Source organism: Deinococcus planocerae (assembly GCF_002869765.1).
GTDB lineage: Bacteria > Deinococcota > Deinococci > Deinococcales > Deinococcaceae > Deinococcus > Deinococcus planocerae.
In genome coordinates, this window is the sequence record NZ_PNOR01000002.1 from 1 (window position 1) to 112,420 (window position 112,420).

Consider the following 112,420-nt stretch of genomic DNA (forward strand, 5'->3'; position numbering starts at 1 on the left):
GCTCTGGCACTGATGACGGTCATGCCAGACGTTCATTTGAACCGCCTGCTCCTGACGTTCAGCAGAAACTCGGAATTTCTCCGCCAGCACGGCTATTCACTGCGCTATGCGAGGTGCAACTCCTGAGGAAAACACACCCCTGGGTGGAGGGTTCCTGCTCTATGGCTTCTGCCCGGTGGAATCTCCTAAACCGAGATGGCCCTCTTGACTGTTGATTCTTCAAAAAGAAAAAAGAGTAGAAAACATATGATGATCATCATCAGGGCGCCCAGGCGGGGCACGGCCTGGCGCGCCTTTTTCGGGCTGATCCTGCAAAGTGTCGGAGATAGGTCCTGCAAAGTGTCGGAGGCAGGTCCGGTCAATCCCGCAAAGTGTCGGTGGGACGTTCAGGATAGCTGCCCCTGAGTCCTGCAAAGTGTCGGGGGCGACTCCTACAAAGTGTCGGAGGGAGAGGAAGGGTATTCCAGCCTTGTCCCGCAAAGTGTCGGGGGCGACTCCTACAAAGTGTCGGAGGGGCTGTGAGGGCATTTCAACGCGATCCCGCAAAGTGTCGGAGGTGACTCCTACAAAGTGTCGGAGGCTCCTACGGCCAGTCCCGCAAAGTGTCGGAGAGAGCCCTCCTGCCTCTGTCCGCCGAGTCCCACAAAATGTCGGAGGCGAAGGTGTAGCAGCGAAAAGGGAGGGCCCCCGTCACCTGCTCTGCCGGGGACCACAGTGAGTTGAACAGAGACAGGATCAGGGGGTGGGTTGCTCCCAACCTGAGATCTGGCCTTCGATCTGGGGCCGTTCGAGCGAACGCAGTTGGAGAAGGTCCAAGGTGCTGACGCGCCCATCCAGGTACAGCTTCACCGCCCGGTCACGCAGGGGCCGCAGGGCTCCTGTCTCCTCGAATCTCTGCCCAAGGGCCATGAGCGCAGACTCTGGTTTCCTCTCCACCGGAGCCAGGTCTTCCTCATCGGGTGTGGGCAGGGGTGGAGGAGCAGGTCGCTGCGCACTGGACGTTTTCTCCGCGACTTGCACCGGGTACTTGTCCGGGTCGCGGAGCATATCCACCAGGAGGCCCTGACGGTTCTTGACCTTGCCCTTGTAGGCGGTCTTCATCAAGGCCTCGAAACGCGTCAGAGTTTGATGCACGTGCGCTGCGCTGTACTGCACAGCCAATTCCAGGGCAGCCTTGCTGCTGAGATACTGTGACAGGAGTTGGGCCGCCTCCGGATCGGCCATCCGTACCTCTTCCTCAGCGAAGGTGTACGTGAAGGTTTTTTGCCGCCCCCGCCCCTCGGTCTCGACGGTAGCGAGGTAGCCGCTTTCCATCAACGCCTCGTGGGCGGGGATCAGGGCGCGCTCGATGAGGGAAGGCAGGTTGCGACCGTCCATCTGGTGCGACAGTCCCAGGTGCTCAGCCCAACTCAGGAGGGGAAGTTTGACTTCCCTGGGTGGCGTGCCGTTCTCGGCAAGGTTCGTGCGGAGCATGGAGAGCGCCCGGTAAACACTGCGACTCATCGGCTGCTTGAGCCGACCGAGCAGGGCGCTGTCGAGGGGTCGGACGTACCCGGAGCGAATGCTCTGCATCAGCTCCGGGTCGAGGCGAATGACGAGCAGCGTCTTCGCCTGCCAACGGCCGATGTCCTCGACCTTTTCGGTGTTGTCTGCCTGCCAGTGCTTGGCGACCAGGTTGAAATCCACTGTCCGCCAGTCGCGCTTGCCTTGGTCGTACCAACACTCGGTGATGGTGAAGGTGCTGCGCTTGAGCCGGTGGAGGGCGCGTTGCACCTCGCCGTAGCTCCTGGCGTTGTCGGGAAGACAGCTCAGCTTCAGCAGTTCGCTGGCGCTGATGCGGATCTCGCCGCCCGGTCTCGTGTTCTGGAGCACGGCGGCGCTGATCAGGCCCAGCAACACATCGTTGTCGATCCCGTGCGGCACCACGTCATTGAGGTCGGCCGTGCACTCGACGGTCATCGTGCCCAGCGCGTCGAGCGCGAGTTCCTTGCGCCAGCCCTTGAGCGTGGTGCGGTTCTGCGCCAGGACCAGGTTGAGACGGGCGAGGTTCAGCTCGTCGTGCCTCTCCTTGAGCATCACGCGTGAGTTCCCCACCGAGAGCAACATGAGCTGAGTGTACTCCTCATCTCCTTCTCCTCAAGAACAGGATGAGGCGTCGCCTCCCCGGAAGACTCACGCCCTGCTGGAGTTGCACGGCGGCCTCCCGGGCCGGAGCGGGGTTCAACCCCAGACTTCGCAGGGCGCCTGCGGCGCGCTCCTCACTTTCGCGGGCATAGGTGGCCGCGATGAGCCGGGCGAGCTGGACGCGCTCTTCCAGGGTGAGCTGCGGCAGCACGCGCCGGGCCTCAGCGAGTGGGTCCGTGACCGTCCCGCTTCTGCGCGCCGGCTTCGGGCGCGCAGGCGCGCGGTAGGCGCTCTCCAGGCTGGCGAGCGCGTGACGGCGGGTGTAGGGGTCGTGTCGACCGCGTGCGCCCTGCTGCCCGACCCCGTCGGCGTAGTCCAGCATCACGGGCCGGGCGTCCTCCAGGGCGTGTCCCGCCTTTTTCAATTCACGGGCGAGCCAGTACCCGGCGTTGTTCCGTGCGCCGGAGGCCCGGCCCAGCGCCTCCCGCAACAGTGCCGGCGCGTCCTCCCCGGCCCCCAGCCTGCTCGGGTCGAGTTCCGGCAATTCCGGCGGGGGCGGGCAGGTGAGGCCCGTCCACAGGGCCACCGCCTCGGGCAGACACGCGGGGTCGGGCAACTCCTCGCTGAGGAGCTGATACCTCCCGTTGGCCAGAACGCTCGGTGGGAGGACGATCATCCCGCCGTCCCCCCGGACATCCAGGCCGGGGAACGGCGGGTTCTTGAAGCTGCCACTGGCGAGCGTCCGGACCCTCCAGCCAGGATGCGGGAAGTACAGGTGTGGGGACCCGCCCCCCGAGAGGGCGCTGGGGGTCAGGCCCCACTCCTTCAGGAGCGCCCAGCCCGCTGCTCCGTCCAGGTCGATCACCACCCGCCTGCTGATCGTTCCGGTGACGCCCGCCATGCCCGGGACGCGGCGCCGGGGGTGGAACCACTCGCGCAGCAGGTCCGGGCTCACCCGCTCCTGCTGGAACCCCCGCCAGGCAGGCACCCGCTTTCCCTCGTCGTTGATGGTGTAGTGCCCCGTCTCGACCATGACGGCGTGCGGCCCCTTGAAGCGGTGGACCGGGATCACGTTCCACCCCAGGTCCAGGGCGCGCCGCGCCGATTCAAGCAGGTTCATGCGGATTGCCGCTCGTCCGACTGGTCCCCTGTGGTCTCGGTGCTCGCCCCTGTGGGTGTGGCCGGCAGGACTTGAGCAGGAGACGCTTTCCCTCGGGCTGGTTTCTCGCCGCTTTCCTTCCCAGGGTCCTTGCCCGTGTCATTGCCCTGGAGCTGCCGGGCCTTGGCGGCCAGCAGGGCGAACATTTCCGGCGTGCAACCGGCGTAGGTCTCGCGCGTCGCGACCTTGCCCTCGTCGTGCCGGAAGTCGAGCACCTGCGCGACCGTCTCCTTGTGCCACCGCCGGAACCGCTCATCATCGAGGATCGCGTAGGACAGGCAGTCCAGGCGGTGCCTCCCACAGCGCAGGGTCTGCTCCTTCCCGGGGATGGCGTCGAAGCGGCCTTGCGAGAACGCCTCCTGAAAACGCTGGAGGTACAGCTGAAGATAGCCGGGGTGGTCGAATTGAGCCGTCACTTCGGTCAGGTCAGTGATGTGCATGGGACCGTCCTCGTTTTTGAATGAGGCTGCGGATGACGGTGCGGGTGGTGATCTCGTAGGCCACCGGCCAGCCGCTCAGGCGCCGCAGGTGGAGACCGAGGAGGTCGTCGGGCGCGGTGGCCGTCAGGACCACCAGCGTGCCCTGCTCCCGGTCCAGCCGCAGGGGATAGAGGTCGTGCCGGCGGATGGCCTCCTCCGGCAGGAGGTGTTCCTCGAGCGTCACGGGCGCGTGCCGGTAGAGGGGGAGGTTCAGGTGGTCGGCCAGGGCGGCCGCGTAGTCGTCCTCGCTGATCAAGCCGTCACCCAGCAACCCCGCTTCCCGGCCCTGGTACGGCCGCATCTCTGCCTCGGGGATCAGTCCGGTGACCGCGAGGCGGTCGGCCAGACTCAGCGGCCCGGCCAGCGCCTCGGGATAGGTGAGGCGCAGACAGCGGCGGTAGAGGTCGGGGGGTAGGACCGAGCAGGCCAGGTCCCCGCCTCCAGTCAGTGAAATCGCGTGTGCACGTTCCTGGAGCCGAGAGTCGCTGAGGTCGAGGAAAGGGTTGGGAGACAGCAGGCGCAGGGTCTCTCCCTCGCGCCGCTGAGCCAGGGTGAGGGTGTCCAGCGCGAGAGGACGGGGAAGCATCGGTTCCACCCCGCCGCCTGGCCGGTGAATGGCTTCCTCGACCGTCTCGATGTCGTTCAGGCGGGTGTAGACCGGGCGGCCATGCAGCCGGGCCAGACGTCGCCAGAGGTCGTGGGTGTCGGCCGCGGTGCGTTCCAGGACGCGCAGCAGCGTGCCTCCCAGGGTCTGTTGGGCGCGGAGGGCCGTGTCGGCCTCCTCCTCGCTCAGCAGCCCTCCGGCGTGCAGCAGTTCGAGCGTGTCCTCGGTCATGCCAGGCCGCGCCCGGTGTACCAGCGCACGGCGCGGGCGAGGGTGTCGTCTAGGCGGGTCTGGGGCACGTTGAACCGCAGGTTCTTCTCCTCGATCAGCCGCCCGATCCGTCTCGCCAAAGGCTGAACATCCGGGTAGTCGCTCAGGTACCTCTCGGCGTCCTCCCAGAAGCGCGGTGTGGTTGGATGTTGGTGCCGCAGTTCGATCGTCTTGCTGGGGGCGACCAGGTCGAGGGCCCAGCAGGCCGCCTCCAGTTCGGTCTGGCAGAGCTGCTCACCCCGCACCCGCCCGTCGTAGAGGTGCAGTTCGCCTTCGCCGTACAGCAGTCCGGCCACATGGGTCTGCAGGCCGTCGGTGACGGCGTAGGTGTGCAGGTGGTAGTGGTTCAGCCCGTTCATGCGTGGAAGGGTCCCTCCCTCCGCCTGGGTGAGGATGTCCTGCCAGAAGCCGTCGAGCCGGGTGAGGGTGCCCACCCGCAGTTGCAGCGACTTTCTCTGGAGCAGCGCCTTGAGTTCTTTCGGCCACCCGCTCGGCGGACGGCGCATCTGTTCGCGCAGGGTGTGCAGGTTGGTGTGGACGTACACCAGGCTGTGAAACGGCACGCTGCCCAGGGCGGTGAGGAGTGCGCTGAGGCGCTGTTCCTCCTCACCCTGGCCCTGCACCGGCACGGTGAAGTAGTGCCCGGTCTTGCCTTCGTTGCGGACGTGAATGACGGTGAGGTCCTGGCCCGAGAGCTGGAGGTACAGGCGCTGCTCGGGACGTTTGCTGGCTTCAGCAGGCATGGGGCTCCTCGTGACGTTGCTGGTGACGTTGGCGGGCATGTGCGCCGATGCGGCGGCGTTCCTTTGGGAAGATGGCTTCGCCCGTGCGAACCGCGATTAGGTTCCCCTGCTGGTTGCCTACGCGGTCGCCATCGGCGTGAATCCACACCTGCCCGGGTGGGGCTGGCCCGAGCGAGGACGTGGTGAGGTGCTGGGGAGTGAGTCGGCCCCGTTCGTCGCGGACGCTGCGTGTGATCTCCCAGTAGGTATTCACACGTCGGTCGCGGGACGTCAGCCGAGCCTCCTCGACCCACCCGACGAGGCTCGGCTCTCCGGTTCTGAGCCCCGTCGGGGGCCTCCTCGGCAACCGGGGGAGTGAGCTGTGGCCGGAGCGGCCGAGCCCGCAGGGAACGGGGGAGAGCGCGGGCGACGCGACGGCAGGGCTGGGGAGCACGCGGCCGGCCCGGCCGCCTCGGTGCCGCCTCGAAGGTGGCAATCAGGCACCCCTCGATGGCGCGGATCAGCCCGCCACCCACCAGGTGGGCGAGCAATTGCTCCGCCACCTCCCGGGCCACGCCGAGCGCGTTGCGAAACGCCACCCCCGAAAAGCGCCGTGGTCCGTCCGGGTGGAGCAGGGTGGACGCTGCCTCGCTCGCCCGGTGGATCAGCGCCGGGTCCAGTGCCGGGCGCCACGCCGGTGGAGGCAGCCGGTACTGGGTGATCTCGTCTCGCCGCAGCCGCACCGTCTGCCGCTCGACGTCAGGCAGATCCTGCAAGACGTCACTCAGCAGCATTGGATCCCCGCCGTAGCCCCCCGAAACTTCCGCGAGCGCGCGTCGCAACTGGGCGAAATCGGCCCAGGTCCCTACACTTGACAGCACCTCGGTCACGCGTGCCTGCAGCCGGATTCGCCAGTCCCGCAAGCGTTGGGGGAGGTCCTCTCGCAGGAAGTACACCTTCACGTTGCCCCCGTGGGCATGCAGGGTGCCCTCCTCGGTCAACGTGACCAGCGCCTGACGGCAGGTCCGCAGTGACGGTGCACCCGGCTGCCCGCTGCAACGCTGGTACATCTCCGCCGCGGTGATCCCGTTTCGGCTCAGTTCAAGGCACAGGGGGCGTAGGTCGGCTCGCATCTCGCGCGCATGGTGCCCGCTGGACCCAAAACCCTGCGGAGCTTTCTTTAAACCCTCTCTAGAACGCTGTTTTTACGGAAACGGGCTTAAGTTGTTCAGACAGGAGGCGGGACCGTACTGTGTTTGAGATTTCGTTCTCCGCCCTGCTGACCTGATCTTTTTACTGGACGACTGGTAGAAGAAGCCCCCCGTCATAAGCCGCCGAACAGAATGGCCGATAAATTAAGAGATGGTAAAAACGTGGAGCGCCTTCCTCTTTAACTTGTCTAGCACTTTTAAATTTGCTCGTTGGTAACTGAACTTGTCTGGGTCAATTCTGCCGCCCCGGAAGTCGCCGTTGGAGATTTGGGAAGAGGAGAAATGCGAGGATGGCTGGACGTCTGAATGCGGTAAGCCCGGTGCCGCTATTGCCGCGGCCCCACCTTCTGGCACAATTGGCGGCGCCGGTCGCCGTCCTGGCGGCACCTCACGGCTACGGGAAAAGCCGACTGATCGAGACCTACCAGGCGCAACTCACCCTGCGGGGTCAGCAGGTGGTGGCGCTGACCTGCTCGCCTGACGACCGGCGCCCCTTTCACCTCGCCAACCGCCTCACCCGCGCCATCATGCGCGTGACGGGCCGCCGGATGTTCGAGGGGTTGGCCTCGACGTATGCTGCCGGGGACCTGTACAGCGCGTTCGGGCTCGCGCAGGCGGTGGCCGAGGACCTCCTGTACGCCGAGGTTCCCTTCACCCTGCTGATCGACGGCGTCGACGGCGAGGAGGCAGCCACCTTTGTCGCGGAACTGGCGGTGCGTGTCGCTCCCCTGGTCCAGGTGATCGTTTCGGGATACGGGCCGCTCGCCGCGTACTTTCCCGCGGAGGTCACGGTCCTGGGGCGGGAAGATCTGGAGTTCACCTCGCAGGAGGCTGCGGCTCTGGGGGTGCCGGACAACCCGTATGACGGCTGGCCCGCACCGACCCTGATCGTGGCGGGGGGGCAGGGGCAGCCCGACCAGTACACCCAGCAACTGGTTGGGCGCCTCGCCCCCGAGGACCTCGGGCTCCTGCCGGCGGCGCTGCTGGACGTCTGGCACCGTCAGACCAGCAGCCAGGTGTGCAAGGCGCTCGGTCTTCCCCGCAACTACCTCCGCCGCTTCGAGGAGCTGGGCTTCCCGCTCCGTCCTCACGGCGACGGCGTGGCTCCCCCAGCGCTGCTGCGTGAGGCGATGCTCGAGGAACTGCGCCGGACGGACGCGGACAGCTTCCGCAAGTCCAGTGAGCGGCTGGCGACGCTCATCGAGGCGACCCGGCCGATCCGCGCCCTGGAACTGCGCAGTGAGATCGGGGATGAGGAGGGAGCATTGGCGCTGGCCCGCACCCGGCTTTCCATCTGGTCGCGTGAGCGCCACTGGTCACAGGTCCGGGCCCACCTGGAACCCTTCTTCAACCGACTGACCGCCGACGAGCAGTTGTTGCTCGCCCGCGCACAAGACGGGCTGGCGACCCATCAGGAGGAGGTGGGCCGCGCCCTGAAGGTGGCTCAGCACGCCCGGCACCAGGGCGCCCGTGAACCGGAAGCAAGCTTCGTGGTGGGGGAGATGCTCCTGCGGCTCGGCTGGCTTGATCAGGCTGTGAGCGTCTTCGGCGAGGCGGTGAGGGCCTCGCCGGAGGGGAGCGCGCCGCGCCTGCGCGCTCTGGGTTGGCTCGCGTTGTGTCTCGTGGCGCAGGGTCGCTCCGGCGCCGCGTTGATGGAGTTGCAGACCGCCTCAGGCGCCGCGGTGGGGCTGCCCGCCGAAGAGATCGGGGTCTTCTACGTCGCGAGGGCGAGTGCTTGCCTGCGTCTCGGTGACGTCCGGGCCGCACGGGACGCGGCGCGTCAGGCTCACATGGTCTACAGCTACAACCTGCCGCTGGCGTTGTCGGACCTGACGGTGACCTTTGAGCTGCTGCATCTCCTGATCGACCTCGGCGACCTCCGGGAAGCCCGCCTGCTGCTGGGGCAGTTGCCGCGTGTGACCGTCCCCGTCGGGCGCTGGTACGGTGCGAGCCGGGCGCTCTTGCAGGCACACCTGGCTCACCGCGAGCTGCGGCTGGGCGACGGTGAGGAAGAGGCGCCCGGGCAGGCCCGGCGTGCCCTGGAGGAAGCGCGCCTGGGGGGTTACCACACCCTGGAGGTGCAGGCCGGTCTCCGGGTGTGTCTGCTGCACGTGCACCGCCACGAATACCCGTCGGCACTCTCGCTGGTCGGACAGCTCGAGGCGCTCTTGCCCCGTGACCCCTGGGTGGAGCCCACCCTGTCGGACCTCAAGGCGGTCTTGCGGGCCTGTCTGAGTGAGATGCCGCCGCCGCCCTCCCAGCGTCCCGTCGCGCTCCGTGAGAGTGCGCTGGTCCGGGCGCTGGTCCACGGTGGGCGCGAGGGCCACGAGCAGGTGTACGGTGCGGCCGTCGTGACCACCTGGCGGAACTGGTTTCCCTGGAGGGGCGGTGGACGGGTTCCGGACAGCGGGGCCGATGTCCTCCCGGCCGGCCCTCTGCCCGGGTGGACCTCCCTGGAGATCTCCCCGGGTGGGTACGGCCTCCCCCCGGTCGAGGAGCGCCCACCCGAGCATCACACCCTGGAGGTGCGCCTGCTGGGAACGCCACTGGCGCGGCTGGACGGCCGGGTGCTGGAACTGCCGCCCCGGGCGCTGGCGCTGCTGGCGTACCTGTGCGACGGCGAGGTCCACCCAGCGAGTGAGCTGATGGAGGCACTCTTCAGCGATTCCCGGCGACCCCGGGTGTACCTGTCCGTCACCCTGAGAGAGCTGCGTTCGTGTTGGCAGGGCGTCGTCGGTCAGGCACGCGACCCGGTGGTCCGGGTGGGCGGAGGCTACCGCCTGGCCCCCGAAGTGCGGGCCCGTTGCGACCTGCGCGAACTGCGTGGCGCCACCTTGCGTGGGGTGCTGAGCCTCTACCGGGGACCTCTGGCCCTGGAGCAACCCTGGATGTTCGTCACCCCGGACGAGCTTCGCCAAGGCATTCTGGCGCGCTTGAAGCAGGAGGCCGACCCGCGCGAGGCGCAGGACATGCTCTCGCGGCTGCGCGCCGTGGATTCCGGGTTTCCTGCCTGGAGCAGTGACCACACCTGAGACGGGAAGGTCGCCAACCTGGGGTGGACCCATACTGCCCTCATGCTCGTCTTCCCGCCGGACTGGACTGAAACGCCCCCTTACACCCTGCGACCGGTCGGTCCCCAGGTCGGCTATGTGCCGCGGGTGCGCCGCCGCGTCCCCGTCTACTGGGCGCTGGCGTCCGTGGACCCCGAGATGGACTCGCTGCCGGTGTTCGTGCTGGCCCCGGAGGGCACATCATGGTCCGCCCCGGGCGCGGCTTTGCTGGGGAAGGACGGGCAGGTGGTCGCCTACGCGACCTCGGCGAGCCGCCGTGACCCCTGCGTGTCCGCCGTGCTGGAGCGGGCCCTGGACCTTTCCGCCGGGCAGACCCTGGCCACCTGGGACGCCTCCTGCTGGGCGGCGCAACTGCTCGCGTTCCGAACGCCGGGCGCCTCCCGGGAGGCCACCTGGATGCGGCTGAGCCGCCAGCCGGTGTTCTGCCTGCGCAGCAGGCTGGAAGAGCAGGACATCGACGTCTTCACGCTCGCCCAGGCCTGCGCCCAGTTCGGTCTGCCCGCGCCCGGAGAGGACGTCCTCTCGACCGCGTTCACGGTCCGGGCACTTCTTCAGGTGGCGTGGGCAGGTCGTACCGCTCACAGAGTTGGGTGAGGAAGGTGCGGTGGTGGGCGCGGGCGGCCTCGACGGTGGCTGCCCGCGCCACCACTTCACCCCCGTCGCCACGCACCAGCACCGTCTCGTAGAGCAGGGGCGGGTCAGCGCCCTCCCAGACGGGGACGAAGAGCGTGACCAGACTGAGGTAGTCCGGGTCAGGCAGAAAGTGCATGCTGATCACCCGCTGCCGGGCCCGCCAGACGGTGGGGGGGAGCCGCTCCACCTCGACCGGCCGCCCTGTTTCGTCGGGAAGAAAAAACCGTGCCCCGTCGCCGTAGGGCCTCTCGTAAAGCAGGTCCGTTGCCCGCTGCCGGTCGACGTTCATGCCGTCAAGCGTACCTCCCCGGCGTGACCGCACCGGAGAAATGTGACGGGGTGCTACCCCCCCACGCCCAGCGCCCTCATCACCTGCGCGTGCATGGCGGGCGGATAGACCGCGACGCTGATCCGGCCCTGGGTGTTCCAGAGGGTGTCGAAGTCGCGGTAAGAGATGTAGGCGTACCCGATCAGGGGGTCCGCCAGGTACAGCCGGGAGAGGCGGTCGTCAAACCCACGGATCACTCGGAAATGCGGCACCTTGCCGACTTCCTGGGCGTACTGCAAGACGATGCTGGGCACGCCCAGCGCGATCAAATTCTTGAGCAAGGGAGTCTGGCTGCCCCGGATCTGCACGGCCCGCAGGCCGTAGCGGCCGACAAAGTGCTCGATGGCCTCCACCTGCATGTAGCCGCCCGGGGACGGTTTGGTGGCCCGGCTGATGGTCTGCACCGGGACGGTGAAGTCGTAATACGCCAGCACCATCGCGATGCTCGCGGGGCCGCAGTCGTTCCAACCCTGATACACGACGGGCAGGTGCTGCAGGGCCAGGGCGGGCTGGGAGACGGCCCGGGCGGGAAGGGCCAGGGTGAGCAGCGCCCCCAGCGTGAGGGAAAGAAGCCGTCGTCGCATGTGGCCACTGTGCGGCCGGGTCAGGTTGGACTTCGCGCCTTCCAACCTGACCTCCCCCCAGGATGGCACCATGCTGACGCTGACCCACGGCACCTCCGCCGAGTTCACCGCTGCGCTCGCGCGTCCGGGCGTCCTGAAACCTGGCGGCCAGTTCGCCACGTTCACCCTGGCCGGAGAGTTCGAGCGGTCTCGGGAGGACGGGGCGCCGATCCGGACGATCTTTTACCAACCCTGTGTTGCCGCGGGTCGTCTGGCAGGACGGCTGGGGACGTTGGGTGCGGGCGAGGCGATCAGTGGAATAGGCGTGCTGGCCGCGTATGAGGGGGAGATCGTCATCGCCGTTCAGGATGCGGCACGCCTGCCTAGCGAGCACGTCCGCCTGGAACTGGACGGCGGCGGGGCCGCGCGGCTGCTTCGTGCCCGTTGGCGGGTCCGGGCGCGGGGGGTGTTGATCACCCCACCGCAGGCCCAGCGCCTGGAGAACGAGGTGCCGGTGACGAACATTCGACTGGGGCTCACGCCGAAGCGGACGGAGGGGACGGAGACACCACTGGTGCCACTGGAACTGGCCGCCTACGGGGAGCTGGCGGTCGTGCTCGCCGGGCAGGGCAAGGGAAACTACCTCGACACCTGGGGTGTGTTGCAGCGTCGTCAAGGAGCACAGCGCCGCTTTTCCCGGCTGGAAGTGCAGGACGTCGAGCCCCTGCACGGGACGCGGGCGCTGCTGTAGGACAGCTTGGAACTTCGGGGGTCCCCGCAGAGCGCGGGACCCTTTCTCGTGTGCTGTCCCAGGGATCTTCGGCCGCTCTCCCGGGTCGGGAGAGAGCCGCGTCTCAGCTCGTCAGGACCCGCCACACCAGCGGCACCGCTCCCAGGACAGTGACAAAGGCGTTGTCGCACCCGTGACAGAGCATGGCCGCCCGCAGGCCATAACGCGCCGCCGCCCAGGAGAACACCGCCCCACTCATCAGTTGCGGGATAGCCAGGCCGAGTACGGCCGGATGGTGGGGCAGATCGGGATAGTTGTACAGGTGCCCCAGCGCGAACAGCGTGTTCGTCACCGCCGCGCAGCCGATCAACCAGCCGGGAGAAAGTTGTCCGCTGGGATGCCGCTGACGCAAGCCTAGGGACAACCAGGCCAGGACCAGGGGCGTGATGAACACGATGGTGGGGCTCCATTGCCGCTGATCCAATGCCGCCTTCAACACGTCGAAGGCATTGAGCCCAATGCAGCCCACCAACGACACGACCCCAAACCACGGCAACAGGCGCCAGGCCTCCTGGGGACGACGTACCCCGGGGTTGCCCAGGAAGGCGGCAAAATCGACCAGCCCGGGGATCAGGGCCAGCCGGAACAGCGCCTCTTCGATCATGGGGCTCCAGACGATCCGATCCAGCAACTCGTCCGAGGGACCCCGCTTGGGCGTCCAGCCGGTCTGCTCGATCACCCACGGAACGACCCAACGTGACTGCACCACGACCTCCAGCAGCACCACGAGCAGCACCAGCCCGAGTATCCACGGCACATGCCGAAGTGGCAGACGCCAGTGCAGGGAGAGAGGCGCCAGAGCTGGGGGCTTGGTCATCCGGTGTCCTGACCGGGTCCTGGATGGCCGATGACCCGTGCCTGGCAACGTGAAAGAGAGCCGGAGTGTCTCAGTACGGAAAACCGGACGCAGGCCAGCCCCCAGGCGCTCCCTGACGAGGCGCTGGACGGTCTTTCCAGCTTCAACGGAACACCTCCCGGTATCCGCGCCTCCCTCCTTCTGCCTCCCAGGGATCAGGAAGAGACAGGCCTTCCAGCAGCTCACGCTCCAGCACCAGGCTCTCGAACCTCACCTCGCCGTCCTGAGCCAACGCTCGCAGGACGGCGCCCGACCCGCCGACTGTCCACTCGGCGGTCAGCCGCTCGCCGTCCTCATCCGGCCAGCCACCCGTGCACACCAGCGCCCGCGCATCCTCGTGCGCCAGCGCGGGGTAACGGCGTTCGGTCGGGACCGTCTCCAGGGGCCAGGCCGACGTGCCCGGCACCCGCAGCACGACGACCCGTCCATGCGTATGGGCCAGACAGGCCAGCAGCAGGGCGTGGAGATCAGGGTCGAAATCGGTCCCCAGATAGTCGGTGACTTCACCCGGCTGGATGGTCGTGCCGGCTGTCAGCAGGAGGGTGAGGTGAGGCTCCCCGACCTGCTCCAGGTGGACCGACTTCTCGACCTGCGGGGGCAAGGGGTCGTTTCCCCTAAGCAGGCGGTCGAGCGCCGTGGACCCCGTCACCAGCACTTTCACACGCGGCTGCCCGCTGCGTTCGGCTGCGACCTTCCGAAGGACCGCCTCGCGGTACGGCTGGTCGGTGAGGACGAAGAACGTCCCGTCGTCCAGCCGGTGCCCGAACACCCGGTACGTCTTGCACGTGGGTTCGTCGAGCAGGTGCGCGGCGTCCTCGCGGGGCGGGTCCAAACGGACGTCCACGAAGGGGAGGCCACGCGCGAGGGCCAGCGCCCGGAAGGCCAAGTCCTCACTGATCCGCCGGCCCTTCAGGAGCGTCTGTTCCAGGCGCGGGTCCGACAGTTCCGAGGTTTCCACTCCCCCATACCCGAGTTGCAGCAGCGCTTCGGGGATGGACATCCGCCGGGACGTCCCACGCTCCGGAAGGGTCCTGGGTTCCCCGTTCTGGCTGGACCCTGGGTGGGAGACGTCGACACCCGGCGTGATCTGCGCATCGGGTGGGCGGTCGGCGATCACCACCTCGGGTCCGGTTCCCCGTTCGGGTCCTTGGACAGGGGAAGGCGGCACGGAGGGCTCCGGTTGCGTGGCGAGGGCTGCCAGATCGACCGGCGGTCGGTACTCCGACTCGGGCACGGTGGGCGGGGGGTTGACCCAGGCCGGTTCGCTCGGTCGGTTGGCGGGTCGGCCCACCACGATCAGGGCGGATGGGGGAAGGTAATACAGGTTCTCTTCCTGAAAGGGATGGCTGCTGGCCCGTACCGTCTGCCCATCGGCCTCCGCCTCGACGAGGGCGCGGACCGCGTCGAGGACCCGCAGGGCCCGCTCGGCCTGTGGAACTCCGTAGGCGGCGAGCGCCTGGCCGATCACCTCCTCGTCGAGGAAGGTCCGTGCCCGTTCCAGGACGTGCGCGTCCTGCTGAGAGCGAGACCACCGTCTGCCGCCTGGAGGACGGAGACGGCCGAACTGGAAGAAGGTCAGCCGAGCCTCGCTCCGGAGGACATCGGCGAAGGTCGGTTGTTTCAAGGGCTTCCTCCTCTCACCACCGGCGCACACTCCAGGGCCGGTAGCCGTCCAGCCACAGGTGCAGCCAGTACGCGAGCAGGTATCCGCCTAGCGCCGCCGCAAGGAGCGGCCCGTCCGGGATGGGCACCCGCGGGGGGACGTCCAGGGCACGGTCCACGGCGAGCAGTGCGGTGACCGGCAGGGTCAGCAGGACGGCCGCGTACCCCAGCAGCAGCAGCGGTCCGCGGATGTAAGTGTGCGTGACGCCCCGGTGCCGCACGAACAGGCTCAGCGGGCGCCACAGGTCTCCCCAGACCCCCCAGTTGCGCCGGGCCCGCACGCGAACGTGTCCCGCCAGGTCGAGGTCGGGCGTGATCAGCAGCGTCCCGGTCAGGTATCCCATCGCCAGCGAGAGGAGCAGGTCCTGGGAAACGTGCAGGGCGGTCAGGGGTCCGGCGATCCCCACCAGGGCGAGCAGATTGACGCCGGTGTGCAGGTCACCGCTGGGCATCGCTGCTGGGCGTGACGTTGAGGGTCGTGCGGCTGGTGTACTCGTTGATGCCGACGCGGTACGGCCACAGGACCGTGGGAGTGGCCCCGGCGTCGGCCGCACTGGCGGTCACGGTGCCGTAGCGGGTGGTGCCGGGGGCGACCACGAGCGTGCTGAGGTTCGTCTTGACGAGCACGCTGCCGCCGTTCTGACCGTGGATCGCCAACTGCCGTTCGTTGAGGGTGACCGCCCGGGACCCAGCCTGCACGCGGTAGTGCATCACGAGCACGTTCCCGTCGCAAGTGGCGGTGAAGGTGAAGCGCGGGGTCTCCTCGGCGCCGAGGGCCGCACCCGGACGGAGGCTGGCGGTGGGGGCGCTGGCCTGTGGAGTCGGCGGGGCCGGGCTCGTCTCCTCGGGGTCCTGGACCGTGACGTTCACGATACTGCCCGTGTGGTCGCTCGACAGGGTGAGGCGCCAGGTGTAGGTTCCGCTTTCGGTCACGATCTGTAGAGGCGTGGAGCCGTACCCAGTGAGGCCCGCGAGCAGCACGCGGTTGCCGTCCTTTCTGCGGTCGACCAGCCCGTCGCGTGTGACCAGGACGTCCTTGACGGCCTCGGGGAAGACGAGGGTGCCGAGGGCACCGGGACCGAGCGTCAGGGTGTAGTGCTGGGCCTGCTGCGGGGTCAGGATGACGTTCACGTCCTTCAGGGCGACGGCGGGTGTGGAGATGAGGGCGAGGAGGGCGAGCAGGGTGAGGCGTCTGGTCATGGGTGGATGTCCTCCACCCTGGAGTGTGGTGGCGGGCCAGGTTGGACGCTGCGGCATGTCGGGCAGCCGTGGGGCCCTGTTGTTGCCGGCCACGTGCTCCTGGCCCTGCTCTCGCTTGAACGGCCGGATGTCCTGACCCTCACACACCCCTTCGTTCCCGTTCACGTTTCGCGCCGGTTGACCGGAAATGCTCGGCTGCCAGGCTCCACTTCGGGTGAACACCCCCAGGCTCCCGATGCAGCGGCAGCGCACCTCGCCTCGCCAGAGCGCACGGGCGAGCACGTCCGTGACCACCGAGCGTGGAAGATCGGTGGTGGTCACGAGCGCTGCCACGGTGCGCTGCCGCTCGACCTCGGCGAGGACCCGCTCTTGGGTCACCTCGTCGGGCTCGATGTCCAGGGTGGTCAGATGATGGAGGCGGAGAGTTCCTGCGCGGTCGGCGGCCTTGCACACCAGGCCAGCGTCCTGAAGAGTCCTGAGGAGGGTGTGGGCGTCCGCACGCGGGAGGCCGGTGAGGGCCGCGATGTCGCCGGTGGTGGACGGGCCTTGTCCGAGGAGGTCGAGCACGTGCAGGCTGTGGAGAGGGGAGAGAGCGTTCATGCCGCTCCACCACGCGCTGTGTGAGGGACCAAGCGGGCGAGCAGGGCCCGTTGAATGAGCAGATGCGCCTGAGCGGGCTGTTGGACGTACAACTGCTCATACTTGGGGCGCAGACCTGCAAGTTCACGAACTTCTGGTAACAGGGGGAGCGCGCCGACGAAGTAGCTGTCCCCCTGGACATAGACGTGGGGCCCCCCAGCGTGTTGGTGGAGGACCAGGGCGGTGAGGAGGCTCAGCATCAGGAGCTGGGCTTGGTCGCGCCCGACCTCGAACAGGTCCCCCAGCGCTTCGGTGAGTTCCTCGCGGGCCTGTGCGGAGCGCAGCGGCACGTCGTTCATGACGTGGTGCTGGTGTATCGGTCGAACCCGAGGAGGAGTGTCTGGCACCCGGTGCTTGCTGGCAGGCGGGGAGGACTGGGAGGATGACCCGGGTGCGGGACACACTGCGGACAGGGCGGCATACCCCCATTGTTCCTGTGGGTCAGGGTGGACGCGGGCCCTTCCGCACTCGGCGAGGTTGTCCTTGACCAGCTTGTCCACGAACGGCGGTGATCCGATGTGCTGGGGCCTGGTAGAGGCAACGCTTCTGGGCAAGGGCGTAGCCCGGCCCGGCCCGGCAGGCCTCACCACTGCTGGATGGCCTGCCGGGCGCGCTTCACGCCGACGCGCACGTACCCGCGCGTCGTATTCACGTTGGCGTGCCCCAGCACCTCCGCCACCGCCACGAAGTCCCCCAGCGCCTCGTACAACCGGCTCCCCATGTACTTGCGGAAGGCGTGGAACCCCCGGAAGTCGTTGCCCCCGTCCCTCCGCGCGAACAGCGGCCGCACGTGATACGCCGCGCCCTGCCAGGTGCGGTACGGGAAGATGAAGTCCTCACGGTGACGCCGGGTCCGGGTCACCCCCCGGTAGGCATGCAGCGCGTCAGCCAGCCGGGGGCTGATCGGGACCACCCGGCTCTTGCGCCCCTTGCCCGACTGCACGACGAGGTGCGGCTCGTCGTCCCCCGCGTCCACGTCCGGCCAGCGCAGGCTCAGGGCCTCGTCGATGCGCAGCCCCGAATGGGTGAGGACCAGCAGCAGCGCCCACACCTCCAGTTGCCGGGAGCGCTTTGCTGGTGTCTCTGCCTCCCCGTAGGCGTCCCGGGCGCGGGTCAGCACCCGGGCGACGAGGCTCTCGGTGTACGGCGCGTTCTTCTCCAGGGGATGCCGCCGGTCGCGGGGGAGGCGCACGTCCTCGAAGGGGGAGGCCTGGGTAGCCCCTGCCCAGCGCAGCGCCTTGTACAGGGTGATCCCCGCCGCCACTCGGGCCTGCACGGTGCTGATCGACTTGCCGGAAGCGATCAGGTCACCTATCCACGTCTGAGCGTCCTCACGCTCGGGACCGAGGACCTTCCAGGCCCGGTTCGTCATGTGGTCCACGAGCTGCCGGACCCCGGTGCGGTAACTGAGCAGGGTGTGGCGGCTGATCAGGACGCCCGACTGCGCGTGCTGGGTGAGGTAGGCCTCGACCAGGGACCAGAGCGCCTCGGCGTCCTTTTCGGCGCAGGCCTGGACGGCGCGGCGGCGGCGCTCGTCGGGGTGGAGGGTCACCCAGTCCCGGGCCCGGTCGTGCAGGTCCTGGCGAACCAGGTCGAGGGACCAGCCCGTCATGCTCGAGGTCTCCGCAGGTGCCGGGCGAGGACGGCTTCCACCACGTAACCGGGAACGTCGCGCTGCCCCTCCTCCCAGGCGTCGAACAGGGCCCGCGCCAGTTCACGGATGGGCGGGAGCAGGGTAGGATTGGTGGCGAGCCGTTCCGCCTCACGCCGCTGCGCCTCCGGGTCCAGGCCGTCCTCAGCGAAGGCCGCAAGCAGTTCCTCAACGCGCAGGGCGTCGGTGCCTTGCAGCGCCACGTCCTGGCGCATGTGGGCTTGGCCGTACCGCCCCTCGTACACGGGGGTGTGCAGGGGGCCGGCGAGGAGGCAGGCGAGTTCGAGGAGGGCCTCGTGCTCGTCCTGGGGCCAAGTGTCGGGAAGTTCGCGCACCACCGCGGCAAACTGGTGGAAGCCGGGGACCGGGATCTCCTGGGGGTCGAAGGTTACCCGGACGAGGTGGATCTGCGAGGCTGGAGTCAGGGCGTAGTACGCGGCGGCGTGGCCGGCCTCGTGGTGCATGAGGGTGATGGCTTCCACGAGGTCGAGGAGTTCGGCGGCCAGAGTCGCCGCTCGTTCGGGCGTCTTTGCTTGGCGAATCTGAAGGGCGAGGTCGCGCAGCCGGTTCGTGACCGGGTGATCCTGGAAGTGGGGGTGGCGGCTCAGGAAGTCTGGGAGGCCAGCGGCGACGGCGAGGGGAGCATGGGGGTGTCGGGCAAGGCCGCGCAGCCGGGGGTGAAGAGCTGGAACCACCCCGGAATTTTACAATAATTGGTCTTATTGGAAGAATGTTCTGGGTACCCGCCTTCTCTGCCAGTTCGCAACAGGACGTGTTGACGTACCCCGCTGTCCTGGCGCAGGCTGAGGCACCAGAGTCCGAGGCCGCCGGAAGACGTGGCCCACGCACGGGGCTCAGCCGCCGGGAAGCTGGGACCACGACGGCCATTGGACGGGCAGGGGCACGCGGCCTCGTAGACGCACCCCTGCCCCGCTTGTGGACTCCGGCTAGCTATGGAGGCCACACGGTAGGCCGTTCTCGAGAGGCTTGTCCACTTCAACCTCTTGAGAGGCGAAGTTAGATGCGTTTAGTTCTCCTCCTTCTGTTCCTCATAGGATACGACTGCACTCCTGCTTAGGATGTATGGGTCCGCAGGTACATTTAAATTAGCAGCGACTGAACCAACGCCGACGAGGCCGCATTCGCGTCGCAGCCCATTCGGCGTCCGACTGCTCCTGCCACCCCGTCCGTAGTCCAGAGACAATAAAGGGCAGGCTGAACAAGCCCAGTTGGTGCAACAAGAATGCCGCCATGAGGGCGTTGGCCAGGATCAAGACGGTGAGACCTTGCTCCTTACGTTGAACAATCGAGCGCATGGCCGATCCAGTAATCACCAGCGGAATCATGCCTACGATGGAGTCCGACAGCCAATTGCTGTCGGTGTAATGGGAAAGCGCCCCCGAGACCGTATGGTCTAGAGGCATGACGAGCGGGTCAGGGATATATCCCTGTAGGGCCGACCAGGTATGCACCACCGTGTCCCGGCCTCGATCGACGAGCACCTGCAGCGCGGGGATATGATCGCTTACGGTCAGGGCCACCACCAGAACGGACAGCGTCAGGATTTTGCGTACCGTCGCTGAGGATGTCAGGGGACGGGTACCCCACCCGGTGCGGACTTTCATAGTCTGAAGTATGGCGTTTCTCGGGCGTCGGTTCCCGTCCCCGACGGAGCAGGTCGGGGTGTGGAGCAAAGCGCCCCGCAGGGGGCACCGGGCCGAGGCGTTTTTACTCGGCGGTGTCGCCCGTGCTGCCGAGTGCCCCTTTCAGAGTGTTGGCGATTTTGAAGGCGACTTTGCGTCCAGCGGGGATCTGAATCCTCTCGCTGGTGCCGGGGCGCACGCCGGTGCGGGCAGCGGTCTCCTTCACACTCAGCGTCCCCAGACCAGGCAACCCCACGCTCTTCCCGCTCCGAATCGCCTCCACGATGACTTCCATCACCGCGTTCACGGCCTGGTCGGCCTGCTTCCTCGTCAGGCCTGCCTTGTCGGCCACCTGCTCCACCAACTGCGTCTTGGCGACCTTGCCGCCGCCCCGCCCGCCGGTCGCCTCGGGGGCAGGCGCGGATTGCTCGGCCTCAGCCGCATCCCGTTTGGGAGCCCTGGTCGCGGCGGGCTTCCTGGCCGGGGCCTTCGTCGACTTTTTCGTCATGCTGCGCATCGTGCCTGCCCGGTGGCGAAAAGGCAAGCGGACGCCAGGCCCTCCCCCATGCCAGAACGCCCGCGCGCCCAAAGGGGAGGGGTCGCCGCTTCCCTCACACGGCCGCCCACGGGCGCAGAGGCCCCTGGACAGCTTCAGGGTGGACCGCAGGGCTTTACCGAAGTTGAACACACGTTTTCTAGCATGGTCCCGATGAACCTCCTGCGCATCAACGAAAAGGCGCTGATCGGGCTGGGCCTGGTCGCCGCCGGGGTGGACCTCGCCCTGTTCCCCGTGACGTTCGGGGACGCGCTGCCCTGGGGGCTGGCCGCCGCGTGCCCGGCGGCTCTCCTGCTGCTGCGTCCGGGCCGGTCCTCCCGGAATTTCGGGTCCCAGCCCGGACCGGCCCCTCGACCCGCATGGGTCCCGGTCCCTGCCGTCGTCCCGGGCAGGCCGGTGAGGCGCTGACGTGACGACGAAGGCACGCCCACCCCGACGGGCCGCAGCGCTGCTTACGGCAGCCCTCCTGAGCACGGCGCTGGCGGGCGCCGGGCTGTGGTGGTCCACGCGGGGGGACGCCGGCACCACGGGAGGACGCCTGGGTGGGGACTTCCACGTCCTGCGGGCCCTCCCGGACGGGCGCCTGCTGTACGGCCAGCACGCGGGCGTCTCGGCGAGCCAGGACGGGGGCCGGACCTGGGGTCTTCCCGGTGGGGGCGAGGACGCGATGGCCCTCGCCGCATCCCCGCGGGCACCGGGCGTTCTCGTCATGGCCGGGCACGACGTCCTGCGGGTCAGCCGTGACGGCGGACGGACCTGGCGGGACCAGGGCTTCGGGAACCTGCCGGGCACCGACATCCACGGGTTCGCCGTGGCGCCCGACACGCCGAACGTGTGGTACGCGAACCTGGCCGGTCGAGGCCTGTACCGGACCGAGGACGGCGCGGACTGGCGCCCCGTGTCCCCGGCCCCGGCGGGCGCGATGGCCCTCGCCGCGGGTCCGGGTTCAGCGCCGCGCCTCTACGCCCTCACGCTGGAGGGCGGGCTGATGGTCTCGGACGACGGCGCGACCTGGCAACGCGCCGGTGCGGCGCCGCGGGCGGCCGGTTCGGGCCTGGACGTTCATCCGGTCAGCGGCCACGTCTACGTGGCTGGTCCCGCCGGGGTGGCACGTTCGGAGGATCAGGGGGCAAGCTGGACGAACCTGAACCTGCCGGAAGGTGCGCTGCTGGTCACGGCGGACCCGCAGGACGAGACGAGGCTGTACGCCGCGGGTGAGAGCGGCACCGTGTACCGCTCGGCGGACGGGGGACGGTCTTGGAACCGCTGAGGGTCCCCCGCTGGACGGGCCCGCTGGCACTGGGCCTGGCGTTCCTGGGGCTCGTCCTCGGGTGGCCCGCCCTGGCCCCGACCTTGCGGGAAGCTGCCGGGGACCTCTACCGCCTGAGCGGGACGCTCAATGCCGTCCTGGCCGAGCCCATCAACCGCCTGCGGGCCCAGACGGGGGCGTCGCTCCTCACGCCGTTCCTGCTGGGCCTGCTCGCCGCCACCGCCCCCTGCCAGCTCTCGACCGGCGCGGCGACCCTGGCCTACGTGGCGCGGGACGGGCACACCGGGGGGGCGTGGCCGCGCAGCCTGGCCTTCGTGCTCGCGCGCGTGCTGGTGTACCTGGGACTCGGGACCGTGGCCGTGTACGCCCTGGGCGGGGCGGTGCAGGCCCCGGGCCCGTTCTTCACGGGTGTCCGGCGGGGGATGGGGCCGTTGATGCTGCTCGTCGGCCTGGGGCTGGTCGGGGTGATCCGCCCGCGCCTTGCGGTGGGGGGCCGGCTCGCGGGGGGGTTGGAGGCCCGCGCGCGGATGTGGCGGGGAACGCTCGGCGCGTTCGCGCTGGGGCTCGCGTTCAGCCTCGCGTTCTGCCCGACGCTCTTCCTGCTGTTCTTCGGCCTGACGGTCCCGCTCGCGGTGACGGCGCCACTCGGCGCGCTCTACCCGGTCGCGTTCGCGCTGGGCATGACCCTTCCCCTGCTCGTGCTCGTCGCGTTCCTGCCGGGCGCGGGGAGTGGACGGGCGTACGTGGGCGGGCTGCGCCGCGCCTCGCGGCTGGGCACGCCCCTGGCAGGGGCAGTGTTCATCGCCGTGGGGCTGTACGACACCCTGGTGTACTGGTTGCTGTGAACCTCGACCCCGTCGGGAGGAGACCTTGAATGCGGGGCGCCACACCTCCCTCTTCGCGTGGTTGGGAGCCGTACAAGATTCGGGAGTTTTGATGCGTTGGGTAAGAAAGAACGACTGAGACGAGGCTTTTCAGCCCAGTGAGGAGGACCCGCTCCCTTACACTGAAGGTGCGTGAACCGCACCGACCGTCTGCTCGCCATCGTCCTCGAGCTGCAAGGACGCGGCCGGGCGCGCGCCGAGGACCTCGCCCGGCAGCTCGATGTGTCCAGGCGGACCATCTACCGCGACGTGCTCGCCCTGAACGAGGCCGGGGTGCCCATCGTCAGCCTCCCCGGACAGGGCTACACCCTGATGCCCGGCTATTTCCTGCCGCCGCTGCGCTTCAGCGTGGAGGAGGCCGTCATGCTCCTGCTGGGCAGCGACGTGGTGGCTCAGGCCTTCGACGCGGGCCTGGCGAGCGCCGCCGGAAGTGCCGCGCGCAAGATCGGCGCGGTGCTCGCCGAGGACGTGCGGCGGGAAGTTCAGTTCCTGCGCGACAACCTCCGGCTGGTGCAGCGGGACCCCGGCGGGGAAGCAACGCTGGCCTTGCTCCGGGTCCTGCGTCAGGCCACCCTCGAGCGGCGGACGGTCGAGTTCCGGTACCACAAGCCCCAGGCCGCGGAGGAGACGCGGCAGGTCGATCCGCACGGGCTCTTCCGCCTGAACACGGTCTGGCTCCTCGCCGCCTTCGATCACGCCCGGGCGGAGTTCCGCCACTTCCGCCTCGACCGCATCGAGGGCCTGCGGGTGCTGCCGGGGAAGTTCGAGCGGCAGCCGCACTTCAGGTTGGAACGCGACGAGACGCGTGAGGGGCGCGAGCTGGTCGTGCGTGCCCTCTTCGACCCGGAGGTGACCCGCCTGGTGGGGCAGAACCTCTCGTACTACGTGACCCGGACCCAGGAAACCCCGGACGGGCTGCTGGTGACGTTGCACGCACGTGCTGTCGAGGAGGTGCTGCCCTGGCTGCTGTCCTGGGGTGGCCGGGTGCGCGTCCTGGAACCGACCTTCGTGCAGGCCCGGCTGCGTGAGGCGGCCCAGGAGATTCTGGCCCGGCACCCCTGACGGCTGCTGACAGGACGGTGTCACTCCTCCCCGTGAAGCTGGAGGTGGAGGTGGACGGGATGCAGACTCGTTTGGATTTCGCGTCGGTGCAGGTGCGGGACCTGGGGGCTTCGCGGGAGTTTTACAGCCAGGTGATCGGGTTTGAGACGGCCGAGCACTCCCCGCCGGGCGCCGTGGTGTTTCGGGACGGGCAGGGCGCCATCTTCGCCATTCGTGTGCCGCTGCCCGGCACGGACACGAGCAAGGACCTCGGTCTGGGAGTCGGCCTCTGGTTCGCCGTGGGGGACGCCGACGCGCTGCACGCCCGCATCGTCTCGGGAGGTGGACAGGTCGTCTCGCCCCCGCAGCCCGGCCCCTTTGGACGGATGTTCGTGGTGCGCGACCCGGACGGCTACGGGCTCACCTTCCACCAGAGATGAGGGAGAACGACGTGACCACGCTCACCACGCACCTTCTGCGGCCCATGTCCCCCTTCGACTTCGCGCAGACGCTGGGGTTTCTGGACGGATTTGCGCCCACTCGCGGCGAGCAGCAGGTGGAGGCACGGTCGCTGACCAAGGCGGTGCGGGTCCACAGACGGACCGTGGGGTTCGCCCTGCGCTCGATCGGCATGGTGGAGGCGCCCGGGTTGACGTGCGACCTCTTCGCCGAGAGGCCCCTCACGTCGGGAGTCGAGGAAGCCGCCCTGGACCGGGTGCGCTTTTTCCTGAGCCTCGACGAGGACCTGAACCCGTTCTACGCCCTGGCGCAGCGGGATGCGCCGTTCCAGAAGGTTCTGCGCCACTTGTACGGCTACCATCACGTGAAGTTCCTAACCCCATTCGAGAACGCCTGCTGGGCGGTGCTGACCCAGCGCACCCCGGGTGAGGTGGCCCGGGCCATGAAGCGGCGCCTGGTCGAAACCTACGGCGGGTCGGTGCAGACCCCGAGCGGCCCGCTGTGGGCGTTCCCCGAGCCCGCCGACCTCGCGGACATCACCGCTGCCGAGCTGGTCGCGCTGCTGGGCAACCCGCGCAAGGGCGAGTACCTGGCCGCTGTCGTGCAGGCGTTCGGGCAGATTGAGGAGCACTGGCTGCGCCAGGGGCCGTGTGACGAGGTGAAGGTCTGGCTGCGCGGCATCCGTGGCCTTGGCGAGTGGTCCACGACGTTCGTGCTGCTGCGGGGCTTAGGGCGGATGGAGGGTGCCGTGCTGGACAGCCAAAGCAGCCTGTTCACGCGGGAGATGATGAAAGCGGCAGCCAAAGTGTATGGCCCCCTGGGCTTTGAGGCCCTGAGGGCCCACGCGCACCACTACGGGGACTGGCAGGGGTACTGGGCACACTACTTGCGTGCGGCAGGATGAACTTGCCGCTGATCTGTGAGCAGGTGAGGGGAGTGCCTGCGGAGGGCACTTCCAGAAGGTTGCGCGAGGAAAGCGTGTCCTGCACAGGTTCTTTCCTCAACGACCCACACTTCTTGATCCTGCCCTCTCCCCGGGTCAGGCCTGACGGCTTTCCCCGGACGCGCGGCTGTCCCTGAGCCGCCGGGACTCCTTCCAGGTGGTGTGGCGGGAACCACCTTCGCGTTCGTCGCCGACTCGTTCGCGCGTGAGCTGGGCTGGTGGACATACGGACCATGCATGCCGCGCGGGGGTTAGTCTCACGCCCCTCGTGCAACGCGCCGTGCTGTCACTGCTGACCTTTGAACTGACCCGCGCCCGGGCGCGGCACCCGGCGTGAGCCCGCCCTCCCCGGGGACGGCCCGCAACGCGACGAGGATGCCCGCGAGGCGCCGCTCGACCACCTGCACGGTGAAGCCGGAGGCGCGGAGCCACTCGGCGGTGGGCCGGTTCGGGTGGCACCCGACCAGGTGGTCGAACACCGGGTCGATCAGGTCGGCCGCCACGCCGAGCCAGCGGTTGGGGGGCCGGACATGTTCGAGCGCGAGGAGTTGACCGCCCGGACGCAACACCCGCCGCACCTCCATGAACAGCCGGGCCGGATCGGGAATACCGCACAGCCCCAGCGAACTGACCACGGTGTCGAACCGCCCGTCCTCGAACGGTAGGGTCTGGAAGTCACGCCGCACGAACTGCACGGGGAACGGCAGGGTCAGGGCCTTGAGGCGTGCCACGCGCAGCATCGCGGCACTCAGGTCGAGGGCGGTGAGGCGGGTGAGGCCGGGCGGATAGTGTGCGAACGTGGCGCCGGTACCCGCGCCCAGTTCCAGCACATCCCCCGCCGCCCGCGACAACAGGTGGGCCCGCAACTGGTCCAGCCGGTGGCTGCGGGTCCATGCGTCGTACCGGGAAGCGGCGCGGTCGTAGAGGCGCTGCACGCGCCGGGCGTCAGCCATGTCGGTCCTCCGGAACCCAGTACGGGGAGCGGGGGTCCGGTGTTCCCCAGGAGGCCGGCACGACCTCGGCCGTCCTTTCCGCCGTGGGAGCCCCTCGGGCCTCCCCGGTGCCCCACCAGGTCCGGCGGTTGATCGCCTTCCATAAGGGTGACGACCGTCCCTGCGCAGGCAGGATCAAGACCGCACGCTCTACGCCGCGCCCAACAGGTCGGGCCTGTCCTCGGGAGTCGCCCATCACCCCTCGTTGAGGGGTTCCGCCGGGGGAGGGTCCTCCGGCTCTTCCGCCGCCCCGGGAGTCGCGTCGCCCAGCAGGGCGCCCGGTCCGGGTCCGCCCCCGATCCCTCCACCGTCGTAGTCCTGGTCCACGACGACGTCCTGGTGTTCCGTACGGTTGGGTTGGTCCTGTTCCGGCTTCGTCATGGGTACCGTCCTGTCCGCGCGCCCTGGTGCTGCGGCTGGTGATGAGCGGATGGCGGCGCTGGTCCACCGTCCTGCCTTTCCAGTTTGTGACGCTCATGAAAAGCGGGAGAGCCAGTTAACCTTAACGAGGATGAGCACCGCGTGGAGATCAGGTCGCCTCGGCCCAGCCAAGGAGCGACCGGTCCGGTGGGTCCACGGGAGTCCGCCCTGCGTGCCCGTGAGCCGCGTCCCTTTGGCTTCGATCCGCCGTGGACAGCGGGCACTCGGCCGGACTTACCTCCCACCACCGTGCCGACCAGGAGCTTCATCAATGAGACCCCTCTCACGCCCTTCGTAGGAGAAGTGTAAGAACTGCACCTTAGAGTGAAGGGCCGATGAAAATTCGCACGCTGCTGATCCTGTTCAGTCTCGGGGGTGCCGGTGCTCAGACGACCTATACCGTCCAGGCCGGTGACACCCTGAGCAGCGTCGCGCGGAGGTACCAGACCACCCCGGCGGCCTTGCTGACCCTGAATGCCCTCCCCAGCACGACAATCCAGGTGGGGCAGACGTTACACCTCCCCCCTCCCCCCCAGCACACGGTTCAGGCGGGCGAGACGCTGTACAGCATCGCGCGGCAGTCCGGCACCACCCCCGAGGCGCTCATCGCGCTCAACGGCCTGTCGAGCAGCACCCTGCGGGTAGGCCAGACCCTGCAACTGACAGATGGCCCACCGCCCTCGGCCGTTTCCCCCGCTGTCCCGGCCCCATCACCCGTGGTCACGACGGCGACCCCGCCCGGGCCGTCCCTCCCGTCCCTCACCGTGCCGGTCGCGGGACGGCTCGAACGTGGCCTCTTCACCCCCGGGCGGCTCCCGGCGTTCACCGACGTGCTGCTGCGCACGGCCAGCCTGGGCGGACCCCGCCCGGCAAGCGCGTACCTGCCAGAAGTCGGGTTCGGGTACCAGACCCTTAACAACTGCGGGCCTGCGGCGGTTGCCGCCGCACTGAATGCTTACGGGATAGAGGCGGACCAGCGGACCTGGCAGGCGCGGCTGCGTCCCACCGGCAGCAACATGTACACCGAGGATGCGGGGGCGCTGCTGACCGAACTCGGCTTCGAGGCCCCGGCCCTGCGCGGCGGCACCATCGAGAACGTGAAGCGTCACGTGGCCGACGGGCACCCGGTCATCGTCCTGCAATACCACAGCGTTCTCGGCAAGACCCCGCACTTCCGCGTGGTGCGAGGCTACGACGACGCCAAGGGCATCCTGATCATGAGCGACTCCCTGAGCGGACCCAACGTCGCCCTGACCGAGCACGACTTCGACCTGCTGTGGAACACCCAGGGCCGTCAGTACCTTCCGGTGGAGCCACCGCAAGGCTGACCGGGGCATCCAAACGCCCACGCAGGTGTCCTTGACCTGTTCAGGTCGCAGAGGGCCGTGGGACGAGGATGAACAGACTCAGCCGGACGGTTCTGAAGGAAAGCTCCACCTGAGGATCGTCTCGACCTCTCCCACTGATATAACCGGGACATCTTCAGCCGCGGTCCCACGTACCCTGAGCAGCAGGGATCCCTGCCCGCTGACCCCGTTCGCCCCGGAGGCCCCATGAGTACCTCGAACCACGTTCTCGCGCTTGTGAAAAGCCATGTCGACCGGGACGACCAGCAGTTCCTGTCGGTGGCCTTGCAGGTCGCGGCGCGCGAGGCCAGGCAGGGACACGGCAACGTGGCGCAGGAACTCCGGAAGCTGATCGACCTCGCCCGCTCGCGGGAGGGCCTCCCGCCGCCGGCTTCCCCCTCCCCGCTGGTGTTCCAACCGCTGCCGCCCAAGGGGGAACTGGCCTCCCTGCTGTCGGTGTCGCACCCGCGCCAGCGGCTCAAGGACCTGGTCCTGCCCGACGAGACGGCCGGACGCCTGGAGCGGGTGATTCACGAGTACGTGCAGCAGGAACGGCTGCGGGCCTTCGGGCTGACCCCGCGGCGCAAGATCCTGATGATCGGCCCGCCCGGCAGCGGCAAGACGCTGACCGCGCACGCCCTGGCCGGCGAGCTGGGGCTGCCGCTCATGACCCTGCTGCTCGAGGGGGTGATCACGAAGTTCATGGGGGAGACGGCGGCGAAACTGCGGACGGTCTTCGAGGCGATGGGCACGATGAGGGGCGTCTACTTCTTCGACGAGTTCGACGCCATCGGCGCGAGGCGCAGCGCGGGCAACGACGTGGGGGAGATTCGGCGCGTCCTGAATTCGTTCCTCCAGTTCCTCGAGCAGGACACCTCCACGAGTCTGATCGTCGCGGCCACGAACCACCCGGAACTCCTCGACCCGGCCCTCTTCCGCCGCTTTGACGACGTCATCGAGTACCAGTTGCCCAGCCCGGCCGTCGTCACCCGCATCCTGAAGAACAAGCTGGCCCGGTTCGCGCCGCCGAAATTCTCCTGGTCGAAGGCGGCCGCCGCCGCCGAGGGGCTGAGTCATGCCGAGGTGGCCCGGGCTGCGGAGGAAGCCGCGAAGACGGCCATTCTGGGTGGACGCGAGCAGATCGGGGGCACGGAACTGCTCGCGGCGATTGAGGAACGCAAACTCGCCCGCCGCTGACGCGCCGAGCCGCTAAGATGCGGGACATCCCGCATGACTGATCCGCGACGCGATCTGAACCACCTCTATCTGGAGAGTCCTGGGCAAGCCACACGGTACGAGGTGCAGGGCAACGTCAGGGCGCACATCACGCCGCGCGACGATCGCGCCGCGCACGCGGCGGCCCTGGCGGGTCAGCTCGCGCTGGCCAGGCAGGCGCTCTCGGGCCTGCCCCGGGACCCCGCGTTCCCCGAGGGGCCGCAGGGGCAGTACCTCGACTTCGAACTTACGGGGCGTGACGCGGACAAAGCTCTCCTGCAGCGGCTGGAGGGTCGGCGACAGGGCATCGAGGTGGCCTCGGTCCGGCGGGACCCAGCGACGAACCGCGTGATCGCGACGGTGGTCGTGCCGGAAACGGCGGCCGAGGCCTACGACCGGCGAATCCACGAGTACGCCAGCGTGGACACTCCCGGGGGCAAGCCCAAACGCGCGTCCCTGGTGACGAACATCGAGGGGATCCGGCACGCCGCCCTGCGGTCCATCTTCGTCGGGGACGCCGCGTCGCTGCCCGGGCCGGGGGCGGCCGTGTGGTGGGAGGTCTGGGTCCGGCAGGGCGCGGCTGAGGAGTTCCGGCAGGTCGCGCGGCGGGTGGAACTTACCGTGGCCGAGGAGAGCCTGAGCTTCCCAGACCGGGAGGTGCTGCTCGTGCACGGGTCCTTCGACGCGCTCAGCCGGATCTTCCTCCACACGGTCGTGATGGCGGAGTTGCGCCTGTCGCGCGATACGCCCGACGTGTTCGTGCGCATGAACAATGCCGAGCAGGCGGAGTGGGTGGACGAGGCTGCCACGCGTCTTCTGCCCCCCGACGCGTCGGTGCAGACGTCCGTCCTGCTGCTCGACAGCGGCGTCACCCAGCCCCACCCCCTGATCGCCACGCACCTGCATCCGAACGACTGGCAGACCTGGCACCCCCACTGGGGACCGGACGACTCCGGGTGGGACGGGCACGGCACCGCCATGTCGGGGCTGATCCTGCACGGGGACGTCCTCGGGTTCCTGCTGTCGAGCGCGGCGGCGAGGCTCAGTCACCGGCTGGAGTCCGTGAAGATCCTGCCGCCGATCGGGCACAACCCCCACCACCTCTACGGGCGCATCACCCAGGACGCGGTGCGGCAGATGGAGGGGACCAACCCCCAGCGGCAGCGCGTCATCTGCCTGGCGGTGACGGCGACCCTCGACGTGAACCGGGGCCGGCCCACGGCCTGGTCCGCCGCGCTCGACCAGCTCACGTCCGGGGGCGGTGACGAGCCCCAGCGCCTCGCGGTGGTGGCGGCCGGGAACAACACGCCTGCGGTTCCCGACCTGTTGAGCGATTACCTGGGATCGGCCGATACCGCGCAGGTGCACAGCCCCGCCCAGGCGTGGAACGTCCTGACCCTGGGGGCGTACACCGACAAGACCAACCTGCTTGACCCTCGGTACACGGGATGGTGGCCGGTGGCGCCCGGGGGGGACCTGTCCCCGACCAGCAGCACGTCCGTGCTCTGGCAGGAACAGTGGCCTATCAAGCCGGAGATCGTGATGGAGGGGGGCAACGTGATCGTCAACGGGGGCACCTTCGACGCGAAGCACCCGGACGTCCGGCTGCTCACGGCGGATTTCGACCTCACGACGGGGCACCTGCGGGACTTCGGGGACACGAGCGCGGCGGCGGCGCTGGGGGCGCGCATGGCGGCGCAACTCGCGGCGGAGTTCCCGCACTACTGGCCGGAGACGATCCGGGCGCTGATGGTGCATTCCGCCGAGTGGACGCCCGCTATGCAGGCGCGCCTGGCCGGACCCCGCCGCCTGGATGTCCGGAATCTCCTGCGTCGGTACGGGTACGGCGTCCCCCAGCTGGAGCGGGCCCGCCGCAGCGCGCGGAACGACCTCACGCTGGTCGTCCAGGACGCCCTGCGCCCGTTTGAGGCGGTGGGCAGCCGAACCCGGATGAACGAGATGCACCTGCACCGCTTCCCCTGGTCGGCCATCGACACGGCGGCGCTGGAGGGCCTGGACCTCGAGATGCGCGTCACGCTGTCGTACTTCGTGGAACCCAACCCCAGTGAACGCGGTTATGCCCAGCGGTTCCGCTATGCCTCCCACGGCCTGAGGTTCGCGGTGAAAGGCCCGCTGGAAACCGAGGCGGACTTCAAGGCCCGCATTCAGCGGGAGAGCCTGCCCAACGAGGGGAGCAGCATCCGGGACGCGGGCAACGACCACTGGGCCTTCGGCCCGAAGCTCCGAACGTCCGGTTCGATTCACTCGGACCGCTGGCGTGGGGACATCGCAACCCTGCAGGCCTGCGAGGCGGTGCTGGTCTACCCTGTGAGTGGCTGGTGGCGCGAGAAACGGGGCGGCACCCCGCCGTATGTTGACCGCGACGCGCGGTACGCCCTGATCGTGAGCCTGCGGGCCCTGGAGGCGGATGTCGACATCTACACGCCCATCGCCACGGCCCTGAGCATCCCCGTGGAGACCACCGTGTGACGGCTGGGGGGTCCCCGCCGTGAGGCCGAGGTGGAGCGGGGCGGGTGGTTTCCCCGGTCGCACCAGGGCGGGCCGTCGGGGTCACCCCGTCTCCTCCGCTGGTCCCGTCCGGAGCGGCATGAGGCGAGCGCCCGGATTCCCTGCCCGTTGAAGAAGGTCTCACGAGGTCGGCGCGGCCTCTGCCCCACCGCTTCAGGTCTTCGTCACGCCCGGAGCGCCGAAGGAAGCGGGGAGAGGCCTTCCCGGTGCAGGCTGCCCCTCCACTTGGAACTCCTGGCGGGCCACCCCTCCGCGCGGTGTTCTCCGCCGGGCCGGGGCGCACCTGCCGCGGGGCGCAGCCCTCGATCAGGCCGTTCTCGATGGCGAACCGGTCGTCCTGCTCGTCCAGCTCCGCTTCCCGGCCCTCGTTCACCAGGCATTGAATGCGGGCGGCGCGGTCTTCCTGGGCCGTCTGTTCGGGCTGGCCGGTGCGGTCGGGTTGGGTCATCGTTCCAGTGCAGCAGGCCTGCGTGAAGGCCACCGGCCAGCGGTCTCAAGGGCGGCTGAAGTTGGCCCATGACGCCCGCCCGGGAGCGTGCCTCCGGACGGGCGCCGGGCCGGGCGTCTCCTTTCAATCGGTCGAGGAACTCGGCTTGGCCGCAGGACTCGGCGTGCCGCGGGAGAGGAGGGACACGGCGGCCAGGATCACCAGGGCCAGCAGCCCGCCGTACAGGAAGGCGTGGTCGGGCAGTCGCGCGCTCAGGAGGCTCGCCACCGGGTACGAAAAGGCCCACCACAGGTGACTCCACGCGAAGTGCGCCCCGTACACCCGCCCCTGCGCCGCCTCCTCGGTGCGTTCGGCCAGCAGCGTCTCGGTCGGCAGGTTCACCCAATTCTGCCCCACCCCCGCCACCAGCCACAGGATCATCAGCGGCGCCAGGCCCACCACGTCCCCCGGCAGGATCGCCAGCGAGGTCAGCAGCGCCCCCGCCAGGATGAAGGTCGTCCTCGGCACCCGCCGCCCCGCCGCCCCCACCGCCAGCGAGGCGACCGTCGCCCCCAGGCCGTAGAGCGCCATCACCCAGCCGTACTGCGCCTCGCCGAGATTCAGCCCTCCCTGCACCCGCACCACCGTCACGACCAGGATCAGCGCGCCCGCGACCGCCGCCACCAGTTCCATCAGGAGCGCGAAGCGGACCGGCGCGTCCCGCCACAGCCGGGCCGTGCCGTCCCGCACGTCCGCGAGGGTGCTGCGCTCCACCTCCCCCCGCCCCGCCCGCAGGCTGGGCAGGGTGAGCACCAGCAGGCCCGCCAGCACAAAGGACGCCGCGTCGAAGAAGAACAGACTGCGCCCCCCCACGAAGGCGGCCAGGACCCCGGCCAGCCCGGGGCCGACGATGCCCAGCAACTCGGTCGTCGCGCTGGAGAGCGCGAAGGCGGGGCCCGCGTCCTCGCGCCCAACCACCAGCGGCACGGTGGCCTGGTTGGTGGGGGTGAAGAAGGCCGTCAGGCTGTTGAGCAGGAACATCAGGACGTAGACCTGCCACACTTCCCCCACGAAGGGCATCAGGCCGATCACGACCGCGCGGGCGAAGTGGCAGCCCACCAGGATGGTCCGGCGTTCCAGGCGGTCGGCGAGCACCCCGGCGAGCGGGGAGAACAGCACGAAGGCGGTCACGCGCAGGGTGAGGGCCGTGCCCAGCACGACGGCGGCGTCCTTCTCGGCGAGCTGGTAGGCCAGCAGGGCGAGCGCGACCCAGGTGAAGGCGTCGCCGATCTGGCTGATCGTCTGGGCGGCGTAGAGCCGGGCAAAGCGGGCGTTGCGCAGCGCGGAGAATGGGGCCAGGGCGTTCACTGGACGCTTCCCATCACCGTCTCGGTGCCGGGGTGGTCGGGGAGGCCGAGGCGTTCGTGCTGGGCGTGGGAGAAGGCCTCCTGCAGGAGGCGGGCGACGTGCCCGTCGGCGAGGTGGTAGTACACGCTGGTCGTCTCGCGGCGGGTCCTGACCAGCTCGGCGCTCCGCAAGAGGGCGAGGTGGCGGCTGACGGTGCTTTGGGGGACGCCCAGGGCCTCGACGAGCTGGCCGACATTGCGCTCGCCGTCCCTGAGCAGCAGCAGCAGTTGGACCCGTAGGGGTTCGGACAGGGCCTTGAACACTGCGGTGACCCGGCTCAGGTCCTCCGGGTGGGCCGGGCTGGGAATGGCGTGGCGGTGCATGCTGCTATCCTAACATCCGTGCTTCCGAATATACGAAAATTAGAAACCTGCTCCGTGACCGTTCGCGTTCCCCCCGCCCAGATCGTGGGGCAGGTCACTCGCAGCGACGACCCGCGCCTGCCGGTCGGCATGTCGGTGGGCCTGCGGCTGGCCGACTTCGAGGGCATCTCCGAGCCCAGCGTCACGGTGGAGGGGGTCACCCGTCCCATCGTGATGCTCGCCCTCGACCGCCTTCCTAACGGGAGCCAGGACGTGACCTTCGAGCTGTTGGAGGCGTCCTCTTCCTCCCCAGAGCCGGGCGGGAACGGTCCCGACGACCCAGGACCGTGACCGGTCTCCCCCCGATCGTCGGGGCCGGTCCGTTCAAGTCGGCGTGTGGCTCCAAACCTCATGGACCAGCGCCCTGGCCCACCCGGTCAGCCGGGGTGTCCACCCCGGCTGGTGAAGCGTGGAGAATGGCCTGCCCCGGCTGGTGGACTCCCCTGCTCGATGACCAGGAGCCGCGCGGGTCGAAGGGTTGACCCTGGGGAACGCCGGGCGTGTGGGAGCGAACTTCCAGGCAACCCCGGCCGGGTTACACGAACTTAACACCTCGCGCCTAGCCTTGCGCCAGGAGGTGGAGATGAACTGCCGACGACCCATCCCCGCGCCCGCGACCACCCAGAGTGCGGCCGTGACCCATCCCGGTGCCGCGACACGCCGCGTCCCCGCTGGTGCCCACTGGCGGCGGGCGGCCCGGACGCTCCAGGCCCGGCCCGCCCGCCAGGAGTTTGCCCTGACCCGCTCCCCCATCCGGGATGAGGGCGAGACGCCAGGCCCCCGACACTTCGTGCCCGGACACCGGACCCCCGGCGATCCCATCCTGCTGCCGGGCAGCCATACCGCGCGCGGGACGTCCTGCCGCCCCGCGCGGGCGCTCGCCCGCTTCGGGGGCGCCCCTCTCCGCAGGCAGTCTGGCGGCAGGAACCCCTGGATGATCGCGGGCGACACCTTCGAGCACCGGATGGAGGGGGTGAAGGGCCGGTGCGTTCCACGGGCCCGCGTCTTCTCCACGTCCAAGTTCCGGGGGCGGGCATGACTCCCGCCGCGACCGGTTGGGCGACCATCGACGTCATCCTCGCGGTGTGGTTCGGGCTGACCGCGCTGTCGGCGGCCTACGTCGCCTGGGACGCCTTCACCCGCAACCCGGAGATGAAGGTCATGAAGTGGGGCTGGTTGCTCGTCACCCTCTACACCGGCCCGGTGGGCGCGGCGCTCTACATCCTGTCCTGCCAGGAACCGGCTCCCGGCACCCACGAGACCTTCGTCCAGCCGCTGTGGAAGCAGAGTGTGGGCTCGAGCATCCACTGCCTGGCGGGGGACGCGACCGGCATTATCGTGGCTGCCGCGATCACGATGACCCTGGGCCTGCCGATGTGGCTGGACGTGATCAGCGAGTACGTGTTCGGCTTCCTGTTCGGGCTGCTGATCTTCCAGGCGCTCTTTATGCGGGACATGCTGGGCGGCTCGTACCTGCGGGCGGTGCGGCGCTCGTTCCTGCCGGAGTGGGTCTCGATGAACGCGGTGATGGCGGGCATGGTGCCGGTGATGGTGATCCTGATGAGCCGCGACATGACGGCGATGGAACCCACCTCGCTGCGCTTCTGGGGGGTGATGTCCCTGGCGACCCTGGTGGGCTTCGCCGTGGCCTACCCGGTCAACGTCTGGCTGGTGGCGAGCGGTCTCAAGCACGGCATGGGCACGGTGCGGGCCCTGGGCCGGGGCGGACACGACCTCGCCGCCGAGGAGCGCCTGATCGAGCGCACCACCGGCGAGGTGCCCGCGCCCAACGCCTCCACCGCCCACCACTCCATGAAAGGCATGTGACATGAACGACCAGCCAGATCCTCGGAAGTCCACTCCGTCCCCGGACCACGGCGGTATGGACATGACCCCCAAGGTGTCGCGTCCCCAGATCACGGCCGTGGCGATCCTGAGCGTGCTCGCCCTGGCGGCGGGCGTCGGTCTGGCGGCCGCCTTCGGCGACCTGAGCATGAGCGCCCGCGAGATGAACATGCCGGGCCAGAACATGCCCGGGATGGACATGAGCGGGAACACCTCCGGAATGCCGGGCATGCCCGGGATGAACATGGGCGGGGGCAACGCGAACACGGGCCCGGCCGCCCAGACGCCCACCCACGTGGGCGAGCTGCCCGCCACGCCCCTCCAGACGCCCACCCGGATGGGTGACCTGGTGATGCCGCCCGGCATGATCATGACGAAGACGATGAACATGGAGGCGATGCGGGACATGGCCGCAGTGGACCTCACCCGGGTCCGGTTCACGGCCCCCGCGAACGCCCGGGGAGACCGGACCCTCACGCCGCAGGTGGTGGGCGGGGTGAAGGTGTTCAACTTCGAGACCTCGCTGATCCGCTGGAACATCCTGCCGAACGTGCAGGTGGCGGCCTACGCCGTGAACCGCCAGGTGCCGGGGCCGCGCCTCCAGCTCACCCAGGGGGACCGGGTGCGGATCAACGTGAAGAACAGCCTGCCGGAGAGCACGACGATCCACTGGCACGGCCTGATCGTGCCGAACAACATGGACGGCCCGGCAGATGTGACCCAGCAGCCCATCGCGCCCGGCGAGACCTTCACGTACGAGTTCACCGTGCGGCAAGCCGGCACGTACTTCTACCACTCGCACAAGAACCCCGACCGCCAGCAGGGCCTGGGGCTGTACGGGGCGCTGCTGGTGAAGCCGAAAAGCGCGGCGGGCGAGCCGAAGGCGGACCTCGACTCCACGGTGCAGTTGCAGGAGTGGCTCCAGCGCGAGGGCTACACCTTCCCGGCGATGATCATGGAGGGCGCGCTGCCCAACTTCTTCACCATCAACGGCAAGGCGTACCCGGAAACCGACACCATCCGCATGAAGGTCGGCCAGACGGTGAGGCTGCGTTTCGTCGGCAGCAACAACAACTTCGTGCACCCCATGCACGTGCACGGCGGCCCCTTCGAGGTCGTGGCGCGCGACGGCGAGACCTTGAAGGAAAGCGCGCGCTACCTCGCGGACACCGTGAACGTCGGCCCCGGGCAGCGCTACGACGTGATCTGGAAGGCCCGGGAGAAGGGCACCTGGCTGATCCACTGCCACATCCCGCACCACACCACCAACGACAACGTTGAGGAGCAGGGGGGCGGGGGGCTCACCATGCGCATCCAGGTCTCCTGAGACGGCGGTCGGAGCGGGAGGATGAGAGCGAATACGCCTTCCCGAAGAAGGTCAGCGAAGCGGGCGTATGGCCGGGCGATCCCCGGCGGTCAAGGTCAGTCAATGGCACCTCTGCGCCACGGGCTGGGGGGGCAGGATGGGAAGCCTGTTCGAGGGAGATGTGGATATGCCCAGGCAACTGCTGATCGTCGAGGACCAGCCGAACGACGTCGAGTTGGCGCGCGCCGCCCTGGCCTTGAGTCAGGTGGGGTGTGAGGTCAGCGTGGCCCGGGATGGGACCGAGGCGCTGGACCTGTTGCGGCAGCCGGGTCCCTGCCCGAACCTGATCCTGCTGGACCTGAACCTGCCAGGCGTCGGTGGCCAGGAGGTGCTGACGGCGGTGAGGGCGAATCCGGCGTGGCGGCACGTGCCGGTGGTGATTTTCACCACGTCGGACGAGCCACGCGACCGGGCCGCCTGTGCCGCCGCCGGGGCCGACGAGTATGTGCTCAAGCCGGGCGGCTTCGGAGAACTGATCGACCTCTTCAACAGGTTGGGACGGCGCTGGTTCACGGCTGAGCATTGCACTTGAGGGGAGAGAGTGGTTGGCGCAGGTGCCGGCAAGGGAGGCCTTCACGGTCGAGCTCGTCAGGCGACAGGACTTTGGGGTGTGGACCAAGAGGGAACGCTGTTGCGCCTTCAGCGCAGGATGGCCACCAAGCGTTTTCTCTCGTCGTCCAGCCGGGGCATGACCCAACGCGGTAGACCCTGAGGGTGTGGGGTCGGGTGCAAGCGTGTGGCAGCCCCAGTCCGAGCGGCAGGCGCAATCCGATCTACGCTCGCCTCGTTCCGGAGGGCGCACAATGAGTTCAGCGATGTGCCCCCCCTTCGTCTTCACCATCGTCGCGCCCGAGGGGGTCTTCCAGGCCCGCTTCACGCTGGAGGCCGGCCGCCACTACTGGCCCGGCGAGGTGCAGGTGGAACGGCGGGAAGACCAAGGCCCTCACGACCACACCCTGACCGTCACGGCCACCCGTCTGCCCTCGGAAGATGACTTTCGCGAGCTGGCGGCCCGGGCGGCGACGCGCAGCGCAAATCCACCTCTCGACCCGCTCGGGCGGTTGTTGTTCCTGCTCATCCCCTTCTGAAAGACCACGCGCGCCGGAAATCCCGTGGATGGGCGCGGGGTGGAGAGCAGCGCTGCCCGGGCAGGCCGCCTGCTCTCAAGGACGTCCGGGTAGGCGGGCAGAAGATCGTTCCTTGGGCAAATCTCCGTCCTCCTCGGTACGGTCTTGCAGGGGAGGTCCGCTGGAAAGCAACAGCCTCAGGGGGAGATCGGGCGTTATGAGAAGCAGAGCCGTAAGCCGAAACCCAGACCTACACTCCGGGGCCCTTCTTGTCGTGATGGTCTTCCTTCCAGACCCACCTGGTCCTTCCAGGCGATCCTGCTCAGGTCAGAGCCAGCGGCGCACGCGGCGGCGGTACCCCTCATAGGCCTCTCCATGCACCCGGGACAGGTACGCCTCCTCCAGCCGCACCTGCACGCCCATCACCACCTCCCCGGCCACCAGCACCGCCAGCGTCACCGCGTTCGGCACCACCAGGAAGAGCCCCAGCAGGTTCACCCGCATCCCCAGGAAGATCGGGTTGCGGGAATGGGCGAACAGCCCCCGCTGCACCAGGTCGGTCCGGGCGCCCTCGTCCCCCCCGATCCGCCAGGAGGCCCCCATCCCCGCCTGCGCGGCGGCGATCCACCCCAGGGAGGCCAGCAGCAGCCCCCACCCCAGGAACGCCAGACGTGGGTCCAGCAGGGCGGGGACCGGGCCGAGCCAGGCCTCCAGCCCGGGCACCAGGTTCAGTCCCAGCACCAGGGCCAGGACCGTGAGCAGCAGGACCCGCATCGCGCGCCCGACGTACCCGTGCGCGGAGTCGTCCGCAGGCAGCACGTAGGGATTGACCCCCGTCCGCCGCCACACCAGCAGCGAGCGCCACACGAAGGCGATCCACAGGTACGCCAGCGTGTAGACGAGCAGGGCCAGGGCTTCCATCGGGTCTCGCGTCATCGTCCGTCACCTCACACCTATATATGAGCATACATTCAGACATTAGGAAAGCCTGCCGCTGACCCTTAGCCGTATCACCCTTGACTTGTTTTAGGCTTGCCTAAATAATGATTTATGACGGACCGAACTCTCTCGCACGCGATGGAGGATTATCTCAAGCAGCTCTACCTGCTGGGCCAGGGAGGGACCGTGGGCACCCAGGCGCTCGCCGAGGCCCTGAACGTCACCCCCGCCAGCACCACCGGCATGCTGCGAAAACTCACCGACCTCGGCCTGGTCGATCACGCGGCCTACCGGGGTGCCCGGCTCACCCCCGCCGGGGAGAAGGTCGCGCTGGAGGTGCTGCGCCACCACCGCCTGCTGGAGCTGTACCTGCACCGCGCGCTGGGCTACCCCCTCGACGAGGTGCACGACGAGGCCGAGCGCCTGGAGCACGTGATCAGCGAGGCCTTCGAGGCCCGCATCGCCGCCTGGCTGGGCGACCCGAACTTCGACCCGCACGGCGATCCCATCCCCCGGCTCAACGGGGAACTGCCCGCCCAGGGCGAACGCCCGCTGGGGCGCCTCCCGGAGGGGGAGCGGGCCCAGGTCACCCGGGTGCCCGAGGACCCGGCGGTGCTGCGCGGCCTGATGGAGGCGGGGCTGACGCCTGGCGTGGAGGTGAAGGTCCTGATTCACGACCCGGCGCTGGGCACCCTGACCCTGGAGGTGAGCGGGCTCCCGCTGACCCTGGCGCTCTCCGTGGCCGAGCGGGTGCGGGTCTCCGAGGGGGTGACGGCGTGAGCCGCGTGTCCCCCAGCCTGGACGAGCGGATGAACGCCCGGGCGGTCGCCATTCTAGAACGCACCTCGAACCGGCGGGGCCTGGGGCGGGTGCTGCCCTTCCTGGGTCCGGCCTTCGTCGCGTCGGTCGCGTACATGGACCCCGGCAACTTCGCCACCAACATCCAGGGCGGCGCGCAGTTCGGTTACCTGCTGCTGTGGGTGGTCCTCTCGGCCAGCCTGATGGCGATGCTGATCCAGACCCTCTCGTCCAAGCTGGGCATCGTCACCGGGAAGAACCTGGCCGAGCACATCCGTGACCGCTGGCCCCGGCCCGTGGTGTGGTTCTACTGGGTGCAGGCCGAGATCGTGGCGATGGCGACCGACCTCGCGGAGTTCCTGGGCGCCGCGCTGGCCTTTTCCCTGCTGTTCGGGCTGCCGCTGCTGTGGGGGGCGGTGATCACCGGCGTCATCACCTTCACGATCCTGGCCTTGCAGAACCGGGGCTTCCGGCCCATCGAGATCGCCATCACCGCGTTCGTTGGGGTGATCGCGCTGGCGTACGTGGTGCAGGTGATCCTCAGCCGCCCGGGCCTCGACGCCCTGGGCGGGTTCGTGCCGCGCTTCTCCGGCCCCGAGAGCCTGTACCTGGCGGTGGGCATCATCGGGGCGACGGTGATGCCGCACGTGATCTACCTGCACAGCGCGCTGACCCAGGGGCGCATCCCGGCCGGGACGGAGGAGCAGAAACGGCGGCTGGTCCGCTACAACCAGCTCGACGTCCTGCTCGCCATGAGCATCGCGGCATTGATCAACCTGAGCATGCTGGCCTCGGCGGCGGCGGCCTTCCACTTCAGCGGCCAGGTGGAGGTGGCGGACCTGACGGTGGCGTACCGGACCCTGACCCCGCTGCTGGGTGGGGCGGCGGCGGTGGCGTTCGCGCTCGCGCTGCTCTCCTCCGGGCTTTCCAGTTCGACGGTGGGCACGATGGCCGGGCAGGTGGTGATGCAGGGCTTCGTGGGCTTCCGGATTCCGCTGCTCGTGCGGCGGTTGATCACCATGCTGCCCGCCTTCGCGGTGATCCTGGCGGGGCTCAACCCCACCGACACGCTGGTGCTCTCGCAGGTGGTGCTCTCCTTCGGCATCCCCTTCGCGCTGGTCCCGCTGCTGCTGTTCACCGCCCGGCGCGACCTCATGGGGGGACTGGTCAACACCCGCCTCGTCACGGTGACGGGATGGCTGATCGCGGCGCTGATCATCAGCCTGAACGTCTACCTGCTCGCGCAGACCTTCCTGGGGTAGCGCGTGGCCCCCGTTCCGTCCCGCGCCGGAGGTGTCCTATGCCGCTGGAATTCGTCGCCGCCCCCGTCCTGGCGAGTGCCGGGCTCGCCCTCTTCCGCCACTTCGAGGAGGGCACCCGCCCCAAGAGGCGCCTGGCGAAGTGGGCCGTCTACTTCGTGGGGGTGGGGCTGACCACGCGCGCGGTGGGGCGCCCGTGGTCGCTGGTGTGGACCTTCGGCCCCTTCGCCCTGGGGACCGTCTTCCACCTGTCCTGGTGCGCCCGGCACGGCATCCACCCGCTCACCGCCGAGCCGAGGGCGCGCTACCGCGAGTTGCGCGGCTGGCCCCGGCAGCCCTGAGCACCTGCCGGAAAGCGCCGAGCGTGCCACATCTGGGCTCGTCGCGGTGGCCGGAGGTGGATCGCGGCACGGCCTGGCAGGCTGGGTCTCCCCTGCTCAGGGGCGAGCCCGCCCGCGGCCTCCTGTTCGTGGCGTGGGAGGCCGCTCTGCTCGTCCCATGTCCGTGCTGACGCCCCCCGCGCCAGGCCTGCTGGAAGCGAAGGCCAAGCTGTTCCGGGGCCTTTCCGACCGCTCGCGGCTGAGCCTCCTGGAGGCCCCGCGCGAGGAGCCACGCCGCATGTCCGAACGGGTGGCCCTCACCGGCCTGACCCAGCCCAACGTCAGCACCCCCTGGCCTGCCTGCGGGACGGCGGCCTGGTGCAGGCCGAGCGGGTGGGGCGCTTCCACCGTGACCGGCTGAGGGGCGCGCGGGTGGGACAGAGGCTGGCCCTGATCGACGACCTGCTGGCCGAGGTGGCAACCGGGGTGGCCGCGTGCGGCCATGACCGGGGAAGGTTCCCTTCCTCCTGATCTTCCAGTCTCCCGCGCGGATCAGCCCCGACGGATATCCTCGGCAGGATGATTCGCCCTTCTCAAGAGCCGGCTGGGCCGGGGTATGGCTGAACTCCTCCCGGCCGCCCTGGTGCAGGGGGTTGGGGTGAGTGCCGCGCACCTGATGGGCGTGAGTGCGCTGAACGCCTTCGTGCTGCGCCAGGCCCTGCACCGCCACCACCCGCTCGCGGCGGGGACGGCGGGCGCCTTGTCGGACGCGCTGTTCATCCTCCTCGGTGCGACCGGGATCGGGGCGCTGCTCACCGGACTCCCCGCGCTGGCGCCCCTCGCCGCCTGGGGCGGGGCCGCGTTCCTCTGCTGGCACGGCGGGAAGGCCTTCCGGGCTGCCCGGCACCCCAGGGTCATTGACGCTCGGGCGACGTCACAGGACGCCGGTCCGGCCCGGCAGGTCGCGGCCACCGCTCTGGGCCTGACCCTGCTCAACCCGCACCCGTACCTGGACAGCGTGGTGCTGTTCGGGGCCGTCTCCGCGCCCTTCCCGGCGGGGGGCCGGACGCTCTTCGCCCTCGGCGCCATCGCGGCGTCCTGTGCCTGGTACGCGCTGCTGGCCCTGGGCGGGGCCCGCCTCGCGCCGCTGTTCCGCTCGCCCCAGGCGTGGCGGGTGCTCGACGTCCTGGTGGGGACGTTGATGTGGGCGTTCGCCCTGTCCCTGGTGTGGCGAGCCTTGCACGGCGAGGTGGGGAAACCCCACGGATGACGCCGACGTTCCGGGACGAACGCCGGGAGCGGTGCCCCACGGCTATCCTGAGGTCAGGACTTCGGCAGGTGACATGGGCTCCAAGCAGACCAGACTGCAACTCGACCAACTGACCGACTACCGGGCGTTCGAACGTCTTTGCAACGCCCTGATGGTGAAGTACGGCTACACCGAGTTCGAGCCCCTGGGCGGCACCAACGACAAGGGGCGCGACGCCGTGCATTACTGCGCGCAGAAGAACGAGCACACCGTGTTCTCGTACAGCGTCCGTCAGGACTGGGAACGGAAACTCTTCGAGGACCTCGAAAAGATTCGGCGGCACGACCACCCCTGCCAAGTGGTCGTGTACGTCACCACCCAGGAGATCAGCGCCGCGGATCAGGACCGGGTCAAGGCCCGCGTCCGGGAAACCTACGGCTGGCGGCTACGGATCTGCGACCTGGAGTGGCTCTCGACCCTGGTGGACAAGCACGCCGATCTCCAACGGATGTACCCCGAGATCTTCTTCCTTCCCGAGCCGGGCGAGTCCCCGTACGTTCCTCTTGACCTCCAGGGGTATGTCGCCTCGGTCAGGGAGCGGCACCACGAGTGGCGGGAGCGCTACACCCCGCTGTTCGCCGACCACTTCGAGTTCGATCTGCTCGTCGCGGAGAAGCGGCCCCTCGGGACGGGAGAGCCCCTGCCCGTGACCCGGCTGCCGCAGGAGGCGCCCCTCACGGTGCTGCTGGGTGAATCTGGCGCGGGCAAGACGACGACCCTCTGGAAGCTGGCTCTGGACTGCGCCCTGGGGTGGGAGGCGGGCCACCGGCCGCTCGTGCCCATCCTGATTCCTCTGCGCAACTGGGCCCCCGGAACACCCGTCGAGGACCTGGCGGTCCAGGCTTTCGCCCCCGTGCAGGGGCATCCGGCCGCCGTTCGGGGGCTGTTGGCGCGCGGGGAGGCCCTGGTCCTGCTCGACGGTCTCAACGAACTGCCCGCTGATCCCCAGGTGCGTGCCGACGCGGGGCGCGACCTCCGGACATTCCTGGACCGCTACCCGGGAGCACGCCACGTGGTGACGTGCCGCACCTCGGACTACGACGAGGCCCTGCTGGACAACGGACGGGGCGCCCTCCCGCGAACGTACGAGGCCCAGCGGCTCACGGCCACGCAGGTGGGGGACTACGTGGGGCGTTCTCTCCCCCCGGAGCGGGCGGCCGAGTTCAACCACCAGCTCCGGCTGCACGACGAACGCGCCTGGGAAGACGCGAGTTCAATCCTGCACCTGGCACGGATTCCCTTCCACCTGCGGCTGATGATCAAGCAGTTCGAGGTCACGGGCGTGCTCCCGGCGGGCACCGCCCCGATGGTGCAGGGCCTCGTCCGCCGGATGGGTGCCCCGAAAGCAGGCTGCCGTGCCCCGGGCGTGGACGCCTACCGCAAGGAGCGCATCCTGGCGACCCTGGCCGGCGCCGGGCTCCGCGACGGGGCGACCATGAGCCTGGCCGTGCCCGTGGCGCGGGGCACGGTCGAGGAGGTGGTGCGGACGTTGCGGGGGGAAGGCGTGATCGCCAGGGAGGTCACGGCCGACGGGGTCTGGTCCGACCTCCTGTCCGAGAACTACCTGAATTACGAGCGGCACCGGACGGGGACCGTCACCACCCGGCGGTGGGACACGGTGGAATGGCTGCATCAGTTGTTTCAGGATTACTTCCTGGCCCTCTACCTGACGGCGGTCTTGCTCCAGGGTGACCCGCCGAGTCGGCAACTCGTCCGCCGGTGGCTGTGGAACGCGCCACGGACCTTCCAGCAGGCCTGCCTGATGGCGCTGGAACTGCTGACCTTGCCACGCAAGCGGCTGGTGTTCGACGAGTTCCGGTGGGTGCCCGGACCGCTGGCGGAGAACCTGCTCGGGCAGCTTCCCCAGCGGGAGATCGAGACCCTGCTCCTCGACGGCGTCCGGGCTGGTCTGGCGCAAGACGCCTGTTCGGCCCGGGCCCTGGAGGACGCGGCACTGTACCACTACACCGAGGGCCTGCCCGGTCTGTTCGTGGAGGCGTTTCGGTCTGTGCCCCTCCCCCACAAGCAGGCCATCGCGGCCACCAACTGTGCCTACGCCATCAAGTTTCAAGCCCAGCCGGGAGCACGGCGCGCTCTGCACAATGCGGAAGCGTGGATCGGGCATCAGGATGAGCTGGTGCGGTTTTACGCGGCCAAGGCCCTGTGGGCCAAGGACCGTGGGCTGGCGGCCAGGACCCTCGAAACGCTGGCCCAGAGGGGAACGGACCAGGCCCGCACGCTGGCTGCCGAACTCATGGCGGCCTGGCAGCCTGAATAAGGGTCCCCTCGTGGGAGAGGGTCGTGCGCCGTTCTGTTCGTGGTTGTCTTCCCAGGGCTCCTGGCGTCGCCCCTGAGCGGTGTAGCGAATCCGCGCCCGCGTTCCGCCTGCGCCTGGCCGCTTCCCCGCTTCATGTGAGGGAACGCCCTCCCGAAGGGTGACGTAACCTGCAACGATGGATACTCCAGGAGTCTGGACGCGGGTGCGGGCCTTCGCCCGAGGTGAGCGGGACGCCGAGACGCTGTACGCCTACCGCCAGGCGGGCGCGCAGGTCCACCCGCTGCTCGACGCCGCCGAGCGCCGCCGCTTCGACCTCACCCTCAGCGGCACCAGTCCCTTCGCGGTGAAGCGCCACGTCGGGCTCGAACTCGCCTGCGCCTGGAACGCCTTCGCGCTGCAAACCCTGGCCGACAAGATGCTGGAGGCGGACGAGGCCGCCGACCCCGGCACGGTGGGCTTCGTGCCACCCGTCACCTACGACCAGGTGCAGGCCTACTACGCCGAGGTGGGGCGCTGGCTGGGGTACGCGAGCGAGGCGGGCCATGACCCGGAGTTCGATGTGCCCGCCGGGACGTTGCCCGCCAGGCTTCCCAAGTGGTCGCCCGTTGAGCCCTGCCCGAGGCCACACCTCGACGCGATGATCGCGGCCCTGGACGCCATGCGGGTCCACGCCGAGGCCGCCATGCACAATCTGGAGCAGGCCACGCCCGAAGCTGACGCCCCGCGGTTGGCCCGGTTGCGCGGCCAGTTCGAGGGGGCGCTGTCGAAAGCGAGCTACGTCTCGGGCATGTACCGGCCGGGCGCGTCGTTGGCCCTGCACGAGCAGGTCGAGGAGCACGCCAAAGGGGCCATCGAGGGGCTGTACCGGGCCGGGCAACTGATCAGCTACCCGGCGCTGCTGACCGAGGGGGGGCGCAGCGCCTCCCCCCGCAAGGCTAAGGGCAAGGTTCCCCTCCCCCGCACGTCCCTCCCCGGGGAGCCGGGCTTCGACCCCTGGGCCATGACCGACCCTAACAGTGTGGACACGCTGCGCAAGGACCCCAACGCCCGGCAGGTGATCGACGAGATGTGGGCGCTCGACCCCGACCCGGCGGCGAGCGTGGCCCTGTGGGACGAGATCCGCCGCGCCGTGGACACGGGCGGGGCCGCGGTGGCGAGGAACACGCGGGGTCAGCCCCTGGGCTTTTACTTCTGCACGCCATACTGCGCGATCTATGAGGCAAAAAGGCCGCTGGTGATTGGGGACACGCCCATCCGCAAGGGCCAGCGCTTCACCTTCGAGCGGGCGGCGGAAGGGGTGCGCCTCGGGTACCCCTACAAGCGAGAGATCGTGGTCGGGAACTTCCAGACCGGGGCGGCCATCGACTACTGCGATCCCGACCAGCCCCCGCCGCACGACGAGTGACCGCCCGGGACACCCTCCTCATCCGCGGCCCGTAACCTGAGGGGGTCGTGAAGACCGCCCGTCCGGTCCCCCTGCCTTGGATGCGCCTGCTGGCGGGACTCCTGACGGTGCTGGCGGCCTTCGCCTTTCAGGCGCGGACGGGCCAGGGGGTGGCGCCCCTGTTCGTGGGCCAGGCCCAGCCCGGCGCTCCGGCACCGCACCATCACCCTGGGGACGAGACCCCACGGCGGCCCTCGGTCCCCCACGCTCACGGCGCCCACTGCCTGTTCTGTCTGACCCAGGCCTACGGGCTGGAGGCCAGCGTGCCGGAACTGGTCACGGGGTCGCCCCGCTCGCCGCCGCCCCCGGCGGTCTTCACCCTTCCGATGAGCCGGGCGCTGCCCCGGCACGCGGACGCCCGCGCGCCACCCCCCTGGCCGAGCTGACCCACCCCCGGGTGGGCGTCCGCGTCCGTCATGCCGACGCCTCCCACGGCGTGGCCCCCGAACAACCCCAACCCACACCCGGCGCGCGGCGACCCCCGGGGTCGCCGTTCCTTCCTCCTGGAGGTCTCGACGGTCAACCGACCCCTGCCTCTCCTCCTCGCCCTGCTGCTGCCCGTCGCCGCCGCCCACGCCACCGTCCGCACCGAGACCGGCGCGGGCGAATCGAAGGTCGGCGTCTCGGAGACCTACCGCCTGAACGTGCCCACCGAAAAGGCCGTCGCCACCACCCAGGTTCGCCTCGTCGTCCCGGCGGGCGTGACGATCACCCGCTTTCAGGTCACCCCCGGGTTCACCCGCACGGTCAAGACGAACGAGGCGGGGCTGATCACGGAAGTGACCTGGCGGGGCCGCATCGCCCCGCAGGAGTACGCCCGCTTCTATTTCCAGGCCCGCAACCCGGACGCGGCGGGCCCCGTGAGCTGGAAGATCTACCAGACCTACAGCGACGGCAGCGTGGCGCCCTGGGACGACAGCGACCCCGAGAAGGCCCCCGCCAGCACCATCACCGTCCAGTAAGAGCGGGGAACGGGGGGAGCACCCCGTTCCCCTTCCAACAGGAGTTCTCCATGATCCTCAAGCGCCTCCTTGCCCTGCTCACCCTCACCCTGGGCGCCGCCCTCGCGCACACCGAGGTCACCGCCGTCACCCCCACCGGGGGCGCCACGGTGGCTGCCCCCCGGCAGGTCACCCTGACCCTCAGCGAGCCGGTCAGCCTGCGTTTTTCCACCTTCAAGGTCTACCCGCTCACCGCCAGCGGCAACGCCGCCGCCGTGCAGCAGGCCGCCGCCACCCTCGCCAGGACGGCCCTCGACGCCAGGAACGACGCGGCGGCCCGGGCGGACACGCCCCAGACCCGCACGGGCATGGCGGCGCGGGTCGTCCTGCCCCTCAAGGCCGGGCTGAAGCCGGGCCTGTACGCGGTCCTGTGGCGCCTCGCCTCGGAAGACGGTCACCCGATCAGCGGGCAGCGCGTCTTTCGGGTGAAGTGACGCCGGCCGCCGCCAGCCTGCTCACCTTCGCCGGGCTGGCCCTGCTGCTGGGCGGCGCGCTCGCCCGGCGCCGTCTGGCGGGTCTGGTCGGAGCCCTGCCCGGCGGGTGGCCCGGCTGGCAGGGGGCCGGCGCACTCCTGATCGCCCTGGGGGTGGCCCTGCACGTCGGGGGCACGCTGACGGCCCTGGGGTTCACCGCCCCCGCCGACGTGCTCGCCTACCTCACCTCGACTGTGCCGGGCCGGGCGGCCCTGACCACGCTGCTGGGGGCGGCCGTGCTCCTGACCGGCGAGGGGTGGGGCCGGTCCACGGTCCCCGTGGGGCTGGGGGCGGCCGTGACCCTCTGGGGGGTGGGGGGCGACCTCCCCATGCGCGCGGCCCACGCCCTGCACGCCGGGGCGATGGCCGCCTGGACCGGGGGCGTGCTGGTGCTGTCCTGCGGGCGGGGCACGAACTGGCGGGCGGCGGCCCGGGCCTTCACGCCGGTCGCGCTGGGGGGCGTCGTGCTGCTGTCGCTGACGGGCCTCTTCATGGGCCTGCACCACGCGGGTCCCGCCCAGGCCTGGCCCGGGAGCGGGTACGGCACCACCCTGCTGCTGAAGCTGGGGGTCTTCGCGGCCACGCTGGTCACCGCGGTGGGCGTCCGCCGGACGCTGGCCCCGCACACGGCCTCCTTTCCCCGGGCGGCCCTGATGGTCGAGGCCGGCCTGCTGCTCGCGGTGCTGGGGGTCACCGCCGTGCTGGTGGGCAGCGTGCCTCCCCGGACCTGAGTCGTCCACGGGGTCGAGCGTCCGTCCGAACGGCGGGGCGCGGCTTTGCGCTGGACAGTTCCCAGCGATCCTGAGCCGGCCCCGCTGCCCGAAGGAGGAAAAATAGAGCTTGAATAGAGGTTCCATGGTAGGATGACGCGGGGGTGAAGGGATGACGACCACGGAAGGACCGACCGCCCACCTGCTGATGGACGCGCGTGACCCGCGTAGCGGCAAGCTGGACGCCCGGCGGGTGGCGGGCACCTTCGGGCTGACCATGCGCGAACTCGCCCAGGCGCTGGAGCGTGATCCCAGCGGGCTGAGCAAGCACCCCACCAGCGATTCGCTCCAGGAACCGCTGCACGAGTTGGAGGAGATCGGGCTGCATCTCAGGGAGGTCTTCGGGGACCTGGGGGTGGGCCGGATGTGGCTGCGCGCCCCCAACCCGGTGCTGGGGGGCCGGGCGCCGCTGTCGTACCTGCTCGAACGGCGGCCGGTGGCCGTGCAGCGCCTGTTGCTGCTGGCGGAGACGGGCACGCCGACCTGATGCGGCGGGGCGAGGACCTGGGACGCGCGCTGCTCGACGCTCCCCTGTGGACCCCGACCCGGGTCATCGATGCCTACCGCACGGTGCCGCTGGTCGCGCTGCGCAAGTACAGCCCCGACCCCCTGAACACCGCCGGTTCGGTGGTGACGGGGGGGCGGTACAACGCGCCGCAGGAGTTTCCGGAGGCGCACGAACTGCTGTACCTAGCCGAGAACACGGCCGTCGCCCACGCCGAGGCCAGGGTGATCACGGCCGTTATGGGCCCGCCGGGGGTGGTCATCGGGCCCGGGCCGGACCAGCGCCCCCGGCTGGACATCACCGTCAACTTGCGCCTGCGGGCGGTTCTCGACCTCACCGACCCCGGGGTGCAGGCGCACCTTGACGTGGGGGCGGGCGACCTCGTTCAGGAGTGGCTGCCGCTGAACCTGGACGGGCACCTCGCCCTCACGCAGCTCCTCGGGCGGGCGGTCCTGGACAGCGCCCGGTATGACGCCATCCGTTACCCCAGCGCCCGCTACCCCGGCGGGCGCAACTACGCCGTGTTCCCGCAGCGGGTGGCCCCCGCTGACCGGGCCGTCTACGACCCGGAAGGCGAATTGGCGGTGTTCCAACGGCGGACCTGACCCTCCCCCCGCCGGGTTCGGCGTCGTTCACCGCGGCGCACCTGCCGGGAGTCCGCAAAAACAGGGCGCCGGATTCGCTTCTTCCGGTTGAACGTCACGGCCAGGGACGGGCGCGTGGGCGTCCCCAGCACACCCTCAAGGGACCGTCAAGGGGAATCCCGGGGTGGATGAGCCACCGTGGACGTCCAGCCAGCAAGATGGGGAATGGCGCGCTTCCTGCTCCTCCGGTGTGCATTGGCCCTCTCCGTCCTGGGAGGCGTGGCCTCGGCCCTCCCCGCGAGCGTCACCCTGGGGAATATCCGCCATGAGTACCAGGGGCCGGACAACTGCGCTCCGGTCACCTCCCTGACCGTCCTGGGGTACTACGGCACCCGCGTCACCCAGGCCCAGGCGGCGACCGCCATGAAGGACTCTCCCAGCGACCCGCAGGTCACCAGCCTGGAACTCGCCGCCTACCTGGGGCGGTTCGGGCTGCGCAGCGTGATCCGGTACGCGGGGGACGCGGAGGTGTTGCGGGACCTGCTCTCCCGGGGCTTCCCGGTCGTGCTGCAACAGCGCCTCAGGGCGGGCAGCAACGTCGCCCACTTCCGCACGGTCTACGGGTATGGCCCGGGTTACTTCCTGGTGAGCGACCCGCTGCGGGGCCCCTCGCTGCGCCTGAGCACCGCCGAGCTGCTGGAGCTGTGGCGTTTCTACAACGGGGAGTACCTGGTGGCTTACCCCCCGGCGAAGGAGGGGCAGGTGCGCGCGGCGCTGGGCGACGACTTCAGCGCGCGGGCCAACTGGCGGCACCTGAAGCGGCACGGGGACCAGGACACCCGGGCCCGGCCGAACGACCCGTACGTCTGGTGGGGGCTGGGCAAGGCGAACCTGCGGCTGGGCGACGTCCGGGCCGCCGTGTCCAACTTCGACCGGGCGGTGGCGCTCGGCGTGCCCACCCTGTACTTCCTGTACCGGCAGGAGGCGTTCGAGGCCTGGACCCAGGCGGGCGACCACCGCAAGACGCTCCGGTGGACGGCGCTGGCCCTGAAGGCCTTTCCGGACAGCAAGGAACTTCAGCAGTTCCGGCGGCGGGCCGGGGGATAGGGGTCGCCATCGCCTCCCCGCGGAGAAAAGAGCCTGACCCCTGGAGCGGCCAGACGGCCCTTGAACCTGGCTGGGCCGGGGAGGGGGGACGGCGATCCAGTAAGCTGCGGGGGCATGTGCGCCCGCCTCTGCCCGCCCGCACGGCGTGGGCTTCGCCTCCTGCCCCTGGCCTGCGCCGCCCTCCTGGGCCTCGCGGGCGCCCACGGGGAGCAGCTCTCGGACCTGCGGGGCACCACCCTGTGCCTGGACCCGGCCTCCGTCGGGGTGACCTTTGAGGAACTGGCGCCCGCCCGGGCGGCGCGGGCCCGGCAGGAAATTCTCCCCGTGCTGCAACGGGAACTCCCCGCCTCACTGAGCCGCGCGGGCGTCCGGCACGAGGTCCGCCCCTCCTGCGCGGGCCGCGACGGCCTCACCCGGTTGGAGGTGGGTGTCCGCTTCCTCGACCCCCGCCACTACCTCGGCTTCGGCGATCCCGCCTACAGCTACGACGTGGGGATCAGGGTCAGCAATCCCGCGTCCGCGGGGGCAAGCATGGCCGGGGTGGTTGGGGCCCGCCGGGGGTTCTCGTCGGGCTGGGCCGACATCCATTCCGAGTCCCGCACCGGGCGGCCCTTCGAGGAGGCCGTGGTCGGGTGGGGGGAAGAACAGATGCGCGACCTGATCGCGGCCTGGCGGCGCGACAACCCCTCTCCCGCCGAGCGCGTCGCCCGGCTGGGTCCCCTCGCGCTGGGGCTGCTGGGGCTCCTGGTCGGCACGGCGCTCACCGGGCTGGGGTGGTGGGTGCGGCGCCGGCCGCGCCCGAGCACGGCCGGCCGGTCACGGCGGCCCAGGGGAGCGGGGTAGCATGACCAGGACGCGCCCACCCCCCATGCCGACCCGACCGCCCACGCCCCGCTTCCCCTTCCGGGTTGGTGTCCTGGCCCTGGGCCTCACGCTGGGGGCCTGCCGCGCCCCGGCCGCCCGTGACGTGGACGTGCGCCTGACCACCCGGCCCGACCCCGCGCGGGTGGGGCCCACCCGGCTGGACCTCACGCTCGGCATGCCCGTCACGTCGGTCCGCGTCGAGGGCAACATGACCCACGCGGGCATGGCCCCGGTGCGCGCCCAGGCCATGCCCGCCGGGAACGGACGGTACGTGGTGGACGCCTTCGACTTCAACATGGCCGGGGACTGGGTGGTAACGGTCACCGCCCGCGCCGGGGACGGGCGGACGCTCACCACCGACGTACCGCTGACGGTGGCTGCCCCGTGAGCCTCGGGCGTACCGCGCCCAGGCTGGACCTGCTGCGCCTGCCCGGCCTCGGCCGGTTCGCGCGCTGGCGGTACGCCCGCCTGACCCTGCAACTGCCGCTCCTGGCCCTGGCGCTGCTCGCCGTGTTCGACGGCCTGATCGGGCGCCAGGTCGCCCCCCAGAACCTCGCCACCGTCTCGGTGTGGCTGCACTACCGCGGCCTGCTGGTCCTGGCGCTGCTGGTGCTGGGCAACCTCTTCTGCGCGGCCTGCCCGCTGATGCTCACGCGCGGCCCGAGTCGCCTGCTGGGCCGGTTCCTGCCCCGGCTCTCCTGGCCGCGGGCCCTGCGGAACAAATTCCTGGTGCTGGGCCTGACCGTGGCCTTCCTGTTCGCCTACGAACTCTTCGACCTGTGGGCGAGTCCCTGGCTGACCGCCTGGCTGATCGTGGGGTACTTCGGGGCGGCGCTGGCGGTGGACAGCCTCTTTCCCGCCGGGACCTTCTGCAAGTACGTGTGCCCGCTCGGCAACTTCAACTTCGCCCTCTCGCACGTCAGCCCGGCGCAGATCACGGCGCGCGACCCCGACGTGTGCCGCTCCTGCGCGGGGCAGTATTGCGTGAACGGCCGCGTGGAGGGGGCCGGGGGGCGCGGCACGCTTGGCGGTCCGTCCGCCCCCCTGCTGCAACTGGAACCGCTCCCCGGCGCCCAGACCTTTCCCGGCTGCGAGACCACGCTATTCGTGCCGCAGATGCGCAGTAACCAGGACTGCACCCTCTGCCTGAACTGCGTGCGGGCCTGCCCCCACGACAATGTGGCCCTCGCGGTGCGCGCGCCGACCCGGTCCTGGGCCCGCTGGCGCCCGCGGGCGGACCTCGCGTTGCTGGGGACCGTGCTGCTCCTGGGGGGCGTCGCCAATGCCTGGGCGATGGTCCCGGGCTTCCGCCGGGCGGCCCAGGCGGTCGCCGCGCTGGTGCATACCCGCAGCGAGGCCCTGGTGCTGCTGATCCTGCTGGGCGGGCTGCTCCTGGGCGGGACCGCGCTCACCCTGGCGGTCTTCCGGCTCTCCAGCCGCCTGGCCGGCCACCCCGAGGGCACCCGGCGGGCGGCGCGGCGCTGGGGGGTCGTGGTCTTCCCGCTCGCCTTCGCCATCTGGGCGGGGCACACCAGCTTCCACTTCCTGACCGGGTGGGCCAGCATCGTCCCCGTCACCCAGCAGGCCCTGGGGCGGCTCGGGCTGTTCGCCGGGTCGCCCGACTGGACGCTGGCGGCCCTGGTGCCCGAGAACCTGCTGTTCCCGTTGCAGGTGGCGCTGCTGTACGCCGGGTACGGGGCCAGCTCGTACCTGGCCGTCCGTGTGGCCCGCGACGGGGGGGCCTGGTGGGCCGCCGGGCCGCTGCTCGCCTGGCTGACCGTGCTCGCGGTCCTCACGGTCCTGATCCTAGGGCAACCGATGGAGTTGCGGGGCACCCTGCTGGACGGGGGCCGATGAGGGGCCCCGCCACCCTGCTCGTGCTGCTGCTCACCTCGGTGGCGCTGGCGCACAGCGAGCCCGTGGAGGTCACCACCTCGCTCACCCCGGTTCCGGGCGCCGTGCAGGTGGCGGCCGAACTCGTCGGGCAGACCAGCGGCCTGCCGGTTCGGGGCGCGGCCGTCGAGGTGCAGGTCTCGCGCGACACGGGAGCGCCGCCCCAGCAGGAGGCCGTGCCCACCGGGGCCCTGCTCGGCCGGGCCCCCCTCGCGGCGGGGGAGCGGGGACGGTACACCGGGAGGCTGTCCGGGCTCCCCCCCGGCCGCTACGTCCTGACGGTGGTGGACACCACCTACCGGGGTGAGGCGGCGGTGGCCGCCCGGGCCTTCACCCTGTCCGGCCAGCCCACCCGGGTGGCGGTGGTGTTGCCGGTCACGTCCACGCCGCGGCGCTACGTGGTCTCCGCCCTGCTCGGCCTGTCGGTCGCGCCGCTGATCCTGGTCATCATGACGGTGGTGACGGCACGCCAGCGGCGCCGTGCCGGGAGAGGCGGTGGTCCTGGGCGGTCGCCCTGAAGTGGCGGGCGGCCCTCACCGTTCAGAGCAGCCCTCCCAGCGCCCGCACAAGCTGCCCCTCGTCAAGACGCCCACGGCGCACCTCCCGGATGAATCCGTCCCGGTCGATCAAGACCGTCGTGGGGATGGGCAGGGCCCCATACCGGCGGGCGATCTCCTGCCCCGGGTCGGGCCCGGTCAGGGTGCTGAAGGTGAACGCCGCGTCGTACCGCCGCAACGCCTCCGAGTTGACCCGCTCGTGCAGGCTGACCACCAGGTCGTTCGTGAGGTCTTCGAGCTGGTACGGGCGCAGCAGTTGGTCGTTCTGCCGACAGGGGGCGCACCCCAGGTCGCCGAACAGCACGATGACCACTTGGCCGCGCAGATGGGAGAGGTTGACCCGCTCGCCCCCAATGTCCGTGAACACGAAGTTCGGGGCGGGCCGCCGCACGATGCCCGCTCCACCCCCCGCCTGAGCAGGTGGGGACGAGGCGAGCGTGACCAGGGCCAGTAGCACGAGCAGACGCTTCATCGGTCCTCCTGGGACAGACGGCTGGCCCCAGCAGAGACGCTCCCTCCCCGGCCGCGTTCCTGCCCCGAAGTGGCCCCGGGAAACGGGAGGCGCAGAGGAGGGGGAGGGCTACGGCTGGCCGCTGATGGTGATGAGGGTGGTCTCCCCCTCCTGGGTAGCGTGGTACTGGGCCCTTGAGGGTGAGCGGTGCCAGGAACCGGGTCAAGAGCGGCCGCTCCGCTCAGCATGGGCGCACGCCTCCAGCGTCGACGGTTCGTGTCGCTGGGGGACCCCCAGCCGGGACGCGGACACCAAGGCCAAGACCTGGAGGGGAACTGGAGCGGTGCTGAGCCCACAGCGCGCGCCTGACGGCCCCAGCGGACGCGCCACCCCAGCACCGCAGCCCACAGGTCCTCGTCCAGCTCAGGCGCACCCCCCGGAGGCCCAGCAACATCGGGAAGCGGGTGTCCCCCGGCGTCCAGGGCCGCCGTGAGGACCTTCACCACCCGGGTTGCCGGTGGAGTCCACCCAGCGCTGGCACGATCAGGCTGACGACCCGCTCGTTTCCCGTGAAGCGGCTCACTCCCCAGAACGGCGCCTCCCACGCCAACCGCGAGAGGACCGCGATTATCCCCGCGCCTATAGGGCCCGGACTACCGGAACCTACACCGAGGATCAGCAGCGGACCGAGCATGACGGGCACGGCCTTGATCCCGAGCCCCGCGTGCAGGACCGCCCGGGTGTCCCCGGCCCCCGCCGGTCCGCGCCCGTCGCGTTCAACGGCGGATAGCCCAACCACGATGCGGAAGTCCGTTTCCCCGGCCGCCCGGCCCTCACCTCCAGGGCGACACCCCTCCGGAACCGCCATCACGGGGTCACACCAGCAGTGGACTTTGTTGGCGAATTCGAATGTCCGCCGTGTTCAACCGCAAGGCGCTGCGACCAACACACGCTCGCAGCGCCTTCCCGGGAATTCGCCAACAAAGTCAGCGGTGGCGCGAAAACAAACGCTCAACGTTGGCGAAGGCAGCTCTCGACGTCCCGTTCATTCAGCAAGAGCTTGGAGGTGGAACCGCAACAGCCGCCACCTCGGAATCCCCGGACCGCTCCGGGGATACCCCACAAATCCGAGTGGATTGGTTGACTTTAAGGAAGACTGTTTCATAGAGTGCGGGCCATGATTCGCCGCGCCTCATTTGCGCTCCTGAGCCTCACCCTCACGAGCGCGGCTCTTGCCGCTCCGAAAGACCCCGTCAAGTTCGCCGTGACCCTCGAGCAGATGCGCGGCCACTACGATGCCAGCCTGCTGAACTACCGCAACGGCGACCTCGTCATGGCCGCCAAGCATGCCAAGCACCCGGCCAACGAGCTGTACGCCGCTGTCCGGAACGACCTCACGCCGGCCCTGCGGCAGACATTCCTGGTGGATTACGCCCGCATCAACCAGACGCTGGCCGCGAAGAAGCCCTACACGGAATACCAGAAGGTCATGAACACCTTCTACGCCGATGTGGACGCCGCACTTGCCACCCTGGGCGCGACGCAAAACGATCCGAAGTTCGCCGCGCAGGTGATCGCCCAGATTCTGGAAAACGCCGAGCACGAGTACGAGGAAGGCGTGCAGGGCGGCAAGGTCACGAACCTCGCCGAGTACCAGGACGCGATCTCCTACGTGGCCCGCGCCCGGGGCTGGTTCGACCGCAATACGGCGCGTTTCCCCCAGCACCAGCGTGAGAAGACCAGCCAGGCGCTCAAGGACGCTGCCGCCGTCATTGCCCGCAAGGGTGACGTGCAGGCCCTGGCACAGGCCGTCGACGGGGCGAAGGAGGAGCTCGCGGAGATCAGCGGCGTGCAGCAGACGGCAAAAAGCAGCAACGCGGCGTACTTCGCCAACATCGACCGGCTCCTCGTGGCGGCCAAGGGCCACTACGCGGGCGGCATGGGTGATGACGCCGAGGAAGCCCTCATCGACGCCTACCTGGAGAACTTCGAGTACCTCGAAAGCCCGCTGGGCCAGAAGGACAAGGCGCTGGAAACGAAGCTGGAGAAGACCCTGCGCGAGGACCTGCGCGCCCTGCTGAAGAGCAAGCCCAACACACAGAAGTTCAACGCCGCGGTCGATGCGGCCCTCGTGGACCTGAAAAAGGCCCGCGCCCTGCTGGGGGAGTGACCCATGAGACGGTTCCTGATCCTGCTGCTGGCCCTGCTGGGCGTCGCGTTCGCCGCGCCGGGCCAGGTGGACGTGACCGCGGAACTCCGCACCGCGCACGACCTCGTGGCGCGGAGCCTGCGCGAGTACGCGGCGGGCCGGAGTGAGGACGCCTTCCGGACGGCCCGCGCGGCGTACCTCGACCACTTCGAGTACGCCGAGCCGCCCCTGCGCGTCCTGAACCCCGACCTCATCCTAGAGATGGAGTACCGCTTCGCGGACCTGCGCAACGGCATGAAGAGCGGGGCCAGCCTGAGCGAGCTGCGCGCCGTCGCGGGGGACATCGACGACAGCCTGCGGAAAGCCGAGAGCATCGTGAACGGCACGGGCGTCCTGGCGCCCACGCTGGCGGCCACAGGCGGGTTCACCATCCTCTTCCGCGAGGGGCTGGAGGCCGCGCTGCTGATGGCGGCGATCCTCGCGTACCTCGCCAGCACCCGCAACGACCGCCTGCGCGGCGGTGTGTGGTGGGGGGCGGGGGCGGCCCTCGTCGCCACGGCCGCCACGTGGTTCGCCGCCACCTACCTGCTCTCCATCGCGCCCATCTCCCGTGAGCTGATCAGCGCGATCACCAGTGTCATCGCCGTGGTGATCCTGTTCTACCTGTCGTTCTGGATGCTCCAGCAGGGCGACCGCAAGCGCAGCGCGGAATTTATGCGGGCCCGGGTGTCTCAGGCCGTGCAGAGCGGCAGCCTGGGGGCCGTCGCCCTCGTGACCTTTACGACCATCTACCGCGAGGGGTTCGAAACGGTGTTGTTCTACCAGGCACTCGCGGTCGCCAGCGGGCCGGTCCTGGGGTACATGTACCTGGGGATCGCGCTCGCGGCGCTGGCGCTGGTGGCCGTCTTCGCCGTGATCTTCCGCCTGGGACGCCGGGTGCCCACGCAACGCCTCTTCCCGGCCCTGGTCACCGTCACGGCCCTTTTCGCGGTCGCCTTCGTGGGGAACGGCGTGCGTGCCTTCCAGGAGGCGGGCTGGCTGCCGGTCACCAACCTGTACGGGCGGGTGCCCACGCTCGACCCGAACGTCGCGGCCCTCACCGGCCTGCACCCCACCGTCGAGACGCTCGCGGCGCAGGGGCTGATGGTCCTGGTGTACGTGGTGGGCTTCGTCCTGTTCCGCGCGCGTGGGCAGCGCCACTCCCGGCGCGGGGCGCCGGTGTGACGGATCACCCCCTGCCGGTCCGGATCGGCATCGACGTGGGCGGCACCTTCACCAAGGGTGTCGCCCTCGGCCGTGACGGGCACCTCCTGGCCGTGTCCCACGTGCCCACCACCCACCGCCACGCGCTGGGGGTGGCCGCCGGCGTGCTGGACGCCCTGCACGCCCTGCTGCGCGATCTTCCGCCGGATGCGGCCCCGGCCCTCGTCGCCCACTCCACCACCCAGGCCACGAACGCCCTGCTGGAGGGAGACACGGCGCCCGTCGGCATCCTCGCCCTCGGCGAGGCCCGCGACGAGCGGCGGGTGCAGTCGGTGACCCGGACCCCGGCGGGCCTGCGGGCGCGGCACGCCTTCGTCGCCACCGACGGGCCGGACTTCGACGCGCGGGTGCGGGCGGTGCTGGACCGCTGGCGTGCGGAGGGGGTGGGCGCCGTCGCCGTGTCGCAGGCGTTCGGGGTGGACGACGCGCACTTCGAGCGGCGGGCGGGGGACCTCGCGCGGGAGGGGGGCTTCCCGGTCAGCCTGGGGAGCGACCTCTCCGGGGCGTACGGGCTGGAGATGCGCACCCTGTCCGCGGCGGTGAACGCCAGCATCCTGCCCACCATGCTCCGCACCGCCGGGCACGTGCGGGACGCGGTGGGCGAACTCCTGCCGGGCACGCCGCTGCTGATCGTCCGCGGGGACGGCGGCGCGGCCGACCTGCGCGCCTTCGAGGAGACGCCGCTGCACACGGTGGTCAGCGGCCCAGCCGCCAGCCTCAGCGGGGCGATCCTCGCGCACGGGGTGATGGACGGCGTGTTCTTCGAGGTGGGCGGCACCAGCACGAACATCGGCGCGATCAAGGACGGGCAGCCCGCCCTGAAGTACATGATCGTGATGGACGTGCCCACCGGCCTGCGCGCGGCGGACCTCCGCATCGCGGGCGTGGCGGGCGGCAGCCTGGTGCGGCTGCGCGGGCGGCGCATCGAGGATGTCGGCCCAAGAAGCGCGCACATCGCCGGGCTGCCCTACTCCAGCTTCGCCCCGCCGGAGGCCCTGACCGGCGCGGGGCTGGAGCTGATCGCTCCCCGCGCCGGTGACCCCGCCGACTACGCGGTGCTGCAAACGCCGGACGGCCAGCGGTTTGCCATCACCCCGACCTGCGCGGCGAACGCCCTGGGCGCGATTCCCGAGGGGGGGTACGCCCACGCCCACCCGGCGAGCGCCCGGCTCGCGCTGGGTGTGCTGGGACGGCACCTGGGGGCGAGCCCGGAGGCGGCGGCGCAGGCGGTGCTAGAGGCCAGCGCGGAGAAACTCACCCGGACCGTGCAGGGCCTGGTGCGCGAGTACGGGCTGCGCGGCACGCCCCTGTACGGCGGGGGCGGCGCGGCGAGCGTGCTCGGCCCGGTCGTCGCCCGGCGGCTGAGGGTACCGTTCGTGCCCATCCCGCACAGCGACGTGATCTCCTCCATCGGCGCGGCGCTCGCCGTCATCCGGGTGGAGCGGGAGCGCAGCGTCACCCGGCAGGACCCGACCGTCGCGGACCTGCTGGAGCGCGAGGTGGGCGACGAGGCGGTGCGGCTGGGGGCGGACCCCGCCTCCCTGCGCGTCGAGACGGAGTACAGCGCCCGCGAAGGGCGGCTGCGGGCGGTGGCGACCGGCGCCCACCCGCTGAGTGCGCGCACCCGCCCGCTCGACGCAGATGAGGTGCAGCAGCAGGCCCGGCAGGTGCTGGGGGACCAGGCCCGGCTGGTGTTCGGCGGGACCCACCACACCCTGTTCGTCGCCTCCCGCGTTCGGCGCGGCCTGCTGCGCCGGGCCGAGGAACATGCGGCCCTGGTCCTCGACGGGCGCGGGGTGCGGCTGCTGCGCTTCGAGAACGCGCAGGTCCTCACCGGCGCCCCCCATGAGGCGCTGGACCGGTTACGTGCCCTGCTGGCGGGGCGGGCCGTCGCGCCTCACGTCGCGGCCCTGACCCCCTCCCGGCTGCGGGATTACGCGCACCTGCACGACCCGGCGCTGTTGCTGCGCCAGCTCACGGAGAACCTGCGTCTGGAGGGACAGGTCGCGCTCATCGTCGAGCAGTGAGCCTTCAAAGGAGTATCTGTTCATGCTGTATCGCCGTCAACGCAACCTGTCTCCCCTGTTCGTGACCGTCGCGGCCCTGGTGGGCCTCGCGCTGGGCTTCCTCGCGGGGCGGGCCACCGCCCCCCAGCCGACCCTGGCCAGCCTGGTCGCTCCCAGCGTGACCCACGTCCGCCAGGCCTCCGGCGCGCTGGAGATCGTGCCACTGGAGTACGCCCGCGCCCAGCAGGGCAACGCCAGCAGCCTTGACGCGGCCCGGAATGCCGCCCGGCAGGCGCAGGCGGAACTGGACGCGGCGACACTCCTGCGTCAACTGAACCCGGGTGGGTTCCGCGAGGCGCAAGCCGCCCTGGCCGACCTCACCCGGACCCTCGACACGAACGGCAGCCCGCAGGCCGTGGAGGCGAACGCCACGCGTACCCAGACTGCACTGCGTGACCTTCAGGCCATCGGCACTCCCTGACGCCGGACGTTGGGTTGGAGCTACGAAGGCTGCGGCGGGCGGCCCGGTCCTGCCGGGCCGTTCACCCGCTGGCGCCTCAGAAGAAGTCGGGTTGAACAGTCTTGTCCCTGTTCAACCCGAGCGGGCTTGATGGGCCTACGACAAGATTGACGAATCCTCCTCGCCAAGCACGAGTGCGACCCCAGCACGCCCAGCCGCAGCCCGGCCAGCTCCAGGGCAACCCTGCTCGCCCTGGTCCCTCCCCGGGTCCAGGGTGTCCGGCGGGTGGGGGAACGGCCCGGCGACGGCGGCGGATGGGGCGGGTTCGTCAGGAGGCGGGTCATGCCCGGCATGCCCTGGCCCCGGTCCCGGCGCCGGGGTGACGCGGCCCACGGAGGCAGGCACCATGCGACCAGCGTGACTACTTTGAGGCGGGGTTGTTCACTCATCAAGCTTGGGGCTTCCCGAGACGGGCGCCGCGCGGTGGGCCAGCAGTTCACCGCCCACTTCCCCACGGGGCTGCGCCACACCGTTCACCCGGTGTTCGTGTCTGCGTGGTGGAGGGGAGATCCGGCCCGACCTCGCTGCCGTGTCCCCATCCACCATGCCGCCAGCCGGTGTTGAGCGGCACGGCGAGGAGCATGGTGATCAGGGCAATCAGCAGTCCGGCCAGTTCGGAGAACAAGGCCTCGCCGTTCAGGGTCACCCACATCGGGGTCATCCCGTCGGCGTGGAGCAGGAGCATCAGGGGCAGCGCCCCCGCCGCGTACCCCAGCACCAGGACGGTGACCATGCTGCCCACGTGGTCCCCGCCCACCTGCATGCCCAGGGCGTACAGGCGGCGGATGGGCAGGCCCGGCTGGGTCTGGGCGACCGTCTCCACGACGGAGGCCTGGGTGACGGTGACGTCGTTCATGGCGCCGAGCGCCGAGAGGACGATCCCGACGACGTACAGGCTCAGCGCGTTGATGCCGTAGGACCCCTGGGCGACCACGGCCGCCCGGTCGGCGGTGCCGCTGAGGTGCGTCAGGTGCGCGACGAGGAGGGTGAGGCCGTACCCGGCGGTGGTCGCGGTCCACAGGGCGGTCAGGGCGGCGTGACTTTTCCAGTTCCACCCGTGGACCAGGTAGACACAGACGGCCAGCACGGCCCCCAGGGCCGGAGTGGTCAGGGGGGCGCGGCTGTGCCCGGACAGCCGCGCGGGCAGGATGAACACCCACAGGGCCAGCAGGGTGAGGGTGCTGCCCAGGATGGCCCGGAAGCCCTTGCCGCGTGCCACCGCGACGGCAATGACCATCACGGCGCCGAGCAACCAGCCAAGGTACGGGGTCCGAACTGGGTCATTCAGGACGTAGTTCTGGCCGGTGTGGTAGATGACCACCGGCTCGCCCCGGGTGTAGGTGGGGCCGTCCGCGTAGGAGAGCGCGTTCACGACCTCGCCGTCTTCCAGGGTCACCATCACCTCGTCCTCGCTGTACCGCTGCTCGTAGGTGCCGCGCAGATACGTTCCCAGGGGGGCGGGCGACGCCGGGAGGCGGACTCATCCCCCCAACAGCAGGGGCAGCGCGGCGAGGAGCGGCAGCAGGAGGCGTGCCGGACGAAGGGTGCGCCCCTGCAACGGAAAACCAAGGGTGAGGACCGGCATGGGCGAGCCCCATCATACCTGTATGGCTGTACAGACCTCACGCCTTTGACTGCGCGAAAACGTCGGACGAGAAGAGTCACCGGGACCCCGGGATGCGGCCAGGCGCCCCCAGACCAGGCGCCGGATGCACCAGCTCCGGGACACCCGCGCTCCCTACCTCCCGCCGCCGCCCGCCGTGACGCCCGTCACCAGCGCCTCCCGGATGCCCTGGGCGATGCCGAGCGCCATCCGGTCGAGGTAGGTGGGATTCTGGAGGTTGAGGCCGTCAATCGGGTGACTCGTGTACCCGATCTCGATCAGCGCGGCGGGAATGCGGCTGTTTCTCAGCACTGCCAGCGAACGACTGTTTTTCAGGCCCTGCGAGAACGCGCCCGTGACCGTGATGACGTTCTTCTGGATCAGGGCCGCGAAGCTGCTGGAGAGCGGGTGGTTAGGATTCCACCAGGTCTCCACCCCGTAGCCCCTCAGGGCGCTGGCCGGCGGCATGGCGTTGACGTGGATGCTCAGGTAAAGCTGGGTGCCGGGCGTGCCCAGCCCCGCCCACTGGTTCAGGTCCGTGGCCTTGTCCGGCGCGAGTTCCCGGTCGGTCTCGCGGGTCATCACCACCTCTACCCCGGCGCGGCGCAGCAGGTCACGCACCCGCAGGGCCACGTCCAGCGCCACCTGCTTCTCGACGACCGCGCCGACGCCCCCGGAGTCATGGCCGCCGTGCCCGGGGTCAATCACCACGCGCGGTCTCACCAGGGTCGCGCTGGAGGCCAGGAGCGCCGTACCGCGCAGGGTCTGGAGGGGTGGCACGGCGGCCACCACCTGCTCACGCGGGGTCAGCGGCGTGAGGTCCGCCAGGGCGGGTGAAAGGTCGATGGCGAGGCGGGAGCGGTCGCTGCCCGCCAGCGGCGGGACGAGCTGCGCGCGCCACCCGCTGCGCTCGGTCAGGGTCGTGCCGGTGAGTAGCGTCACCACGGCCCCGTCCGGGGTGGGCTCGACGCGCCAGGCTCGCACCTCAGGGGTCACCTGCTGCGCGGAGAGGGCCGCCGCGCTCACGCCGCTCAGCTCCACCCGCAGGCCCACCCCGCCGGGTACCAGGCGGTAGCGGGTGCCGGGCGGCAGGTCCAGCACCACGTGGGTCAGGCCAGGGGTCTGGCCCAGCCGGGGCAGCGTGAGCGCGGCTCCGGGCTGAAGCGCCCCCGGGGCCTGCCCGCTCAGGGCGCTGGGCTGCCCCGGCTCCTGTCCCGGCACCGCGGGAGGCGGTGCCGGCGCGGCCACCCCGGAGGTGGCGGACAGGGCGTCACTGGGGGTCAGGCCCTCGGGAACGGCGGGGCGGGAGGCCAGCGGGCCAGGCGGACGGGAGGGCGCGGCGGCCGTCGTCGGGCCGTTCTGGGAAGCGGCGGTCAGGTGGCCCGCCTCCGTCCCGGGGGCGGGCGGCGCGCTGCTCGGGCGGGCCAGGGCCCGCAGGGAATCCCCCGCGCCTCCCAGCAGGGTCGGCCCGAAATCCAGGATCAGCACCCTGGAGCCGCTGGCAATCGTGGCCTCGCTGGCCCACCACCCGTCCGAGGAGGAGAGCGGGAACGGCGTGGCGAGCAGCACCTGATGTCCCACGGCCCGGTATCCCGTCACGCTGGGGCCCAGGCCCGCCCGCGTCCGGGGCACCACCCGGGCGCCGAACACGTCGAGGCGCAACCCCCCGGCGGTGGGGGTGAGCCGGTACGTGATGCCCGCGGCCAGGTCGAACACCACCCGCGTCTTGCCGCGGTCACTGCTGAAGCGGGGGTTGCCGAAGGTCACCCCGGCGGCCGTGGGTGTCCCTGGCCCGATGGAATGAGGGGCGCCTCCGGTGGCCTCCGGCGTGCTGACGCTCGGCGCAGGCGGGCTGTCCTGGAGAGGGCTGGCCTGGGCCGCGGCCCACGAGCCGAACAGGCCGCAGGAGAGGGTGACGGCCCGGAGCACCTGGAGTGGGGGGTTCGGCGGGGAACCGGGTCCATCCACCTCTGGACCCTTCAGGCGCCGCCGGTCTTCTGCGGGCCGTGGGGTCGGGTGGGAAGACGTGCCGGTTGAAACGGGCGCTGCTGGGTGGATTCCTGCTGGATGGCGTCTCCATGCCCGAAGCGGCCCAGCGGTCAGTGAGAGGGCCACCGGGCACAAGGGCGACGAGACCGTCCGTCCCTGGGCCACGGGGTCAGGACGCCCACCGGGGGGCAGATCAGGGCCAGACGCACACCCCTTCGGGTCGCCGAAAGGTTGGTCCAGAGAACAGGCTGGACCGTACAGGTGCGGAACAAGTGCAGGCGTCATGGATCGCGAGCAGGTTACGCCATATCTGTACAGACTTACAGTTAAATTGTTGTTACAGATTATTCCCGCGTCCTGGCCGCGATCGCCGCGCTCCCCGTCTGCGGCGCCCATTCCCGCCCGCCCGCGCCGACAGCCAGGCCCCGGGTTCAGTAGCGAAGTGTGAGTGCGGGGTGAGGCACCGTGCGGCTGCTGGTGCGGGCCAAATAAAGCTCGGCGGTGGACTCCTGCTCGGCCAGAAACCCCTCCATGCGCCACGTCGCTCTTCGCAGGTGGGACCGTCCCGGCCGCTTCTTCCCGTCAAACCAGGCTGCCCAGCACATTTAGGGTAAGGGCCAGGATGGCCACGTTGAACCAGAAGGCGGTCAGGCCGTGCCACAACGCGACCCGCCGGATGACCGGACTGGAGACGGCCACATCCGAGACCTGAAACGTCATGCCCAGGACAAAAGCGAAGTACGCGAAGTCGAGCGCGGAGGGTGGCGTGGCGCCCGGGAACTCCAGACCACCGTCCGGCCCGGCCTCCCGATCCCCACCGCTGTAGTACAGGTGTGCGTACCGCAGGGCATAGGTGGTGTGCGTGAGGAACCAGCCGCTCACCACCGCCACAACCGCCAAAGAGATCGGAACCCCGGGCGCTGCGGGAGACAGGCGCTGGGCACCGTCGATCACCCAGGCGGCCGCGACCAGGCTCACGACGTTCGAGACAAGGACACTGGCGCCCACGGCCGCCCGGCCAGGGTCCTCGGCGGCCGCCGCGTACCGCGTGCGTTCGGGGGGGGAGCGCAGGATGAAGTGCCAGGTCAACGCGAGCAAGGTGAGGGCGCCTACGTCCCAGCCAAGGACGGCCCGGATCACCCAGGCCGGGGAAACGGGCAGCACCAACGCCGCCACCATCCCGGCACTCCCCGCGATCACAAACCGCGACCAGGACTTCGGCCACGGACTCTGCGGCGTGGGGGAGGAAGGTAAGCGGTTCATCATCACGGCCACTCGGGGGTGGGGTCAACCTCGGGGCACGACGCCCTGCTATCTCGGCGCTTCCCGTGGAAGGAGGCTGCTGGTCGCTGGAGGAGGGGTGGACGCGGCTGACCCTCCGTGGGGTGCCCGGTCCTGCCGGTCTTCTCGCCTATCCCAGACGCTCACAGCGATCAGGAGCAGCAGGGCCAGCATGAGGCCGAGGGCCGCCTGGGCCTCCCGGTTGTTCGCACGGTTCCGCATGGCGGCCTACCTTCCAGGGCGCCCGGCCCTGAGCAACTCGGCCAGGTGCAGGTGCCTGCGGTTCAGCAGCAGGAACACCGCGGTGAGCGCCAGGTAGAGCCAGCCCAGGGCGACATGCACCCCCTCGACCGGAATGAAAAACTGGACCAGGAACAGTCCCGCGAGCGTCAGCGCGGCCCGGAGGGTGAAGCGGAAGGTGAGCAGCAGCGAGATCCCGAACAGGGACTGCGCGGCCGTCAGGAACACCTCGTCCACCGACTGGGCCGTCAGGGGCAGCGGCGCGGCGTGCCCCTGCCCGACGCTGTACGCCAGGGGGATCGCGGCGATCAGCAGCGTCCACTGGTTGAGCTTCGAGGAGATCAGGTTGCTCAACCCCTTGCCCGCGAACACGATCAGGCCCGCCCAGATGAACGCCGTGAGGCTCTCGGGAAACTCCGAGAGGAAGGGGGCCACCCACTGGATCAGGATAAATTGCGAGACGCCCACCTGCCGGGCGACCTGGAGCACCGCGTCGATAAAGGGTTCCGCCCCGAAGAACAGCACGTACGCTCCAGCGAGCAGGAACAGGGGGATGACCAGGGTGCGCGTTCCGGGCGGGAGACGCTTGACGCGGGCGGCGACGCCGATGTCCCGGTCCTCGTCCTCCTCGTCGTCGTCCTCCGCGGGTTCTCTTTTCTCTCCCAGGTTCACGAGGAGTTCGGTCTCCGTGAGCACGCGGACCGCTGCCTGGTGCCGCCGCCTGGACTGGCGGAAGGCGGTGAGGATGTAGGCGACGTAGAGCGCGACGAGGACCGCGGAGTCGAGCAGGCTGAACGACCGTTTCAGCACCAGCACGAAGGCGTACAGGGAGGCGAGCAGCAGGAACAACAATTCGGGCGCGTTCCGCGCGTCAAGTTCAATTTCCGTGAAGCGCTGGCCCTGCCGCCGGGCGCTGAGGAATGCCACGACCATGATCAGCGGCCAGCCCAGGCCGAGCAGCAGCCGGTTGGCGCCCGTCATACTGGCCGCGGCCAGTTCCGTCTGCCCGCGGTAGGCCAGCAGGACCTCAAAGGCGTACTCGGGCGCGACCTCGATCAGGGCGAGCAGGGCGAGCGCCACGGACTGCGGCACCACGGTTTCCAGGCCCTCCGTCGCCCACGAGAGAAAAAAGGCCGCGGCGATGATCGCCACCCCCAGCACCAGCGAGGTGAGCAGCGGGTGCCCCTGAGTCAGGCCGCCGAAGCGGACGAGGGAGAAGGGCACCAGGGTCGAGGCTGCGGCTCCAAGGGTGATCCAATCGCCCCGGGTGAACCCGAGGTGCAGCCCAGGGCCGGGAGGAGCGATCGGTGGACGCGGCAAGGTCGGGTTCTCCTGACGGGAGTGAAGGTTCAGGGTGGCACCTGACGTTTAGTGTCCAGGCCCCATGGAAATCTGTACAGACGTACATTCTTTAACAATGGGCTGGTGGTGCGTTCGGATTCAGAGGAACGTGCGTCTGCTGGCAGCCGGGCCAGGAACGGGCCTGGGCGAGGTCGGGGTCGTCGAACTGTTGGACGTCCATGGCGGCGTCCACCTCCTCCCCCCTTCCGTCAACTCCCTGTGGGGTAGATCGGGGTTGTGACCACGCGTGTCCCTGTCCATGTTCGCCACACCGAGAGGACGAAGAGCCTTCCCCGCCGACGTGGCCTCGAAAGTCAGCTTCCGGGTCTCCAGAAGATGGTCGAGGCCCAGAAGGACTGCGTACCCTCTCCGCCAGTGTCAAGCGTACCTTCGCGGCCACCGGCGACCTGAGGCTCGACGCGTCCGTTGCGCCGTACCTGGCGCGTGGGAACACGCCGAACCCTGGACTCTTCTCATGATGTCTGTACAGTTATACAGATACCATGTGCCCAGTGTCTCCTTGCCTGTGCCTGACCTGTCCGCCGGGCCTCGCCCCTGGCGCCGCTCCTCATCCTCACCCACCGCCGACTCGATGCCCGAGCATGCCCCATTCACGGCACACCGAGCTTCGCCTGCTCTGGCAAAGCCCGAAGAGCCTCACCCGCGTGGCCCGGCGGCCGACCGGGGAAAGGGCTTTCCCGGCCCTCAGGAGGGGAGCTTCCCCGTGAATTCAGCCTCCCCCGGCGCTCACGTCCCAGCGGCCCTGTGGCGACGCCTCCTGCCGCCCGTGCTTGCGGCTGCCCTCGCGGCAACCCTGGGTGCGGCGTTGCTCAACCCGGCGCGCCGCACGACCAGCGGCGGACCACTCGTCGGGAAGCCGGCCCCCGCCTTCGCCCTCCGGAGCCTGGACGGTGCGACGGTTCGTCTGGCGGACCTGCGCGGTCGGCCCGTCGTGTTGAATTTCTGGGCGTCGTGGTGCACGCCCTGCCGCGAGGAAGCGCCCCTGTTCCGTGAACTCAGCGCGCGGCAGGCGGGGGGGCAGGGCCTCGCCGTGATCGGCATCCTCTTCCAGGAGACCAAGGAACAAAACGCCCGCGACTTTATCCGCGAGTTCGCCCTCGCGTATCCCAGCCTGCGCGACCCTCAGTCCAAAACCGCGATCAACTACGGCGTGGGCGGGATTCCCGAGACCGTGTTCATCGACCGGCAGGGCGTCGTTCAACACGTGGACCGCGGCGGGCTGTCCCGCGAGCGCCTGAACGTCGGGCTGGAAAGAATCGGGGTGCGCGGGTTGTGAGGGGTGGTCTCCGAAGTCGTGGCGCAGGCTCGGCCCCTTCTCTTTCGGGCAGGAGAACGCTCCCGTGTCCTGGACAGCCTTCCTAAAGGGTGTCTCCGACCTGGCGCCGGGGCTGCTCGACGGCCTTGCCCCACCCGCCACGGCGGCAGATCTCCGGGCCCTGGTCGCGGCGCTGAACGGCCCGCTTCCCGAGGACGTCCATCAGGTGCTCGCCACGCACAACGGGCAGCGGGCCGGGCACCGCATCCTGTTCGGGCTGACCCTGATGAGTGCGCAGGACATCGCCCGCCACGCCCGGAGCGTCGCCCACGCGCTGGAACGCGAGGGGCCTGTTCCGGTGGAGGACCCGGACAGCCGCACGCAGGCGTACGAACCGAATCCGCACCACGTGCCGCTGTTCACGGACAACACCGGGAACTTCCTCGGCTTCGACCTGGCCCCGTCGGCGTCGGGCGTGTGGGGTCAGGTCGTCATCTTCGGACTGGACCTTCCGCGTCCCCGGGTGGTCGCCGACTCGTTCCACACGCTGTTCGAGGAGCTGAGCGCCGAACTCCGGCAGGGCAACTGCCTGATCAGGGAAGCAGGCGGGTACAGTTCCATGAGCTGGAAGCCGGGGGTCGGCTCGGCCCTGTCCGAGATCTTGCTGTAAGCGCGGGGAGGTGGGCTCGCCCGCTGGCCCTGCCGCAGGCGGATGAACGGAAACCCCACCCAGACGGTGCCGCCGTGATGGGTCTCCGGCCGAGCCTCCCGACCCTCTGCGCGTGTGGTCGTGACCTCCGCCTGCTCCGCCCATCCGTGTGACGCCTGACTCGCTCTGACCCTCCCAGCACCCGCCGAAGCGATGGGCCCGGCAGGTGAGCAGGAGCAGGGCCAGCAGCCCCAGGGCGGCCTACGAGCGTAGGGGCTCCTCGATTTGGAGATGGTCTTTCGCCTGAGGCATGCGGTGGATGTGGAGAGGACGCTGGAACGGGCTGGCCTAACCGAGTGGTTGGAAGCGGTAGCGCAGCAAGCGGTGGACCCTCCGCAACAGCGGGACACGGCGCAGCACCCGCCAGGCCGCCCGCTCCACCCTGGGCAACCGTGCGAACCCCGGCAGATCGAGCAGGCTGACGTCGTCGAGCAGGTGGAAGCCTGGCGGCCAGGTCTCCACCTCCCGGGGGTCCTCCAGCCCCCAGCGCAGGGTGGCGCCCGACGCGCGCAGGGCCGGGTGCCACCCTCCCAGGCGCACCCCCAGCCCACTGAGGGCGTCGCACACCAGCTCCCCTCCGGGGAACATCTCCCCCAGCCGCGTAAGCAGCGCGCGCACCTCAGGCTCCGGCAGGTACATCAGCAGTCCCTCCGCGACCACCAGCACCGGCCCTTCCCGCGGCACCTCCCGCAGCCACCCTCCCTCCGTCACCGAGGCGGCGATCATCCGGTAGCCCGGTCCCTCGTGCCGGGGGTAGACGGCCCGGCGCAGCGCGATCACCTCCGGCAGGTCGAGGTCGAACCAGCGCGCGCCGGGAGGAACCGGCACCCGGTCCACCCGCCCGTCCAGCCCGCACCCCAGGTGCAGCACGGTGGCCGCCGGAGACCGGGCGAGGAAGGCCGCCGTCCACCCGTCCAGTGCCCGGGCGCGCAGCGCCAGCCCGAAGGCGTCGCCGCGCAGGGCGGGCCGGGCCGGGACCGCCCGCCCCAGACGACGCAGCACCTGGGCGGCCGTCTCGTCGCGCAGGATCGGGTCGGGCCACGTGTTCTGGCTCGCCTTGGCGACGAGCGGGATCAGCAGGGTCGCCTGCTCCGGGGTGAGTTGGCCTGGCCCGCTCACGCTCCGCCCGCCCGGCCACCGCTCCGCCGGACCCCGCTCAGCACCAGGCGACTCGCGGGACGCGCCGGGTAGCGCGTGAGGCTCACCCGCAGGTCCTGCGGCGGCACCGTGTAGGTCAGCTCCTCGGTCAGGAAGCGCAGCGCCCCCTGCATCAACTCGATGGTGATCCACTCACCCGCGCAGCGGTGCCCCTGGGCGTGGTCCCCACCGCCCTGCGGGATGAAGTTGTACGCGCTGCCGTTCCAGTCCCGGAAGCGCCCCGGGCGGAACCGCTCGGGGTCCCCCCACAGCCGCCGGTCGTGGTTGGTGCCGTACAGGTCGAGCAGGGCCCGCCGTCCCCGCTTGAAGGGCTGCCCCCGCCACTCGAAGTCCCGCCGGACCTTGGCCACCGCAAAGGGGAAGAAGGGATAAAACCGCCGCACTTCCTGCACGAAGTGCTCCCCGGCCCCCTGGCCGCTGAGCAGGTCGCGCCTGGCCTCCGGGGACTCGTGCAGCGCCAGGGCGGTGAAGGTGACGTACAAGGCGACCGCCACCGTGGGTCGCAGGACATTCAGCACCTCCACGGCGGCGGTGTGCTCGTCCAGCAGCTCTCCCGCCGGGTCCCGGTGCAGCGCGATCACACGCAGGGCACTCGCCTTGTCCGGGTCGAGGTCACCCGCGCGCACCTGACGGATCAGGCCTCCGGCCCAGCGTTCCGCCCGCGCCCGCCCCAGGCGGCCGCGCCAGTGCCGGGGTCCCACCGCGCCCGCGCTATCGATCATGGCCGCGAAGTCCGCCGTGCGCAGGGGCACCTCCGCCGGCGTGAGCGGCACGCCCGCCCAGCGGCACACGGCGCGGCAGAGCAGTTCCTGCACCTCGTCCAGCAGCACCACCCGGTCCTGCATCTCCCACTTCACGGCGGCCGCGTGCCACTGCGCGGTGGTCAGCCTCGCCAGGTCGCGCAACCTGTCCGGGGTCATCAGGGACATGAACATCCCCTTGCGCGCCCGGTGGGCCTCGCCGTCCAGGCCCTGCACGCCGCCCTGCCCGAAGAGGGTCTTCTGTGCCCGGGGCGGGGCGGCCCCGCGCCGCTCGAAGCGCTCCGGGTCGTAGAACACCCGGGCGGCCTCCTCGCCGTGCAGGCACAGGACGGGCAGCCCCAGCAGGCGGGTCTCGAAGACGTCGGTGTGATCTCGCTCGCTGCGGTGGAGGAGAAACGCGTACCCCTCGCGCAGCAGGGCCAAGGTGCTGTCTGTGGGATGGCTTCTGGCCGCGGACATGGTGGGACCTCCTGGCGGTGAGGAACGGTGGGCCTGAACCTCAGGCCGTGGACGAGGACTGGGCCGGGGAGCGCATGCTTCGCAGCAGCAGCAACAGCACGCCGCTCACCACCCAGACGTCGGCGAGGTTGAAGACTGGAAAGTCACCCTGCCCGAGCACGCGGGTCACCGTCGAGAGGGTGTGCGACGACAGCGTGTCCACGACCTTGCCCAGCCGCCACCCGTCGAGCGAGTTGCTGAGCGCCCCCCCGGCAATCAGGGTCAGGGCCACACCCGTCAGGGGCGGAACGGTGCGGCGGGCGAGGTACACGAGCAGGCCTACGCCCACCACCAGGCGCAGTGCGGCGAGCGGGAGCGCCGCCCCGGCGAAGAGGCTCCACGCCGCGCCCGTGTTGTAGATGAGGCCCAGGCTCAGGACGCCGGGAACCACCTCACGGAACTCGCCGAGCGTGAATTCCCGCACCGCCCACACCTTGAGCGCCTGATCGAGCAGGATGCACAGCAGGACGCCGACTAGGGAGACCGCCCGGGGAAGGGTTCCCCACGTCCGCCTCAGCGCCACAGCGCCCACCCCAGGATGGCGAGGCCCGCGAGCACGCGGTACACCGCGAAGCCCCGGAAGTTGTGCCGGGAGACGTAGCGCAGCAGCCAGCTCACCGCGAGCAGCGCCGTCACAAAGGACACGACCAGCCCCACCGTGAGAGGGCCGAGTTGCGCCGCGCCCAGGGCGTCGCGTCCCTTCAGCAGGGCGTACAGCGTCGCCAGGCCCAGGGTCGGGATCGACAGGTAGAACGAGAACGCGGTCGCGGTGGGTCGGTCCAACCCGGTCAGCAGGCCCCCGATGATGCTCGACGCGCTGCGCGAGACGCCGGGCACCAGGGCGAGGCACTGGGCGCAGCCCACGACGAGGGCTTGGCGCCGACTCACCTGGGTCAGGCCCCTCGTCGTGGCCGATACAGGCCGCCCTTCGATCACCCACAACACGATCCCGCCGATGATCAGGGAGATCGCCACCGTGACCGGCGAGAAGAGGTAGCGCGTGATCAGGTCACTGAACAGGAAGCCCAGGATGGCCGCCGGGAGGAAGGCCAGGGCGATGCCCAGCCACAACCGGCGGGCGTCCTGGCTGACCGGCAGGGCGCGCGCCTGGCCGAGCAGGTCGCGCCAGTAGTACACGACGACGGCCAGCACCGCCCCGGCCTGGATGACGATCTCGAAGGTGCCGCCGGAGTCTCGGAACTTCAGCAGGTCGGCGGCGACGATCAGGTGGCCGGTGGAGGACACCGGCAGAAACTCGGTGATGCCCTCGACGAGGCCGAGGAGGGCCGCGGAGATGGAGGTGTTCAAGAGCGGGGTCCTTGGGAAGCAGGGGGGGGACGGGAAACCCCGGGGGGAGCGTCCTCACATGGCTTTGGCGTGCTCCAGCACGTCCGCGATCAGCCGCGTGACGTGGTCGTTCGCCAGTCGGTAGTAGGCGATGCGGCCCACCTTCCGGAAGGTCACCAGGCCCAGCGCGCGCAGGTGGCGGAGCTGGTGACTCATGGTGGACTCGTTGATGCCCGCGATCACCGCCAGGTCGCACACGCACAGTTCCTCCAGCGCGAGCGCGGAGAGGATGCGCAGCCGGGTGGGGTCGGAGACCACCTTGGTCAGGGTGGTCGCGCGCTCGATGAGGGCCTCGTCCGGCAGGCCCGCCTCCACGCGGGCCACGGCCTCGGGGTGCACGCAGTGGACTTCGCAGTCGGCGGCGCGGTCGGTCTTGACGTCGGGCGTGGTGGTGGTCATGCCCCATTGTCCCTCAGGGCGGCCTCCAGCAGGGGGCGCTGGTCCTCAAAGGTGCCGAAAAAGGCCTGCTCGCCGATCACGGTCACGGGAGCGACGCGGACGTTCGCCCGCGCCTGCATCTCCGCCAGCGCGGCCGGGTCCTCGCGGACGTTTTTCTCGAGGTAGATGACCCGCCGCGCCGTGAGAAAGCGCTTGACGGCCTCGCACGACGCGCAGTTGGGGACGGTGTAGACGGTGACGGGGAGTTGCATAGGAACCTCGCGAGCTCGGGTGGGTCCGGGCGACCTCGACCAGCCTTAAAGACTGTACAGACGTACAGCTATTCTGGTCGGAAAACCAGAGGAGTGCAACTCCTGAGCGTCTGGTGCCTCCAGGGCACCGCCACCCTCCCGGCGTCAGGTCCAGCCTGGGGGGATGGACGTCACCGGGCCGGCCAGAACAGCACCGTGCCGTCGTGCCCTCCGGCAGAAGCGAGCACCGTGCCGTCCCGACTGAACGCCAGGCCACGCACGGCGTCCCGGTGGGCGCGCGACAGCCACCGGAGGTCGCCCGTGGCGGCCTGCCACACCCGAACGGCGCCGTCCTCACCGCCGGCCGCCAGGGACCGGCCGTCTGGGGCGAAGGCGAGCGCCGTGACGGGCCCCAGGGCGCCGCGAAGGGTGCGGCGAGCCTCGCCGGTCGCCGTTGTCCACAGCTTCACGCTGCCGTCCGAGCTGCCCGACGCCAGCGTTCGGCCGTCCGGGCTCAGGGCCAGCGCGTTCACGTAGTCCGCGTGGCCGCGCAACACCCGGACTTCCCGGCGCGCGGCGACGTTCCACACCCGCACGGTCTTGTCGCGGCTGGCGCTCACGAGGGTCGCCCCGTCCGGGCTGAAGGTCACGGCCGTGACCACATCCGTGTGGCCCCGCAAGGTGGCGAGGAAGCGTCCGCTCGCCACGTCCCACAACTTCACGCTGTTCCCGGCCCCGGACAGGCCCGTGTTGTCCCCACCGCCCGTGGCGAGGAGGCGGCCATCCGGGCTGAAAGCCACCGAGGTGGCGGTGTACGCGCCCAGGTTCAGAACGCGCGTCTGCCGCCCCGTGGACACCTGCCACAGCCGGGCCCGGCCGTCCGCGCCCGCCGTGGCGAGCCACTGCCCGTTCGGGCTGAACGTCAACGCCGTGACCGCTGCGCCCTGGCGTACCTCCCGCGTGGGCTGGTGTTCTGAAAGGCGCCACAGCTTGATCACGCCGTCCCCGCCCCCGGTGGCGAACACCCCCCCGGCACCGAATTGAACGGCGGTGACGTTGGGGCTGACCGCGTTCAACGTCTGTGTCGGCGTGGGCATGGCCGCGGCCTGCGTCTGCACGGTCACGCTGGGAGTGGCGGTGGTCGAAGACACCGTGGACGCACCACACAGCAGCGCGGCCAGGGTGAGGAATCGCGGGTTGGTCATGGGTGCTCCTGGTCGAGATCGAAAAGACGACCTCCCGGGCGGGACGGGCCGCGCCGGGAGCTGAGGTGGACCCGCCGCGCTTGAGGGTGCGCCGGGCCGCTGACGCCGCGCTTACTTGGGCCTGACGAGCGTGATGGTGCCCTTCACGTTGGGATCGGCCTCGCTGAGCTGCGCCACGTACAGGTTGCCGTTCGAGCGGTCCTCGGTGAGGTTGAGCGGGCTGGGGTTGAAGTTGGTGAGGCCTTCGATATTCGTCTGCATCGACCCCACGATGCTGCCCCCCGGGCCGCTGGGGTCAAGGGCCACGATGTCCTTGCCCGCGCTGTACCGCACCACCAGCAGCCGGCCGTCGAGCGCGGAGCCGGGGCGGGTGTACTCGATCACGCCGTTGGCCGAGGTGTGTTCCGGAAACACGAAGGCGGGGAGGCGGTAGTTGGGGTCAGGTTGGACGCCCACCGGGTAGTCGGGCACCTCGACGGCGTCCGTGCCGCCCGTGGGGTTGCCACCGTCGAGGGTGTACTCGCAGCGCGCCGGGTTGGGGTGGCCGTAGTACCCGCCCCGGTCAATGCGGAACAGGAAGTCGGGTTCCGTCCAGTTCAGGCCGGTGACGGCCGGCGCGGCCGGCAGGGCGGTGCGTCCGTCCGCGCGGTTCGCACACGCGGCCGGCAGGGGGCTGGGCGTGGCGGGGGTGTTCCCGCCCGCCGCCGAGCCGTTGGCGGGAATGTACAGTTGGCCGTTGCCGTGCCACACCAGGGAGTACCCGTTGCGGATGCCCGTCGCGTGGAGGGTGAGCGGCGCGCCGCTGGCATACGGGTTGTACGTGCCGCCTTCCTCGGTCTGCACGTTCAGCGGTGGGCCCGCGAGGTTGAGTTTGGAGAGGTCGAGGCGCAGCAGCGCGGCGCTCAGCAGGCGCTCCGGGCGGTTGTCCCAGGCGGGGTCGGGCGCGCCCGAGGCGTTGTTGGCACCCTGCACGAAGTACAGGACGTTCGGCTCCTTGGGGTTGAAGGAGACGTTATTGGTCATGTGGTCTTTGGTGGAGCGCGGCAGGCCGATCACGACGTCCCGGACGGTCTCCAGGTTGGGGCCGCTCAGGCGGGTGATTTTGCCCGTCCAGTCGGGCACCTGCTTGGTGAAGTCGTAGTAGTAGTTGTTGCTGATCCACAGCACCAGGTTGTCGGCGGTGGAGGCGGGATCGAACTTCAGCCCGATGATGCTGCGGTTGCCCTGCTGGGCTTGCAGGGCCGTGAGGGACTGCGGCGCGCCGAGGGTGCCGTCGGCATTGATGGCAAAGCGCAGGATCTCGCCGGTGAGCGTCGCGGCGTACAGCTTGTGGTCCGGGCCGATCTCCAGGGCCGTGTAGTACCGGGCGGGCACGCTGGCGAGCGTGACCTTGGTGAACACGCTGGGGCCGGTGACGGCGGCGGCGCCGGTCGTGAAGCTGGAGGTGAACGTCTGGAAGCCTACGCCGTTGAGGTCCTTCAGCGCTCCCGTGACCTCGAACCGGTATTTCGTGTTGGCCTTGAGGGGCGCGTTGGGGTGCAGCACGATGACGTCCCCGCCGCCCGACGTGTTGGTCGTGGCGGGCACAGCGGTGTTGGTGCTGGCCTCGAGGAGGCGCACCGCGCTCGACGTCACCGTCCGGGGGTCGATGCCGTTGCCGCCGCCCGGCGCGCTGAGCAGTTGGACGTCCGCCGTGACGGACGTGGTCGTGTCGACGCCCGTCGCGCCGTCGCGCGGGTTGACGGCGCGCACCGACGGCGAGGCTGGCCCTGGGGGGGGCGTGGTCGTGCAGGCGGCGAGGGCAATGGTCAGCAGGACACCGGGCCAGGTGCGGTGCGTGGGATGGACGCGCGGGCGAAGTGAGGTCATCAGGGGTACAGGTCCTTTCGTGTGGCGGGATGATCGAGGTCAGTATGGCGCGCTTCCGTCTTCGCGGGCGCGAAAGTTTCATGTCCCGCTCAGGGAGGTTGGAAGGGCCGGAGGCGGGTCCGTGATGTGGGACCAGGTGCTCTTGGTCCGGCCCCAGCGCCCTGGCCCCTCGGCCGGAGGGCGGTCACCGGTCGTGAGACGGCGCTGTTTTCTCGACGTGGACGGCTCGGTACGTCGGCAGGAAGCGCTTGACGCCCGTTCAAGACGGATCGTCGGGCGAGGTGTGGCCCGTGACGCTCTTCATGCCGGACCTCCACACCCGCCGAGCAGCACGCCCAGGAGGCCGCTCTCGTCCCGAACGAACGCTCCGGGCCGATCAGCACCGGCCCGCTCCCGTCACGGCGGATGGTGCGCGCGACCCCCGGCACCCGGGCGAGGTGCGCCCGTCAGGCCACACCCGGCAAAGCGGGCGAAGACCACCCGCGCGATCAGAAGCGACCGGGTGAGCGGGGTGTTCGTCAACAAAGGAGTGTCGAGGCTGAAGTTGCCGTTGCCGACCGTCATCGCGAGCGTCCGGGGAGCCAGGAGACCGTTGCCCGGCCTCCCGGTGTTCAGGGCGCCGTCGTCGTCGGAGCGCCGCAACGTGAGCAAGCCCGAGAGGATGGGCAACCGTAGCAGGAAGCCCAAATCGTGCTTCGGCACCACCAGGGTCCCCAACGTCCTGGGCGGGCTGACCGTGCTCCACCGCGCTGTGCCGGGGACGCAGACTGCCGCTGAGCGACCCCAAGTCCACCGTGAGCCACACAAGGTCGCTGATCTGGGCGGTGACGAAAGCGCGGGAACGTCGTGACGACGGGGGACGGAACGGTCAAGCCCGTTCCTGCCGCCGGTTCACGATGTGGATGGCCTGGCCGTGCGCGTTCATGGCCGCCTCCATCAGGCTCTCCGGCAGGGTGGGGTGCGGGTGGATGGTGAGTGCGAGGTCCTCGGCCCGACCCACCAACTCGATGGCCGCCGTCGCCTCGCTGATCAGGTCGCTCGCATCCGGCCCGACGATGCTGACGCCCAGCAGGTGGTCCGTCGTCGCGTCGGCGATCACCTTGACGAAGCCCTCCGTCTCCCCGAGGGCCATCGCCCGCCCCGACGCGCTGAAGGGAAACTTCCCGACGCGGATGTCCAGCCCCTGCGCGCGGGCCTCGTCCTCGGTCAGGCCACTCACCGCGACCTCGGGGTCGGTGAAAAACGCGCTGGGCAGGGCGCGCCAGTCGCGCCTGCTCGGCCGCCCGGCGATCACCTCGGCGGCGATCTCGCCCTCCTTGCTGGCCTTGTGCGCCAGGTACGGTGTGCCGCTCACGTCCCCGATGGCGTAGATGCCGGGCACATTGGTCTGCATCCGGTCGTCGGTCAGGATGTGGCCTTTCGGGCTGAGGTGCACGCCCAGTTCCTCCAGGCCGAAGCCGGCCGAGTTCGGGCGGAAGCCGACGGCCACCATCACCCGGTCCGCCTCGATCTCGCGCCGCGTGCCGCCCTGCTCGACCGTCACGACGGCGAGGTTCCCGCGCCGTTCGCACCCCAGGGCCTTGGTGGAGGTCAGCACCTCCCCGCCGCGCCGCTTGAAGTTCGCCTCGATCAGGCGCACCGCCTCGGGGTCCACGCCCGCGAGCAGCCGGTCCGCCAGTTCCACCACCGTGACCCGGCTGCCGAGCTTCTGGTAGAGCATCCCGATCTCCATGCCGATCACGCCGCCCCCCAGGATGAACAGGTGCCCCGGTGCGGCTTGCAGTTCGACCGCTTCCCGGGCGGACAGCACGACCTCGCCGTCGTGCTCGAAACCGGGAATGCGCACGGTGCTCGCGCCGGTGGAGACGACGATGCCCCGGCGGGCCGCGAAGGTGTCCTCGCCATCTGCGGTGGTGGCGGTGATGAGCGTGGGGCTCACGAAGCGTGCCTCGCCCATCACAACGTCCACCCCGTTGCTCTTCAGGAGGCTCGCGACGCCGCCGGTGAGCTGCTTGACCACCCCTGCCTTGAACTGCTGCATCTGCGGCACGTCCACGCGGACCTCGGGGGCGATGACGCCCATTCGGCCCGCGTGCCGAACGCTGTCCGCGAGCTTGGCGGTGGAGATCAGCGCCTTGGTGGGAATGCAGCCCCAGTTCAGGCACACCCCGCCCAGGTACTCCCGCTCCACGCACAGGGTCTTGAGGCCGAGTTGCGCGGCGCGGATGGCGGCGACGTACCCGCCGGGTCCCCCGCCGATCACGATGGCGTCGTAGGTCGTGGATAGCGTCATGGAGTTTCCTTCCTGCGGTGTAACCGCACCCGCAGCTCACCCTTGGGGCGCAAGGTCAGGGACGGTTCAGGCACGACCTGGCCCGGGTCGAGCACTTCCAGGTGGTAGCGCTGGGTCAGCCTGGCGAGGACCAGGACCGCCTCCATCAGGGCGAAAGTGTTCCCGATGCACAGCCTTGGCCCCCCGCCGAAGGGGAAGTAGGCGTACCGTGGCAGGCCCGCCTCGAACTCCGGCGTCCAGCGCTCGGGCTGGAACGCCAGCGGCTCCGGGTAGAACGCCGCCTCGCGGTGCATCACCCACGGGCTGAGGCCCACCTCCGACCCTGCCGGGACCCGCACGTCGTCGCACACCCAATCCGCCAGGGGTTCACGGGAGACCCACCACACCGGCGGGTACAGCCGCAGCGCCTCCTTGACGACCTGCTGGGTGTAGACGAGCCGGGGGAAGTCCGCCGCGCCTGGGGTGTGGCCTCCCAGCACGGAGGCGAGTTCGGCGTGCAGCTTCCCTTCGACCTCGGGGTGCTCGCTCAGCAGGAAGAGCGCCCACGCCAGGGTGTTCGCGGTCGTCTCGTGGCCCGCCAGGAACAGCGTGATGAGTTCGTCGCGCAGTTGCGCGTCCGTCATGCCCGAGCCGTCCTCGTCGCGGGCGGCGAGGAACATCGACAGCAGGTCGCCGCGGTCGGCCCCCTCCGCCCGGCGTTCGGCCACCAGCGCGAGCATCAGGGCGTCGAGTTCCCGCACGGCGGCATGTAGGCGTGCTTCACCCGGCACCGGCAGCCTCACCGGCAGGCGCTCCATCAGGGCGCGCACGGCGCTCGTCATCTGCCGCCCGTACTCGTCGAGCATGGTGGTGACCGCGTGCCCGACCTGCCCCGCGCGCGGGTCGCCGTGCAGGTCCACGTCGAACACCGTCTGGGCGATAATCTCCATCGTCAGGCGTGACATGGCTTCGGTGAGATCCAGTTCCTGCCCGCCCTGCCAGCCCCAGAGCATTCGGTCGGTGAAGCGCACCATCGTCTCGCCGTACTCGGCGATGCGGGCGCGGTGGAAAGCGGGCTGGGCGAGGCGGCGCTGGCGCAACCAGAAGTTCCCCTCGCTGGTGACCAGGCCGTTGCCCAGCACCAGCCGCATGATCGGGTGGCGCTGGTAGCCCTTCTGGAAGGTGCGGCCGGTGTGGACGAGGACTTCCTCGACGTGCTCCGGGTGGGTGACGATATAGGTGTCCCGCTCGGCCTCGACGCGGACCTTGACCCCGCAGCCGTACTCGCGGGTCACGCGCTCCAGAAAGCCCAGGGGGTCACGGCCGAAGTCGAGCAAGTTGCCGAGGACGGGCAAGGGTCGGGGACCAGCCGTAGGGCTCATCTCGTCTCCTTTCAGCCGGGCCGGAAGCGCAGCAGGCGCAGGGCATTGGCGGTGACGAGCACGGTGGCGCCGGTGTCGGAGAGGATGGCGGGCCACAAGCCGGTGATCCCGAGCAGCGTGGTGACCAGGAAGATGGCCTTGAGGCCCAGGGCGAAGGTGACGTTCTGGCGGATGTTCTGCATGGTCGCGCGGGAGAGCTGCACCAGCTCCGCGACCCCGGTGACCGAGGAGCGCAGCAAGGCGGCGTCGGCGGTCTCCAGGGCCACGTCGGTGCCGCCCCCCATCGCGATGCCCACGTCCGACTGGGCCAGTGCAGGGGCGTCGTTGATGCCGTCCCCGACCATCGCCACCTTGCCGGAGGCCTTGAGGGCCGCGATCCGCCCGAGCTTGTCCTCGGGCAGCAACTCCGCTTCCACGTCCAGGCCCAGGTCACGCGCGATGGCGTTGCCCGTGCGGGCGTTGTCGCCAGTGAGCATGAGGGAACGGACGCCAAGACCTCCCAGCCGGGCCACCGCCTCCCGCGCGTCCGCTCGCGGCTCATCGCGAATGGCAATCAAGCCCAGCGGCCCGTGCCCGTTCAGCAGCACCACGACCGTCTTGCCCTGCTCCTCCAGCGCCTCGACTCGCGCCTGCACCTCGGGGGTGAGGCCGGTGCGCTCCTGCACGTACCGGGGTGACCCGACCGCCAGGTCCTCGCCGTCCACGACGGCGGTGACCGCCTTGCCGGGAATGGCCTTGGCCGCCTGGGGGGCTGGCACGTTCAATCCCCGTGCGCGCTCCACGATGGCCTTGGCGAGCGGGTGGGCGGAGCCCGTCTCCACCGCGGCGGCGAGGCGCAGCACGCTCGCCTCGTCCCCGAACAGCGGGATCACGTCGGTGACCTGCGGCTTGTTCTCGGTCAGCGTCCCGGTCTTGTCAAAGGCGATGGTCCGCACGCTGCCGATGGTCTCCAGGGCCGCGCCGCCCTTGATCAGGAGGCCACGCCGGGCTCCAGCGGAGATTCCGCTGGTGACGGCGGCAGGGACGCTCAGCACCAAGGCACAGGGGCAGGCGATCAGGAGCAGGGCCACGCCCTTGTAGATCCACGTGTGCCAGGGCTGACCGAACAGCAGCGGCGGGAGGACGGCGACCAGCAGGGCCACGAGCATCGCCGCCGGGGTGTACCAGCGGGAAAAGCGGTCGATAAAGCGCGCGGTGGGCGCCTTGGAGGCCTCCGCCTCCTCGACCAGGTGGATGATCCGCGCGATGGTGTTGTCGGAAGCCCCTCTCTCCACCCGCACAGTGAGGACCCCATCGGTGTTGATGCTTCCGGCGTACACGGTGTCCCCCACGCTCTTGTGAACGGGAACGCTCTCGCCCGTCACGGGGGAGTCGTCGAGGTTGGAGTCGCCCTGGGTGATGGTCCCGTCGGCGGGCACCCGCCCGCCCGGCTGCACGCGCACGGACTGCCCAACCTGAAGCGCCTCGACGGGGACCTCGCGGGTCTGCGTCCCTTCCAGCAGCAGGGCCGTCTTGGGCGCGAGCGCCGCGAGCGCGCGAATGCCGGCCCGGGCGCGTCCGGCCGCGATCCCTTCCAGCAGCTCGCCGATGGCGAACAGGAACACGACCAGGGACCCCTCGGCGGCTTCCCCGATGGCGACCGCGCCGATGGCCGCCACGCTGATCAGGGTGTTGATGGTGAAGGGTTCCCCGAGGCGGGCGCTGGCGAGAGCTTTGAGCAGCAGCGGCCACACGCCGATCAGGGTGGCGGCGGCGTAGGCCCAGAAAGCGAACCCCGGCGCGACCAGGCTGAACAGCAGCGCCAGGACCAGCAGCCCACCAGTCAGCAGGACGTTCCGGCCCTTCCCTGTCCGGTACCAGGGGAGCTCGGCCCGGGCCGGGCGGGGCGGGACCGGTGCGGCCACGTTCGTCCCGGCGTTGGCCTCGCCCTGCAATTCCGGTGGGTACCCGATGGAGCGCAGGGTCTGTTCAAGTTGCGCCCTCGGCGTCCGGGTCTCGTCCAGCGTCAGGCTGAGCGTCTGGGTGGTGAAGTTGACCTTCGGCTCGCCGACCCCCGGCAGTCGGGTGACCACGCCCTGCACCTTGTTGGCGCAGTCGGCGCAATCCATGTTGTTCACGAAGTAGCGCAGGGGCAGGCTGGGGGTGGCGGCCGGGGCGGCTTCCAGGGTGGGCGGGTAGCCCAGGGAGCGTAGCGTTTGTTCCAGGCGCTCGCGAGGCATCTGAGCCTCGTCCAGGGTGAGGCTCAGCGTCTGGGTGGTGAAGTTGACCTGGGGTGCCCCGACCCCGGGCAGCCGGGTCAGGGCGCTCTGCACCGTGCGGGCGCAGTCGGCACAGTCCATGCGCTCCACGAAGTAGCGCAGGGGCGTGCCTAGAGTGGAAGTGGACCTCGTCATGCCTTAAGATATCTGTATGGTTGTACAGATATCAAGCACGAGGGGACGCGTCTGAACGGCAAGGGGGTGGTCTGGGAAGGCAGCGGGCCGCGCTCCTGGGACACCGTCCACACCCTACCCGCCGCGGCCATTCTCCTGTCCGCACTGCTGGGAACCGCGCTGGCGCTGACGGCCGTGCCGTACGGCTGGAGTACCCTCACTCCCTTGCCGCTCGCCGCGCTGCTGCTGTGGGCCTGTACCCCGACCGCTCCGCGTGCGGTCGCCGCCCGGCTGTTCTGGAGCTTGACCGCCTTTTTCAGCATCCACCTGCTGTTCTTACCGCTCAGTTTCGCGCAGCTCTTCGGGGTGGTGGGCGCCCTGCTCTTTCCCGCGCTGTTCGTGCTTGAAGGAACCTTCTACGCGCTGCTTGGGCTGTTGGTGGCCCGGCTCACGCCCGGTTTCCTGGGGCGGGTCTGGGGCCTGGCATTCGGGTGGGTGATCCTGGAGTGGCTGCGGCACCTGGGGCCGTTCGCCTTTCCCTGGGGCACGCTGGGGTACACCCTGCTCCCCACCCCGCTGATCCAGGTGGCCGACCTCGGCGGCGTCCTGCTCGCCAGCCTGCTGGTCACGTCCATGGCGGCGGCGCTCGCCAGCCTGGCCCGGCGGGAGGCCCGGCCACTGGCGCTGGTGCTGCCCGTCTGGGGCCTGGCGCTGGCCTACGGGTTAACGCGGCCCGAGCCCTCGCCGCCCACCCACCGGGCGCTGCTGGTGCAGGGCAACCTCAACCCGCTGGACAAGGTGGCGGGCACGGCTGATCCGCTGCCGGTCTATGCCCGTCTCAGCGGAGCCGCCGCTGGAACAGTCGCCGTCTGGCCGGAAACCGCCATCTCGGACCGCGACCTGGGCCGTCTGCCCGATCAGCCCCTGCTGATCGGCGTCGCCCGCCCGGCTCAGAACCGGGTCGAGGCGTGGGACGGCGGCCTGGTGGGCGCCTACGACAAACGGCGGCGGGTGCCGTTCGCCGAGCATTTCCCGCTGCGTGCCCCCCTGGCGCCGCTGTACGGGTGGGTCTTCCGGGCGCTGGGCGTGCCCGACCTGACCGGTTTGCTGCCGGGTCGCCTCGACCGGCCGCTGACCCTGGGCGGCGTAGTGTACGGGGCGTACGTGTGTTACGAGAGCGTCTTTCCCGAGATCGCCCGTGGCCTCGTGCGGAAAGGCGCGGGGGTGCTGGTGAATGTGTCCAACGACGGCTGGTTCAACGCGGGGAACGGGGTGGCGCAGCACTTCGCGCTGGGGCGGGTGCGGGCCATCGAGACACGCCGGTACCTGCTGCGCGCGGGCAACATCGGCGTGACGGCAGTGATCGACCCCCGCGGCCGGGTGACGCAGGCGCTGCCGATCCGCCGCGAGGGGGCGCTCCAGGCCCGCTTCGCCGTGGAGGAAGGACAGACGTGGTACGTCCGGTTGGGGGACTGGCCGGTGGGGGTGTTGGCCCTAGGCCTCCTGGGGCTCGTGTTTGCCCGGCGGGGGGTGAAGCGGACGCCCGGCTGATTTCAATGGCTGAGTTTGCCCTCGATTACCCACTGGACACCGCATCACCCTCCCCCGACACCTTGCCACCACCAAATGTACCCGATGCACGCTTGAACAGAAGGGCTCCCCGAGCGCAGTGCGCTTCACTTTGTCACTGGTGCAGGGAGTTCAATTGGGACTGACATCGCCTCCCCTTCGGCGGTTGGTATGGAAACAGGTGAATTCCAATGAGCGACAACAACAAAGACGACGAAGCACACCACCTCGACGCCAGCCAGGCGGCCGACCGCCGGATCCTGTGGCTGGTGCTGCTGATCAACCTCGGCCAATGCCTGGCCGGCGTTGCGGTCGGCCTCTGGGCATCGTCCACCGCAGTGATCGGGGCGGCCCTCGACAACCTGGCCGATGCGTCGGTGTACGGGGTCAGCCTCTACGCGGTCGGCCGCACGGCAGGCATCAAGGTGCGCGCCGCCCGCCTGTCCGGGTGGCTCTTGATCGGCCTGGCGATAACGCTGTTCGTGGAGGTGCTGCGCCGGTTCTTCGGCGGCGAGGCGCCGGTGGGCCCGGCGATGATGGCGATGGCGGCCGTCAACGCGGCGTTGAACCTCGTCTGCCTGCGGCTGCTCAGGCGCCACCGAGGCGAGGACGTCAATTTCAAGGCGTCGGCCATCTTCACCAGCAACGACTCGCTGGTGAACCTGGCGATTGTGCTGTCCGGCGCGCTGGTGCTGTGGTTGGGCTCGAACCTGCCGGACCTGATCCTCGGCCTGGTGGTGTCGGCGATTGCGGCCAAGGGTGGCCGGGAGATCCTCGCCGAAGCGGCCGAGGCCGACGAAAAGGCCCACTCTGAGGCCGCTTGACTCCGTTCACGCTTCGAGGTAGGCCATCCCGGCAAGGGGAGTGGTAACACGCCATCACCCCTGACGGGGGATCGTGGGTGGGGCACCTTGGGGGTGCTTGAACAGGCAGACCTGGGACGTCCGGCTGGGCGACTGGCGGGTGGGGGCGCGGCCCTGGGCCTGCTTGGGGGCGTGTGGGTCCGCCGAAGTCCGCGCAGCAGAGGCGTCTCCCGGAAGTGACGGTGTGCGGGCAGGCTGCCCCCGCGTGGTGGAGGAAGTGACCTCACCCAGGGGAGACGGCCGCCCAGCCGGACGTGCTCGCCCGTTCGGGGCCAGCGGGATGCTCCCTGACGTTCAATTGATGAGCCGGCCCTCGATCAGCCACCACCCCTGGGTCGCGCCCGGGCCGAGACTGCGCAGGACCCGGGAGTCGTTCCCCGCCGGGTCATCCACGGTGTCCCCGGCCTGGGGTGAGGGACCCGAGTCGTCCAGCACCACTTCCACCGTGGTCACCGGCTGGAGGTCTTCCGCGCCTTCTGTCATGGCATCCACCTGACTGGAGACTGCGGCGGGGACCACCAGGGAACAGCGCTGAGGTGGGAGCGGTCACGCGGGTGGGTGGGTGGGGCCGACGGCCGCCCGGGAAGTTCCCACCCCACGCAGCAGCGCCGTGCCCAGCCCCAGGTACGCGAGGCTCAGCACGGGGGCCAGGAACGGTTCGAGGTCGGCCAGACCGAGTGGCTTGGTGGCGATCACCACGCCCGCGAGCACCGCCGTCACCAGAAACCAGGTCCCCAGGGCGGCGCTCCGGCGCAGGCGCAGCAACAGGCCCCCACTCAGCGCCAACCACACGCCCAGGAGCAGGTCCGACCCCAGCCGCAGGTGGAGGGCCAGGTCCCCGACCATCCGCCCCACCACCTCCACCGCGTCCCGCGTCCCCCCGGAGGCCTGCACGTAGCCCTGCGCCAGGACGGGCGACGCGGCGGCGAGCACGAGCGGGGCGGCCAGCCCGAAGACCACGCCCCCCAGCCCGGCCACGGCCGCGACACGGGACACACCTCTGGCCCCAGGTCGCAGCCGGTCGTGCAGCGCCAGCGGTGCAGGAAGCAGGGCCAGGCTGGAGAGCAGGGTCAGCCACCACAGGCCGGTGTAGGCGCGGGCGTGCTCCGCCACCCAGGGCAGCAGCCGCCCCTGATCGTCGAACATCTCGACGTCCAGCCCGGCCTGGGCCAGGGCGCCATACACATAGACGAGGGACAGCAGGAACAGTGCTCCGGCCAGCAGGGCACCGCAGCCGCCCAGTCGGGTGAGCGCTTGATCTTGATGATCTTGAAGCGTGGACAAGGGAGAACTCCTGTTGAGGGGTCGAGGCAGGGCGTCGGTGGACGGCCGGATGGGGACGGCATCCCACCGGCCAGCCGGAACAGCGATGTCCCACGGCCGACCTGGACGGCGGTGGAGTCCACACGCCTCTCCCGGCCCACGGCATGAAGGCGTGCGGGGGCAGGCCCGGGGGACGGCGGAACCCATCCGGCCCCACGCTAGCTGTCCACCTCTACAGGGATCAAGAGAAAGGCCGTCCCTTTGGACGTGAGGTGTGACGCGGGAGCCGCACAGGGCATCATGCTCAGGAGTGACGAACGGCGCTGCGCCTGCCTGCCGTGACGGGCCGGACCTGGACGGTGCACCGGGGGACACGCTGTCCCTGATCGCGCAGCGGGGCGGTACGACCCTGGGGGCCCTGCTGTGCGCCAACCGGGGCCTGAACCCCCGCCTGCCGTCCAGGTGGGGCAGCGCCTCACGCTGCCCGCGCCCCCCTCGGTCCGCGCCGCCACCAGCGCGGTCGTCCGCCCGGCTTCCCTCAGGGTGAACGCCGCGCTGCCCGTCCGGGGGCGGGTCACCACGCCCTACCAGGCCGCCCCCCCGGGCCTTGACCTCGCCGCCCCCGCCGGGACGCCCATTCGCGCCGCGCTGCCCGGCACGGTCGTGGAGTCGCGCTTCGACGGCCGGAGCGGGTGGGGCTGGACGGTCGTGCTCGACCACGGGGGCGGCGTCAGAACCCGGTACAGCCACAACAGCGTCAACCTCGTCCGGGTGGGCGCGCGTGGGGGCGGGGGAGGTGATCGCGCGGGTCGGCAGCACCGGCCGGAGCACCGGGGCCCACGTCGATTACCGCCTGTACCGACAGGGTCAGGCGGTCAACCCCTCCGCCATGCAGTGAGGCCGGGCGGCGGCCTGGCCCCCGTCAGCGGGGTGCCCCGGGGGCCGCGCCGCAGGCCCGGGGAGCGCCGTCAGCCACCGCTGCCGCCCGCCGCGGCCCTCAGAGCAGCCCTTGCAGGGACCGCAGCAGGTCGTCCTCGTCCAGGCGGCCCCGGCGCACGTCCCGGATGACCCCGTCCCGGCCGATAAAGACGGTCGTGGGGATAGGCAGGGCGTGGTACCGGCGCGCGATGGCCTGTCCCGGGTCGAGCCCTGCGAGCGTGCTGAACGTGAACCCCGCGTCATACCGCCGCAACTCGTCCAGCGTGGCCCGCCCGTGCAGGCTGACGACCACCAGGCCGTGGGTGGCGTACTCCAGTTGGTAGTGGCGCAGCAGGCGGTCGTTGTCCCGGCAGACGGCGCACCCCACGTCCCCGAACTGCACGATCACCACCTCGCCCCGCAACTCGGCCAGGCTCACCCGCTCCCCGCCCAGGTCCGTGAAGGTGAAGTTCGGGGCGGAGCGCCTCACGGCCCCCGTCCCACCCCCCGCCTGGGCGGACGGGGGCGCGGTGAGGCTGACCAGGGCCAGCAGAACGAGCGCACGCTTCATGGGGTCCTCCTGGGGGTTCCCCCAGCATAGCCCGTCTCCCAGCGCGGGCAGGGCGTCCCCACAGGCCGGGTCCTTCAGGGCCGGGGGGCCATCACGTACGCCATCCCGCCGGCGTGGCCCAACCACAGCCGCTCGAAGACCGCCCGGGGGTAGGTCCGCTTCACCGTCGCGTCGCTGGGCGCCGCCGGGTCGTTCACCACCGGGTTGCCCCGCGCGTCAAACCCCGTGAGGACCATCAGGTGCCCGTCGGACCAGGAGAGCGGTGCGCCGGGCAGCTCGCCCGCCCGGAAGCGCACGCTGACCGCCAGGGGCAGGCCCTGGCTCAGGTAGGCCTCCGCGTCCCGCAGGCTGCCCAGCCGGGTGACGAACGCCTGAAGGCCATGCGTCGCCGCGTACGCCGTGTTGAACGGCCAGTTCCCGAAGCCGTCGTAGGTCGCGTCGAACGTGGCCCTCGCGGCGTCGGGCACCCGCACCGGGCGGTCCCAGAACCCCAGCAGCATGCTCACGCTCGTCGGGCTGCACCATACCGGCCCCCCGCCCGGATAGACCATCTGGGAGAGCCCCGGCACCCCCAGCACCCGGTTCCAGGCCGCCGCCTGACCCGGCTGGCCCTGATCCCGGAAGCGCAGCGCCGTGTCGGAGGTGGTGAAGGACAGCAGCCCCACCCGCGTGCCCGCCCCGGGCGTCACCCGGTACTGGAAGGCGGTGGCGCGAAACGGCAGCGTCAGGGTGTCGGTGTTCACCGTGCCGTCCGGGGTGCGGGTGACCGGGGCGCTGGCCCGCGGGCCGGACGCCCGCCACTGGCCGAAACTGAAGTAGCGGGTCCAGCGTCCGTCCGGGCGACGCACCCGCACCTCGACCGTGAGGGGGCTAGTCGCGCTCCCGGTCGCGTTCCAGCTCGGGATCAGCTCGTTGAAGGGCGCCACGGTCACGGCCGCGCTCTCCAGGCGGCCCGCCTGAAGCGGCGGGAGGGCCTGCCAGGTCGCGGGAACGCCCGCCCGCGCCTGCGCGGCGCGGATGGCGGGCGAGGGTGTGCCGAAGCTGGTCTGCTGGGCGTAGGGGGCGGCGGCGGCCAGGCCGGAGAACAGCAGCCCGGGGAGAAGAGTCCAGGAGCACTTCACCCCGAGAGGCTAGCGGGCAGGACGGGCGGCTGGGTGAACGCCGAGCGGACGTGTGGTGCAATGCGTAGAGTGGGCCCATGCGCAGAAGGCTGCTGGTCCTGTTCACGGTCGCCCTGCACCTGACCGTCTTCCCCACGGCACAGGCCATCACGTACCGCTTCGCGGAGCTGGACTGGGGAATGCCCCGGGGAGAGGCCCACCAGCGCCTCACGCGTTCGGGGTGGCGTCTCGTGGGGCAGGGCGGCTACGGGGATGGCGTCTACCAGGGCACCAGCGAGGGGCACCCGGCGCGGGTCACCCTCAAGTACGACCTGCTGGGCCGCTTGGTGGCGGTGGACGCGCGGGTCAGGCCCGCCGAGGACCGCCTCCTGGGGACCTACCAGGCCGTCAAGGCGTCGCTCACGCGGCGGTACGGGCCGCCCGTCTACAGCCAGGTCTCCTTCCGCGAGCCGTACCGGGAAGGCGACGGCCGGGAACTGGACGCTTTGAAGCGCGACCACGCCCGGTACGACACGGTGTGGTTCGACGAGAACGAGCTGAACACGGCGGCGAGGAGCGGCGTGCAACTGGAGGTGGTGAGCACGCCCTTCTCGCGGCTGGAGATCCGGCAGTTCTACCTCAGCGACGACTGGACGGAGGAGTACCGGCGGAGGGCGGGCCCCTCGGAGGAGACCTTCTGAAGGGGCGCCTCCCCGGACGGGTTCACGAGGTCTATCTGTGACCGGCCCTGCACCCTGCTGACCAAGGGAGACAGGGCTCCCCCGGGTGGACGCCGGACCTGCCCGCCGCTGACCTGAAGGGCTGGACGCCGCCAGGGAGGGTCATTCAGCCCCCTCACGTCCGCCGACGCCCGTTCCCCCGGAGGGCCCGCTCCCGGTGTTCACCGCAGGGCCGGCGCCGTTCTTCCCGCCGAGCAGACGACCAGCCAACAGCGCTGCTCCCCGGTTGTCGATGTGGGCGCAGTCGTACCAGTCCTGCGCGTTGCTGCCGAAGCGCTCGGGGGAGGCGTAGTCGCGCACGGTCACGCCGGTGCGGCGGCCGAGGTCCTGTAGGGCGGCGCGGGTTTCTGCGAGCAGCCTCGTGTAGCGGGTCTGGCTGGCAAGCAGTTGGGTGGTGGCCGGGTGCAGCGGGGAAATCCAGATCTCCACCTGACCGCCGTCCTGTTGCACCTCGCGCACCAGAGCTTCCAAGTACCCCCAGCGTTGGGGCGACAGGGACCGCATCCCCCCGTAGATGCTGAGGTAACCGGGCAGGCAGGCGCTCACCTCCCGCGTCAGGTCGAACGTCCCGGCGGCCCGCTGCTGCTCGCGCCCGGGGTAGTGCAGGTAGCCGTTGGCCGTGAACTGCATGAAGGGCACCCGCGCCTCCGAGCGCGCCCGCGCCGCCACCACCCTGGCCGTATCCCTCAGGTAGTCGACGGTGAACATGTCCTTCACCCGGCTGACGTCGGCCGACACCCCCAGGAGCGCCGCGTTCCCCTGCCCCTGGGCGAGCATCCGGCGCAGCTCGGCGTTGTGGCGGAAGTTGGTGAAGTAGACGTTGTCGTTGTGCAGCGCCTCGACGTCGAGCCCCAGCATGACCCGCCGGATGGGCGCGCCCCGCGCCTTGGCCCAGCGGTAGATTGCCAGGTAATCCTCGGCCTTGGCCGCGTCCACCGTGAAGTTGAAAAAGCGCAGGCCGGTCTTCTCGCTGAAGACCTCCGGGTCGAGCTTCATGGTGCGGCTGGAGCCCAGGATCAGGCCCTGCACCGGGGCCTGGGCCTGAAAGGCTCGGAAGAGGGTCATCTTCTGGCGGCGGGCGTCCAGGGTGACGGTCGGAAAGCGGCCGACCCCGAACTGCCCCCGTGGGTCCACGTACCACAGCACCGCGCCCAGCACAGCCGCGAAGACGAGAATCCAGCCCAGCACCACCCTCAGAAAACGCATTCCTGCCCTGCCTCCAGGCCAGAACGCGCGAGCACCGGCGCCCCGGGTGTCCCAGCCGGGGACATCCTTCGCCCCCCCGAGGCCTTGCCATCAGGCGTACCGTGCCGTCCCCGTCCGTCTTGATCCCACGCCATCTCCACCTCTCTGAAGGCCCTCTTCCTTAAAACGGGAAACCGTTCCTGAAACAAATCCGTGTGGGTCCAGAAACTGCGGTCCCACAGACCCATGAGCCTGACGCGCTGCGGGATGACCCCAGACTGGAAGTTGATCCCCGACTCCTTGGCATGCGGATGAGGGTGGGCTCCGGTGCAGGTTCGGCCGTATCCAGGTCCACCCTTTCCCCATCTGAGCGCCAGAGGACGCCAACTCGGGACAGCATCCCGCCAATTCCATGATATATGAACATCTATGCAGCAGTCACACAGCAGGAGAGACGCCGAGGCGTGCCCCAGGGCGCTTCAACATCAGTAAAGCGCAACGTCAACGAACAGGGGCGCGCATACATCAGCGTTCACGCCTGCTGTTCCCAGGCGGCAGGTGGAAGTCCGCAGGCTCGACCCCACCCCACAGGGACTGGTCAGCCCGCGTTGGGGCTATCGCAGCGTCGATGAGTCTGGAGGTGCCCGGGTTTCCCGCGCCCGTTGTCCGGCAAGGAGACCCTCCCATCCTCCTGGACGCGCTCTTCCGGTACCTTGGCGTGTGTAGCCAGCCGAGCATGACCGCTTCACGCTGTTCGCGTTTGTACCTCAGCGAAGCTCACCCCACCGGCTGAGGACGTCGAGTCCGATCCATGAGAAAGCCCGATTTGGCGCCGAACGGCCCGTTCCGGTCGGCGACTTCGTGCCCCGTCCCCCTCCAAGGAGCAGCCGCATGACCCTGGATGAGCCGCAGCACCACTACGAACTCGACCGCATGGCCGAGGACGCCTGGCGGATGTTCCGCATTCTCGGTGAGTACACCATCGGCTTCGACCGCATGGCGCATGTGCGCCCACCCCTGGTCACCGTGTTCGGCAGCGCCCGCACCGAGATTAAGGACCGCTACTACGGCCAGGCCGAGCAACTCGGGCGCGAACTGGTCCAGGCGGGCTTCGGGGTGATGACCGGGGGCGGTCCCGGCATCATGCAGGCGGCCAACAAGGGTGCCTTCGAGGTGGGAGGAGTCAGCGTGGGCCTGAACATCATCCTGCCCTTCGAGCAGAAACCCAACCCGTACCAGACCCTGACCCTGAACTTCGAGTATTTCCACGCCCGCAAGGTGATGCTCGCCAAGTACGCCGCGGCCTTCGTGGTCTTCCCGGGGGGCTTCGGCACCCTCGACGAACTCGGGGAGATCCTGACCCTGGTGCAGACGCGCAAGATGCACGCCCTGCCGATCTACCTCGTCGGCGAGCGGCACTGGCGCGGCCTGGTGGACTGGTTCAGAGGTACCCTGGTGGAGAGCGGCGCGATTGCCCCGGACGACCTGCACCTGTTCAAGGTGGTGGATGACGTGACGACGGTTCCTGAGGACGTGCGCCGCTACCACGACCCGGCGACGCCGGACGGCTTCAAGCGGCCCACGGCGGAAGACCGCCAGCGTGCCCGGGGGGAGGCGACGTGAGGGCGCGTCTCTTCCCCAGCCTGCTGGCGGCCGACTTCGCCACCCTGGGGGACGCCATTCGGGAAGCCGAGGCGGGCGGCGCGGACGGCTTCCACCTCGACGTGATGGACGGGCAGTTCGTCCCCAATCTCAACTTCGGGCCCCTGACCGTGGAGGCCTGCCGCCGGGTGACGGTCCGGCCGCTCGAAGCGCACCTGATGATCGTGCAGCCGGAGCGCTTCGTGCCCGACTTCGTGCGGGCCGGGGCGAACCGGGTCATCGTGCACGCCGAGGCCACGCCCCACCTGCACCGGGCGGTCGGCCTGATTCGTGAACTGGGCGCGCAGGCAGGAGTCTCCGTGAACCCGGGCACCCCGTTGGAGATGCTGCGGCCGGTCCTGGGTGACCTCGACCTGGTGCTGGTGATGAGCGTGAATCCGGGGTTTGGCGGGCAACGGTTCATCCCAGGCAGCCTGGAGCGGGTCCGCACCGTGCGCCGCTGGCTGGACGAGGTGAGCAGCGGGGCGGAACTGGAGGTGGACGGCGGCATCACGCCCGTGACGGCACCTGCTGTGCTCGCGGCGGGGGCGAGTGTCCTGGTGGCGGGGAGCGCGGTGTTCGGCGGTGAGGTCGCGCGTAACCTGGAGGCGTTGCGCGCCGTCATGACGGGTGGGCAACCCGAGGAGGCCTCATGAACGACGATCAGAACAAGCCGGACAGCCAGCCCCAGGGAGAGATCGTGCTCACGACCCTGCCGGACGCGGCCCTGGGGGACAGGCACAACGAAACCCCGACCGACCACAAGGCGAGGTTGCAGCGGCAGGAGCACCCGCGCCACGGCCCCGACGACGAGGACAGTTGCCGCGCATGATCGAGGGAGGTTCCATGAACGACGATCAGAACACGCCCGACGGGCAGCCCCAGGGAGAGATCGTGCTGACCACCGTGCCGGACACGGTGCAGGACCAGGCCCCGAACGAGACGCCCACCGACCTGCTGGCGCGGTTGCATCAGCAGGAGGATTCGCGGATCGAGCCCGACAACGAGGACGGCTAGACCTTCAGGGGGCCCCCGCCGCATCCTCGGTCGCGTCTTCCAGCGGGGCTTCCACCGCGTCCCGGGCTGTCTCCGCCGCCACCCGGGCGGCGGTCGTGCTGGAGTCTTCCTGCCCTCCGGCGATGAAGCTGGCATGGGAGGCGGCAATGGCACGGGCGACGATGCTGACCTCATCCTCCCCGGTGCCCTGGCAGAGCTCGTCGAGAAAGTGACGGGTGAGGGGGTCGAGGGTCAGCACGAGCGTGTTCTTCGTGTCGGTCATTCGTCGAGCATCGCATGTGGGACGAAGGCATGGAGTCGACTCCAGACGTTCTTCGGGAGCGTCCCTCTCTTGCCGTGCCGCCCCTGTCTGGTCTGGCCTGCCGCTTCAGGTCCACCTGCGTGCTCGCAGCCTGTCAGGGCACGGCGGGCGCCAGGTCTGGCTGCCGAGCACGGTCAGGGCCAGGGCCAGAATCGCGACGTTGAACCAGAAGGCAGTGATGCCGTGTCACGAGGTCAAGCGGCGGATGACTGGGCTGGAGGTGGACACGTCCGAGACCTGAAAGGTTAGCCCGGTCACGACGAAGGCGAAGTGAACGAGGTCGGGGGTGGAGGGTGCCTTGGGGAACGCCAGACCACCGTCCGGCCCCGCCTCCTCATTCCCGTCATCGCAGGAGAGGTGGGCGGAACGCAGGGTGGAGATGGTGGAGGTCAGGTACCGGCCGCTCAGCACGGCGACGACCGCCACGGCGATGGCCGGCGGTGGCGCCCCCGGCTCCAGGCGGGTGGCGTGCTCGATGACGATGGCTGAAGCGACGAGACTCACGAGGCTGGAGATCAGCACCATCACCCGCCCTGCCGCGCGTCCCGGATCCGCAGCGGCGGCCGCTGGCTGGGTGCGCTCGGGTGGCGAACGCAGGCTGAACCCCAGGTCAAGGCCAGCAAGGTCAGCGCGCCGCTGTCCCAGCCCACCCTGATCCACACCAGCGCGGAGGAGGGAGCCGGGAGGACGAGGGCCGCCGTGGAACCGGCAGCGCTGGTGAGAAGCCGGGACCAGGATCACTCCCACCGAGCGTGTGTCTGTGGCAGCGGGGAGAACTCAGCCACACCCCGCGCTCCACAGCGGCTTCCAGGAGGTCACCAGGCGACGTCGCACCCGGGCACGGTGGACATCCCCGCTGGCGGGGGGGGAGGAAGACCGCTCCATTGGCAGCGGGAAGACAGGACCTGGGTTGAGGTGAGGCGTTGGTCATGGGCATCTCCGATCCCGAGCAGAGGGCCAGCGGCCCTTCACCCGTTCACGGGGCCGCACGCTTCCCTGCCGCCGCCCTCGCCTCACTGGTGGCGGGGGCCTTGCGGTGAAGTGCGCCGGCGACGGATGGGGAACAGTGGTGAGCGCCGGAGCGTGAGGAGCATTCCCACCACACCCACCAGCAGGAGCGCGTCGGGAAGGTGGGCCCCAGCCAGGCGTGGCCCCTCCAGACGGCGGACCAGGGGAGCCAGCGACCGGACGGTCAGCAGCACATTGGCCGCCCTGTCCAGCAGCAGAGCCAGGACATCACCGAACACCCCTGCCGCCAACCAGGCGAGTGCCCGGCGCAGGTCGCGTGACGGCCACCCGCTCAGCAGGAGGGCCATGACCACCAGGCCGACCGCGACCCGCAGCGTGATGGCTGCCGTCAGCCAAGTCAGCCAAGTCGCGAGGAGCCAGGTGTGGTCCGCAGGGGACCACCAGTGCCTGAGCGGCGGGGGCACGTCTGGCCGGTGGGCCAGGGCCCACCCACTCCAGAGGATCAGGGCCACGGCCAGCGCCAGCAGGACAAGCAGAAGGACCCGGGAAGAGCGCCGCGCCCGCTCCCCGATGTCGATGCCCGGGCGGGGGAACGTCTCATCGCTGATGTGGACGGCAGGCCTGCCCAGGAACGGCCCGATCCCCCCGGTTCCGGCGGGGGCGTCCGAAGAGGGCTCGTCCGGCGGGCCGTGGATCTGCTCCAGGCTCGCCGGGTGGTCTGCCCCAGATCTTGAAGAGCGGGGAAAGGGGTGGGCCTCGTACGCCAGCAGGAGCAGATTGTTTTCCAGGATATACCGGGGCGTCTGCGTCTCATCCAGTTCCAGGTGCAGGTGCCGCGTCTGAACATCGACCCTGATGTGACGTGCTCCCGGCAGTCTGGCCACAATTCGAATCACGTCCTGGGCGCGGAATTCACTGTCCATCCGCGCCACGTGATAGTCGAGGAGGGTCGGGGGCGAGGTCACGTTTTCATTATATCTGTAGACCTGTTCAGATGTACACCGTTTAAGGTACCCATCCCCCAGGGGGTTCACTCGACCCGCTGCATGGAATCGACGGAAGAACCGCACCATCGGGGCAGGTCCCGTTGCCCTCTCCATCAGCTCAGGCACAGTCATGCCCCGAATTTGTGAATGGCGGGGGCAATCCGGCGACGACCTGCAAACGGCTGAGGCACCAGCACATGTCGACCCCCCTGCGCTCCGCGGAGATCAGTGACAGCGCCGCCGACGCGCAGGTGCGGCGCCGGTGACGGCAAGCGAGACCATCGGGATGAGCCAAACTCCAATTCACCCCTCACGCTGACCCGGCATACTGCCCTGGCCGCGGGTGCGGTGTCCCGTCTGAGTGACGCCCCCGACGATCACCGAAGAGCCCAGCTCTGCCTCAGGGCAGTCCTGCTTCCACATACGGATGCTCCGTTGTGAGGCTTCGGTCATCACGGCGCTTGCGGAGGTGTAGGTGACCGTGACTCCAGCCCCTCAGACCCACGACGTTCCCCTGGCGGCGCAACGGCCACCTGAGCTGCGCCGCGACGACGGCGGACACGTCCCGACGCTTGGGCGGATCCCGGTCGGTCGGTCGGGGGCAACCCTCCGCCTTCAGCCGTCTCTCGCCTTGCCCTGTCCTCGAGGAGGGCTTCCATGCCAAGACTGCCACGCACCCTAACCCTGAAAGACACGGCCGCTTCGGCGGTCTTCACCCTGGGCCTCCTGACCAGTGGGGACGTGGCACCCGAGGCGTCGGGGGCCAAGCCGGTTCCGGGCACGCCTCCCCCCACCAGCGAAGGTCGTCCCAGTTCCACGCCGCCACCTCCAGTGCCGCGTTTGACGGTCTCGCCTGATGGACGGCGCCTGCAATACGCGGACGGTCGGCCCTTCCTGTACTGGGCGGACACCGGCTGGGAGCTGTTTCACCGCCTGAACCGCACGGATGCCCGGCAGTATCTCCAGGCCCGCGCCGCCCAGGGGTTCACCGTCATCCAGGCTGTCGCCCTCGCTGAAATGAACGGTCTGACCGTTCCCAACGCCCAAGGCGACCTCCCTCTCGTCGGCAAGGACCCGACTCGCCCCGCGACCACTCCGGGCAACAAGCCGACCAACTCTGCCGAGTACGACTACTGGGATCACGTGGACTACATCGTGAACGAGGCCGCGAGTCTCGGCCTGCACGTCGCCCTGCTGCCGAGCTGGGGCCGTTGGGTGAACGATGAACCGATCTTCACCCCCGCCTCAGCTCGCTCGTACGGGGTGTTCCTGGGTCGGCGGTACCGGGACAAGCCAGTCATCTGGGTCCTGGGCGGCGACCGGAATCCGGAGACGGAGGAGCAACGCGCTGTGTGGAGGGCGATGGCCGAAGGCATTGAGCAGGGTGTGGGAGGGCGGGACCGAGCGCTGATCACCTACCACCCGCGCGGGGGCAAGACCTCCGCCGAGTACTTCCACAGCGAGCCGTGGCTCGACTTCAACCTGTGGCAGACCGGGCACTGCCGGGGTGAGCGGGAGGCTGAGAAGGTCCTGGGCACCTACCGTCGCACGCCCGTCAAGCCGGTGATCAACGCCGAGCCCGTGTATGAGCAGCACGTCATCTGCAACGACCAGAAGAACGGGTACGCCGACGAGGTAGACGTGCGGAACGTGGCGTACTGGAGCATGTTCGCGGGGGCGGCGGGGCACAGCTACGGCCACCGGATGGTCTGGGGCTTCGACGTCTATGACGGCAATAAGGCATGGCTGAAGGCGCTCTCGGCGCCAGGAGCTTGGCAGGTGCAGATTCTCAAGAAGCTGCTGGAGTCGCGTCAGGCCCAGCGGTGGGAGCCGGACACGACGCTGGTGAAGGGGAGTTTCACCGGGACTCGGCCGGTGGTGGCGTTGCGGGGCCGAGAGTACGCCTGGGTGTACCTGCCGGATGGCGGCGCGGTGACGGTCACGCTGGGCCGGGTGGGGGAAGCGCGGGTGAAGGTGTCGTGGCTTGACCCCAGAACGGGACGCACGACGGTGGTCGGCGCCTTTTCGAACTCCGGCGAGCGATCCTTCTCCGCTCCCTCACACGGGCGTGGTCAGGACTGGGTCCTGCGGATCGAGAACCCCTGACTCGCGACTCGCTCCCCCAACGCTTCACACTCATGCAGGGTGACGTCAGGACGAGGACTGATCTCGAGCAACCCGTCCTCCCTCTGGGTTCGACCTCGCGCCTGTTTCAAGCAGGAACTGTGGCCGTTCAACGGTGTGCGCCACCCGGTCTGGCACCTCGCGGACGTGGCGTGCTGAGCCTTGTCCGTCATCCCACACCCCTTCAGGTCAGGCGTCACCAAGCCCGCACCCTTCGGTTCGTGTCCTGAAGCCCCGCCGCGCTCACCGACCTCCCCTTCTTCGAACTCCAGAGACTGTTGGCGTCGCAAGACCTCGTGAAAGCCTGGGTGTCCAGGAGACGCTCCACAACCGGTCCTGACCTGTCCCGCACGCGGGGGCCATTGTCCCTACGGGCGACCGGGCCGGGAGGCGGTTCACAGACCAACGGCGCACGACACCTGGGGTCCACTGGTGCACGAATGGAGCATCCCTCGTCTGCGGCGCTCCTGCAGCACGAGCACCTGCGGGTGAAGAGCGGCGAGAGGTGGGCGGCTGAATCCCAAGCGGGCCTGGCGGGGAGCCGACGTTCGTCCCCGTATGACTCACGGGCCGTGAAGGGACCTCGGCGAGGACACTTCGCTTGTCGTCAGGGTCCGGTCTCTGCCCCCTGGCCTTCCAGCTTGCCCCGGCCGACGTGGGAGGCGGCCCCCCGCCCCCCGTCCTCCCCGGCGCTGTTCCAGCCGCTTGCAGTCCAACAGAGGGACATCTCATCTGCGCGTCTGATCATTCATCAACCTTTTAAATCCGCTTGGTAAGGTGCCGCACGTTTATGCGACGTTTCCTGCTCACGGCGCTGGCCCTCACGGCCGTCAGCTTCTCCGCCGCCACCACCGTCACCGTGCAGCCGGGCGACACGCTGACCCGACTCGCCGTCCGGTCCGGCACCACGGCGGCAGCGCTGCGGCGCGCGAATCCCGGGGTCCGCCTGGACATGCTGCGGGCCGGCAGCGTTCTCCGGCTGCCGGAGGCCCGCGGCGAGACGCGGGCCTGGACGGTGCGCCCCGGCGACACCCTGTCCCGGATCGCCCAGCGTCAGGGCCTCACCCTCCAGGCCCTGCTGAAGGCCAACCCGGCGCTGGACCCCCGGCTCCCCCTGCGGGTGGGGCAGCGGCTCCGTCTGCCCGCTGCGCCGCTGGCCCGCGCGCGCACGACGGTCACCCTGCGTCCCGCCTCGGTGCGTGGCGCCGCCGGGCGGCCCCTGCAGGGGCGGCTCACGACGCCGTTCCAGGCCACCCACCCGGGCCTGGACCTGGCGGCGCCCAGCGGCACGCCGATCCGTGCCGTCTTGCCCGGCACCGTCACCGAGTCCCGCTTCGACGGCCAGGGCGGCTGGGGCTGGACGGTGGTTCTCGACCACGGGGGCGGGCTCACCTCCCGTTACAGCCACAACAGCGCCAACCTCGTCCGGGTCGGGGCACGGGTGAACGCCGGCGAGGTGATCGCCCGGGTCGGCAGCACCGGGAACAGCAGCGGCGCCCACGTGGACTACCGCCTCTACCAGGGCGGCAAGTCCATCGACCCTTCCAGCCTCCAGTGAACCCCCGGCCGGGCGTTCAGCGCCGGGTGCCGACCAGGAAGATGTTGGGCCAGGGGCGGTAGGTGCTCCTGAGGGTGTCCTGTTTGAAGGTCTGCCCGCCCCGCACGAAGCGCCGCGTCACCTCGATCACGGCGCCGGGGGCGGCCCAGTCCACCTGCCTGCGCTCCCCGGCGGGCCGCGTGGCGTCCCGGATCAGGCGGTCCGGGGGAGCGGGGGTGCTCCTGAGGGTGCGCGGCGTCCCGACCTCCACGGTGAAGTCGCGCGTCCGGCCGAACACACTCACCGTCAGGCGGGCCTCCTCGTCGTTCCACTCGCTTTGGAACCACAAAGGACCGCCCGTGTCGTTGGCGAACTTCAGGTCGAGGTTGGGCTGGTAGATGGTGCCGTCCAGACCCTGCGGGTCGTAGTACCGCACCTGATACGAGTGGTTGCGCCGCTCGAGGATCGGCAGGCCCGCGCTGTAGAGGGTGCGGAACACGGTCGTGCTCACCTGACAGATACCGCCGCCGACCCCGTTGGCCGTGCGGTCACCGGCGATGACGAGACCCGTGACGAAGCCCGTGCGCGTACTGATGGGTCCCACCATCCGGTTGAAGGAAAACGTCTTGCCTTCCAGCAACCGGTCCTGAAAGCGGCTGGCCCCGACGTGGATGTTGGTGACGCGCTCGGGGCTGCTGCCGTAATAGTTCGTCTCGCCCGTGCCCAGGTGCGCCGTGATCCCGCGCGACAGGAAGTAGTCGAGCGTGCGCCCCGGCGCCGTCTGTCCGGTGACCACGACGTTCGCCTTCACCCCCCGGGGGTCCTTGAGGGCCGCGAGGACGTTGGTCCGGGTCTTCGCCTCGTCCACCGTCAGCCCATTGCGCTGCACGACCGCCCAGCCGTCCCACTGGTTCTCGAAGCGGGCGTCCTGCGCCTCACGGGGCAAGTCGGCCAGGAAGGTCCGCAGGTCCGCCTCCAGGCTGGCGGTGATCACCCCGCGAGCGCGCAACTCCGCCACGCGCGGCCCCGGCAGGGTCAGGGTGCGGCTGAAGGGCACCGTCGTCTTCTTGCCGTCCACCAGGGCGGGCCACTGCGCCTGCACCGTGATCAGCAACGGCGCCGTCCGGGCGGGCGGGGTCGGAGCCGCCGTTGGCTCTGGTGCGGGTGCCGGAACAGGCGGCGGGGCCGGGGCGGGTGCGAGAGGCTGCGCCGGGATTACGGGCGCGGGTGTCGGCTCGGTGGGGGCCGGGACCGGAGTGGGCGCAGGAACAGGCACCGGAGCCGTCGCCGGTGCGGAAGGCGGGGCCGACGGGAGGGGCAGCGCAGGAATGTTCAGGCTGGTTTGCGCGACCGCACCTCCCAGCCAGGCACTGACCAGCAGGGCGGCACACGGACGGCTCGGGATCATGCCCGCAGTATCCCACGGGCTCAACTTCACCTGTCACCGTCCTTCGGGGGTGAGAAACTCACCTTCCGGCGAGCCGGGCCCGCCGGAAAGACGGTTCAACACCCCGGTCGGGTGAGGCCTTCCCCGGTTCCTGCTCTGGTGACCCCGGCGTCACGTTCCGCATCCACCACTCCTGCGGAATGGGGCGACTCCGGTTCTTCCACACGTCCTCGAAGCTCGCCTGCTGCTCGGACACGGCCCCCGCGTCGCTCGTGGCGAGCATCGCCTCGTTCAAACCGAGTGGCCCCCACGAGGAGAAATGGAAGTTCATGCTGCCCGCCAGCACCATCCGGCCGTCCACCGTCAGGGCCTTGGTATGCATGGGGAAGGTGACGGAGCGCGCGTCGAAGCGGTCCTCGATCCCGCGCCGCCGGGCCTCCAGGCGCAGGAGGGCGACGCCGCTGCGGTTGGGGGCGCGGTCGAGGCCGTAATCGACCATCAGCGCGCGAACCTTCACGCCACGTTCCATCGCGTCCAGCACGGCGCGAAGGTACACGGGCCAGCGGCTGACCGGGCAGTCTTGCGGTTGGAGGTAGGCGGACCAGCAGCCCAGGGAGGGGCTGAACTGGGCCTGCATCAGGTCGAGGCTCTGCCTGGCCGCCCCGAGGAGGGCCACCTGCGCCCGGTCGGCCTGGTCGAAGCCGGAGCGGCGGTACAGCAGGAAGGCCCGGGCCGGGCCGGCCCTGGTCAGGCGGCGGGCGGCGTCCGGGTGGGTGGGGGGATCGGGTTCCCGGAGGGTGCAGACCCTGGCCACGTCCCCCGCCCGCGTGCCTGCCGGACACCTCACCTGACGCGACTTGCGCCACAGGTCGTCGAACACCGCCACGCCGTCCTGCGCGACCGGACCGCGCACCCGCAGGCCGAGGTCGTGAAGGTTCCGCCCGCCCGGCGACGTGTCCGGCAGGTGCCAGTCGGTGTAGTTGTATCCGGACACCGTGAGGTCCTGGCCGTCGATCACGTGCAGCTTCACGTGGCTGTGCGGGAAGTAGCGGTAGTTCGCGACGCCGAGCTGCCAGCCCACCCGCACGTCGTTCGGGGGCACACCGAGCCGGGTCAGGTCCCTGACGAGTTCGAGGGCCTGGGTGGCGCCGTCCTCGCGTTTCAGGTCGGGGAAGCCGCCCAGCACCACCCGCACGGTCATGCCCTGCGGGTAGGCGGCGGGCTCCGCCCGCACCCGCCCGTACAGGTCGCGCACGGCAAGGGCGAAGGTCCAGCCGGGGTGTCCCTCCCCCGCGTGCCACTCCATCGTGGTGAGCAGGACCTCCGCCCGTGCCCCCCGGATCTGGTCCGCCGTCACGTCAAAGGCATCCGGTTGTGTAGCGGTGCGCGGCGTTCGCAGGAAGCTCACGAACGCGTTCCTGCATGAGCGGTCCGGGCGTCCTCCCTCGGTCGTGACGCGCCACAGCGCGAGTTCCAGCGGGTCCATTGGTCTGGAGCAGGACAGACCGGAAGGATCAAGGCTGGTGGTCGGGGGCACGCCGCCCAACCTGATCGGGAATTCGGAGGCGTCCGCCAGCCCCCCCACGGTCAGCAGGAGCGCCAGAAGCCAGCGCAGCGCGAAGGAAAGACCGCTCACCGCCTGAGAAGATACGCTGCAATCCCATCGCACGTATGAACAAATGCTCAATGATTCAGGGAGCGGAAGGGCTGGATTGAGCCTGCCCGCACCCGGCAACGTGAGGGGGCCTTTTCCCCCGAACGCGGCGAGGCCAAGCTCGACCACAAGGAGGTTCGGATGCTGGGACAGAGTCGCGCACGGTGGCTTCCCCTGGGGGGGCTGTTCTGGATGGGGGCGGCGTGATGGGAGCCCTCTCGCTGCTGCTGTTTGTGCTCGTCCCGGCGGGCACGACCGTCCTGGGTGGTGTCCTGGCCACACTCCGCCCTCCTGGTGAGCGCTGGCGCAGCGCGTTTCAGCATTTCGCGGCGGGCGCGGTGTTTGCGGCGGTTGCCGGTGAACTGCTGCCCGAGATCAAGCAGGAACATCAGCCGCTGGGCGTCGTGCTGGGCTTCGCCCTGGGCGTGTTGCTGATGCTCGGGCTGGAGCGTCTCTTCAAAAACAAGCCCGTGGACGAGGCGCGGCCCACGCCGGAAGAAGGCGGGGCGGGCAACGCGGCCGGCCTCGCCCTCATCACGGGAATCGACATTCTGATCGACGGCCTGCTGATCGGCGTGAGCGCGGGCACCAACGCCCAAGCCGGTTTTCTGATCACCCTGGCCCTCACGCTGGAACTCTTATTCCTCAGCCTGTCCACCGTCGCTGCCCTGGGGCGCGCTGGAATCACCCGCGCCCGGGTGATCGGCGTCACCCTGCTGTTCGCGCTCGCGCTGGCGGTCGGCGTCCTGATCGGCGCGCTGCTGTTCGGGGGGCTATCCGGCTTCGCGCTGGAGGTGGTGCTGTCCTTTGCCGCGGCGGCCCTGCTGTACCTGGTCACCGAGGAACTGCTCACCGAGGCGCATCAGGTCACCGAGACACCGCTCTTGACGGCAACCTTTTTCGCGGGCTTCCTGGCCATCTTCCTGGTCGAGCTGCTGCTCCCCGGAGCGGGGGCGTGACGCTGTTCCTGGCTTCCCTGCTGGCCGTGAGTGGCTTCGCGGCCATTCACCTGCCCTCGCCGGCCCTGCGGGTCCTCGCCGGCGTGCCCCGCAACCGGCTGCTCTCGGCCGCCGGGGGCCTCGCCGTCGCGTTCATCTTCCTGCGCATCCTGCCGGAGTTCGGGGACAGCCAGCAGGTCTTCAGGGCGACGCCACGGGGCACGCTGCTGGGCCTCCTCGGCAACCACGTGTACGTGATCGCGCTCGTCAGCCTGGTGCTGTTTTACGCCGTGAGCGGCTGGTTCAAACCTCACGGGCGCAGCAGCGGGCGACTGGCCACGACGCGCCCAGCGAGCGCGTCGTCTGGATGCACCTCTCCACCGACGCGCTGGACAACTTCGTGATCGCCTCCCTGCTGACCCACTGGGCCGACACGCGCGGATGGCTATCCCTGGGGCGGTTCTTCGTCGCACCCGCCCTCAAGGTTGTGGCAGACGACCACAGCCTGCACGCTGAACACCAGGCCAACTCTGACCGGCGCGGACGCTGGCTCCTCGCGCTGGCCGCCCTCGCCGGCTGGCGCCTGCGGCAGCTCACCGACCTCTCCGCACTCCCGCGACCCTGGAGGCGTTTCCGGCTGGCGAGGCCGTGCTGAGCGTGCTGAAGGAGAAACTCCCCGCCCAGCAGCAGGCGCGGCTTTCGGCCTTCGGCTACGGCGCGCTGCTGGTGACCCTCGCGGCAGGCTGACCCCACAGGAGAACCGACCATGCTCTACTTCATGTTCGCCACCGGCATCGAGAACTCCTACCCCACCATCCAGAACGGGCGCTTTCGCCAGGACGAGATGGACAAGACCCGGCATTACCAGCTCTGGCGGCGGGATTTCGACCTGGTGCAGGAGCTGGGCGTGACCCACCTGCGTTACGGCCCGCCGCTACACCGCGTCTGGCTCGGGCCGGACCGCTACGACTGGAGCTTCGCCGACGAGACCTTCGGGGACTTGCGACGGCGCGACCTCACTCCCATCACCGACCTGTGCCACTTCGGGGTGCCCGACTGGATCGGGAACTTTCAAAATCCCGACTTCCCGGAGCAGTTCGCCCGCTACGCGCGCGACTTTGCCCTGCGGTATCCCTGGGTGCAGCTCTACACCCCCGTGAACGAGATGTACATCTGCGCCCTGTTCTCCGCGAAGTACGGCTGGTGGAACGAGCAGCTCACCACCGACCTCGCCTTCGTGACGGCCCTCAAGCACATCGTGAGGGCGAACGTGCTCGCCATGCACGCGATCTTGCAGGTCCGGCCCGACGCGATCTTCGTGCAGAGCGAGTCCAGCGAGTACTTCCACGCCCAGAACCCCCAGTCCATTGGCCGGGCCGAGTTCCTCAACCAGGTGCGCTTCCTGTCGCTTGACCTGAACTATGGGCACCGGGTGGGTTCGGAGATGTACGAGTACCTGCTCGACAACGGGATGACCCGGGAGGAGTACCACTTCTTCCTCGACAACACGCTCAAGCACCACTGCATCATGGGCAACGATTACTACGTCACCAACGAGCATCTGGTGCAACCCGACGGGAACACCCGGGCCTCCGGGGAAATCTACGGCTACTCGGTGATCACGGGGCAGTACTACGACCGGTACGGGTTGCCGATCATGCACACCGAGACAAACCTCAATCAGGGACCAAGCGGGGACGAGGCGGTGCAGTGGCTGCGCAAGGAGTGGGCCAATGTGCTGCGGGTGCGCAACGACGGGTTGCCCATCGTGGGCTTCACCTGGTACTCCCTGACCGATCAGGTGGACTGGGACAGCGCCCTGCGCGAGAACAACGGCACCGTCAACCCGCTGGGCCTCTATGACCTCGGCCGCAACCTCCGGCCGGTGGGGCAGGCGTACCGGGAACTGATCCGCGAGTGGCGGGCGGTGCTGCCCACGCAGAGTACGGCGCTCACCCTGTCGGTGTTCCCGCCCAGCCAGCAGGACGGCGCGGCGGCGGCGGCCGTGCAGGACCTCGCCCGCACCCACGCCCACGCCCGCGAGGCGACCTACGGGAAGGACGAGGCGGCCGTCACTGGTCGAAAGGAGAAGCGTAGATGAGTGACGTTGCTCAGACTGCCGCGCGGGCCCCGTCCCGCTTCACGGGCAAGACGGTGATCGTGACCGGGGCCGCGAGCGGCATCGGCCTGGCGACCGCGCGGCACTTCGGCTCGGAAGGCGCGCGGGTGGTGCTGGCGGACCTCGACCTCGACCGGGCCGGGCAGGCCGCCGAGGCGGTGAAGACGGATGGGGCGCCCGACGCCTGGCCCGTGCGGTGCGACGTCTCCGACGAGGGGCAGGTGCGCGCCTGCGTGGCCGGGACCCTCGGGCGCTTCGGCGGGCTGGACGTGATCGTCAACAACGCGGGCCTGATGACGTTCAAGCCCATCCTGGAACTGGAGGCGGAGGACTGGCGCCGGGTGCTGGGGGTGGACCTGCTGGGCGCGTTCTTTTTTGTGCGTGAGGGCTTCGAGCACATGAGGCCGGGCGGCTCCATCGTGAACGTGAGCAGCATCCATGCCGTGGAGACCTCTCCGCTGGTCGCGCCGTACGCGGCCGCCAAGGCCGCCCTGGTGTCCCTGACCCGTTCCGCCGCCTTGGAGGGCAAGGCCAGGGGGCTGCGTGTGAACGCCGTGCTGCCCGGCGCCATCGAGACACCGATGCTGCGGGAGAACCCCAACGTGAAGAGCGGGGTGGAGGTGATCGACCCCAACTTCGTGGGGCAGCCCGCCGACCTCGCGGCGGCCATCGCGTTCCTGGCCTCGGACGACGCGAGGTTCGTGCAGGGTGCCGCCCTGGTCGTGGACGGCGGACGCCTCGACCGCCTGTAAAGCCTGCGGTGAACGGGCACCTGGAGGGCCCTGGCCGGGGCAACTCCTGGCAGAGGTTGATCCGGGAGGAGGGACGGGCAGCAGGCGGCCCGGCGGTGCCGAGTTGGTTGCGTCATCTTGACGGGTTGGCAGCATCCTTGCTCACTTATCAAAGCTTTGGCACGCCTTGGGAGGTTGCCGCTCGTTCATGCGTCCTCATCTCCTGACCGCGCTGACGCTCCTGATGTTCAGCCTCGCTGCCGCCACGACCGTCACCGTGCAACCGGGCGACACCCTCACCCGCCTCGCGGTGCGACACGGCACGACGACTCAGGCCATGCGGCGCGCCAACCCCGGGGTGAACCCCGACCGGCTGTGGGTGGGAACGGCCCTGCGCCTGCCCACCGCGCCCCATCCTGAACCTGGACAGTGCGCCGGGGAGACACCCTAGGGGCTCTCTTGGGCGTCAACTGGGGGCTGAATCCCTGCCTGCCCCTCCAGGTGGGGTAGCGCCTCTCGTTGCCTGCGCCCACGACGGCCCGCACCCGCACCCCCACGACTGCCGTCGTGCGCGCGGCCTCCAACCGGGTAAACGCCGCGCTGCTCGTCCAGGGCCGGGACGCCCATTCACGCCGCCCTCCCCGGCACCGTCGTGGAATCCCGCTTTGACGGCCAGAGTGGCTGGGGCTGGACCATCGTGCTCGACCACGGGCGCAGGATGAGGACCCGGTACAGCCACAACAGCACCAACCTGGACCAGGTGGGCGCGCGGGTAAGGGCGGGTCGGCAGCACCGGTAACAGCACCGGGGCCCAGGTGTTGACTACCGCCTGTACCAGCAGGGTGAGTGCCTCACGGCACCCGTCCCACCCCCGCCTGGGCGGACGGGGGCGCGGTGAAGCTGACCAGGGCCAGCAGAACGAGCGCACGCTTCAAGGGGTCCTCCGGGGGGTTCCCCCAGCATAGCCAGGCTCCCGGCGCGGGGAGGGCCGCCCGCAGGGCCAGGTCTTTCAGGGCCGGGGGCCATCACGTACGCCATCCCGCCGGCGTGGCCCAACCACAGCCGCTCGAAGACCGCCCGGGGGGAGGTCCGCTTCACCGTCGCGTCGCTGGGCGCCGCCGGGTCGTTCACCACCGGGTTGCCCTGCGCGTCGAACCCGGTGAGGACCAGCAGGTGCCCGTCCGACCAGGAGAGTGGCGCGCCGGGCAGCTCCCCCGCCCGGAAGCGCAGGCTGACCGCCAGCGGGAGACCTTGCAGGAGGTAGGCTTCCGCATCCCGCAGGTTACCCATCCGCGTGACGAACGCCTGAGCAGCATGCTGGTGCTGGTCGGGCTGCACCACACCGGCCCCCATCCGGGTAGATCATCTGCGCGAGCCCCGGCACCTTCAGCACCCGGTTCCAGGCAGCTACCTGCCCCGCCGCGCCCCGCCCCCGCCGTCACCCGGTACTGGAAGGCGTCCGCGCGAAAAGGCAGCGTCAGGGTGCCGGTGTTCACCTTGCCGTCCGGGATGCGCGTCATTCGGAGGCTGGCCCGTGGCCCCCGCACGGGCCAAGTCCAGCAAGCGTCAGGACATCGGCTTCTCGCCGCAGGGTCGCCTTCCAGGGCATCTAATCCCCCCCCGGGTGGTCGCCCGGTTCCGGCTCAGGGCGGGGCGAAGGACGAAAGTCGGCGGGCAGCCACCAGGGCGCCTGGATCGTCCGGGCACGTGTCCACTCGAAGGCGAACATGCGCCGGTACTCGTCGATGGCGCCGGTATCGCTGGTGGCGAGCGTGTACTCGCCCAGGCCGAGCGGCCCGAACGAGGAATGGTGCAGGTTCTGGCTCCCGACCGTGAGCATCTGCCCGTCGATCAGGGCGGCCTTGGTGTGCAGCCCGCCCGCCGTGCCGTACCAGCGGGCCTGCACGTGGTCTTGCAGCCCCAGCGGCGCGAGTTCGGCCTGGAAGCCACGCAGCAGGGCCAGCGTCTCGGCCTGGAGCAGGGGATCGTAGTCCAGCAGCAGCCGCAGCGTGACGCCCCGCTCGCGGATCGCGCGCACGGCGGCGCGCCACACCGGCAGTTGAAAGGCGGGGCTGCAGCCGCCCGGCTCGGACAGCTTCCCCACGCAGCCCAGGGTGCCGCTCACCTGGGACTGCATCACGTCGATGCTCGTGCCCGCCGCCGCGAAGAGGGCGCTCACCGTGTCGTCGGCGTCCGGGTAGCCGCGGCGGCGGTAGAGGGGATACACCCGGGCGGTCCCGGCGGCGGGGGCCGGGGCCGTCCAGTCCAGCGGCAGCCGCGGTGCCCGAACCTCAAAGGCGCAGTCGCGCCGCAGCGTCGCTGGCGACGGCGGGGTTCGGCACGTGAGCTGTCGGCTCAGGGCCCACCCGTCGCGGAAGGCTGCCAGCGCGTTCCGGGCGACCGGGCCCCGCACCCAGAGGGCGAGATCCGTCAGGTCGAGGCCGCGCCCGCTCGGTGCCGTCTGGGGCTCGTGGAAGAAGCTGATGTTGTACCCGCCGGCCAGCACCCGCTCGCCGTCCTGCACGACAAGCTTGACGTGGTTGTGAGGCAGGGCATAGGCGTAGTTGGCGATCTCCAGCCGCCAGCCCGGCACGGGGTCGTTGCTCAGGGGGACGCCCGCTTCCAGCAGGTGCCGGGCGGCGCTGTAGGCGTTGGCCGCCGGATCGAGGAGGTCGCCCAGCCGGATGGAGTTGCCCAGCATGACGCGCACGGTCACGCCGTCCGGGTAGCGGTTGGGGAACGCGGCCACGTCCCGCCGCAGGGCGGCGATGGCCTGGGCGACCCGCGCCCCCGGGGCGTCCGGGCCGTCGTCCCAGATCATGTTGGCGATCAGCAGTTCACGGCGCGTCTGGCGCAGTTGGCCGACCAGCAGGTCGAAGGCTCCCCCCGGCCGGCGTGGCTGAGCGCTGTAGGTGGGGTCCGCGTTCGGGAAGTGCAACAGCCCTTCCACCTGGTTCCCGCAGCTCAGCGCCGCGCCCTGCCCCCGCGTCCGCTCGAACAGCAGGCGGTCGAGCGGCGCTTGAGGAGCCGGACAGGTGTTCAGGCCCAGCCCGTCGAGGGCGTCGGTGTCGGGCGCGGGGAGCGGGCCGGCCACCTCGAACCCGGCCGCCACGGCGAGCCCCCACCCCCCAGACCAGGAGTCAGGGACCAGCAGAAACACCAGCCAGACCAGCCCCCAGGCGATGGAACGGGGAAGGAGAACAAGACATCCCTTCTGGAGCGAACTTGCCCTCAACGGGCGAACGGAACCTGGATTCAAGCGTAGAAACTCCTCGCGGCTGCCGGGCGGCCGCATGGAACTTCTTCACGGCAGCACCGGAGGCCTCGTCAGTTCAAGCAAGGCTGCGGGTGAGCAAGGGTGGGACGGGTGCCCCTGAACCCAGCCTCAGTTTCCCATACACTGTACACATGAACAAGTGCTCATGCGTATGGTTGCAGGGGGAGGGTGGTTGACGCGAGGGGCTGTTTTCCCGCTGCAAGGCGTTCATGCAGGAGCCGTGTGGGATTCAGGGTCGAGCTGTGTCGTGGGAGAGGCGAGCAACGGATAAAGACGTTGGGGACGTGATCAAGGACCTGTTCCGGCAGGGCGAGTGAGGATTCGCCACACATGCCGAATTTGATTTCCTTCCAATCGAGTGCGCTCGGGGCGCTGGGGCAACTGGCCCTGCTGGCGGCCCTCGCCTTCTCCCTGGGCGGCACCTGGCTCGCGGTGGTCGGCGGGCTGAGGGCCGACGCCCGGGCCACCGAGGCGGCGCGGCGGGCGGTGTGGGCCGTCTTCGGCCTCGTGACCCTCGCCTCCCTGATCCTGATGACGGCGCTGCTGGGCGACGACTTCTCGGTGCGGTACGTGGCCGAGCACTCCATGAGGGCGTCGCCCACCTGGGTGAAGGTGACGAGCCTGTGGGGAGCACTCTCCGGGTCGATCCTGCTGTGGGCGTGGCTGCTCGCGGGGTTCGCCTTCGTGCTGAGCCTGACCCTGCGGCGCGACGCCCTGCGGCCCTGGGCCCTCGCGGCGATGTTCGTCAGCCTGCTGTTCTTCGTGGGGGTGTGCGCCTCGGTCGCCAGCCCCTTCACGCCGGTCTCGCAACTCGTCACCGACGGGCGCGGCCCCAACCCCGCCCTGCAAAACCACTGGATGATGGCGGTCCACCCGGTCCTGCTGTACCTGGGCTTCGTGGGCCTGAGCGTGCCCTTCGCCTACGCGGTCGCCGCGCTCGTCACCGGGCGGCTCTCCGACCACTGGGTCGTGACCACCCGGCGCTGGACGCTGGTGGCCTGGGCCTTTCTGACCGCCGCCATCGTCGCGGGGGGCTGGTGGAGCTACGAGACGCTGGGCTGGGGCGGCTACTGGGCGTGGGACCCGGTGGAGAACGCCTCGTTCATCCCCTGGCTGCTCGCCACGGCCTTCCTGCACAGCGTGCAGATTCAGGAGCGGCGCGGGCTGATGCGCTCGTGGAACGTGTGGCTGATCGTGCTGGCCTACGCGAGCACGGTGCTGGGGACCTTCCTCAACCGCTCCGGCATCGTGCAGAGCGTCCACGCCTTCGCGGGCGGGCCGGTGGGGCCGGTGTTCCTGGGCTTCCTGGCCTTCCTGCTCGTTGCCGGAATTGGTCTCGCGGCGTGGCGGGCCCCCCACCTGCGGGACGAGGGCGAGCCGCCCGCCCCCGTCAGCCGCGAGGGCGCCTTCCTGGCGGGGAACTGGCTCTTCCTGGTCTTCGCCGTGATGGTGCTCGTCGGGACCCTCTTCCCCACCTTCGTGGAGGCGGTGCAGGGGCGGCGGGACGCGTCGGTGGGGCCCGCCTTCTACAACGCCTTCGCCATCCCGCTGGGGCTGGGCCTGCTGGGGCTGATGGGCGTGGGGCCGCTGCTCCCGTGGCGGCGGGCCGAGGGGCAGGGATTGTGGCGGGCGCTGCGTCCCCTGCTGATTGCGGGGATTGGGGCGGGCGTGCTCGCCTTCGCGCTGGGCGTGCGGAGCCCCGGTGTGCTGGGAACGGTGGCGCTGGGGGCCTACAACCTCGTCGGGCTGGGGCTGCTGACGGCCCGCGCCCTGCGGCAGCGCGGCGGCGACCTGGCGGGCCTGGTACGTGAACAACCCCGCCGCTACGGCGCCTACCTCGCCCACGTCGGGCTGGTGGTGATCGCGCTGGGCATCGCCTTTTCGGGGGCGTACCGGCAGGACGCGCAGACCACGCTCAACGTCGGGGCGGCCCCCACGAAGTTGTTGAACGAGTCCGTTGCCCTGCAAACGATACGGCCTGTTCAAAAACCCTACGGAAGGTCTATCGTCGCGCAGGTGCTTATCGACGAGGAACTCTTCGAGGCGCGGTTGAATACATACGTTCAGGGAGGGAACACGCTCTTCGCCACCCCAGCCGTGCGCTACGGGGTGCTGGGTGACACTTACCTCGTGGTCACCGCCTTCGATCCAGGGGGGAAGTGGGCGAGCGTGCGGCTGATCGAGAGCCCGCTGGTGTCGTGGATCTGGTGGGGCACGCTGATCGTGGTGCTGGGGGCGGGCCTGACGCTCGTGGCGCCCCGGCGGGCGACGGTGCGGGCGCCTGTAGCGCGGACGGCCCCGGCGACGGACTAGCCCCTGCGCCCTGAAGAAGAGAGTGGATGTATGACAGAGATTTCTACGAACCCCAAACCTGCGACCCCCGCTCCCCTGTGGCGACGTCTGCTGCCGCCCGTGCTCGCGGCGGGGCTCGCCGGGGTGCTGGGCGCAGCGCTGCTGAACCCCGCGCGCAACACCCCGGACGGTGGACCGCTGATCAACAAGCCTGCCCCCGACTTCACCCTCGAAAGCCTCGACGGCGCTCAGGTCAGCCTCGCCTCCCTTCAGGGCCGCCCGGTCGTCTTGAACTTCTGGGCGTCGTGGTGCACGCCGTGCCGGGAGGAGGCGCCCCTCCTTCGCGAACTCAGCGAGCGGCAGGGAGCGGGACAGGGCCTGGCGGTCATCGGGGTGTTGTTTCAGGAGACAAAGGAACAGAACGCGCGCGACTTCATCAAGGAGTATGCCCTCGCCTACCCTTCCTTGCGTGACCCGGGCATCCAGACGGGCATCAACTATGGCGTATCGGGCATTCCGGAGACGTTCTTCATTGACCGCGAGGGCGTGATCCGTGACAAGGTGTCAGGGGGCCTGAACCGCGAGCGCCTGAACGCGGGGCTGTCGAAGATCGGGGTGGCGGGGTTGTGAGGCGGCCAGTGGTGTGGGAGTTCCTTGCCCTCGTCCTGGGTTTGCTGCTCTCCGTTTCGCTCGCCCTGACGCCCGACCAGGAGGCGCGGGCAGAGCGGCTGGGAAATAATCTGCGCTGCCCGATCTGCACGGGGGTGCCCATCACGGAGAGCACGAACGACATCAGCCGGGAGATGCTGCGGGACGTGCGCGAGCAGGTGGCGGCGGGGCGCAGCGACCGGGACATCTACTCCTACTTCGCGGCGCGGTACGGGAACTTCGTCCTGCTTGACCCGCCCAAGGAGGGGAGCAATCTGCTCCTGTGGGGCGCCCCCCTGGTCGCGCTGGCGGGGGGCGGGGCGGTGCTGTGGGGTGTGTTGCGCAAGCGGAACGTTGCGGCTCCGTCCACCCCGGAGCCGGTTGCCGAGGAGCCCTTCGACCCCTTCCTCGCCCAGGTGCGGCGCGAGACCCGG

Annotated in this window: 110 protein-coding genes and 2 pseudogenes (1 of these 112 cut by a window edge); 62 read left to right on the top strand and 50 right to left on the bottom strand. The window is 70.1% G+C overall.

Annotated elements, in window-relative coordinates; translation table 11 throughout:
• Positions 1-735: 735 nt before the first annotated feature.
• The 5 genes from A7B18_RS01025 to A7B18_RS01045 are packed head-to-tail and all read right to left on the bottom strand — an operon-like array spanning position 736 to position 5,379.
• Positions 736-2,106, bottom strand: a complete 1,371-nt coding sequence (locus tag A7B18_RS01025) for a replication initiator protein A (RefSeq protein ID WP_102124812.1) — start codon at positions 2,104-2,106, stop codon at positions 736-738.
• 16 nt (positions 2,107-2,122) lie between these two features.
• Complete coding sequence (locus A7B18_RS01030) at positions 2,123-3,244, bottom strand: bifunctional DNA primase/polymerase (protein WP_102124813.1); 1,122 nt, start codon at positions 3,242-3,244, stop codon at positions 2,123-2,125.
• On the bottom strand, positions 3,241-3,723 hold the full coding sequence (locus A7B18_RS01035; RefSeq protein ID WP_102124814.1) for a hypothetical protein: 483 nt from the start codon (positions 3,721-3,723) through the stop codon (positions 3,241-3,243). Before A7B18_RS01035 ends, A7B18_RS01030 begins: the two co-directional genes overlap by 4 nt.
• Positions 3,710-4,597, bottom strand: coding sequence for a hypothetical protein (locus A7B18_RS01040; RefSeq protein ID WP_102124815.1), 888 nt, complete (start codon positions 4,595-4,597; stop codon positions 3,710-3,712). The genes A7B18_RS01035 and A7B18_RS01040 overlap by 14 nt, the downstream gene beginning before the upstream one ends.
• Complete coding sequence (locus A7B18_RS01045) at positions 4,594-5,379, bottom strand: hypothetical protein (protein ID WP_146009416.1); 786 nt, start codon at positions 5,377-5,379, stop codon at positions 4,594-4,596. Before A7B18_RS01045 ends, A7B18_RS01040 begins: the two co-directional genes overlap by 4 nt.
• A 1,480-nt stretch (positions 5,380-6,859) precedes the next feature.
• Between A7B18_RS01045 and A7B18_RS01050 the strand changes: the two genes are divergently transcribed.
• Both A7B18_RS01050 and A7B18_RS01055 read left to right on the top strand, forming a co-directional pair.
• Complete coding sequence (locus A7B18_RS01050) at positions 6,860-9,601, top strand: AfsR/SARP family transcriptional regulator (protein WP_146009417.1); 2,742 nt, start codon at positions 6,860-6,862, stop codon at positions 9,599-9,601.
• A gap of 42 nt (positions 9,602-9,643) precedes the next feature.
• The gene (locus A7B18_RS01055; RefSeq protein ID WP_102124818.1) at positions 9,644-10,234 is read left to right on the top strand and encodes a hypothetical protein; all 591 of its coding nucleotides are present in this window, start codon (positions 9,644-9,646) and stop codon (positions 10,232-10,234) included.
• On the opposite strand, the gene A7B18_RS01060 is transcribed toward A7B18_RS01055, so the two are convergent.
• A complete protein-coding gene (locus A7B18_RS01060; RefSeq protein ID WP_102124819.1) occupies positions 10,173-10,562 on the bottom strand; it encodes a hypothetical protein in 390 nt (129 codons plus the stop codon). The two genes, A7B18_RS01055 and A7B18_RS01060, sit on opposite strands and share 62 nt — an antisense overlap.
• Before the next feature lie 53 nt (positions 10,563-10,615).
• The gene (locus A7B18_RS01065) at positions 10,616-11,185 is read right to left on the bottom strand and encodes a cysteine peptidase family C39 domain-containing protein (RefSeq protein WP_180969961.1); all 570 of its coding nucleotides are present in this window, start codon (positions 11,183-11,185) and stop codon (positions 10,616-10,618) included.
• 70 nt (positions 11,186-11,255) lie between these two features.
• Between A7B18_RS01065 and A7B18_RS01070 the strand changes: the two genes are divergently transcribed.
• A complete protein-coding gene (locus A7B18_RS01070) occupies positions 11,256-11,915 on the top strand; it encodes a single-stranded DNA-binding protein (RefSeq protein ID WP_102124821.1) in 660 nt (219 codons plus the stop codon).
• Between the two features lie 103 nt (positions 11,916-12,018).
• Here A7B18_RS01070 and A7B18_RS01075 read toward each other — a convergent pair whose 3' ends face one another.
• The 9 genes from A7B18_RS01075 to A7B18_RS01120 form a co-directional block, all read right to left on the bottom strand.
• Entirely contained in the window at positions 12,019-12,711 is a 693-nt protein-coding gene (locus A7B18_RS01075; protein ID WP_180969962.1) for a CPBP family glutamic-type intramembrane protease, read from the bottom strand.
• A 202-nt stretch (positions 12,712-12,913) separates the two neighbouring features.
• Positions 12,914-14,434: a GspE/PulE/PilB domain-containing protein gene (locus tag A7B18_RS01080; RefSeq protein ID WP_102124823.1), complete on the bottom strand. Its 1,521-nt coding sequence runs from the start codon at positions 14,432-14,434 to the stop codon at positions 12,914-12,916.
• Between the two features lie 13 nt (positions 14,435-14,447).
• Complete coding sequence (locus tag A7B18_RS01085; protein ID WP_102124824.1) at positions 14,448-14,924, bottom strand: DUF2227 family putative metal-binding protein; 477 nt, start codon at positions 14,922-14,924, stop codon at positions 14,448-14,450.
• Positions 14,911-16,272, bottom strand: a complete 1,362-nt coding sequence (locus A7B18_RS01090) for a MarR family transcriptional regulator (protein ID WP_102124825.1) — start codon at positions 16,270-16,272, stop codon at positions 14,911-14,913. The genes A7B18_RS01085 and A7B18_RS01090 overlap by 14 nt, the downstream gene beginning before the upstream one ends.
• Positions 16,269-16,610, bottom strand: coding sequence for a hypothetical protein (locus tag A7B18_RS01095; protein WP_102124826.1), 342 nt, complete (start codon positions 16,608-16,610; stop codon positions 16,269-16,271). The genes A7B18_RS01090 and A7B18_RS01095 overlap by 4 nt, the downstream gene beginning before the upstream one ends.
• A 284-nt stretch (positions 16,611-16,894) precedes the next feature.
• Positions 16,895-17,923 (bottom strand): tyrosine-type recombinase/integrase, encoded by a 1,029-nt coding sequence (locus A7B18_RS01100; protein ID WP_102124827.1) that lies wholly within the window; start codon positions 17,921-17,923, stop codon positions 16,895-16,897.
• Complete coding sequence (locus A7B18_RS01105) at positions 17,920-18,657, bottom strand: hypothetical protein (RefSeq protein WP_146009418.1); 738 nt, start codon at positions 18,655-18,657, stop codon at positions 17,920-17,922. The genes A7B18_RS01100 and A7B18_RS01105 overlap by 4 nt, the downstream gene beginning before the upstream one ends.
• Before the next feature lie 411 nt (positions 18,658-19,068).
• Entirely contained in the window at positions 19,069-19,587 is a 519-nt protein-coding gene (locus tag A7B18_RS01115) for a hypothetical protein (protein ID WP_102124830.1), read from the bottom strand.
• A gap of 103 nt (positions 19,588-19,690) precedes the next feature.
• Positions 19,691-20,122: an HU family DNA-binding protein gene (locus A7B18_RS01120; RefSeq protein WP_483863806.1), complete on the bottom strand. Its 432-nt coding sequence runs from the start codon at positions 20,120-20,122 to the stop codon at positions 19,691-19,693.
• A 192-nt stretch (positions 20,123-20,314) separates the two neighbouring features.
• Here A7B18_RS01120 and A7B18_RS01125 point away from each other — a divergent pair, with 192 nt between their 5' ends.
• The 6 genes from A7B18_RS01125 to A7B18_RS01150 all read left to right on the top strand — a co-directional run bounded on the left by A7B18_RS01125 (position 20,315) and on the right by A7B18_RS01150 (position 24,719).
• Complete coding sequence (locus tag A7B18_RS01125) at positions 20,315-20,569, top strand: hypothetical protein (RefSeq protein ID WP_102124832.1); 255 nt, start codon at positions 20,315-20,317, stop codon at positions 20,567-20,569.
• Position 20,570: 1 nt separating this feature from the next.
• Positions 20,571-21,431: a WD40/YVTN/BNR-like repeat-containing protein gene (locus tag A7B18_RS01130; RefSeq protein WP_102124833.1), complete on the top strand. Its 861-nt coding sequence runs from the start codon at positions 20,571-20,573 to the stop codon at positions 21,429-21,431.
• Complete coding sequence (locus A7B18_RS01135; RefSeq protein ID WP_102124834.1) at positions 21,419-22,276, top strand: urease accessory protein UreH domain-containing protein; 858 nt, start codon at positions 21,419-21,421, stop codon at positions 22,274-22,276. The genes A7B18_RS01130 and A7B18_RS01135 overlap by 13 nt, the downstream gene beginning before the upstream one ends.
• A gap of 171 nt (positions 22,277-22,447) precedes the next feature.
• Complete coding sequence (locus A7B18_RS01140; RefSeq protein ID WP_102124835.1) at positions 22,448-23,377, top strand: helix-turn-helix transcriptional regulator; 930 nt, start codon at positions 22,448-22,450, stop codon at positions 23,375-23,377.
• A 17-nt stretch (positions 23,378-23,394) separates the two neighbouring features.
• Positions 23,395-23,796: a VOC family protein gene (locus A7B18_RS01145; RefSeq protein WP_245872682.1), complete on the top strand. Its 402-nt coding sequence runs from the start codon at positions 23,395-23,397 to the stop codon at positions 23,794-23,796.
• A gap of 11 nt (positions 23,797-23,807) precedes the next feature.
• Positions 23,808-24,719, top strand: coding sequence for a DNA-3-methyladenine glycosylase family protein (locus A7B18_RS01150; RefSeq protein ID WP_180969963.1), 912 nt, complete (start codon positions 23,808-23,810; stop codon positions 24,717-24,719).
• Positions 24,720-25,015: 296 nt separating this feature from the next.
• On the opposite strand, the gene A7B18_RS01155 is transcribed toward A7B18_RS01150, so the two are convergent.
• Positions 25,016-25,711 carry a class I SAM-dependent methyltransferase gene (locus A7B18_RS01155; RefSeq protein WP_102124837.1) on the bottom strand — a complete coding sequence of 232 codons (696 nt, stop codon included), beginning with the start codon at positions 25,709-25,711 and terminating at the stop codon, positions 25,016-25,018.
• A gap of 234 nt (positions 25,712-25,945) precedes the next feature.
• Positions 25,946-26,131, bottom strand: a complete 186-nt coding sequence (locus tag A7B18_RS21780) for a hypothetical protein (RefSeq protein ID WP_180969964.1) — start codon at positions 26,129-26,131, stop codon at positions 25,946-25,948.
• A 374-nt stretch (positions 26,132-26,505) separates the two neighbouring features.
• Between A7B18_RS21780 and A7B18_RS01165 the strand changes: the two genes are divergently transcribed.
• The 3 genes from A7B18_RS01165 to A7B18_RS01175 all read left to right on the top strand — a co-directional run bounded on the left by A7B18_RS01165 (position 26,506) and on the right by A7B18_RS01175 (position 31,221).
• The gene (locus tag A7B18_RS01165) at positions 26,506-27,498 is read left to right on the top strand and encodes a LysM peptidoglycan-binding domain-containing protein (protein ID WP_102124838.1); all 993 of its coding nucleotides are present in this window, start codon (positions 26,506-26,508) and stop codon (positions 27,496-27,498) included.
• A 225-nt stretch (positions 27,499-27,723) separates the two neighbouring features.
• On the top strand, positions 27,724-28,713 hold the full coding sequence (locus tag A7B18_RS01170; RefSeq protein ID WP_102124839.1) for an AAA family ATPase: 990 nt from the start codon (positions 27,724-27,726) through the stop codon (positions 28,711-28,713).
• A 33-nt stretch (positions 28,714-28,746) separates the two neighbouring features.
• Positions 28,747-31,221 (top strand): S8 family peptidase, encoded by a 2,475-nt coding sequence (locus tag A7B18_RS01175; protein ID WP_102124840.1) that lies wholly within the window; start codon positions 28,747-28,749, stop codon positions 31,219-31,221.
• Positions 31,222-31,831: 610 nt separating this feature from the next.
• On the opposite strand, the gene A7B18_RS01180 is transcribed toward A7B18_RS01175, so the two are convergent.
• Complete coding sequence (locus A7B18_RS01180) at positions 31,832-33,055, bottom strand: MFS transporter (protein WP_102124841.1); 1,224 nt, start codon at positions 33,053-33,055, stop codon at positions 31,832-31,834.
• Positions 33,052-33,417 (bottom strand): ArsR/SmtB family transcription factor, encoded by a 366-nt coding sequence (locus A7B18_RS01185; RefSeq protein ID WP_102124842.1) that lies wholly within the window; start codon positions 33,415-33,417, stop codon positions 33,052-33,054. Before A7B18_RS01185 ends, A7B18_RS01180 begins: the two co-directional genes overlap by 4 nt.
• A gap of 54 nt (positions 33,418-33,471) precedes the next feature.
• On the opposite strand from A7B18_RS01185, the gene A7B18_RS01190 reads away from it, so the two are divergent.
• The 6 genes from A7B18_RS01190 (at position 33,472) to A7B18_RS01215 (ending at position 37,755) form a co-directional block, all read left to right on the top strand.
• A complete protein-coding gene (locus A7B18_RS01190) occupies positions 33,472-33,747 on the top strand; it encodes a hypothetical protein (RefSeq protein WP_102124843.1) in 276 nt (91 codons plus the stop codon).
• Positions 33,748-34,039: 292 nt separating this feature from the next.
• Positions 34,040-34,495 carry a hypothetical protein gene (locus tag A7B18_RS01195; protein ID WP_102124844.1) on the top strand — a complete coding sequence of 152 codons (456 nt, stop codon included), beginning with the start codon at positions 34,040-34,042 and terminating at the stop codon, positions 34,493-34,495.
• A complete protein-coding gene (locus tag A7B18_RS01200; RefSeq protein WP_102124845.1) occupies positions 34,492-35,283 on the top strand; it encodes a DUF4396 domain-containing protein in 792 nt (263 codons plus the stop codon). Before A7B18_RS01195 ends, A7B18_RS01200 begins: the two co-directional genes overlap by 4 nt.
• Positions 35,284-35,344: 61 nt before the next feature.
• Positions 35,345-36,628: a multicopper oxidase domain-containing protein gene (locus tag A7B18_RS01205; RefSeq protein ID WP_245872683.1), complete on the top strand. Its 1,284-nt coding sequence runs from the start codon at positions 35,345-35,347 to the stop codon at positions 36,626-36,628.
• 166 nt (positions 36,629-36,794) lie between these two features.
• On the top strand, positions 36,795-37,199 hold the full coding sequence (locus A7B18_RS01210; RefSeq protein ID WP_102124847.1) for a response regulator: 405 nt from the start codon (positions 36,795-36,797) through the stop codon (positions 37,197-37,199).
• 271 nt (positions 37,200-37,470) lie between these two features.
• Entirely contained in the window at positions 37,471-37,755 is a 285-nt protein-coding gene (locus A7B18_RS01215) for a hypothetical protein (RefSeq protein ID WP_245872684.1), read from the top strand.
• A gap of 306 nt (positions 37,756-38,061) precedes the next feature.
• Here A7B18_RS01215 and A7B18_RS01220 read toward each other — a convergent pair whose 3' ends face one another.
• A complete protein-coding gene (locus A7B18_RS01220; protein ID WP_245872685.1) occupies positions 38,062-38,670 on the bottom strand; it encodes a methyltransferase family protein in 609 nt (202 codons plus the stop codon).
• 114 nt (positions 38,671-38,784) lie between these two features.
• Here A7B18_RS01220 and A7B18_RS01225 point away from each other — a divergent pair, with 114 nt between their 5' ends.
• The 18 genes from A7B18_RS01225 (at position 38,785) to A7B18_RS01310 (ending at position 53,796) form a co-directional block, all read left to right on the top strand.
• On the top strand, positions 38,785-39,453 hold the full coding sequence (locus A7B18_RS01225; protein ID WP_102124850.1) for a metal-dependent transcriptional regulator: 669 nt from the start codon (positions 38,785-38,787) through the stop codon (positions 39,451-39,453).
• On the top strand, positions 39,450-40,733 hold the full coding sequence (locus A7B18_RS01230) for an Nramp family divalent metal transporter (RefSeq protein ID WP_425430313.1): 1,284 nt from the start codon (positions 39,450-39,452) through the stop codon (positions 40,731-40,733). The genes A7B18_RS01225 and A7B18_RS01230 overlap by 4 nt, the downstream gene beginning before the upstream one ends.
• A gap of 38 nt (positions 40,734-40,771) precedes the next feature.
• On the top strand, positions 40,772-41,071 hold the full coding sequence (locus tag A7B18_RS01235) for a hypothetical protein (RefSeq protein WP_102124851.1): 300 nt from the start codon (positions 40,772-40,774) through the stop codon (positions 41,069-41,071).
• 157 nt (positions 41,072-41,228) lie between these two features.
• Positions 41,229-41,471 carry an ArsR family transcriptional regulator gene (locus A7B18_RS01240; RefSeq protein WP_219722080.1) on the top strand — a complete coding sequence of 81 codons (243 nt, stop codon included), beginning with the start codon at positions 41,229-41,231 and terminating at the stop codon, positions 41,469-41,471.
• A gap of 195 nt (positions 41,472-41,666) precedes the next feature.
• Complete coding sequence (locus A7B18_RS01245; RefSeq protein ID WP_102124852.1) at positions 41,667-42,320, top strand: LysE/ArgO family amino acid transporter; 654 nt, start codon at positions 41,667-41,669, stop codon at positions 42,318-42,320.
• A 73-nt stretch (positions 42,321-42,393) separates the two neighbouring features.
• Positions 42,394-44,637 (top strand): NACHT domain-containing protein, encoded by a 2,244-nt coding sequence (locus tag A7B18_RS01250; protein ID WP_102124853.1) that lies wholly within the window; start codon positions 42,394-42,396, stop codon positions 44,635-44,637.
• A gap of 175 nt (positions 44,638-44,812) precedes the next feature.
• Positions 44,813-46,042, top strand: coding sequence for a hypothetical protein (locus tag A7B18_RS01255; protein WP_102124854.1), 1,230 nt, complete (start codon positions 44,813-44,815; stop codon positions 46,040-46,042).
• 47 nt (positions 46,043-46,089) lie between these two features.
• A complete protein-coding gene (locus A7B18_RS01260) occupies positions 46,090-46,467 on the top strand; it encodes a hypothetical protein (protein WP_102124855.1) in 378 nt (125 codons plus the stop codon).
• A gap of 30 nt (positions 46,468-46,497) precedes the next feature.
• On the top strand, positions 46,498-47,043 hold the full coding sequence (locus A7B18_RS01265; RefSeq protein ID WP_102124856.1) for a DUF1775 domain-containing protein: 546 nt from the start codon (positions 46,498-46,500) through the stop codon (positions 47,041-47,043).
• A gap of 50 nt (positions 47,044-47,093) precedes the next feature.
• Positions 47,094-47,516: a copper resistance CopC family protein gene (locus tag A7B18_RS01270; protein ID WP_102124857.1), complete on the top strand. Its 423-nt coding sequence runs from the start codon at positions 47,094-47,096 to the stop codon at positions 47,514-47,516.
• Positions 47,513-48,286, top strand: a complete 774-nt coding sequence (locus A7B18_RS01275; RefSeq protein ID WP_102124858.1) for a CopD family protein — start codon at positions 47,513-47,515, stop codon at positions 48,284-48,286. The genes A7B18_RS01270 and A7B18_RS01275 overlap by 4 nt, the downstream gene beginning before the upstream one ends.
• Before the next feature lie 151 nt (positions 48,287-48,437).
• Positions 48,438-48,812: an MbcA/ParS/Xre antitoxin family protein gene (locus tag A7B18_RS01280; RefSeq protein ID WP_102124859.1), complete on the top strand. Its 375-nt coding sequence runs from the start codon at positions 48,438-48,440 to the stop codon at positions 48,810-48,812.
• Complete coding sequence (locus A7B18_RS01285; RefSeq protein WP_102124860.1) at positions 48,812-49,435, top strand: RES family NAD+ phosphorylase; 624 nt, start codon at positions 48,812-48,814, stop codon at positions 49,433-49,435. The genes A7B18_RS01280 and A7B18_RS01285 overlap by 1 nt, the downstream gene beginning before the upstream one ends.
• Positions 49,436-49,693: 258 nt before the next feature.
• A complete protein-coding gene (locus A7B18_RS01290) occupies positions 49,694-50,521 on the top strand; it encodes a C39 family peptidase (protein WP_245872686.1) in 828 nt (275 codons plus the stop codon).
• A gap of 114 nt (positions 50,522-50,635) precedes the next feature.
• Positions 50,636-51,364, top strand: coding sequence for a hypothetical protein (locus A7B18_RS01295; protein WP_102124862.1), 729 nt, complete (start codon positions 50,636-50,638; stop codon positions 51,362-51,364).
• A gap of 25 nt (positions 51,365-51,389) precedes the next feature.
• Complete coding sequence (locus tag A7B18_RS01300; protein WP_180969965.1) at positions 51,390-51,773, top strand: FixH family protein; 384 nt, start codon at positions 51,390-51,392, stop codon at positions 51,771-51,773.
• Complete coding sequence (locus tag A7B18_RS01305; protein WP_102124864.1) at positions 51,770-53,242, top strand: 4Fe-4S binding protein; 1,473 nt, start codon at positions 51,770-51,772, stop codon at positions 53,240-53,242. The genes A7B18_RS01300 and A7B18_RS01305 overlap by 4 nt, the downstream gene beginning before the upstream one ends.
• A complete protein-coding gene (locus tag A7B18_RS01310; protein ID WP_102124865.1) occupies positions 53,239-53,796 on the top strand; it encodes a hypothetical protein in 558 nt (185 codons plus the stop codon). Before A7B18_RS01305 ends, A7B18_RS01310 begins: the two co-directional genes overlap by 4 nt.
• Before the next feature lie 22 nt (positions 53,797-53,818).
• Here A7B18_RS01310 and A7B18_RS01315 read toward each other — a convergent pair whose 3' ends face one another.
• A complete protein-coding gene (locus A7B18_RS01315) occupies positions 53,819-54,307 on the bottom strand; it encodes a TlpA family protein disulfide reductase (protein WP_102124866.1) in 489 nt (162 codons plus the stop codon).
• A 1,156-nt stretch (positions 54,308-55,463) separates the two neighbouring features.
• On the opposite strand from A7B18_RS01315, the gene A7B18_RS01325 reads away from it, so the two are divergent.
• The 4 genes from A7B18_RS01325 to A7B18_RS01340 are packed head-to-tail and all read left to right on the top strand — an operon-like array spanning position 55,464 to position 60,185.
• Positions 55,464-56,456 (top strand): hypothetical protein, encoded by a 993-nt coding sequence (locus tag A7B18_RS01325; protein ID WP_102124868.1) that lies wholly within the window; start codon positions 55,464-55,466, stop codon positions 56,454-56,456.
• A gap of 3 nt (positions 56,457-56,459) precedes the next feature.
• Positions 56,460-57,659, top strand: coding sequence for an FTR1 family iron permease (locus A7B18_RS01330; protein ID WP_102124869.1), 1,200 nt, complete (start codon positions 56,460-56,462; stop codon positions 57,657-57,659).
• Complete coding sequence (locus tag A7B18_RS01335; protein WP_102124870.1) at positions 57,656-59,725, top strand: hydantoinase/oxoprolinase family protein; 2,070 nt, start codon at positions 57,656-57,658, stop codon at positions 59,723-59,725. Before A7B18_RS01330 ends, A7B18_RS01335 begins: the two co-directional genes overlap by 4 nt.
• A gap of 22 nt (positions 59,726-59,747) precedes the next feature.
• Positions 59,748-60,185, top strand: a complete 438-nt coding sequence (locus tag A7B18_RS01340; RefSeq protein WP_102124871.1) for a hypothetical protein — start codon at positions 59,748-59,750, stop codon at positions 60,183-60,185.
• Positions 60,186-60,660: 475 nt separating this feature from the next.
• Here the strand turns inward: A7B18_RS01340 and A7B18_RS01345 are convergent, their stop codons facing one another.
• The 4 genes from A7B18_RS01345 to A7B18_RS01360 all read right to left on the bottom strand — a co-directional run bounded on the left by A7B18_RS01345 (position 60,661) and on the right by A7B18_RS01360 (position 66,561).
• On the bottom strand, positions 60,661-61,623 hold the full coding sequence (locus A7B18_RS01345; RefSeq protein ID WP_245872687.1) for a YibE/F family protein: 963 nt from the start codon (positions 61,621-61,623) through the stop codon (positions 60,661-60,663).
• 339 nt (positions 61,624-61,962) lie between these two features.
• Positions 61,963-63,756: an N-acetylmuramoyl-L-alanine amidase gene (locus A7B18_RS01350; RefSeq protein ID WP_180969966.1), complete on the bottom strand. Its 1,794-nt coding sequence runs from the start codon at positions 63,754-63,756 to the stop codon at positions 61,963-61,965.
• 642 nt (positions 63,757-64,398) lie between these two features.
• Positions 64,399-64,995, bottom strand: coding sequence for a DUF1345 domain-containing protein (locus A7B18_RS01355; protein WP_180969967.1), 597 nt, complete (start codon positions 64,993-64,995; stop codon positions 64,399-64,401).
• Positions 64,996-65,325: 330 nt separating this feature from the next.
• Positions 65,326-66,561, bottom strand: a complete 1,236-nt coding sequence (locus tag A7B18_RS01360; RefSeq protein WP_180969968.1) for a hypothetical protein — start codon at positions 66,559-66,561, stop codon at positions 65,326-65,328.
• An 841-nt stretch (positions 66,562-67,402) separates the two neighbouring features.
• Between A7B18_RS01360 and A7B18_RS01365 the strand changes: the two genes are divergently transcribed.
• Entirely contained in the window at positions 67,403-67,975 is a 573-nt protein-coding gene (locus tag A7B18_RS01365; RefSeq protein ID WP_245872688.1) for a TlpA family protein disulfide reductase, read from the top strand.
• A gap of 64 nt (positions 67,976-68,039) precedes the next feature.
• Positions 68,040-68,624: an SMI1/KNR4 family protein gene (locus tag A7B18_RS01370; protein ID WP_102124876.1), complete on the top strand. Its 585-nt coding sequence runs from the start codon at positions 68,040-68,042 to the stop codon at positions 68,622-68,624.
• 327 nt (positions 68,625-68,951) lie between these two features.
• On the opposite strand, the gene A7B18_RS01375 is transcribed toward A7B18_RS01370, so the two are convergent.
• The 12 genes from A7B18_RS01375 to A7B18_RS01430 form a co-directional block, all read right to left on the bottom strand.
• Positions 68,952-69,782 carry a class I SAM-dependent methyltransferase gene (locus A7B18_RS01375; protein ID WP_102124877.1) on the bottom strand — a complete coding sequence of 277 codons (831 nt, stop codon included), beginning with the start codon at positions 69,780-69,782 and terminating at the stop codon, positions 68,952-68,954.
• On the bottom strand, positions 69,779-71,041 hold the full coding sequence (locus A7B18_RS01380; RefSeq protein ID WP_102124878.1) for a cytochrome P450: 1,263 nt from the start codon (positions 71,039-71,041) through the stop codon (positions 69,779-69,781). Before A7B18_RS01380 ends, A7B18_RS01375 begins: the two co-directional genes overlap by 4 nt.
• Before the next feature lie 40 nt (positions 71,042-71,081).
• Positions 71,082-71,603 carry a signal peptidase II gene (gene lspA / locus A7B18_RS01385; protein ID WP_245872689.1) on the bottom strand — a complete coding sequence of 174 codons (522 nt, stop codon included), beginning with the start codon at positions 71,601-71,603 and terminating at the stop codon, positions 71,082-71,084.
• On the bottom strand, positions 71,594-72,388 hold the full coding sequence (locus A7B18_RS01390; protein ID WP_102124879.1) for an undecaprenyl-diphosphate phosphatase: 795 nt from the start codon (positions 72,386-72,388) through the stop codon (positions 71,594-71,596). Before A7B18_RS01390 ends, lspA begins: the two co-directional genes overlap by 10 nt.
• A gap of 54 nt (positions 72,389-72,442) precedes the next feature.
• Positions 72,443-72,826 carry an ArsR/SmtB family transcription factor gene (locus A7B18_RS01395; protein ID WP_102124880.1) on the bottom strand — a complete coding sequence of 128 codons (384 nt, stop codon included), beginning with the start codon at positions 72,824-72,826 and terminating at the stop codon, positions 72,443-72,445.
• Positions 72,823-73,077 (bottom strand): glutaredoxin family protein, encoded by a 255-nt coding sequence (locus A7B18_RS01400; protein WP_102124881.1) that lies wholly within the window; start codon positions 73,075-73,077, stop codon positions 72,823-72,825. The genes A7B18_RS01395 and A7B18_RS01400 overlap by 4 nt, the downstream gene beginning before the upstream one ends.
• Positions 73,078-73,247: 170 nt before the next feature.
• Positions 73,248-74,261, bottom strand: coding sequence for a WD40 repeat domain-containing protein (locus A7B18_RS01405; RefSeq protein WP_102124882.1), 1,014 nt, complete (start codon positions 74,259-74,261; stop codon positions 73,248-73,250).
• Between the two features lie 111 nt (positions 74,262-74,372).
• Positions 74,373-76,130, bottom strand: a complete 1,758-nt coding sequence (locus A7B18_RS01410) for an Ig-like domain-containing domain (protein ID WP_102124883.1) — start codon at positions 76,128-76,130, stop codon at positions 74,373-74,375.
• 396 nt (positions 76,131-76,526) lie between these two features.
• A complete protein-coding gene (locus tag A7B18_RS01415; protein ID WP_146009420.1) occupies positions 76,527-76,832 on the bottom strand; it encodes a hypothetical protein in 306 nt (101 codons plus the stop codon).
• A gap of 166 nt (positions 76,833-76,998) precedes the next feature.
• A complete protein-coding gene (gene lpdA, locus A7B18_RS01420; protein ID WP_102124885.1) occupies positions 76,999-78,423 on the bottom strand; it encodes a dihydrolipoyl dehydrogenase in 1,425 nt (474 codons plus the stop codon).
• Positions 78,420-79,784 carry a cytochrome P450 gene (locus A7B18_RS01425; protein WP_102124886.1) on the bottom strand — a complete coding sequence of 455 codons (1,365 nt, stop codon included), beginning with the start codon at positions 79,782-79,784 and terminating at the stop codon, positions 78,420-78,422. The genes lpdA and A7B18_RS01425 overlap by 4 nt, the downstream gene beginning before the upstream one ends.
• An 11-nt stretch (positions 79,785-79,795) precedes the next feature.
• Positions 79,796-82,177 (bottom strand): heavy metal translocating P-type ATPase, encoded by a 2,382-nt coding sequence (locus A7B18_RS01430; protein WP_102124887.1) that lies wholly within the window; start codon positions 82,175-82,177, stop codon positions 79,796-79,798.
• Between the two features lie 159 nt (positions 82,178-82,336).
• Between A7B18_RS01430 and lnt the strand changes: the two genes are divergently transcribed.
• Positions 82,337-83,707 (top strand): apolipoprotein N-acyltransferase, encoded by a 1,371-nt coding sequence (gene lnt, locus A7B18_RS01435; protein ID WP_281260133.1) that lies wholly within the window; start codon positions 82,337-82,339, stop codon positions 83,705-83,707.
• Positions 83,708-83,916: 209 nt separating this feature from the next.
• Complete coding sequence (locus A7B18_RS01440) at positions 83,917-84,549, top strand: cation efflux transmembrane domain-containing protein (protein ID WP_102124888.1); 633 nt, start codon at positions 83,917-83,919, stop codon at positions 84,547-84,549.
• A 333-nt stretch (positions 84,550-84,882) separates the two neighbouring features.
• On the opposite strand, the gene A7B18_RS01445 is transcribed toward A7B18_RS01440, so the two are convergent.
• Both A7B18_RS01445 and A7B18_RS01450 read right to left on the bottom strand, forming a co-directional pair.
• Complete coding sequence (locus A7B18_RS01445) at positions 84,883-85,071, bottom strand: hypothetical protein (protein ID WP_102124889.1); 189 nt, start codon at positions 85,069-85,071, stop codon at positions 84,883-84,885.
• Between the two features lie 63 nt (positions 85,072-85,134).
• Entirely contained in the window at positions 85,135-85,872 is a 738-nt protein-coding gene (locus A7B18_RS01450; protein WP_180969969.1) for a DUF4386 family protein, read from the bottom strand.
• Between the two features lie 642 nt (positions 85,873-86,514).
• Between A7B18_RS01450 and A7B18_RS22375 the strand changes: the two are divergent.
• A pseudogene (locus tag A7B18_RS22375) lies at positions 86,515-86,749 on the top strand (M23 family metallopeptidase).
• A 99-nt stretch (positions 86,750-86,848) separates the two neighbouring features.
• Here the strand turns inward: A7B18_RS22375 and A7B18_RS01460 are convergent.
• Positions 86,849-87,340, bottom strand: coding sequence for a TlpA family protein disulfide reductase (locus tag A7B18_RS01460; protein ID WP_102124891.1), 492 nt, complete (start codon positions 87,338-87,340; stop codon positions 86,849-86,851).
• A 74-nt stretch (positions 87,341-87,414) separates the two neighbouring features.
• A complete protein-coding gene (locus A7B18_RS01465) occupies positions 87,415-88,461 on the bottom strand; it encodes a peptidase C39 family protein (RefSeq protein ID WP_102124892.1) in 1,047 nt (348 codons plus the stop codon).
• A gap of 77 nt (positions 88,462-88,538) precedes the next feature.
• On the opposite strand from A7B18_RS01465, the gene A7B18_RS01470 reads away from it, so the two are divergent.
• On the top strand, positions 88,539-89,141 hold the full coding sequence (locus A7B18_RS01470) for a hypothetical protein (protein ID WP_102124893.1): 603 nt from the start codon (positions 88,539-88,541) through the stop codon (positions 89,139-89,141).
• 141 nt (positions 89,142-89,282) lie between these two features.
• Here the strand turns inward: A7B18_RS01470 and A7B18_RS01475 are convergent, their stop codons facing one another.
• Positions 89,283-90,386: an SGNH/GDSL hydrolase family protein gene (locus A7B18_RS01475; protein WP_102124894.1), complete on the bottom strand. Its 1,104-nt coding sequence runs from the start codon at positions 90,384-90,386 to the stop codon at positions 89,283-89,285.
• Positions 90,387-91,256: 870 nt separating this feature from the next.
• Between A7B18_RS01475 and A7B18_RS01480 the strand changes: the two genes are divergently transcribed.
• Genes A7B18_RS01480 through A7B18_RS21785 form a run of 4 tightly spaced genes read left to right on the top strand, consistent with a single transcriptional unit; the run spans position 91,257 to position 93,023 of the window.
• Positions 91,257-91,988 carry an LOG family protein gene (locus A7B18_RS01480; RefSeq protein ID WP_102124895.1) on the top strand — a complete coding sequence of 244 codons (732 nt, stop codon included), beginning with the start codon at positions 91,257-91,259 and terminating at the stop codon, positions 91,986-91,988.
• Positions 91,985-92,662, top strand: coding sequence for a ribulose-phosphate 3-epimerase (gene rpe / locus A7B18_RS01485; RefSeq protein WP_102124896.1), 678 nt, complete (start codon positions 91,985-91,987; stop codon positions 92,660-92,662). Before A7B18_RS01480 ends, rpe begins: the two co-directional genes overlap by 4 nt.
• Positions 92,659-92,838, top strand: a complete 180-nt coding sequence (locus tag A7B18_RS01490; RefSeq protein ID WP_102124897.1) for a hypothetical protein — start codon at positions 92,659-92,661, stop codon at positions 92,836-92,838. Before rpe ends, A7B18_RS01490 begins: the two co-directional genes overlap by 4 nt.
• A gap of 14 nt (positions 92,839-92,852) precedes the next feature.
• Complete coding sequence (locus A7B18_RS21785; protein ID WP_180969970.1) at positions 92,853-93,023, top strand: hypothetical protein; 171 nt, start codon at positions 92,853-92,855, stop codon at positions 93,021-93,023.
• A 4-nt stretch (positions 93,024-93,027) separates the two neighbouring features.
• On the opposite strand, the gene A7B18_RS01495 is transcribed toward A7B18_RS21785, so the two are convergent.
• The 3 genes from A7B18_RS01495 to A7B18_RS01505 form a co-directional block, all read right to left on the bottom strand.
• Entirely contained in the window at positions 93,028-93,285 is a 258-nt protein-coding gene (locus A7B18_RS01495) for a hypothetical protein (protein WP_102124898.1), read from the bottom strand.
• 225 nt (positions 93,286-93,510) lie between these two features.
• A complete protein-coding gene (locus A7B18_RS01500) occupies positions 93,511-94,071 on the bottom strand; it encodes a DUF1345 domain-containing protein (protein ID WP_102124899.1) in 561 nt (186 codons plus the stop codon).
• A 266-nt stretch (positions 94,072-94,337) separates the two neighbouring features.
• The gene (locus A7B18_RS01505) at positions 94,338-95,258 is read right to left on the bottom strand and encodes a hypothetical protein (RefSeq protein WP_102124900.1); all 921 of its coding nucleotides are present in this window, start codon (positions 95,256-95,258) and stop codon (positions 94,338-94,340) included.
• 861 nt (positions 95,259-96,119) lie between these two features.
• On the opposite strand from A7B18_RS01505, the gene A7B18_RS01510 reads away from it, so the two are divergent.
• A complete protein-coding gene (locus A7B18_RS01510) occupies positions 96,120-97,385 on the top strand; it encodes a glycoside hydrolase family 140 protein (protein ID WP_180969972.1) in 1,266 nt (421 codons plus the stop codon).
• 808 nt (positions 97,386-98,193) lie between these two features.
• A complete protein-coding gene (locus A7B18_RS01515) occupies positions 98,194-98,961 on the top strand; it encodes a peptidoglycan DD-metalloendopeptidase family protein (RefSeq protein ID WP_102124902.1) in 768 nt (255 codons plus the stop codon).
• Positions 98,962-98,977: 16 nt separating this feature from the next.
• Here A7B18_RS01515 and A7B18_RS01520 read toward each other — a convergent pair whose 3' ends face one another.
• Together A7B18_RS01520 and A7B18_RS22795 are read right to left on the bottom strand one after the other, a co-directional pair.
• Positions 98,978-100,054 carry a VanW family protein gene (locus A7B18_RS01520; protein WP_342747122.1) on the bottom strand — a complete coding sequence of 359 codons (1,077 nt, stop codon included), beginning with the start codon at positions 100,052-100,054 and terminating at the stop codon, positions 98,978-98,980.
• Between the two features lie 352 nt (positions 100,055-100,406).
• On the bottom strand, positions 100,407-101,963 hold the full coding sequence (locus A7B18_RS22795; protein ID WP_281260131.1) for a phospholipase D-like domain-containing protein: 1,557 nt from the start codon (positions 101,961-101,963) through the stop codon (positions 100,407-100,409).
• A gap of 224 nt (positions 101,964-102,187) precedes the next feature.
• Between A7B18_RS22795 and A7B18_RS01530 the strand changes: the two genes are divergently transcribed.
• The 7 genes and pseudogenes from A7B18_RS01530 to A7B18_RS23040 form a co-directional block, all read left to right on the top strand.
• Entirely contained in the window at positions 102,188-102,940 is a 753-nt protein-coding gene (locus A7B18_RS01530; RefSeq protein WP_102124904.1) for a ZIP family metal transporter, read from the top strand.
• Positions 102,937-103,323, top strand: coding sequence for a hypothetical protein (locus A7B18_RS01535; protein WP_102124905.1), 387 nt, complete (start codon positions 102,937-102,939; stop codon positions 103,321-103,323). The genes A7B18_RS01530 and A7B18_RS01535 overlap by 4 nt, the downstream gene beginning before the upstream one ends.
• Positions 103,287-103,574, top strand: coding sequence for a hypothetical protein (locus tag A7B18_RS01540; protein ID WP_102124906.1), 288 nt, complete (start codon positions 103,287-103,289; stop codon positions 103,572-103,574). The genes A7B18_RS01535 and A7B18_RS01540 overlap by 37 nt, the downstream gene beginning before the upstream one ends.
• Before the next feature lie 111 nt (positions 103,575-103,685).
• On the top strand, positions 103,686-105,020 hold the full coding sequence (locus A7B18_RS01545) for a family 1 glycosylhydrolase (protein ID WP_102124907.1): 1,335 nt from the start codon (positions 103,686-103,688) through the stop codon (positions 105,018-105,020).
• The gene (locus A7B18_RS01550; protein WP_102124908.1) at positions 105,017-105,790 is read left to right on the top strand and encodes an SDR family NAD(P)-dependent oxidoreductase; all 774 of its coding nucleotides are present in this window, start codon (positions 105,017-105,019) and stop codon (positions 105,788-105,790) included. Before A7B18_RS01545 ends, A7B18_RS01550 begins: the two co-directional genes overlap by 4 nt.
• A 187-nt stretch (positions 105,791-105,977) precedes the next feature.
• Entirely contained in the window at positions 105,978-106,220 is a 243-nt protein-coding gene (locus A7B18_RS01555) for a LysM peptidoglycan-binding domain-containing protein (RefSeq protein ID WP_102124909.1), read from the top strand.
• Between the two features lie 168 nt (positions 106,221-106,388).
• A pseudogene (locus A7B18_RS23040) lies at positions 106,389-106,568 on the top strand (M23 family metallopeptidase); the annotation flags it as partial.
• Between the two features lie 23 nt (positions 106,569-106,591).
• Here A7B18_RS23040 and A7B18_RS23045 read toward each other — a convergent pair.
• Both A7B18_RS23045 and A7B18_RS01570 read right to left on the bottom strand, forming a co-directional pair.
• On the bottom strand, positions 106,592-107,110 hold the full coding sequence (locus A7B18_RS23045; RefSeq protein ID WP_425430314.1) for a C39 family peptidase: 519 nt from the start codon (positions 107,108-107,110) through the stop codon (positions 106,592-106,594).
• A gap of 268 nt (positions 107,111-107,378) precedes the next feature.
• A complete protein-coding gene (locus tag A7B18_RS01570; RefSeq protein WP_245872691.1) occupies positions 107,379-108,881 on the bottom strand; it encodes a phospholipase D-like domain-containing protein in 1,503 nt (500 codons plus the stop codon).
• A gap of 495 nt (positions 108,882-109,376) precedes the next feature.
• Here A7B18_RS01570 and A7B18_RS01575 point away from each other — a divergent pair, with 495 nt between their 5' ends.
• The 3 genes in view from A7B18_RS01575 to A7B18_RS01585 are tightly spaced (at most 30 nt apart) and all read left to right on the top strand, a layout consistent with a single transcriptional unit that may run on beyond the window.
• Positions 109,377-111,359 (top strand): heme lyase CcmF/NrfE family subunit, encoded by a 1,983-nt coding sequence (locus tag A7B18_RS01575; protein WP_102124911.1) that lies wholly within the window; start codon positions 109,377-109,379, stop codon positions 111,357-111,359.
• A gap of 30 nt (positions 111,360-111,389) precedes the next feature.
• Entirely contained in the window at positions 111,390-111,968 is a 579-nt protein-coding gene (locus tag A7B18_RS01580) for a TlpA family protein disulfide reductase (protein WP_102124912.1), read from the top strand.
• 11 nt (positions 111,969-111,979) lie between these two features.
• Positions 111,980-112,420 carry the 5' portion of a cytochrome c-type biogenesis protein gene (locus tag A7B18_RS01585; protein WP_102124980.1) on the top strand. Its footprint extends 30 nt past the window's final position, so 441 of the gene's 471 nt are visible here — the first part of the coding sequence; it begins with the start codon at positions 111,980-111,982; its stop codon lies beyond the right edge, outside the window.

What these genes read in the sequence shown, in the direction of transcription:
- A7B18_RS01410 (WP_102124883.1), bottom strand. Translation starts at nt 76,130, where the DNA reads ATGACCTCACTTCGCCCGCGCGTCCATCCCACGCACCGCACCTGGCCC.
- A7B18_RS01060 (WP_102124819.1), bottom strand. Translation starts at nt 10,562, where the DNA reads ATGAACGTCGACCGGCAGCGGGCAACGGACCTGCTTTACGAGAGGCCC.
- A7B18_RS01490 (WP_102124897.1), top strand. Translation starts at nt 92,659, where the DNA reads ATGAACGACGATCAGAACAAGCCGGACAGCCAGCCCCAGGGAGAGATC.
- A7B18_RS01225 (WP_102124850.1), top strand. Translation starts at nt 38,785, where the DNA reads ATGACGGACCGAACTCTCTCGCACGCGATGGAGGATTATCTCAAGCAG.
- A7B18_RS21780 (WP_180969964.1), bottom strand. Translation starts at nt 26,131, where the DNA reads ATGACGAAGCCGGAACAGGACCAACCCAACCGTACGGAACACCAGGAC.
- A7B18_RS01550 (WP_102124908.1), top strand. Translation starts at nt 105,017, where the DNA reads ATGAGTGACGTTGCTCAGACTGCCGCGCGGGCCCCGTCCCGCTTCACG.
- A7B18_RS01555 (WP_102124909.1), top strand. Translation starts at nt 105,978, where the DNA reads ATGCGTCCTCATCTCCTGACCGCGCTGACGCTCCTGATGTTCAGCCTC.
- A7B18_RS01035 (WP_102124814.1), bottom strand. Translation starts at nt 3,723, where the DNA reads ATGCACATCACTGACCTGACCGAAGTGACGGCTCAATTCGACCACCCC.
- A7B18_RS01310 (WP_102124865.1), top strand. Translation starts at nt 53,239, where the DNA reads ATGAGGGGCCCCGCCACCCTGCTCGTGCTGCTGCTCACCTCGGTGGCG.
- A7B18_RS01515 (WP_102124902.1), top strand. Translation starts at nt 98,194, where the DNA reads ATGCGACGTTTCCTGCTCACGGCGCTGGCCCTCACGGCCGTCAGCTTC.
- A7B18_RS01155 (WP_102124837.1), bottom strand. Translation starts at nt 25,711, where the DNA reads ATGGCTGACGCCCGGCGCGTGCAGCGCCTCTACGACCGCGCCGCTTCC.
- A7B18_RS01165 (WP_102124838.1), top strand. Translation starts at nt 26,506, where the DNA reads ATGAAAATTCGCACGCTGCTGATCCTGTTCAGTCTCGGGGGTGCCGGT.
- A7B18_RS01115 (WP_102124830.1), bottom strand. Translation starts at nt 19,587, where the DNA reads ATGAAAGTCCGCACCGGGTGGGGTACCCGTCCCCTGACATCCTCAGCG.
- A7B18_RS01095 (WP_102124826.1), bottom strand. Translation starts at nt 16,610, where the DNA reads ATGAACGACGTGCCGCTGCGCTCCGCACAGGCCCGCGAGGAACTCACC.
- A7B18_RS01425 (WP_102124886.1), bottom strand. Translation starts at nt 79,784, where the DNA reads ATGAGCCCTACGGCTGGTCCCCGACCCTTGCCCGTCCTCGGCAACTTG.
- A7B18_RS01025 (WP_102124812.1), bottom strand. Translation starts at nt 2,106, where the DNA reads ATGTTGCTCTCGGTGGGGAACTCACGCGTGATGCTCAAGGAGAGGCAC.
- A7B18_RS01315 (WP_102124866.1), bottom strand. Translation starts at nt 54,307, where the DNA reads ATGAAGCGTCTGCTCGTGCTACTGGCCCTGGTCACGCTCGCCTCGTCC.
- A7B18_RS01045 (WP_146009416.1), bottom strand. Translation starts at nt 5,379, where the DNA reads ATGCCTGCTGAAGCCAGCAAACGTCCCGAGCAGCGCCTGTACCTCCAG.
- A7B18_RS01085 (WP_102124824.1), bottom strand. Translation starts at nt 14,924, where the DNA reads ATGCCCAGCGGTGACCTGCACACCGGCGTCAATCTGCTCGCCCTGGTG.
- A7B18_RS01300 (WP_180969965.1), top strand. Translation starts at nt 51,390, where the DNA reads ATGCCGACCCGACCGCCCACGCCCCGCTTCCCCTTCCGGGTTGGTGTC.
- A7B18_RS01265 (WP_102124856.1), top strand. Translation starts at nt 46,498, where the DNA reads ATGCCGACGCCTCCCACGGCGTGGCCCCCGAACAACCCCAACCCACAC.
- A7B18_RS01330 (WP_102124869.1), top strand. Translation starts at nt 56,460, where the DNA reads ATGAGACGGTTCCTGATCCTGCTGCTGGCCCTGCTGGGCGTCGCGTTC.
- A7B18_RS01325 (WP_102124868.1), top strand. Translation starts at nt 55,464, where the DNA reads ATGATTCGCCGCGCCTCATTTGCGCTCCTGAGCCTCACCCTCACGAGC.
- A7B18_RS01475 (WP_102124894.1), bottom strand. Translation starts at nt 90,386, where the DNA reads ATGCGTTTTCTGAGGGTGGTGCTGGGCTGGATTCTCGTCTTCGCGGCT.
- A7B18_RS01125 (WP_102124832.1), top strand. Translation starts at nt 20,315, where the DNA reads ATGAACCTCCTGCGCATCAACGAAAAGGCGCTGATCGGGCTGGGCCTG.
- A7B18_RS01100 (WP_102124827.1), bottom strand. Translation starts at nt 17,923, where the DNA reads ATGACGGGCTGGTCCCTCGACCTGGTTCGCCAGGACCTGCACGACCGG.
- A7B18_RS01090 (WP_102124825.1), bottom strand. Translation starts at nt 16,272, where the DNA reads ATGAACGCTCTCTCCCCTCTCCACAGCCTGCACGTGCTCGACCTCCTC.
- A7B18_RS01495 (WP_102124898.1), bottom strand. Translation starts at nt 93,285, where the DNA reads ATGACCGACACGAAGAACACGCTCGTGCTGACCCTCGACCCCCTCACC.
- A7B18_RS01120 (WP_483863806.1), bottom strand. Translation starts at nt 20,122, where the DNA reads ATGCGCAGCATGACGAAAAAGTCGACGAAGGCCCCGGCCAGGAAGCCC.
- A7B18_RS01580 (WP_102124912.1), top strand. Translation starts at nt 111,390, where the DNA reads ATGACAGAGATTTCTACGAACCCCAAACCTGCGACCCCCGCTCCCCTG.
- lpdA (WP_102124885.1), bottom strand. Translation starts at nt 78,423, where the DNA reads ATGACGCTATCCACGACCTACGACGCCATCGTGATCGGCGGGGGACCC.
- A7B18_RS01055 (WP_102124818.1), top strand. Translation starts at nt 9,644, where the DNA reads ATGCTCGTCTTCCCGCCGGACTGGACTGAAACGCCCCCTTACACCCTG.
- A7B18_RS01540 (WP_102124906.1), top strand. Translation starts at nt 103,287, where the DNA reads ATGCACCTCTCCACCGACGCGCTGGACAACTTCGTGATCGCCTCCCTG.
- A7B18_RS01340 (WP_102124871.1), top strand. Translation starts at nt 59,748, where the DNA reads ATGCTGTATCGCCGTCAACGCAACCTGTCTCCCCTGTTCGTGACCGTC.
- A7B18_RS01050 (WP_146009417.1), top strand. Translation starts at nt 6,860, where the DNA reads ATGGCTGGACGTCTGAATGCGGTAAGCCCGGTGCCGCTATTGCCGCGG.
- A7B18_RS01245 (WP_102124852.1), top strand. Translation starts at nt 41,667, where the DNA reads ATGGCTGAACTCCTCCCGGCCGCCCTGGTGCAGGGGGTTGGGGTGAGT.
- A7B18_RS01405 (WP_102124882.1), bottom strand. Translation starts at nt 74,261, where the DNA reads ATGACCAACCCGCGATTCCTCACCCTGGCCGCGCTGCTGTGTGGTGCG.
- A7B18_RS01460 (WP_102124891.1), bottom strand. Translation starts at nt 87,340, where the DNA reads ATGAAGCGTGCGCTCGTTCTGCTGGCCCTGGTCAGCCTCACCGCGCCC.
- A7B18_RS01575 (WP_102124911.1), top strand. Translation starts at nt 109,377, where the DNA reads ATGCCGAATTTGATTTCCTTCCAATCGAGTGCGCTCGGGGCGCTGGGG.
- A7B18_RS01545 (WP_102124907.1), top strand. Translation starts at nt 103,686, where the DNA reads ATGCTCTACTTCATGTTCGCCACCGGCATCGAGAACTCCTACCCCACC.
- A7B18_RS01215 (WP_245872684.1), top strand. Translation starts at nt 37,471, where the DNA reads ATGAGTTCAGCGATGTGCCCCCCCTTCGTCTTCACCATCGTCGCGCCC.
- A7B18_RS01400 (WP_102124881.1), bottom strand. Translation starts at nt 73,077, where the DNA reads ATGCAACTCCCCGTCACCGTCTACACCGTCCCCAACTGCGCGTCGTGC.
- A7B18_RS01530 (WP_102124904.1), top strand. Translation starts at nt 102,188, where the DNA reads ATGGGAGCCCTCTCGCTGCTGCTGTTTGTGCTCGTCCCGGCGGGCACG.
- A7B18_RS01395 (WP_102124880.1), bottom strand. Translation starts at nt 72,826, where the DNA reads ATGACCACCACCACGCCCGACGTCAAGACCGACCGCGCCGCCGACTGC.
- A7B18_RS01240 (WP_219722080.1), top strand. Translation starts at nt 41,229, where the DNA reads ATGTCCGTGCTGACGCCCCCCGCGCCAGGCCTGCTGGAAGCGAAGGCC.
- A7B18_RS01195 (WP_102124844.1), top strand. Translation starts at nt 34,040, where the DNA reads ATGAACTGCCGACGACCCATCCCCGCGCCCGCGACCACCCAGAGTGCG.
- A7B18_RS01470 (WP_102124893.1), top strand. Translation starts at nt 88,539, where the DNA reads ATGCGCAGAAGGCTGCTGGTCCTGTTCACGGTCGCCCTGCACCTGACC.
- A7B18_RS01185 (WP_102124842.1), bottom strand. Translation starts at nt 33,417, where the DNA reads ATGCACCGCCACGCCATTCCCAGCCCGGCCCACCCGGAGGACCTGAGC.
- A7B18_RS01235 (WP_102124851.1), top strand. Translation starts at nt 40,772, where the DNA reads ATGCCGCTGGAATTCGTCGCCGCCCCCGTCCTGGCGAGTGCCGGGCTC.
- A7B18_RS01440 (WP_102124888.1), top strand. Translation starts at nt 83,917, where the DNA reads ATGAGCGACAACAACAAAGACGACGAAGCACACCACCTCGACGCCAGC.
- A7B18_RS01280 (WP_102124859.1), top strand. Translation starts at nt 48,438, where the DNA reads ATGACGACCACGGAAGGACCGACCGCCCACCTGCTGATGGACGCGCGT.
- A7B18_RS01380 (WP_102124878.1), bottom strand. Translation starts at nt 71,041, where the DNA reads ATGTCCGCGGCCAGAAGCCATCCCACAGACAGCACCTTGGCCCTGCTG.
- A7B18_RS01220 (WP_245872685.1), bottom strand. Translation starts at nt 38,670, where the DNA reads ATGACGCGAGACCCGATGGAAGCCCTGGCCCTGCTCGTCTACACGCTG.
- A7B18_RS01200 (WP_102124845.1), top strand. Translation starts at nt 34,492, where the DNA reads ATGACTCCCGCCGCGACCGGTTGGGCGACCATCGACGTCATCCTCGCG.
- A7B18_RS01205 (WP_245872683.1), top strand. Translation starts at nt 35,345, where the DNA reads ATGACCCCCAAGGTGTCGCGTCCCCAGATCACGGCCGTGGCGATCCTG.
- A7B18_RS01255 (WP_102124854.1), top strand. Translation starts at nt 44,813, where the DNA reads ATGGATACTCCAGGAGTCTGGACGCGGGTGCGGGCCTTCGCCCGAGGT.
- A7B18_RS01170 (WP_102124839.1), top strand. Translation starts at nt 27,724, where the DNA reads ATGAGTACCTCGAACCACGTTCTCGCGCTTGTGAAAAGCCATGTCGAC.
- A7B18_RS01040 (WP_102124815.1), bottom strand. Translation starts at nt 4,597, where the DNA reads ATGACCGAGGACACGCTCGAACTGCTGCACGCCGGAGGGCTGCTGAGC.
- A7B18_RS01065 (WP_180969961.1), bottom strand. Translation starts at nt 11,185, where the DNA reads ATGCGACGACGGCTTCTTTCCCTCACGCTGGGGGCGCTGCTCACCCTG.
- A7B18_RS01480 (WP_102124895.1), top strand. Translation starts at nt 91,257, where the DNA reads ATGACCCTGGATGAGCCGCAGCACCACTACGAACTCGACCGCATGGCC.
- A7B18_RS01030 (WP_102124813.1), bottom strand. Translation starts at nt 3,244, where the DNA reads ATGAACCTGCTTGAATCGGCGCGGCGCGCCCTGGACCTGGGGTGGAAC.
- A7B18_RS01210 (WP_102124847.1), top strand. Translation starts at nt 36,795, where the DNA reads ATGCCCAGGCAACTGCTGATCGTCGAGGACCAGCCGAACGACGTCGAG.
- A7B18_RS01175 (WP_102124840.1), top strand. Translation starts at nt 28,747, where the DNA reads ATGACTGATCCGCGACGCGATCTGAACCACCTCTATCTGGAGAGTCCT.
- A7B18_RS01355 (WP_180969967.1), bottom strand. Translation starts at nt 64,995, where the DNA reads ATGGTGGCGGCGTTGGTGCTGCCCGTTTCCCCGGCCTGGGTGATCCGG.
- A7B18_RS01250 (WP_102124853.1), top strand. Translation starts at nt 42,394, where the DNA reads ATGGGCTCCAAGCAGACCAGACTGCAACTCGACCAACTGACCGACTAC.
- A7B18_RS01295 (WP_102124862.1), top strand. Translation starts at nt 50,636, where the DNA reads ATGTGCGCCCGCCTCTGCCCGCCCGCACGGCGTGGGCTTCGCCTCCTG.
- A7B18_RS01345 (WP_245872687.1), bottom strand. Translation starts at nt 61,623, where the DNA reads ATGGTGACCCTGGAAGACGGCGAGGTCGTGAACGCGCTCTCCTACGCG.
- A7B18_RS01430 (WP_102124887.1), bottom strand. Translation starts at nt 82,177, where the DNA reads ATGACGAGGTCCACTTCCACTCTAGGCACGCCCCTGCGCTACTTCGTG.
- A7B18_RS01285 (WP_102124860.1), top strand. Translation starts at nt 48,812, where the DNA reads ATGCGGCGGGGCGAGGACCTGGGACGCGCGCTGCTCGACGCTCCCCTG.
- A7B18_RS01270 (WP_102124857.1), top strand. Translation starts at nt 47,094, where the DNA reads ATGATCCTCAAGCGCCTCCTTGCCCTGCTCACCCTCACCCTGGGCGCC.
- A7B18_RS01445 (WP_102124889.1), bottom strand. Translation starts at nt 85,071, where the DNA reads ATGACAGAAGGCGCGGAAGACCTCCAGCCGGTGACCACGGTGGAAGTG.
- A7B18_RS21785 (WP_180969970.1), top strand. Translation starts at nt 92,853, where the DNA reads ATGAACGACGATCAGAACACGCCCGACGGGCAGCCCCAGGGAGAGATC.
- A7B18_RS01070 (WP_102124821.1), top strand. Translation starts at nt 11,256, where the DNA reads ATGCTGACGCTGACCCACGGCACCTCCGCCGAGTTCACCGCTGCGCTC.